At 71.9% G+C, this 83141-nt stretch carries 74 protein-coding genes and 2 pseudogenes; 36 read left to right on the forward strand and 40 right to left on the reverse strand.

Annotated elements, in window-relative coordinates; all coding sequences use genetic code 11:
* Nucleotides 1-175 precede the first annotated feature (175 nt).
* From AB0O28_RS36035 to AB0O28_RS36050, 4 genes and pseudogenes are all read left to right on the forward strand, one after another.
* Nucleotides 176-760 (forward strand): hypothetical protein, encoded by a 585-nt coding sequence (locus AB0O28_RS36035; protein ID WP_363647071.1) that lies wholly within the window; start codon nt 176-178, stop codon nt 758-760.
* Between the two features lie 225 nt (nt 761-985).
* Nucleotides 986-1102 (forward strand): annotated as a pseudogene (locus AB0O28_RS36040) (S-(hydroxymethyl)mycothiol dehydrogenase); the annotation flags it as partial.
* Between the two features lie 91 nt (nt 1103-1193).
* Nucleotides 1194-2285 (forward strand): aromatic ring-hydroxylating dioxygenase subunit alpha, encoded by a 1092-nt coding sequence (locus tag AB0O28_RS36045; protein ID WP_363647139.1) that lies wholly within the window; start codon nt 1194-1196, stop codon nt 2283-2285.
* An 18-nt stretch (nt 2286-2303) separates the two neighbouring features.
* Nucleotides 2304-4652 carry an FdhF/YdeP family oxidoreductase gene (locus AB0O28_RS36050; protein ID WP_363647072.1) on the forward strand — a complete coding sequence of 783 codons (2349 nt, stop codon included), beginning with the start codon at nt 2304-2306 and terminating at the stop codon, nt 4650-4652.
* Here the strand turns inward: AB0O28_RS36050 and AB0O28_RS36055 are convergent.
* Nucleotides 4630-5418: an IclR family transcriptional regulator gene (locus AB0O28_RS36055; RefSeq protein WP_363647073.1), complete on the reverse strand. Its 789-nt coding sequence runs from the start codon at nt 5416-5418 to the stop codon at nt 4630-4632. The genes AB0O28_RS36050 and AB0O28_RS36055 overlap by 23 nt on opposite strands.
* Nucleotides 5419-5635: 217 nt before the next feature.
* Between AB0O28_RS36055 and AB0O28_RS36060 the strand changes: the two genes are divergently transcribed.
* The 14 genes and pseudogenes from AB0O28_RS36060 (at nt 5636) to AB0O28_RS36125 (ending at nt 20866) form a co-directional block, all read left to right on the forward strand.
* The gene (locus AB0O28_RS36060) at nt 5636-5995 is read left to right on the forward strand and encodes a hypothetical protein (protein ID WP_363647074.1); all 360 of its coding nucleotides are present in this window, start codon (nt 5636-5638) and stop codon (nt 5993-5995) included.
* Nucleotides 5992-6636 (forward strand): annotated as a pseudogene (locus AB0O28_RS36065) (ABC transporter ATP-binding protein); the annotation flags it as partial. The gene AB0O28_RS36060 and the pseudogene AB0O28_RS36065, both read left to right, overlap by 4 nt.
* Nucleotides 6637-6704: 68 nt before the next feature.
* On the forward strand, nt 6705-7436 hold the full coding sequence (locus tag AB0O28_RS36070) for an ABC transporter permease (RefSeq protein ID WP_363647075.1): 732 nt from the start codon (nt 6705-6707) through the stop codon (nt 7434-7436).
* 23 nt (nt 7437-7459) lie between these two features.
* Nucleotides 7460-8710 carry a sensor histidine kinase gene (locus tag AB0O28_RS36075; protein WP_363647076.1) on the forward strand — a complete coding sequence of 417 codons (1251 nt, stop codon included), beginning with the start codon at nt 7460-7462 and terminating at the stop codon, nt 8708-8710.
* Nucleotides 8707-9357, forward strand: coding sequence for a response regulator transcription factor (locus AB0O28_RS36080; protein WP_363647077.1), 651 nt, complete (start codon nt 8707-8709; stop codon nt 9355-9357). The genes AB0O28_RS36075 and AB0O28_RS36080 overlap by 4 nt, the downstream gene beginning before the upstream one ends.
* Nucleotides 9358-9591: 234 nt before the next feature.
* Nucleotides 9592-12030: an FAD-dependent oxidoreductase gene (locus tag AB0O28_RS36085; RefSeq protein ID WP_363647078.1), complete on the forward strand. Its 2439-nt coding sequence runs from the start codon at nt 9592-9594 to the stop codon at nt 12028-12030.
* A 134-nt stretch (nt 12031-12164) separates the two neighbouring features.
* Nucleotides 12165-13412: a sarcosine oxidase subunit beta family protein gene (locus AB0O28_RS36090; RefSeq protein ID WP_363647140.1), complete on the forward strand. Its 1248-nt coding sequence runs from the start codon at nt 12165-12167 to the stop codon at nt 13410-13412.
* A gap of 13 nt (nt 13413-13425) precedes the next feature.
* Entirely contained in the window at nt 13426-13704 is a 279-nt protein-coding gene (locus tag AB0O28_RS36095) for a sarcosine oxidase subunit delta (protein ID WP_208761896.1), read from the forward strand.
* A 128-nt stretch (nt 13705-13832) separates the two neighbouring features.
* On the forward strand, nt 13833-16829 hold the full coding sequence (locus AB0O28_RS36100) for a 2Fe-2S iron-sulfur cluster-binding protein (RefSeq protein ID WP_363647079.1): 2997 nt from the start codon (nt 13833-13835) through the stop codon (nt 16827-16829).
* Nucleotides 16822-17451: a sarcosine oxidase subunit gamma family protein gene (locus AB0O28_RS36105; RefSeq protein ID WP_363647080.1), complete on the forward strand. Its 630-nt coding sequence runs from the start codon at nt 16822-16824 to the stop codon at nt 17449-17451. The genes AB0O28_RS36100 and AB0O28_RS36105 overlap by 8 nt, the downstream gene beginning before the upstream one ends.
* Nucleotides 17452-17499: 48 nt before the next feature.
* Nucleotides 17500-17832, forward strand: a complete 333-nt coding sequence (locus tag AB0O28_RS36110; RefSeq protein ID WP_363647081.1) for a helix-turn-helix transcriptional regulator — start codon at nt 17500-17502, stop codon at nt 17830-17832.
* On the forward strand, nt 17829-18770 hold the full coding sequence (locus tag AB0O28_RS36115; RefSeq protein WP_363647082.1) for a hypothetical protein: 942 nt from the start codon (nt 17829-17831) through the stop codon (nt 18768-18770). Before AB0O28_RS36110 ends, AB0O28_RS36115 begins: the two co-directional genes overlap by 4 nt.
* A 97-nt stretch (nt 18771-18867) precedes the next feature.
* Nucleotides 18868-19284: an aspartate 1-decarboxylase gene (gene panD / locus AB0O28_RS36120; protein ID WP_363647083.1), complete on the forward strand. Its 417-nt coding sequence runs from the start codon at nt 18868-18870 to the stop codon at nt 19282-19284.
* A 253-nt stretch (nt 19285-19537) separates the two neighbouring features.
* A complete protein-coding gene (locus AB0O28_RS36125; protein ID WP_363647084.1) occupies nt 19538-20866 on the forward strand; it encodes a hypothetical protein in 1329 nt (442 codons plus the stop codon).
* A 46-nt stretch (nt 20867-20912) separates the two neighbouring features.
* On the opposite strand, the gene AB0O28_RS36130 is transcribed toward AB0O28_RS36125, so the two are convergent.
* The 11 genes from AB0O28_RS36130 to AB0O28_RS36180 form a co-directional block, all read right to left on the reverse strand.
* Nucleotides 20913-21671: a ribonuclease HII gene (locus AB0O28_RS36130; protein WP_363647085.1), complete on the reverse strand. Its 759-nt coding sequence runs from the start codon at nt 21669-21671 to the stop codon at nt 20913-20915.
* Nucleotides 21672-21765: 94 nt separating this feature from the next.
* Nucleotides 21766-22344, reverse strand: a complete 579-nt coding sequence (locus AB0O28_RS36135) for a hypothetical protein (protein WP_363647086.1) — start codon at nt 22342-22344, stop codon at nt 21766-21768.
* 150 nt (nt 22345-22494) lie between these two features.
* The gene (locus AB0O28_RS36140; protein ID WP_363647087.1) at nt 22495-24036 is read right to left on the reverse strand and encodes a cellulose binding domain-containing protein; all 1542 of its coding nucleotides are present in this window, start codon (nt 24034-24036) and stop codon (nt 22495-22497) included.
* A gap of 64 nt (nt 24037-24100) precedes the next feature.
* Nucleotides 24101-24229, reverse strand: coding sequence for a hypothetical protein (locus AB0O28_RS36145; protein ID WP_363647088.1), 129 nt, complete (start codon nt 24227-24229; stop codon nt 24101-24103).
* Between the two features lie 66 nt (nt 24230-24295).
* Entirely contained in the window at nt 24296-27025 is a 2730-nt protein-coding gene (locus AB0O28_RS36150) for a glycoside hydrolase family 9 protein (protein WP_363647089.1), read from the reverse strand.
* Between the two features lie 13 nt (nt 27026-27038).
* Nucleotides 27039-29477 (reverse strand): glycoside hydrolase family 9 protein, encoded by a 2439-nt coding sequence (locus AB0O28_RS36155; RefSeq protein ID WP_363647090.1) that lies wholly within the window; start codon nt 29475-29477, stop codon nt 27039-27041.
* The gene (locus tag AB0O28_RS36160; RefSeq protein WP_363647091.1) at nt 29477-30130 is read right to left on the reverse strand and encodes a hypothetical protein; all 654 of its coding nucleotides are present in this window, start codon (nt 30128-30130) and stop codon (nt 29477-29479) included. The genes AB0O28_RS36155 and AB0O28_RS36160 overlap by 1 nt, the downstream gene beginning before the upstream one ends.
* Before the next feature lie 169 nt (nt 30131-30299).
* Entirely contained in the window at nt 30300-30737 is a 438-nt protein-coding gene (locus AB0O28_RS36165; RefSeq protein ID WP_363647092.1) for a DoxX family protein, read from the reverse strand.
* Nucleotides 30738-31288: 551 nt separating this feature from the next.
* Nucleotides 31289-32194 carry a LysR family transcriptional regulator gene (locus AB0O28_RS36170; RefSeq protein WP_363647093.1) on the reverse strand — a complete coding sequence of 302 codons (906 nt, stop codon included), beginning with the start codon at nt 32192-32194 and terminating at the stop codon, nt 31289-31291.
* Nucleotides 32195-32236: 42 nt separating this feature from the next.
* Nucleotides 32237-33058 (reverse strand): SAM-dependent methyltransferase, encoded by an 822-nt coding sequence (locus AB0O28_RS36175; RefSeq protein WP_363647094.1) that lies wholly within the window; start codon nt 33056-33058, stop codon nt 32237-32239.
* A 128-nt stretch (nt 33059-33186) separates the two neighbouring features.
* Nucleotides 33187-34383, reverse strand: a complete 1197-nt coding sequence (locus AB0O28_RS36180) for a transposase (RefSeq protein WP_363647095.1) — start codon at nt 34381-34383, stop codon at nt 33187-33189.
* Nucleotides 34384-34744: 361 nt separating this feature from the next.
* On the opposite strand from AB0O28_RS36180, the gene AB0O28_RS36185 reads away from it, so the two are divergent.
* The gene (locus tag AB0O28_RS36185; RefSeq protein WP_363647096.1) at nt 34745-35671 is read left to right on the forward strand and encodes a MerR family transcriptional regulator; all 927 of its coding nucleotides are present in this window, start codon (nt 34745-34747) and stop codon (nt 35669-35671) included.
* 119 nt (nt 35672-35790) lie between these two features.
* Here AB0O28_RS36185 and AB0O28_RS36190 read toward each other — a convergent pair whose 3' ends face one another.
* Nucleotides 35791-36783, reverse strand: a complete 993-nt coding sequence (locus AB0O28_RS36190) for a methionyl-tRNA formyltransferase (RefSeq protein ID WP_363647097.1) — start codon at nt 36781-36783, stop codon at nt 35791-35793.
* Nucleotides 36780-37658 (reverse strand): ThiF family adenylyltransferase, encoded by an 879-nt coding sequence (locus tag AB0O28_RS36195; protein ID WP_363647098.1) that lies wholly within the window; start codon nt 37656-37658, stop codon nt 36780-36782. The genes AB0O28_RS36190 and AB0O28_RS36195 overlap by 4 nt, the downstream gene beginning before the upstream one ends.
* A gap of 134 nt (nt 37659-37792) precedes the next feature.
* On the opposite strand from AB0O28_RS36195, the gene AB0O28_RS36200 reads away from it, so the two are divergent.
* From AB0O28_RS36200 to AB0O28_RS36210, 3 genes are all read left to right on the forward strand, one after another.
* Nucleotides 37793-38521, forward strand: coding sequence for a winged helix-turn-helix domain-containing protein (locus AB0O28_RS36200; protein ID WP_363647099.1), 729 nt, complete (start codon nt 37793-37795; stop codon nt 38519-38521).
* Between the two features lie 91 nt (nt 38522-38612).
* Nucleotides 38613-40034 (forward strand): MFS transporter, encoded by a 1422-nt coding sequence (locus AB0O28_RS36205; RefSeq protein ID WP_363647100.1) that lies wholly within the window; start codon nt 38613-38615, stop codon nt 40032-40034.
* A complete protein-coding gene (locus AB0O28_RS36210) occupies nt 40021-41175 on the forward strand; it encodes an alpha-hydroxy acid oxidase (RefSeq protein ID WP_363647101.1) in 1155 nt (384 codons plus the stop codon). The genes AB0O28_RS36205 and AB0O28_RS36210 overlap by 14 nt, the downstream gene beginning before the upstream one ends.
* Before the next feature lie 60 nt (nt 41176-41235).
* Here the strand turns inward: AB0O28_RS36210 and AB0O28_RS36215 are convergent, their stop codons facing one another.
* Together AB0O28_RS36215 and AB0O28_RS36220 are read right to left on the reverse strand one after the other, a co-directional pair.
* Nucleotides 41236-42060: an SDR family oxidoreductase gene (locus AB0O28_RS36215; protein ID WP_363647102.1), complete on the reverse strand. Its 825-nt coding sequence runs from the start codon at nt 42058-42060 to the stop codon at nt 41236-41238.
* 214 nt (nt 42061-42274) lie between these two features.
* Complete coding sequence (locus AB0O28_RS36220; RefSeq protein WP_363647103.1) at nt 42275-42784, reverse strand: hypothetical protein; 510 nt, start codon at nt 42782-42784, stop codon at nt 42275-42277.
* A gap of 283 nt (nt 42785-43067) precedes the next feature.
* On the opposite strand from AB0O28_RS36220, the gene metE reads away from it, so the two are divergent.
* Nucleotides 43068-45404, forward strand: coding sequence for a 5-methyltetrahydropteroyltriglutamate--homocysteine S-methyltransferase (metE, locus tag AB0O28_RS36225; RefSeq protein WP_363647104.1), 2337 nt, complete (start codon nt 43068-43070; stop codon nt 45402-45404).
* A 79-nt stretch (nt 45405-45483) separates the two neighbouring features.
* Here the strand turns inward: metE and AB0O28_RS36230 are convergent, their stop codons facing one another.
* The 3 genes from AB0O28_RS36230 to AB0O28_RS36240 are packed head-to-tail and all read right to left on the reverse strand — an operon-like array spanning nt 45484 to nt 49230.
* Nucleotides 45484-47070 (reverse strand): hypothetical protein, encoded by a 1587-nt coding sequence (locus AB0O28_RS36230; RefSeq protein ID WP_363647105.1) that lies wholly within the window; start codon nt 47068-47070, stop codon nt 45484-45486.
* A gap of 31 nt (nt 47071-47101) precedes the next feature.
* Nucleotides 47102-47776 (reverse strand): response regulator transcription factor, encoded by a 675-nt coding sequence (locus tag AB0O28_RS36235; RefSeq protein WP_363647106.1) that lies wholly within the window; start codon nt 47774-47776, stop codon nt 47102-47104.
* Nucleotides 47773-49230: a sensor histidine kinase gene (locus AB0O28_RS36240; protein ID WP_363647107.1), complete on the reverse strand. Its 1458-nt coding sequence runs from the start codon at nt 49228-49230 to the stop codon at nt 47773-47775. Before AB0O28_RS36240 ends, AB0O28_RS36235 begins: the two co-directional genes overlap by 4 nt.
* Before the next feature lie 295 nt (nt 49231-49525).
* On the opposite strand from AB0O28_RS36240, the gene AB0O28_RS36245 reads away from it, so the two are divergent.
* Complete coding sequence (locus AB0O28_RS36245) at nt 49526-50533, forward strand: carboxymuconolactone decarboxylase family protein (RefSeq protein ID WP_363647108.1); 1008 nt, start codon at nt 49526-49528, stop codon at nt 50531-50533.
* 11 nt (nt 50534-50544) lie between these two features.
* Here the strand turns inward: AB0O28_RS36245 and AB0O28_RS36250 are convergent, their stop codons facing one another.
* Entirely contained in the window at nt 50545-51477 is a 933-nt protein-coding gene (locus AB0O28_RS36250; protein WP_363647109.1) for an AraC family transcriptional regulator, read from the reverse strand.
* A 146-nt stretch (nt 51478-51623) separates the two neighbouring features.
* On the opposite strand from AB0O28_RS36250, the gene AB0O28_RS36255 reads away from it, so the two are divergent.
* Nucleotides 51624-52181 (forward strand): NAD(P)H-dependent oxidoreductase, encoded by a 558-nt coding sequence (locus tag AB0O28_RS36255; protein WP_363647110.1) that lies wholly within the window; start codon nt 51624-51626, stop codon nt 52179-52181.
* 12 nt (nt 52182-52193) lie between these two features.
* On the opposite strand, the gene AB0O28_RS36260 is transcribed toward AB0O28_RS36255, so the two are convergent.
* The 3 genes from AB0O28_RS36260 to AB0O28_RS36270 all read right to left on the reverse strand — a co-directional run bounded on the left by AB0O28_RS36260 (nt 52194) and on the right by AB0O28_RS36270 (nt 54938).
* Nucleotides 52194-52976 (reverse strand): PhzF family phenazine biosynthesis protein, encoded by a 783-nt coding sequence (locus AB0O28_RS36260; protein ID WP_363647111.1) that lies wholly within the window; start codon nt 52974-52976, stop codon nt 52194-52196.
* Nucleotides 52977-52987: 11 nt separating this feature from the next.
* A complete protein-coding gene (locus tag AB0O28_RS36265; RefSeq protein ID WP_363647112.1) occupies nt 52988-54106 on the reverse strand; it encodes an acetate/propionate family kinase in 1119 nt (372 codons plus the stop codon).
* Between the two features lie 67 nt (nt 54107-54173).
* Entirely contained in the window at nt 54174-54938 is a 765-nt protein-coding gene (locus AB0O28_RS36270; protein ID WP_363647113.1) for a methyltransferase domain-containing protein, read from the reverse strand.
* 71 nt (nt 54939-55009) lie between these two features.
* Here AB0O28_RS36270 and AB0O28_RS36275 point away from each other — a divergent pair, with 71 nt between their 5' ends.
* The 3 genes from AB0O28_RS36275 to AB0O28_RS36285 all read left to right on the forward strand — a co-directional run bounded on the left by AB0O28_RS36275 (nt 55010) and on the right by AB0O28_RS36285 (nt 56965).
* On the forward strand, nt 55010-55579 hold the full coding sequence (locus AB0O28_RS36275; protein ID WP_363647114.1) for a CGNR zinc finger domain-containing protein: 570 nt from the start codon (nt 55010-55012) through the stop codon (nt 55577-55579).
* Between the two features lie 73 nt (nt 55580-55652).
* Nucleotides 55653-56402: an SDR family oxidoreductase gene (locus AB0O28_RS36280; RefSeq protein WP_363647115.1), complete on the forward strand. Its 750-nt coding sequence runs from the start codon at nt 55653-55655 to the stop codon at nt 56400-56402.
* 233 nt (nt 56403-56635) lie between these two features.
* On the forward strand, nt 56636-56965 hold the full coding sequence (locus AB0O28_RS36285) for a dihydrofolate reductase family protein (RefSeq protein ID WP_363647116.1): 330 nt from the start codon (nt 56636-56638) through the stop codon (nt 56963-56965).
* A 210-nt stretch (nt 56966-57175) separates the two neighbouring features.
* On the opposite strand, the gene AB0O28_RS36290 is transcribed toward AB0O28_RS36285, so the two are convergent.
* Nucleotides 57176-57907, reverse strand: a complete 732-nt coding sequence (locus AB0O28_RS36290) for a protein phosphatase 2C domain-containing protein (RefSeq protein WP_363647117.1) — start codon at nt 57905-57907, stop codon at nt 57176-57178.
* Between the two features lie 58 nt (nt 57908-57965).
* Here AB0O28_RS36290 and AB0O28_RS36295 point away from each other — a divergent pair, with 58 nt between their 5' ends.
* The gene (locus AB0O28_RS36295; RefSeq protein ID WP_363647118.1) at nt 57966-60116 is read left to right on the forward strand and encodes an N-6 DNA methylase; all 2151 of its coding nucleotides are present in this window, start codon (nt 57966-57968) and stop codon (nt 60114-60116) included.
* A gap of 110 nt (nt 60117-60226) precedes the next feature.
* Entirely contained in the window at nt 60227-61129 is a 903-nt protein-coding gene (locus AB0O28_RS36300) for a serine/threonine-protein kinase (RefSeq protein ID WP_363647119.1), read from the forward strand.
* 7 nt (nt 61130-61136) lie between these two features.
* Here the strand turns inward: AB0O28_RS36300 and AB0O28_RS36305 are convergent, their stop codons facing one another.
* The 14 genes from AB0O28_RS36305 to AB0O28_RS36370 all read right to left on the reverse strand — a co-directional run bounded on the left by AB0O28_RS36305 (nt 61137) and on the right by AB0O28_RS36370 (nt 75785).
* Nucleotides 61137-62180, reverse strand: coding sequence for a DUF2293 domain-containing protein (locus AB0O28_RS36305; protein ID WP_363647120.1), 1044 nt, complete (start codon nt 62178-62180; stop codon nt 61137-61139).
* Nucleotides 62181-62195: 15 nt separating this feature from the next.
* Complete coding sequence (gene rodA / locus AB0O28_RS36310; RefSeq protein WP_363647121.1) at nt 62196-63362, reverse strand: rod shape-determining protein RodA; 1167 nt, start codon at nt 63360-63362, stop codon at nt 62196-62198.
* Between the two features lie 52 nt (nt 63363-63414).
* Nucleotides 63415-65493, reverse strand: coding sequence for a penicillin-binding protein 2 (gene mrdA / locus AB0O28_RS36315; protein ID WP_363647122.1), 2079 nt, complete (start codon nt 65491-65493; stop codon nt 63415-63417).
* Nucleotides 65486-66067 (reverse strand): rod shape-determining protein MreD, encoded by a 582-nt coding sequence (locus tag AB0O28_RS36320; RefSeq protein ID WP_363647123.1) that lies wholly within the window; start codon nt 66065-66067, stop codon nt 65486-65488. Before AB0O28_RS36320 ends, mrdA begins: the two co-directional genes overlap by 8 nt.
* A complete protein-coding gene (gene mreC, locus AB0O28_RS36325) occupies nt 66067-66993 on the reverse strand; it encodes a rod shape-determining protein MreC (protein ID WP_363647124.1) in 927 nt (308 codons plus the stop codon). Before mreC ends, AB0O28_RS36320 begins: the two co-directional genes overlap by 1 nt.
* Nucleotides 66990-68024: a rod shape-determining protein gene (locus AB0O28_RS36330; protein WP_363647125.1), complete on the reverse strand. Its 1035-nt coding sequence runs from the start codon at nt 68022-68024 to the stop codon at nt 66990-66992. Before AB0O28_RS36330 ends, mreC begins: the two co-directional genes overlap by 4 nt.
* A 97-nt stretch (nt 68025-68121) precedes the next feature.
* Nucleotides 68122-69177: a hypothetical protein gene (locus AB0O28_RS36335; RefSeq protein WP_363647126.1), complete on the reverse strand. Its 1056-nt coding sequence runs from the start codon at nt 69175-69177 to the stop codon at nt 68122-68124.
* Between the two features lie 51 nt (nt 69178-69228).
* Nucleotides 69229-70242: an agmatinase gene (gene speB, locus AB0O28_RS36340; RefSeq protein ID WP_363647127.1), complete on the reverse strand. Its 1014-nt coding sequence runs from the start codon at nt 70240-70242 to the stop codon at nt 69229-69231.
* A 45-nt stretch (nt 70243-70287) separates the two neighbouring features.
* On the reverse strand, nt 70288-71880 hold the full coding sequence (locus AB0O28_RS36345) for a PH domain-containing protein (protein WP_363647128.1): 1593 nt from the start codon (nt 71878-71880) through the stop codon (nt 70288-70290).
* Complete coding sequence (locus AB0O28_RS36350) at nt 71877-72380, reverse strand: PH domain-containing protein (protein ID WP_363647129.1); 504 nt, start codon at nt 72378-72380, stop codon at nt 71877-71879. Before AB0O28_RS36350 ends, AB0O28_RS36345 begins: the two co-directional genes overlap by 4 nt.
* Nucleotides 72381-72477: 97 nt before the next feature.
* Complete coding sequence (locus AB0O28_RS36355) at nt 72478-73335, reverse strand: LLM class flavin-dependent oxidoreductase (RefSeq protein WP_363647130.1); 858 nt, start codon at nt 73333-73335, stop codon at nt 72478-72480.
* A 202-nt stretch (nt 73336-73537) separates the two neighbouring features.
* A complete protein-coding gene (locus AB0O28_RS36360) occupies nt 73538-73669 on the reverse strand; it encodes a hypothetical protein (protein WP_363647131.1) in 132 nt (43 codons plus the stop codon).
* A gap of 129 nt (nt 73670-73798) precedes the next feature.
* Nucleotides 73799-75238, reverse strand: coding sequence for an MFS transporter (locus AB0O28_RS36365; protein WP_363647132.1), 1440 nt, complete (start codon nt 75236-75238; stop codon nt 73799-73801).
* Between the two features lie 103 nt (nt 75239-75341).
* Complete coding sequence (locus tag AB0O28_RS36370) at nt 75342-75785, reverse strand: ATP-binding protein (protein WP_363647133.1); 444 nt, start codon at nt 75783-75785, stop codon at nt 75342-75344.
* 150 nt (nt 75786-75935) lie between these two features.
* Here AB0O28_RS36370 and AB0O28_RS36375 point away from each other — a divergent pair, with 150 nt between their 5' ends.
* The 5 genes from AB0O28_RS36375 (at nt 75936) to AB0O28_RS36395 (ending at nt 77769) form a co-directional block, all read left to right on the forward strand.
* Entirely contained in the window at nt 75936-76787 is an 852-nt protein-coding gene (locus AB0O28_RS36375; RefSeq protein WP_363647134.1) for a helix-turn-helix transcriptional regulator, read from the forward strand.
* Nucleotides 76784-77005, forward strand: a complete 222-nt coding sequence (locus AB0O28_RS36380) for a DUF397 domain-containing protein (protein WP_142563210.1) — start codon at nt 76784-76786, stop codon at nt 77003-77005. The genes AB0O28_RS36375 and AB0O28_RS36380 overlap by 4 nt, the downstream gene beginning before the upstream one ends.
* A gap of 138 nt (nt 77006-77143) precedes the next feature.
* Nucleotides 77144-77290, forward strand: coding sequence for a hypothetical protein (locus tag AB0O28_RS36385; RefSeq protein WP_357325544.1), 147 nt, complete (start codon nt 77144-77146; stop codon nt 77288-77290).
* Between the two features lie 13 nt (nt 77291-77303).
* Entirely contained in the window at nt 77304-77531 is a 228-nt protein-coding gene (locus tag AB0O28_RS36390) for a DUF6158 family protein (RefSeq protein WP_142624767.1), read from the forward strand.
* Nucleotides 77524-77769 carry a helix-turn-helix domain-containing protein gene (locus AB0O28_RS36395; RefSeq protein ID WP_363647135.1) on the forward strand — a complete coding sequence of 82 codons (246 nt, stop codon included), beginning with the start codon at nt 77524-77526 and terminating at the stop codon, nt 77767-77769. Before AB0O28_RS36390 ends, AB0O28_RS36395 begins: the two co-directional genes overlap by 8 nt.
* A 540-nt stretch (nt 77770-78309) precedes the next feature.
* On the opposite strand, the gene AB0O28_RS36400 is transcribed toward AB0O28_RS36395, so the two are convergent.
* Nucleotides 78310-78681 (reverse strand): hypothetical protein, encoded by a 372-nt coding sequence (locus tag AB0O28_RS36400; RefSeq protein WP_363647136.1) that lies wholly within the window; start codon nt 78679-78681, stop codon nt 78310-78312.
* Between the two features lie 130 nt (nt 78682-78811).
* Here AB0O28_RS36400 and AB0O28_RS36405 point away from each other — a divergent pair, with 130 nt between their 5' ends.
* On the forward strand, nt 78812-79804 hold the full coding sequence (locus tag AB0O28_RS36405) for a LacI family DNA-binding transcriptional regulator (protein ID WP_363647137.1): 993 nt from the start codon (nt 78812-78814) through the stop codon (nt 79802-79804).
* Nucleotides 79805-79926: 122 nt separating this feature from the next.
* On the opposite strand, the gene AB0O28_RS36410 is transcribed toward AB0O28_RS36405, so the two are convergent.
* Nucleotides 79927-82737, reverse strand: coding sequence for a discoidin domain-containing protein (locus AB0O28_RS36410; protein WP_363647138.1), 2811 nt, complete (start codon nt 82735-82737; stop codon nt 79927-79929).
* Nucleotides 82738-83141 lie beyond the last annotated feature (404 nt).

Below are 83141 nucleotides of genomic sequence, written 5' to 3' on the forward strand. Positions count from 1 at the left end.
GCTGGAGGACACGCTGTCGGAGAAGATCCTGTACGGCGAGTTGCGGCCCGGCCAGGTCGTCAAGATCGATATCGAGGGCGAAGGCGACGCCGCGACGTTCACCTTCACCGGCGAAACCGCGCCCGCCGCCGTCGGCGCGCCGACCACTGCCGCGTCGAACGGCTGATCGCGGCCAATGGCCGGCCAGCAGGCGTTCTGGATCGACGGGCGATCCGACCGGGAGCGCGTCCGCTACGGCGGTGTCAGCCACTACTCCGAGCGCGTGTGGGAGAACATCGGCGAGTTCGAGGGGGTGTGGGGGGACATCGCCCCGGTCGCGTTCGCGTGCGCGGCCTGGCGGATCGCCACCCCACCCCTGACCTCGCCGGGGTTCGTGCGCTGGCACCGCCGGATCCTGTCGGCCTCCTGCGAGCGCAACACCTGGGACGGGTCGCTGACGGCACGCGTCACGATCGTCTCCCCGCCGCCGGCCGCGCTGACGGTGTCGCGTGACTGGTGGCGCGACCGCGGCTGGCGGGGCTGGCCGGAGATCTTCGGCCAGTTCGTCGAGCCCGCCGAGCAGGACCTCGCGAAGGTCCCCCATCTGCGACCCACCCTGCTCGTGGACGCCCCCGTTCCGCTCGAAGACCTGCCCGCGACGCCGGACGGGCCCGCGCACGATCTCGCCGAGACGGCGCATCGCGCCCTGACGGTCCTCGTACGGGAGCTGAACGACCTGCTCGCCCCCGTGATCGCTCACCTGGAACAGCCCCCTCGCTAACCCGTCCCACCCCCGCCCCCGCCGTGATCTCGCAGGCTGTGCGGTGGTCTGACCGGCTGGTGAGAACGCCGGTCGACCTCTTGACACTGGCCCTGCACGGCCTCAATCTGTTGCGCATAGTGCTATGTGTTTCGTCTTTCACAACTGATGCACGCGAGCCGATTCGAGGGAAAGAGGACCATGGCGCACGAAGTCCGCGGGGTCGTCGCGAGGGGCAAGGGACAGCAGGGCAGGCTCGACCTGGACGCGTTCGTCACCGAGACGATCGGGCTCGAGGACGTCGAGGCGGCCTTCGAGAAGATGTACCGCGGCGAGGTGCTGCGTTCCGTCGTGGTCCTGTGACCGGACTCTCCCTGATCATCTCGATTCCCGACGTGTGACGTACGACCTTCAGGAGCCAACAGTGAGCACCGCGAGCCTGCCTCCCAGCTTGATGGCCACACTGCCGGGCGAGCACTACACCGACCCCCGGGTCTTCGCGCTGGAGCAGAAGCACATCTTCGAGTCGATGTGGTTCTGCGCGGCCCGGGCCGCCGACCTCCCCAAGCCCGGGGCGTTCAGGACCGTGCAGGTCGGCACGGAGAGCATCCTGATCTCGCGGGCGCGGGACAACTCGATCCGCGCGTTCCACAACGTGTGCCGTCACCGTGGCGCCCGGATCCGCACGCAGGAGTCCGGTGAGGTCAAGCGGGCCTTCCAGTGCCCGTACCACGCCTGGACGTACGACCTGGAGGGCAAGCTCATCGCGGCCCCCAACCTGACGAAGATGCCCGACCTCGACCGGGTCGAGTACGGCCTGGTCAACGTGGCGGTGCGTGAGTGGCTGGGCTACGTGTGGGTCTGCCTGGCCGACGAGCCGCCCTCGTTCGAGGACACCGTGCTCGGCGAGGTGCGCACGCGTCTCGGCGACGTGGCGTCCCTCGACAACTACGGCGTGGAGAACCTGGCGCTCGGCCGCCGGATCGTGTACGACGTGAAGGCCAACTGGAAGCTCATCGTCGAGAACTTCATGGAGTGCTACCACTGCGCGACCATCCACCCCGAGCTGACCGAGGTGCTGCCGGAGTTCGCCGACGGGTACGCGGCGCAGTACTACGTGGGCCACGGCGCGTTGTTCGGCGAGGACATCCGGGGATTCACGATCGACGGCTCCGAGGGGCTCGACCGGATCCCGACAATCAGCGAGGATCAGGACCGGCGCTACTACGCCATCACGATCAAGCCGCAGGTGTTCGTCAACATGGTGCCCGACCACGTCATCATCCACCGGATGTTCCCGCTCGCGGTGAACCGCACGGTGGTGGAGTGCGACTGGCTCTACCTGCCCGAGGTCGTGGAGGCGGGCAAGGACGTCAGCCGATCGGTGGAGCTGTTCCACCGGGTGAACCAGCAGGACTTCGACGCCTGCGAGCGCACCCAGCCCTCGATGAGCTCCCGCACGTACGCCAAGGGCGGCGTGCTGGTGCCGAGCGAGCACCACATCGGCTTGTTCCATGATTGGGTACGCGGCAAGCTTGGCGAGTGAGTTCGGAGGGGATGCGGGGTGACGCGTAAGGCGCCTCGGGAGGACGTCGGGGACGAACACCTGGAGATCGGCCCGCCCAAAACCTGGGCGGGCGGGGTCCCGGCGGTCGGCCATGCGCTCGGCACGGCCTACAACCAGATGGGCGCGGGCCGGACGATGCTGACCCTGCTGCGGGTCAACCAGAAGTCCGGCTTCGACTGCCCGGGCTGTGCCTGGCCCGAGGGCGACGGCCACCGCAGCCCCGCCGAGTTCTGCGAGAACGGCGCGAAGGCGGTGGCCGAGGAGGCGACCGTCCGCAGGGTCACCCGCGAGTTCTTCGCCGAGCATCCGGTGGACGAGCTGGCCCGGCGCAGCGACTACTGGCTGGGCCAGCAGGGCCGGCTCACCGAGCCGATGTACAAGCCGGCCGGCTCGGATCACTACGAGCCGATCTCGTGGGAGGACGCCTTCGGCGTCGTCGCCCGCGAGCTCCGCGCGCTCGGCGACCCGGATCAGGCCGTCTTCTACACCTCCGGCCGCACCTCCAACGAGGCCGCCTTCGCCTACCAGCTCCTCGTCCGCCGCTTCGGCACCAACAACCTGCCCGACTGCTCCAACATGTGCCACGAGTCGAGCGGTTCCGCGCTGACCGAGACGCTCGGCATCGGCAAGGGCACCGTGCTGCTGGAGGACCTGCACCGCGCCGACCTCATCTTCGTGGTCGGGCAGAACCCCGGCACCAACCACCCGCGCATGCTCACCGCCCTGGAGCGCGCGAAGCGGGAAGGCGCGCGGATCGTGGCGGTCAACCCGCTGCCGGAGGCGGGGCTGCTGCGCTTCCGCAACCCGCAGCGGCCCTCCGGCCTCGCGGGGACCGGGACGGCGCTGTCCGACAGGTTCCTGCAGATCCGCCTCGGCGGCGACCTCGCGCTGTTCCAGGCGCTGTCGCTGCTCCTGCTCGAGGCCGAGGACGCCGCGCCCGGCACGGTGGTGGACCGCGAGTTCGTCGAGGCGCACACACACGGGTTCGACGCCTGGGAGACGCACGTACGCGGGCTCGACTGGAACGAGGTGCTGGAGGCGACCGGGCTGACCAGGACCGAGATCGAGGAGACGGCCCGCGACGTGCTGGCCGCCCGCTCGATCGTGGTCTGCTGGGCGATGGGCCTCACTCAGCACCGCAAGTCGGTCCCGACGATCAGGGAGGTCGTCAACTTCCTGCTGCTGCGCGGCAACGTGGGACGGCCCGGCGCCGGCGTCTGTCCCGTACGCGGGCACTCGAACGTGCAGGGCGACCGGACGATGGGCATCTACGAGAAGCCCAAACCGGAGTTCCTCGACGCCTTGGAGAAGGAGTTCGGCTTCCCGCCGCCGCGCGAGCACGGCCACGACACCGTGGAGGCCATCCGCGCCATGCGCGACGGCGACGCCACGGTGTTCTTCGCGATGGGCGGCAACTTCGTCTCGGCCACGCCGGACACCGCCGCGACGGAGGCGGCCCTGCGCAACTGCCGTCTCACCGTACAGGTGTCGACGAAGCTGAACCGGTCGCACGCCGTGTGCGGCGAGCAGGCGCTCATCCTGCCCACGCTCGGCCGCACCGAGCGGGACGTCCAGGCCGGCGGCGAGCAGTTCGTCACGGTCGAGGACTCGATGGGCATGGTGCACGCCTCGCGTGGGCGGCTGCGCCCGGCCTCGGACGCGCTGCTGTCGGAGGTGGCGATCGTGTGCCGGCTGGCGCGCGAGCTGCTCGGCGACGACGACCCGCACGTGCCGTGGGCCGAGTTCGAAGCGGGGTACGACGCGATCAGGGACCGCATCGAGCGGGTGGTGCCCGGGTTCGGCGACTTCAACGCGAGGGTGCGCAGGCCGGGCGGCTTCGCGCTGCCGAACGCGCCGCGCGACGAGCGCCGCTTCCCCACGGTCACGGGAAAGGCGAACTTCACGGTCAATCCGCTGGAGGTGCTGCGGGTGCCGCGGGGCCGCCTCCTGCTGCAGACCGTGCGCAGCCACGACCAGTACAACACGACCATCTACGGGCTCAACGACCGCTACCGCGGGATCAAGAACGGGCGGCGGGTGGTCTTCGTCCACCCCGACGACCTGGCCGAGCGCGGCCTGGCGGACGGCGACATGCTCGACCTCATCAGCGAGTGGCCGGACGGCGAGCGCGTGGCCGAGGGGTTCCGGGCCGTCGCCTATCCGACGGCGCGGGGCTGCTGCGCCGCGTACTTCCCTGAGACCAACGTGCTGGTGCCCCTGGACTCGGTGGCCGAGACGTCGAACACACCCACGTCCAAGAGCGTCGTCGTACGGCTGCGTCGTGCCGCGGCACGCCTGGAGGTGGGTGCGGCGGAGGAGACGGTCAGCCGCCCAGGCGGTGACTGATCTCCTCGGCTCCCTTGACGAGGACGGGGGCCAGCTCGCGCATGCGGCCCTCACTGAACCGGTAGGCGGGCCCTGAGGCGCTGACCGCCGCCACGACCTCTCCGCCGAAGGAGCGGACGGGGGCGGCGAGCGCGTTCAGGCCCACCTCCAGCTCCTCCAGCGTGCGTGCGTAGCCGTGCTCGCGCACCTCCGCCAGCTCCCGCTCCAGGCGCTCCACCGAGGTCACCGTGCTCGGTGTGTAGCGCTGGAGGCCGGCGGCGCGCAGCAGGTCGTCGCGGCGCTGCCGGTCCACGTACGCCAGCAGGACCTTGCCGCTCGACGTCGCGTGCAGGGGCGTGAGCTGGCCCACCCAGTTGTGGGCGGTGACGGCGGACGGGCCGCGCACCTGGTCGAGGTTGACCGCGTAGTGCGAGCGCAGCACGGCGATGTTCACCGTCTCGCCGATCTCCTCGGCCAGACGCTGACACACGGGCCTGCTCTGCTGGGTGACGTCCAGCCGCATGGAGACGCTGCCGGCGAGGCGGACGAGCCCGAAGCCGAGGCGATACTTGCCGCGGTCCTCGGTCTGCTCGACGAGCCCGCGCGCCTCCAGGGCACCGAGCAGGCGGAACGCGGTCGACTTGTGGACCTCGATCTCGGCGGCGATCTCGGTGACCCCGGCCTGCCCGCGGGCGGCGAGGATCTCCATGATGCTGATCGCCCGGTCCACGGACTGCACGCCGCCGCCGTTGGCCTCGGCCCTGGCGGCGGAAGCGTCGTTGCTCATAGCGCGACTGTAGCGCTCGACGCAACCCGAGCCGGGGCGTCGCGGGATTCCCCGCCCTGCTTGCACGCCCCTGAATCCACCGATCGGTGGATTCGCTCCACCGCGTGGGCGAGCGGCCGATTCCACCGCCCGCTCGGGAGATCGGGCGATCCGCGTGAGGCGCCTCCGTTGCGACGCTGATTTCCGTCGGCGAACGAGAAGACGGAGGCACACGAACATGCGCACTGTGGTCTGGCTGATCATCGGGTACGCCGCGGTCAGCCTGCTGACACTGATGACGATGATCGCGTTTCGGCGCGCCCCGGCGGTGGCCGCCGACGCGGTCTGGGTCCGCGGTACGCTCGTCGCCGCCGCCTCGCTGCTCACGCTGTTCTTCGCGGTCCGGGCGGCCCGCGGCGACCGCCGGATGCTGCTGCGGCTGCGCGTCGTCACCGCGGTCATGCTGGTCGCGATCGTGGTGATCATCGCGCTGCCCGGCCTGTTCCCGCTCTGGTTCAAGCTCGAGCAGGGCGTCTGCGGCCTGCTCCTGCTCCCCGTGGTCGTGCAGATCAACCGGCGCCCGGTGGTCCGGCCGTGAGCGCGGTGATCGAGGTGGAGAACCTCCGCAAGAGCTACGGGGGCACGGTGGCGGTGGACGACGTCTCGTTCACCGTGGCACAAGGGGAGATCTTCGGCATCCTCGGGCGCAACGGCGCGGGGAAGACCACGACCGTGGAATGCCTCGTGGGCCTGCGGGCGCCGGACCGCGGCCGGATCCGCGTGCTGGGCAGGGACCCGATGCGCGACCACGCCGAGCTGACCCGGTGGGTGGGTGTGCAACTGCAGGACAGCCGGCTGCCCGAGCGGCTGCGGGTGGGCGAGGCGATGCGGCTCTACCAGTCGTTCTATTCGGACCCGGCCGATCCGGAGGAGCTGCTGGCGCAGCTCGGGCTGGCCGGACGGGAGAGGACACCGTACGGGAGACTCTCCGGCGGCCAGAGGCAGCGGCTCGCCATCGCGCTCGCGTTGGTCGGGCGGCCCCGGATCGCCGTACTCGACGAGCTCACCACCGGGCTGGACCCGCACGCCCGGCGCGACACGTGGGAACTGATCGCCGGCGTCCGCGCCGCCGGCGTCACGATCGTGCTGGTCACTCACTTCATGCCGGAGGCCGAACGCCTCTGCGACCGGATCGCGGTGATCGACGCCGGCCGGGTGCTGGTCACCGGTACGCCGGCCGAGCTCATCGAGCACGCCGGGCGACCCACGCTGGAGGACGCGTTCGTCGCGCTGACCGGGAGGACCTCATGACAACGCTGACGCTGACCGAGCTGAAGCTGTTCCTGCGGGAGAAGTCGGGGCCGGCCTTCGGCGTCGGGCTGCCGCTGCTCCTGCTGATCATCTTCGGCAACCTGCCGTTCTACAACGAGCGCAGGACCGACCTCGGCGGGTTGACGCTGCTGGACACCTACGTACCCATCCTGGTCGCCTTCGCTCTGGGCATGCTCGCCCTGAACGTGCTGCCGCCGGTGCTCGCCGGCTACCGCGAGAAGGGGGTGCTGCGGCGGCTGCGGACCACACCGGTCGGGCCGGTCCGGGTGCTGGCCGCGCAGCTGATCGTCATGCTGCTGACCGCCGCGGTCGCGGTGGCCACGCTGTTGCTGGTCGCGCGGTTCGCGTTCGGGGTGGTGCTGCCCCGGCAGATGGCCGGCTTCCTGCTGACCACGCTGCTGGCGGCGCTCGCGCTGACGGCCGTCGGCCTCCTCGTCACCGCGGCCGCACCCGGTGGACGGGCGGCCAACGCGCTCGGCGCCGTCGTCTTCTACCCGCTGGTCTTCCTCGGCGGCCTGTTCCTGCCGATCCCGGTCATGCCGGCGATGCTGCGGCACATCAGCCAGGCCACCCCGATGGGCGCCGCGGTCACCGCGATGCAGGACGCCACGAACGGGCGCTGGCCGCACTGGCTCGCTCTGGTCACGTTGCTCGCGTGGGCGGCCGGGGCAGCCGTGGCGGCGGCTAGATTGTTCCGCTGGGAGTAGGGTGCGCGATGCAGAGTTGGCAGATGGCCGGACCGGCGGGCTGGGAACGGCGGTTCCGGCCCATGGTCACGGTGGTCCCCTACGTGCTGCTGGCCGTCATGGCCGCCCTGACCATCGCCTTCAAGCACGACCAGCCGGGCTCCCTCGCCATCGACCTCGCGCTCTGCGCGGCGGCCGCGGTGTGGAGCCTGGTGCTCTTCACGCTGCATCCGCCGTGGCGCGACCGGATCGGCGTGATGGGCGTCTTCCTGGCGGGCCTGATCGTGTTCGGCCTGGTCATGGCCCTGCGCAACCCGTGGTTCGGCCTCTACAGTCCGGTGCTGTACTTCTACGCGTACCGGATCATCGGCTGGCCGCGCGAGCTGTACTTCATCGCCGGCGCCGCGGTGGTGGCCGGCACGGCACAGTCGGCCGGCCTGGACATCGGCTCCTGGGTCGGCCGCCTCGAATACCTGGGGGTCCTGGCCGTCAACATCGCGCCGATGTGCCTGGTGGCCTGGATGGGCGAGATCGGCGCGCGTTACTACGACTCCCGGGAGGCGGCGCTGCGCGAGGCCCGGGAGGCCAACGCGCGGCTGGCCGCGGCGCTGGCCGAAAACGCGGCGCTGCAGGAACGGCTGGTCGAGCAGGCCCGAGCGGCCGGCGTCCTGGACGAGCGGGCCCGGATGGCTCGGGAGATCCACGACACGCTGGCCCAGAGCCTGACCGGTATCGTCACCCAGTTGCAGGCGGCCGAGCACGCGGCGGACGACCCGGCCGCGTGGCGCCGGCACCACGCGGCGGCGACCGCGCTGGCCCGGGAGGGACTGACCGAGGCGCGGCGCTCGGTGAACGAGTTGCGCCCTGAGCCGCTGGAGACCGGCCGCCTGGCCGACGCCGTCACCGAAGTGGCGGCCGAGTGGTCGGCCCGACACGGCATCCCGGCCCGGGTCACCGTCACGGGCGAAACCCGCACGATGCGCCCGGAGGCGGAGGTCGCCCTGTTGCGGGTCGCGCAAGAGGCCTTGGCCAACGTCGCCAAGCACGCCGGCACCGCCACCCGCGTCGGTCTCACCCTTTCCTACATGGACCGGCAGGTGGCCCTCGACGTCCGCGACGACGGCCGCGGCTTCGACCCGACGGTCCGGGTCGAGCGCGACGGGGGCTTCGGGCTGGTGGCGATGCGGCAGCGGATCGAGGCGTTGTCGGGCACGTTGCAGATCGAATCGGAGGTGGGGGGTGGGACCGGGATCTCGGCCTGCCTGCCCGCCGAGGCGCCGGAGGTGCGTTCGTGAGTGACCCGATCAAGCTGCTCGTCGCCGACGACCACCCGGTGGTACGCGACGGGCTGAGCAGCATGTTCGCCCGCGACCCCGAGTTCGTCGTGGTCGGCGAGGCGGCGGACGGGGCCGAGGCGGTCCGGCTGGCCGAGGCGCTCGGGCCGGACGTGATCCTGATGGACCTGCGGATGGCCGGCATGGACGGCGTCACCGCGACCGGCGAGCTGACCCGGCGCGGCGTACCGGCCCGGGTGCTGGTGCTGACCACCTACGACACCGACAGCCACGTGCTGCCCGCGATCGAGGCCGGCGCCACCGGCTACCTGCTCAAGGACGCGCCGCGGGACGAGCTGCTGCGCGCCGTACGCGCGGCCGCCCGCGGCGAGGTCGCGCTCTCTCCGTCGGTCGCCGCCCGCCTGATGAGCCGGCTGCGCACCCCGGCGCCGTCGACCGGCCCGTTGAGCCGGCGCGAGCTGGAGGTGTTGCGCCTGGTCGCGGCCGGGCACACCAACCGGGAGGCGGCCGCCCGGCTGTTCATCACCGAGGCCACGGTCAAGACCCACCTGCTCAACATCTATGCGAAGCTCGACGTCAACGACCGTGCGGCCGCGGTCGCGGAGGGGTACAACCGCGGCCTGCTCGGTGCTCCCGAGCGTCCGTGAACGTACCGGACGGCACAGGTCCAGCGGCGTGGGGAGTACGGCGTCGGCGCCGGGACGAGGCGGGCGCCGCAGTTCGGCCCCGAGGAGATCGACGGCCGCGCGCATACGTGGAGCGGCTGAACAACCCGGTGCCGGCGGAGGTCGTCGACGCCTTCTTGACACTCGCAATATGACGCGTCACGCTTGTTGCGTTGATCGCCTTTTGTTGCGCATAGCGCAACAGTGGAGGTGGGTATGACGGGCCCGCGCGTCGTCATCATCGGAGCAGGCGTCGTCGGTGCGGCACTCGCCGACGAACTGTCGGCCCGGGGCTGGACAGACGTCACCGTGGTCGACCAGGGCCCGGTGCCCGCGACCGGGGGCTCCTCCTCACACGCCCCCGGACTGGTCTTCCAGATCAACGGGTCGAAGACCATGACCGAGATGGCGCGCTACACCGTCGAGAAGTTCTGCTCGCTCGACCTCGACGGCGAGCCCTGTTTCCTCCAGGTCGGCGGGCTGGAGGTCGCGACCAGCCCGGAACGGCTCGCAGAACTGCACCGCAGACACGGCTGGGCCACGTCCTGGGGCGTCGGGTCGCGCCTGCTCACCCCCGCCGAATGCGCCGGGCTCTTCCCCCTGCTCGACCCCGGCGTCGTGCTCGGCGGCCTGCACATCCCCACCGACGGCGTCGCCAAGGCCGTACGCGCGGTCGACGCCCAACTCAGGCGTGCCCGGTCCCGTGGCGTACGGGTGCTGGAGCGCCACGAGGTGCTGGACATCCGCACCGAGGACGGCCGGGTGACCGGTGTGGTGACCGACCAGGGCGAGATCCCCGCCGACGTCGTGGTCTGCTGCGCCGGCATCTGGGGCCCGAAGGTCGCCGGCATGGTCGGCATGTCGCTGCCGCTGACCCCGCTCGCACATCAGCTCGCCTGGACCGGCCAGGCGTCCGACCTCGCCGGGCGCGAGGAGGAGGCGACGCTGCCGATCCTGCGCCACCAGGACGCCGACCTCTACTACCGCCAGCGGTTCGACGGCATCGGCATCGGCTACTACGGCCACCGGCCGATGCCGGTCAAGCCCGAGGACCTGCTGTCGGTGGACGAGGCCGAGGTCATGCCGTCGGTGCTGACGTTCACGCCGGAGGACTTCGAGGACGCGTGGACCGAGACGCAGCGGCTGCTGTCCGGCACCCGCGCGGCGAAGATCGACGAGGGCATCAACGGACTGTTCTCCTTCACCCAGGACCACATGCCCCTCATGGGCGAGTCCCCCGAGGTGAAGGGCTTCTGGGTCGCCGAGGCGGTCTGGGTGACCCACTCCGCCGGCGTCGGCAAGGCGATGGCCGAGTGGCTGGTCGACGGCCACTGCTCGTCGTTTGATCTGCACGAGTGCGACGTCAACCGGTTCGAGCCGCACCAGCTCGCGCCCGAGTATGTGCTGGCCCGCGACTGTCAGAACTTCGTCGAGGTCTACGACATCATCCACCCGCTCCAGCCGATGGAGGAGCCGCGGCCGCTGCGCCTCAGCCCCTTCCACGCCCGGCAGCGCGAGCTGGACGCCTTCTTCCTCGAGGCCGTCGGCTACGAGCGGCCGCAGTGGTACGGCGCCAACGCCCGCCTGCTGGAGGGCCGCGACATCCCCACGCCCGACGACTGGGCGGCGCGCTACTGGTCGCCGATCGTCGGCGCGGAGGCCCAGGCGTCCCGCGAGTCCGTCGCGCTCTACGACATGACCGCGCTGAAGCGGCTTGAGGTCGCGGGCCCCGGCGCCCTGGCCTTCCTGCAGCGGCTGACGACCGGCCAGATGGACAAGTCGGTCGGCTCGGTGACCTACTGCCTGCTGCTCGACACCGACGGCGGCATCCGCAGCGACGTGACCGTCGCCCGGCTGGGCCGCGACGTGTTCCAGGTCGGCGCCAACGGCAACCTCGACCTCGACTGGTTCCACCGTCACCTGCCCGCGGACGGCTCGGTCATGGTCCGCGACATCACGGCCGGCACCTGCTGCCTCGGCGTCTGGGGCCCCCGCGCCCGTGACCTCGTCCAGCCGCTGACCGACGCCGACTTCTCCAACCAGGGCTTCCGCTACTTCCGGGCGAAGAAGGCGTACATCGGCACCGTGCCGGTGACCGCGCTGCGGCTGTCGTACATCGGCGAGCTGGGCTGGGAGCTCTACACCACCGCCGACCTGGGCGCGAAGCTGTGGGACACGCTCTGGGAGGCCGGGCAGCGACATGGCATCCTCGCCGGTGGGCGCGGCGCCTTCGCGAGCCTGCGTCTGGAGAAGGGCTACCGGTCCTTCGGCACCGACATGACCTTCGAGCACGACCCGTACGAGGCCGGGCTCGGGTTCGCGGTGAAGATGGACAAGGGCGACTTCATCGGCCGCGAGGCGCTGGAGCGGCGCAAGGAGAACGTGCGCCGCCGTCTGACCTGCCTGACCGTCGACGATCCGGCCCAGGTCGTCATGGGCAAGGAGCCGGTGTACGACGGTGAGGCCGCCGTCGGCTACGTCACCAGCGCGGCCTTCGGCTACACGATCGGCAAGGGCATCGCCTACGCCTGGCTGCCCGCCGAGCTCGCGACGCCCGGACGGACGCTGGAGATCGGCTACTTCGACCGGCGGGTCACCGCCGCGGTCGCCGAGGAGCCGCTGTTCGACCCCGCCATGGAACGCCTGCGCAGCTAGTGAGGACTGAAGTGGACGATTCGGTGATGGACGCGCCGCTCGCCGAGGCCGACCCGGAGGTGGCGGCGGCGATCGGCGGCGAGACACGCCGCCAGCGGGCCACTCTGGATGTCTGGGGCGAGCAGACAGGCCCGATGAGTCCCAGCAGTCAGGGGCGCAGGACGCCGGGCGCGGACCTGCCCGACCACCCCGACCGGCTGTGGCGCTCGGCCGAGCCGAAGCGCGCGTACGACGTGGTGATCGTCGGCGGCGGCGGCCACGGCCTCGCCACGGCCTACTACCTGGCCAGGAACCACGGCGTCACGAACGTCGCGGTGCTGGAGCGCGGCTGGCTCGCGGGCGGCAACATGGCCCGCAACACCACGATCATCCGGTCCAACTACCTCTGGGACGAGAGCGCGGGCATCTACGAGCACGCGCTGAAACTGTGGGAGGGGCTGGAGGAAGACCTCGGCTACCCGCTGCTGTTCAGCCAGCGCGGCGTGCTCAACCTGGCGCACAGCCTCCAGGACGTGCGCGACAGCGTGCGCCGGGTCAACGCCAACCGGCTCAACGGCGTGGACGCCGAGTGGCTGACGCCGGAGCAGGTCAAGGAGGTCTGCCCGATCGTCGACATCTCCCCGGACGTGCGCTACCCCGTGCTCGGCGCCACCTACCAGCCGCGAGCAGGCATCGCCAAGCACGACTACGTGGCGTGGGGCTTCGCCAAGGCGGCGGCCGACCTCGGCGTCGACATGATCGAGCACTGCGAGGTGACCGGCCTCGACGTGCGCGACGGCCGGGTGACCGGCGTCCGGACCACCCGGGGCCCGATCGCGGCCGGGAAGGTCGCGCTCGCCGCCGCCGGGCACTCCTCGGTCGTCGCCGGGTACGCCGGGGTGTCGCTGCCGCTGCAGAGCCACCCGCTGCAGGCGCTGGTGTCGGAGCTGCTGGAGCCGGTGCACCCGACCGTGGTCATGTCCAACGCGGTCCACGTGTACGTCAGCCAGGCGCACAAGGGCGAGCTGGTCATGGGCGCGGGCATCGACGCGGCGAACTCCTACCGCCAGCGCGGCGCGTTCCACATCATCGAGCGGCAGATGTCGGCCGCGCTGGAGCTGTTCCCGGTCTTCGCCCGGGCGCACGTGCTGCGGACCTGGGGTGGCGTGGTGGACGTGACCCCCGACGCCTCGCCGATCGTCGGGCTCACCCCGGTCGAGGACCTGTACGTCAACTGCGGCTGGGGCACCGGGGGGTTCAAGGCCACGCCGGGCGTCGGCTGGTGTTACGCGTACACGGTCGCCACCGGCGAGCCGCACCCGCTCAACGCCCCCTTCTCCCTCGAGCGGTTCACCACCGGCAAGCTCGTCGACGAGCACGGCGCCGCCGCCGTCGCGCACTGATACGGAGAGGTACATGCTGCTGATTCCCTGCCCGTGGTGCGGGCCACGGGACGAGGCCGAGTTCCACTACGGGGGGCAGGCCCACGTCGCCTACCCGGAGAACCCGGCGGCCCTTTCCGACGAGGAGTGGGCCCGCTACCTGTTCTTCCGCGACAATCCCAAGGGCCTGTTCGCGGAGCGGTGGAGCCATACCGCCGGGTGCCGCCGCTGGTTCAACGCCGTACGGGACACCGCCACCAACGAGATCCACGCCGTTTACCGGGTGGGCGAGCCACGACCGGTGACCGCATGAGCGAGCGAACCGGCAGGGCCGGCCAGCGTAGCGAGCGAATGAGCAGGGCCGGCCAGCGTAGCGAGCGAATGAGCAGGGCCGGCCAGCGTAGCGAGCGAATGAGCAGGGCCGGCGAGCGTAGCGAGCGAATGAGCGGAGCGCAGCCGTACCGCCGGGAGGGGGCGACGGGGAAGACGCTGCGCTTCCGGTTCGACGGCCGGGACTACGAGGGCCTTGAGGGCGACACGCTGGCCTCGGCGCTGCTGGCCAACGGCGTGCGCGCGGTGGCGAGCAGCATCAAGCTCGGCCGTCCGCGCGGCGTGTACGCCGCGGGCAGCGAGGAGCCGAACGCGCTCGTCCAGATCGAGGAGCCCTTTCCCGAGCCCATGCTCCAGGCGACGACCGTCGAGCTGTACGACGGCCTGGTGGCCACGGGCCTGCCGGGACAGGGCAGGCTGGCCGACAGGCCCGACTCGGCGCGCTACGACGCCGTGCACGCCCACTGCGACGTGCTCGTGGTCGGCGCGGGACCGGCCGGCATCGCCGCCGCGGGCGTGGCCGCGCGGGCCGGCGCGCGGGTGATCCTCGCCGACGAACGGCCCGAGCCGGGCGGGAGCCTGCTCGGCACGACCGAGACGCTCGACGGCAGGCCGGGCCGCGAGTGGGCGGCCGGGGAGGTCGCCGCGCTGGCCGCCCTGCCGGAGGTGCGCGTGCTGCGCCGCACCACGGTGGTCGGCCACTACGACGACAACTACGTCATCGCGGTGGAGCGCCGGACGAACCACCTGGGCGCCCAGGCGCCCGCCGGCATGGCACGTGAGCGCGTCTGGCGCGTCCGCGCGAAGCGCGTGGTGCTGGCGACCGGCGGCCACGAGCGGTTCGTCGCGTTCGCCGGGAACGACCTGCCCGGCGTGATGCTGGCCGGTGCGGCCCGCACGTACGCGAACCGCCACCGCGTCCTGCCCGGACGCCGGGCGGTCGTGTTCACCACCAACGACAGCGCGTACGCCGCGGCGCTCGACCTCGCCGACGCCGGCGTCGAGATCGCCGCGATCGCCGACGTACGGCAGGCGCCCGGCGAGGCGTGGGCCGGCCGCTGCGCCGCGCGCGGCATCGAGGTCCTGACCGGCCACGTGGTCACCGCCGCGAAGGGCGAGGGCGAGGTCTCCTCGGTCGAGGTCGCCCCGCGCTTGGAAACACGGGGCGCGGGTGGCGGTGTGCGGGAGATCCCCGCCGACCTGCTGCTCGTGTCGGGCGGCTGGTCGCCGGTGGTGCACCTGTTCAGCCAGGCCGGGGGCACGCTGCGCTACGACGAGGAGCTGGGCGCGTTCACGCCCGGCGAGACCCGCCAGGCGGTCGAGGCCGCCGGGTTCGCGAGGGGTGTCGGGGGCACGGGCGTCCGTACGCTGCGGGCCTGCCTGGAGGACGGCGCCGAGGCGGGCCGCCGCGCGCTGGCCGCGGCCGGGTTCCCCGTGCCTTCTGACAGCGCCGTGCCTTCTGACAGCGCCCTGCCTTCTGACAGCGCCCTACCGTCCGAGATCGCCGCACCGTCCGAGATCGCCGCACCGTCCGAGGTATCTGTGCCGTCCGAGATCCCTGTGCCGTCCGAGATATGTGTGCCGGTGGCCGAGGAGGAGCCCGCCGCCGCGCCCGCCGAGCACCTGTGGCTCGTCGAGGCCCGCGGAAAGGACGCCGACTACCGCACGCACTTCGTGGACCTGCAGCGGGACGTCACCGTGGGAGAGGTGCTGCGCGCGGTCGGCGCGGGCCTCACTTCGGTGGAGCACGTCAAGCGCTACACCACGGCCGGCACGGCACACGACCAGGGCAAGACGTCCGGGCTGCTGACCAGCGGCATCGTGGCGCACGCGCTCGGCGTCGACGTCGCCGAGCTCGGGACCACGACGTTCCGCGCGCCGTATACGCCGGTCTCGTTCGCCGCGCTGGCGGGCCGCGACCGGGGCCCGCTGCACGACCCGGTCCGCGTGACGTCGATGCACGAGTGGCACGTGGCGCGCGGAGCCCTGTTCGAGAACGTCGGCCAGTGGAAGCGGCCCTGGTTCTATCCGCAGCCGGGTGAGGACATGGAGGCCGCCGTCCTGCGGGAGTGCGCCGCCGTACGCGAGAGCGTGGGAGCGATGGACGCCTCCACACTCGGGAAGATCGACGTGATCGGTCCCGACGCCGCGGTGTTCCTCGACCGGCTCTACACGAACATGATGAGCACGCTCAAGGTCGGCTCGATCCGCTACGGCGTGATGTGCCGCCCCGACGGCATGGTCTTCGACGACGGCACCGTCATCCGGCTGGCGGACGACCACTACCTCGTCACCACGACCACGGGCAACGCGGCGGCGGTGCTCGACTGGATGGAGGAGTGGCTGCAGACCGAGTGGCCGGACCTGCGGGTCCACTGCACCTCGGTCACCGAGCAGTGGGCGACCGTGGCGCTCGCCGGGCCGCGTTCCCGTGCGGTGCTGGCACGGCTCGCGCCGGGCCTCGCGGCCGGCAACGACAGCTTCCCGTTCATGACCTGGCGGGACGCCGAGGTCGCCGGGATCCCGGCGCGGGTCTGCCGGATCAGCTTCTCGGGGGAACTGGCCTACGAGATCAACGTGTCCTCCTGGTTCGGGCTCGCCCTGTGGGAGGCGGTCATGGCGTCCGGCGAGGTCACGCCGTACGGCACCGAGACCATGCACGTGCTGCGCGCCGAGAAGGGGTTCCCGATCGTCGGCCAGGACACCGACGGCACGGTCACCCCGCAGGACCTCGGCATGGAGTGGATCGTCTCGAAGAAGAAGGCCGACTTCATCGGCAAGCGGTCCTTCACCCGGGCGGACACCTCCCGCCCCGACCGCAAGCACCTGGTCGGCCTGCTGCCGGAGGACCCCGCCGTGCTGCTGCCCGAGGGCGCCCATCTCGTGGAGACCTCGGCGCCGCCCGAGCCGCCGGTCCCGACGCTCGGCTTCGTCACCTCCGGCTACCGCAGCGCCGCGCTGGGCCGTACGTTCGCGCTCGCGCTGGTGAGCGGCGGGCGCGAGCGGATCGGCGAACGGCTGTACGCGCCGGTCGGGGCGGACCTGGTGCCCGTCACTGTGACCTCTCACGTCCTGTACGACCCGGAAGGAGCGCGCCGCGATGGCTGAGTCGTTGGCTGTGACGACGGCAGTGCCGACGGCTGAGCGCAGGAGCCCGGCCGCGGCGTTCGCGGCGAGGTTCGAGGCGGCGAGCGCGGGCGGCGGCCTGCGCCTGGCCGAGATCCCCTTCCTGACCCAGATCAACCTCCGGGTGGACCCCAAGAGCCCGGCGGCGGAGCGGATCGGGACGGCGGTCGGGGTGCCGCTGCCCGTGGAGCCCGGCACCGCCGTGGGCGGCGGCGGCCTGGAGGCGCTGTGGCTGGGGCCCGACGAGTGGCTGGTGATCGGCCCCGACGGCGCCGCGCGCGACCTCGTGGACCGGATCGGGGAGGCGGCGGCCGGCGAGCACGTCTCGGTCGTCGACGTGTCGGCCCAGCGCACCGCCTTCGTGGTGGCGGGGGAGCGGGCACGGGACGTGCTGGCCCACGGCTGCGCGCTCGACCTGCACCCCCGGGTGTTCGGCCCGGGCCGGTGCGCCCAGACCATGCTGGCCAGGGCGGGAGTCGTCCTGGTCGCCGGTGAGGACGGCTTCCGCCTGCTGGTGCGCTCGTCCTTCGCCGCGTACGTCGCGGAGTGGCTGCTCGACGCGTCGGTCGAGTACGTCACACCCGGGGAGGCCGCCCCGGCCTGACTCCGCGTGCTCGTTGTCACATATAGATCATCGATATATATTGATCATATGAGGCAAATGCAGGAGCCCAGCTTCCTGATCCTGACCGCGCTCGCCGCCGGCCCGCAGCACGGGTACGGCGTCATCGCCGACGTGGAACGCATCTCCGACGGACAGGTTCGTCTGCGGGCCGGCACCCTGTACGCCGCCATCGACCGCCTCCTGTCGGAAGGCCTCATCGCCGAGGACCGGGAGGAGATCGTGGACGGCAGGCTGCGGCGCTACTACCGGCTGACCGGCGACGGCGCGGCCAGGCTGGCGGCGGAGGCCGAGCGGATGCACAGGCATGCGAGCGCGGCCGTCGCGCGCCTGCGCGTCGCCGGACAGGGAGGCGCGGCATGAGCCCGCTCGAATCCCGGTATCGGCGACTCCTGGCCTGCTACCCGCGCGATCACCTCGCCCGGCACGGGGAGGAGATGATCGGCGTGCTCATGGCCGGGGTCCGTCCCGGGCAGACCCGGCCGCACCCGGCGGACGTCGCCGATCTGCTGTGGGGCGCCCTGCGCGTGCACGGCCGGCGGGCCTTCGGCCCGGTCTCCGCGCCCGCGTGGCGGGACGGTCTGGCGCTCGCCGTGGCACTGTGGCCGTTCCTGATGCTGGCCGACGCGCTGGCGACCGAGCTGTTGACGACGAGCCGGGCGGTGCACACCGTGGGCGTCCCGGTGCTGGCGCAGTCGGTCACGATCCGTTTTCTGGCCGAGGACATCGCGGCCGCGGCTCTGCCCGCGCTGGCCGTCCGGCTCGGCCACCGGTGGATCGCCGCGCTCGGCGCGGTCGCGTTCGTGCTGTACCAGGTCGCCCACCCGCACCTGCTGGCTCCGGGCACGCTGTTGCTGCCGAACCACGCTTTCGTCCTGCTGGCGAAGGTGGCGGCGATCGCCATCGCCTTCGTTCCCGCGGCGCACCGTGCGATCACCCGCATCCCCCGGCACGCCTTCCTCGTGTGGGGACCGCTCGCGCTGGCAGGGCTGACCGCCGCCAAGGCTCTCGTGCGCTGGGTGGACGTGACCGTCTATCAGGACGTCGTGGCCTGGAAACCCGTGCCGTGGCTGGTCGTGGTGGCGCTGGCGGCGGGGTACGCGTGCCGCTCGGCCGTCGGACGGCGGGCCGCGCTGTGCCTGTTCGTGCCCGCGGCGGCCCTCGGCGACCTGGGTGATCTGCCCTTCGTGCCCACCTCCACCGCCCTCGCGCAGATCGGCTGCACGGCCGTGGCCTTCGCCGTCATGGCCGTCGTGGCCGGGCGGCTCCGGCGCCCGGCCGGGGCGGCCACTGGTCGCTGAAGGCCGCCGTCGACGGGCCGAGGTCCTGCCGGTCGGACGTGTGACATACCATCGAGGGCGCTCGTGAGGAGGGCCGTCCGCACCCCGGTGGGAGATCATGTTCCGCACGCTGATGAAGTCGAAGATCCACCGCGCCACCGTCACGCAGGCCGATCTGCACTACGTCGGCTCGGTGACGATCGACGCGGACCTCATGGCCGAGGCCGACCTCGTCGAGGGTGAGAAGGTCGACATCGTCGACATCGACAACGGCAACCGCCTGTCCACGTACGTCATCGAGGGCCCGGCGGGCTCTGGCGTCATCGGCATCAACGGCGCCGCCGCCCGGCTCATATCGGTCGGCGACCTTGTGATCATCATCGCGTACGCGCTGGTCGCCGAGGAGAAGATCAAGGAGTTGAAGCCCCGAGTCGTCTTCGTCGACCGGGACAACAAGCCGCTCCACGTGGGCTCCGACCCCGCGGCCGTCCCGGACGGCATGGGCCTGATCCCGGGCGATATCGCCCGGCAGTAAGTAGGAAATGCGGCGCATATCTGACATATGCGCAACCAGGGTACGCATTACCGGAAAAAAGAAAAATTAGGTCAGGCTTGGATATCTCGTCCCGATGTCGTCCCGTGTCTATTCATTCGTGAATTCAGACCTTAAGGTGTGGGCACGAGACATCATGTGGAGCCTGATACGGATGTCGTCCGGCCTCACGTAGGCGCCCGGGAGATGTCTCCGCACGGTTCAGCGGCAATGACCCTCCAGCCCTGGGGAGACAATGGTCGACATCAAGAACCTCGTAATTCTCGGCGACAGCATGTCCGACATCGGCAACAAATGGCTGTGGCCCACCGGAGAGCTCGGCCGGCTCTCCCGCGCGATGCGCGTGAACGAAACGGGCCGCTTCAGCGACGGGAAGAACTGGACCGACTTCGTCGTCGAGTGGTCCACCGGCGAGACGCTCATGTGGGGAAACCGCGACCTGGCGATCAGCAAGTCCACCAACTACCGCACTCTGTCGGGCTACTCCGTCCTCGGGGTCGAGTCCTGGGACAGGCCGGTCCAGCCCAAGCCCCCACTGGATCTGGACGAATACCTCCAGATGCTGGAAAACGAGCGGAAGGCGAAGGGTAAGGGCAAGGAGAAGGAGGACGAGGAGGAGGAGAAGAAGGAGAAACCGCCGGAGATCAAATACGTCAACTACGCGATGGGCGGCTCCATCGTCACCACCGACTGGGCGCCCAAGTTCGGAGCCCTCACCTACCTCAGAGGTCAGGTGGAGGACCACATCACGCAACGCGAGATGCTGGGAAAGTCGTTCGGCGGCCCGACGATGCACGTCATCTGGATCGGGCTCAACGACTTCGTAACGGCGCTGCGCCCCGACTACGACCCGGCCAAGACGAAGAGCGTGCCGGGCACGCACGAGTACGAATCGTGGCTGTCATGGAGCACGACCTACCCGAACGATCTCGTGAAGGGCGTCGGAGTCTTTCCGGCCGTGGCGGAGATCCAGTCCCTGGTCGAGCTGATCAACACAGAGCCCGGCGACAAGGGCCGCAAGCCCAGCGTCGCCAGAAGGAATGACAACCACTTCATCCTGATCGACCTGCCGAGCGTCTACAACGCCATCCGGTTCATGGAGGGCCTCGGAGACCCCACGTTCATCTCCCAGGCGCAGTCGATCGAGCCCGTCATCCGGCGCTACAACGACATGCTCGAGAGCCTCGTGGACAAGTGGCCGGACGGGCCGGCCGCGCCCAAGCAGGGGCAGGTCCACCTCGTGCGGATGAGCGCGTGGATGGACTACGTCAGCGCGAACCTGGGCGTTTGGAAGCTGTCCAAGAAGGCCCAGGAAAAGGGAGTGCGCCCCTTCTACAACCCGGGCCTCCACCCGGAGCCGGCGCAGGACCCGGTGCCGGCCGACATGCGCAGGCGCATCACGACCAGCGACCTGGCGCACCCGACCGAGGCGGTGTACGCCATCATCGCGCGCTACTTCGTGAGCAGGCTGCTGCAAGAGGGCTACACCCTGGGCAGGCTCGACGAGGACACCTGGCCCGACCACGCTCCCTTCAAGAACCTGCCCTTCGACATGAAGACGTGACGCCCAGCGCCGGGACTGCTCGTTGTGAACGCCGACGGGACGGGCGTCACAGGAGGGTCATCTGGCCGGAGCCGGCGAGCGGGTCGCGGTGCTTGCGCAGATGCCGCCACTGAGGGAGATCGTCCAGGTAGGACCACGACAGCCGGTGATGCGGCGTCGGCCCCAGCTCCGCGAGGGCCGACTGGTGGACGGGCGAGGGGTAGCCCGCGTTGGCGGCGAAGCCGTACGCCGGATGCTCCTCGCCGATCTCCGCCATCAGCCGGTCACGGTGCACCTTGGCCAGCACCGACGCGGCGGCCACCGACACCGAGCGCTGGTCGGCCTTGACCTCGCACCGCACCCGCCACGGCCGCCCGAGGAAGTCGTGCGCGCCGTCGAGGAGCACCACGTCGGGCCGCAGCGGCAGGGCCTCCAGCGCCCGGCACGCGGCGCGCCGTAGCGCCTCGGTCATGCCGGCCTCGTCGATCTCCTCCGGGCTCGACTCGCCGTACGCGTGACAGGCGAGCCAGTCCGGCAGGACCGCGGCGAACGCCTCCCGCTGGGCCGGGCCGAGCAGTTTGGAATCGGTCAGCCGGACCGTGCGCTGCCCGCGGCCCGGCAGCTCGGGCGGCGGGCCGAAGACGGTGACGGCCGCGCAGACGACGACCGGCCCGGCCCAGGCGCCGCGGCCGACCTCGTCCACGCCCGCGACGTGGACCGCACCGGCGGCGCGCAGCTCGTCCTCGATCTCGTAACCCGCGGCCCGCCGTGGCGGGACGGCGGGCGCGGGCTCGAGGGGGTCAAGGCCGGGCAGCGCGTCGGTCATCCCGCCATCATTTCAGGCAACCACGAGATCCGGAGCAACCGCGGCCACGGTGGTCAGGCGGACGAAGGGATGGTTCTCTCCTGCGACATCGAACTCACCGCCGAGGCCACGCTTCCCTGGGAACGCGGTAAAGAACACGCGGCGTCGCGAACCAGTCATGGTCGAGAAAACGGCCTGTGACCCGTCCCGCGCAGATGAGGTACATCTCCACCTCCTCCTGGAAGCCGGTGTAAGTGCGGGCGTCCAGATCGCGTACGTATTCCTGAAACCCTTCCGTCCCCACTGCGCCCATGTACTCCCCGTCCTGGTGATAGGTGATTGCCTCATCGCCTATCTCGCCCAGCTCGGCCATATGCCAGTATTCGATGATGATCCTTCCTCCCGCGCTGGCCTCCTCTCGCAAGGTGAAAGCGCCGCCCAGGGTGAGCGCGACAGACCAGCCCGGCGAGTGCGCCCCGATCCACACCAGGCTGTCCTGTCCGCGATCTTGAGCCAGGTGGCATGCCCTGTCGAGATCACAAGGAATTCCGGAGCTTGGGTCCGCGCGGAAGCGCCGAACGATTTCTTCCATGTCCTCCGTGTCGATCCAGGCCGCATCGAAGTGGGCGTTCAAGCCGTACTCGTCCAGGAGGTCCCACTGACTCTCCATGGGCAGTGCCCGCGTCATGTCCATCGGCCTGCTCCTTTCCTGTCGTCGTCGATGTCCGAAGAGCGACGGTAAGCCAGGTATGACAGATCCGTTGAGGACGGTGCGGGAGAGTGGTGTCGCGGCCACCGGCGGCCCGGCGCGTCCCGGAGGGCGCGGGCGGGCCGCCGGGGGCGGTCAGGAAATCGTGCAGGCGTGGCCGTTGAGGGTGAAGGCGGTCGGGGAGGGGTTGCCGGCCGACTGTTTGCCGTTGAAGCCGATGTAGAACGACTGGCCGGGCTTGATGGTCTTGTCCCAGACGAGGTTCTCGGCGGTGACGTCCCTGCCGGTCTGCGTCCACTTGGCGTTGAAGCCGGAGGCGACCTGCTGGGTGGTGAGCGGGAAGGAGAAGGCCAGCTTCCATCCGTCGATGTCGGTGCTGCCGGTGTTGGTCAGCTTCACGTTGGCGTTGAAGGCGCTGGGCCAGGTCTGGGTGCTGTAGGAGACGTCGCAGTAAGGAGCCGGGGGCAATGCCTGCGCGACGGCCGCATAGGGCGCCGAGGGAGCGCTCAGGTTGCCGGCGGTGTCGCGGGCGACGACCTGGAAGGTGTACGACCGGCCGCCTTCGAGGCCGGTGACGATGTCGCGGGGGGTGGCGTTCTCGCCCTCGTAGGCGTAGCCGTGGTCGGTCCGCCGGAACAGGTCGTAACGGGGCGGGACGCCGCTGTTGTCGCTGACCGTGTTCCATACCAGGGCGATCCCGTTGGGCACGGAGATGCCGCCCATGACGGTCAGTCCGGTCGGTGTGCCGGGCGGAGTGGTGTCGGTCCCGGTCCCGGGGCTCGGGCTGGCGGCGGGCGGCTCGACCATCGCGCGCTGGCGGACCAGGTCGGAGGGCGCGCTGAGGTTGCCCGCGGCGTCCTTCGCCACGACGTAGAACAGGTAGTCGCGTCCGGGGGTGAGGTCGCTCACGACCGCGACGACGTTGTCGCCGGAGGGGGAGAAGCTCGGGTTCACGCGGGTGAAGGCGCCGTCGATCCAGACATACACGTCGTACCCGGAGACTGCGACGTTGTCGGTGGACTTCGTCCAGGTCAGACCGGCTGCGCCGTTGACGTAGGCGGAGTACGGCTCCACCCCCTCGGGACGGGTGGGCGGGGTCCGGTCGGGTGCCGGCGGTGTCGGCGAAGGGCTGGGCGACGCCGTTCCGGTGTAGACCGTCGCGACCGCGGTGTACTCGGCCGACGGCGGGCTCGTGTTCCCCGCCGCGTCCTTGGCGATCACCCGGAACGTGTAGCTCTGCCCCGGGACGAGGGACGAGACCGAGACGCCGGTGAAGGTGGTGTTCTGGATTGTGACGAACGTGCCGTCCTGCTTCATCTGGACGTCGTAGCTCACGACGCCCACGTCGTCGAGCGCGCGGCCCCAGCACAGCGGTACGGCGGCCTTGGGGGTGGGGAAGGTGGGGGTGGTCTTGGGGCTGGGAAGGAGCGAGCTCGGGCTGGCTTTGGGGGTGGGGAAGGTGGGGGTGGTCTTGGGGCTGGGAAGGAGCGAGCTCGGGCTCGACTGGGGCGTGGGCACCGGGGGCGGGCAGATCGAGATCCACGGCGGGGCCGTGGGTGCGGTGGTGTCCACGGGTTCGGCCCGCGCCACGCGGGCGGCCGCGGGTGTCGCCGCCGCGGCGAGCGCGAGCCCGGCACTCAGGAGGGCGGCGGCGGCACGGAGACCGTTGACGTGCATGTGATTCACCTTCCTATTGGGTGGCGCGGCGCATCGGCGCGCGCCGGGCCGTTCGTGAGAGGGATCACGAGCAGGTGGTGCCGTTCAGAGTGAAGGCGGTCGGCGCGGGGTCGCCTTCCGTCTGGAGGGCGTCGAAGCCCGGAGTGCCGGCGGTGCGCAGCGCGACGATCGTACGAAGACTGTGCAGGGGCATGTCGTCCACCTCCCGTACGGGGCGGCCCGGCGCGTCCGCGTAGGACGGCCGTGCCGCGGGTCGACGTCATGAGCAGGTGGCGCCGTTGAGGGTGAAGGCGGCGGGCTTGGGGTTGGCGCCGGTGTAGGTGCCCTGGAAGCCGATCTGGGTGGACTGGCCGGGGTTGATGGTGCGGTTCCAGTCGAGGTTGGTGGCGGTGACGTTGGTTCCGGTCTGGGTCCAGGTGGCCGACCAGCCGGGTGGGCTGATCTTCTGGGTGCCGGGGAAGGCGAACTTCAGGGTCCAGCCGTTGATCGCGGTGGCGCCGGTGTTGGCGATCGTGACGGTCGCGGTGAACCCGCCGCCCCAGTCATTGGCCGCGTACGTCACCGCGCACCCGGCGCCGGGCGAGGAAGACGGCGACACCGCGGGAGACGGGGACGGGCTGGGCGACGGGGACGGGCTGGGCGAGGGGCTGAATGTCGGCAGTCCGGTCTGGGCGGTCGCGGTGAGCGTGGCCGAGGGCTGGCTGGTGTTGCCCGCGGCGTCCCGCGCCACGACGTAGAAGGTGTAGCTCGTGCCGGCGACCAGTCTCTCCGCGACGTAGAGGGGCGTGGTCGATGAGCCGATCTTGACGAAGCCCGTGCCCTGCTTCATATACACGTCGTAGCCCGCGACACCGGTGTCGTCGGTCGAGGCGGTCCAGCACATCGGCACCGCGTTCGCGAAGTCCGCCCCGCAGACCCTCAGTCCGGTGGGCGCGCTCGGCGGCGTGGTGTCCACCGGAGACGGCGAGGATGACGGCGAGGGGCTGGGGGAGGGTGATGGGCTGGGGGACGGCGAGGGGCTTGCCGTGCCCTCCGGCGGGGTGCCCCAGACCAGCGTGTTCCCGTCGTACACCGGCACGTGAGAGGCAGCCGACGCCGACCAGTCGTTGGCCGGGTCCCAGGTCGCGCCGTTCGGCACCGAGATCCGCAGCTGCGTGCCCCGCTTGTAGAGCTGGGCGTCGCCGGGGTAGATCGGCTTGCCCGTGCAGTCCACCTCGGCGTAGTAGGTGCGGTCCCCGGCGGACGTCGGCCCGCTGACCGCGCAGCCGTTGCTGTCGCCGCCGGTGACCTTCACCTGGGAGATCGAGGTGGAGCCGTCGAGCGTGAAGTAGTAACGCGCCTTACCGGCCTGCAGGACGCGCGGCGGCCAGTTCGACGTGTTGGTGATCGTGACGGTCATGGACGTGCCGTCCGCGCCGGTGTAGACGTTGCCGGTCTCGGCGCGGATCTCCTGGTACTTCTCCTCCGGCGCGGGGAAGTCCGCCACCGGCGTCCCGCCGTACTCCTTGGCGAACCGCGCGAGCACGTTGGTGATGCCGGAGTTGTAGTCGATGGCCACCTCGTTGCGGACGTAGTCCGTGCGGCTGTCGGTGTAGGCGTCGGTCTGGTCCGGGCCGCCGGCGAGCGCGCCGTACAGGACGTGCAGATTCGGTCCGGTGGTGTCGCTCATGTAGCCGAGGTACTGGCCGCTGGCCGCGCGGTGGTGGACGTGCGTCGGCGGGTTGGCGCCGAAGCCGACCATGTAGCTGGAATGGCGGGGATTGTCCCCGAGCGCGTAGTCGACCTGCCGCTTGGCGAAGTCGTGGTAGCGGGCGTAGAGCGGGTCGCCTGGACCGAGGTGGTCGGCGTAGACGAGGGCCACCCAGGCGGTGTTCAGCGCCATGCGCAGCGAGGCCCAGTTGAAGATGTACGCCAGGCCGCCGGGGGTGACCGGTCCCTTCTTGCCCTTGTATCCGGCCGTCCAGTAGTCGAGGTACCGCCGGACGTCGTCGGCGTACTTCTGCTCTCCGGTGAGCGTCGCCATCAGGGCGTAGACGCCGTACTCCTTGTCGTTCCACCCCAGCCCGAAGGTGTACGCGGGCACGGTGGTGCCGCCCGCGCCCTGGCCCACGTCGGGCTCGCCGCCCATCTTCGGGTAGAACTCGCGGGCCTTGTCCAGGTAGCTTCCCGTGCCGGTGGCCCGGTAGAGCCACACGGCCGCCCAGGCCAGCTCGTCCCAGTACATCTTGGTCGCGCCCGGGTGGTCGGCGGCGCCCTCCCAGGTGGAGTTGTAGTAGCCGGAGATGCCCGGCACGCAACTCGTGTACGCCGTGTCCTGGCCGTTCGTGCCCTTGGTCGTGTCGGCGAACGTGAACAGCTGCTTGGCGTGGGTCAGCAGCGTGTCCGCGTACGCCGCGTCGGTCTGCCGGAAGGCCATGGCCGAGGCGGCCATCGCGGCGGCCGTCTCCGCGACGACGTCGGTGCCCTTGCAGGTCGGCGTGATCTTGTAGACGGGCCGCGCCATGCCCTTGATGTCGATCACCTCGGGCGGACCCCAGTACGCGTGGTCCACACTGCCGTCGCCCACCTGGACGTACAACGTCTCCGGTTCGGGGTGGGCGGCGATCAGGTAGTCGGTGGCCCATTTCAGGTTGTTCAGCATCGGCGTGAGCTGGGTGCCGTACCCGGTCCTGTTCTCGACCAGTCCCCACGCCAGCATCGTCGTGGTGAACGCCATCGGGAAGCCGAACTTGACGTGGTCGCCCGCGTCGTACCAGCCGCCGGACAGGTCCACACCGGCCGTCTTGCCGTCGTTCAGCGTGCGGTCGCCGCGCCATTCGACGCGGCTCCAGCCGGGCTTCCTGCCCGACTGCTGCGCCTCGTAGAAGTAGATCGACTTCTGCAGGGCCTCGGTGTAGTTGTACGACCCCGCGGCCTGCGCGGGCGTGGAGCCGGGCACGAGCAGGGCGGCCAGCACCGCGGCCACCCCGCCCAGGGACAGCAGTCTCATCGGAGGCCTCATCTCAGGAGCAGGTGGTGCCGTTGAGGGTGAAGGCGGCGGGCTTGGGGTTGGCGCCGGTGTAGGTGCCCTGGAAGCCGATCTGGGTGGACTGGCCGGGGTTGATGGTGCGGTTCCAGTCGAGGTTGGTGGCGGTGACGTTGGTTCCGGTCTGGGTCCAGGTGGCCGACCAGCCGGGTGGGCTGATCTTCTGGGTGCCGGGGAAGGCGAACTTCAGGGTCCAGCCGTTGATCGCGGTGGCGCCGGTGTTGGTGATCGTGACGGTCGCGGTGAACCCGCCGCCCCAGTCGTTGGCCGCGTACGTCACCGCGCACCCGCCGTTCGGCGAGGAAGACGGCGACACCGCGGGCGACGGAGACGGGCTGGGCGACGGGGACGGGCTGGGTGAGGGGGACGGCGAGGCGGACGGGGACGCCGACGGGGACGCCGAGGGGGAGATCGACGGCGAGACGCCGGGCGAGGGCTCGGCGCCGGGCGGCGTGCCCCAGAGGAGACGGCCGTCGTTGCCGTACAGGGTCATGTGGTCGGCGCCCTTGGCCGACCAGTCGTTGGACGGGTCCCACGTCGCGCCGTCGGCCACGCCGATGCGGAGCTGCACCTCGCGGCGGAACTCGGACTGGCCGCCGGGAAAGATGAGCGTCCCGGTGCAGTCGACCTCGGCGTAGTAGGTCCTGCCCTCCAGCAGGTGCGGCCCGGTGGGCTGCTTGCACTGCGTGTAGGACGTGCTCACCGTGACCTGGCTCGCCGTGGTCGAGCCGTCGAGCGTGAAGTAGTAGCGGAACTTCGCCTTGTCGAGCACGGTCGCCGGCCAGGCCGACTTGTTGATGACGAAGGTCTTGGCCGCCGTCTCCCGCGTCGTGTGGGTGATCGCCGGGTCCAGAGAGAACTCCGGGCCGTCGGGCGTCTCGCGGGGCAGCGTGGCCAGGGGCGTGCCGCCGTACGTGCCGTAGAGGACGGCGAGCGAGCTGGTGATGCCGGAGTTGAAGTCGAGCGCGACCTCGTTCTTCACGTAGTCGCCGCGGCTGTCGGTGTAGGCGTCGGTGCCGTCCGGGCCGCCGACCAGCGCGCCGTACAGGATGTGCCTGCTGACCGCGGGCTCGCTGTCGGGACCCGCGTTCGTCCAGGCGCCGTGAGCGCCACGGTGGTGCGGGTTGCGCGGCGGGTTGGTACCGAAGCCGATCATGTAGCTGGAATGGCGGGGGTTGTCGCCGAGCGCGTAGTCGATCTGCCGCTTGCCGAAGTCGTGGTAGCGCGCGTAGAGCGGGTCGCCCGAGCCGAGGAAGTCGGCGTACTTCATCGCGACGAAGGCGGTGTTGGCGGCCATGCGCAGCGACGCCCAGTAGAAGATGTAGGCAAGGCCGCCCGGGGTGATCGTGCCCTTCTTGCCCTTGTATCCGACGGTCCAGTAGTCGAGATAGCGCTGGACGTCGTTCTTGTACTTCTGCTCGCCGGTCAGCTCGGCCATCTGCTCGTAGACGGCGTACTGCTTGTCGTTCCAGCCGAAGCCGAAGTTGAAGACGGGCACCTGCTGCCCGTTGCTCCCCGGGTCCTCCTGGCTGCCCATCTTCGGGTAGAACTCGCGCGCCCGGTCGAGGTAGCTCGCGGCGCCGGTGGCCCGGTAGAGCCAGACGGAGGCCCAGGCCAGCTCGTCCCAATACATCTTCGTGGCGCCCTCGACCTGGCCGCCCTCGCCGGTGGAGTTGTAGAAGCCCTGCGCCGCGCTGACGCAGTTGACGTACGCCGTGTCGCGGCCGTTCGTGCCCTTGGTCGTGTCGGCGAACGTGAACAGCTGCTTGGCGTGGCTGAGCAGCGTGTCGGCGTACGACGGGTCGGTCTGCCGGAAGACGACGGACGAGGCCGCCATCGCGGCGGCGGTCTCGGCCGCCACGTCGGTGCCCGGGCACGACGCGGTGATCTTGTAAACCGGCCGTTTGTGGCCCTTGGCCTCGACGGTTTCCGGTGCTCCCCAATAGGAATGGTCCTCGCCGCCGTCGCCGACCTGGACGTACAGGACGTTCGGCTCTGGATGGGCGTGGATGAAGTAGTCGTTCGACTGCCGCAGCGTGTTCAGCAGATAGGGCAACTGGCCCGAGCGTTCGTAGGACGCCCGGTAGTCGGCGCCGCCCCAGGCCAGGGTGGTGGTCGCGGACGCCATCGGGAAGCCGAACTTGATGTGGTCGCCCGCGTCGTAGAAGCCGCCCGACAGGTCCACCCCGGCGGACTTCCCGTCGTTGACGGTCGAGTCGGCCCGCCAGGTCACCCGGTTGGTGGACGGCAGGTGGCCCGACTCCTGCGCCTCGTAGAACAGGAACGACTTCTGCAGCGCCTCGCCGTAGTTGAAGCTCGCTGCCGAGACGGGGGTGGAAGTCGAGGTGACGGCCAGCAGGGCGCCGGCCAGTGCCGCCGCCGTGCTCGCGCTCAGCAGCCGTCGCGGTAGTCGCATCACGTGCCCCTCGGATAGGACGACGGACCGGCCCCGGCTGTGCGGGGCCGGCCCGGAAACGGGCGGGACGATCTCGGGAGGGCTCCCGCCCGGATGGTGCGTACGCGAGGTGGCGCGGTCCAAGCGCGTTCCGGTGACGGAGCGGTACCGGCCAGGTCAGGACGGCCGAGGGCATGTCGCGGAGCTGAAACTTTCAGTTCGGCGCGGTGTTCGGAGCGCCGGCATGAGCGGACCCGCCGGGGACTCCGGCGACGACCAGGGTCACCACGGGCAGCGCCGTCCTGCCGAGCGGACGGCGCACCGGTGCCGCGCCGGACTGCCAGCGTGGCCAGGACCGCGGTGGTGGCGAGTGAGGAGGCCAGGGCGATCCACGCGGCGACCACCCGGTCGGTGGCGAACAGCGGCACCCGGCACATGAGCAGCCATCCGCCGTAGCCCGCCCAGGCCAGGCAGGCCACGATGAGAAGGGCGAACACCACCTGCGTGCCGCCGGGCAGCGGGCCGGGCTCGCCTCCCCACAGGGCGGTCATGAACGCCGTGCCGGAAAGACCGGACAGCAGCGACGTCACCGCCCGGACGCGCCTGGCGCGGGACAGCGCCGGTTCGAGCCGCTCGATCATCTCCCGCGCCGACAGCCGTGGCTCCTCGGTCATCTCGTCCTTCCGTCACCATGCACAGTCGGACGAGGGGCCGATCAGGTTCACGTCGGCACGCGTGGGACCTGCCTCCGGCGATGAGGCAGGTCCCGGCCGCGAGGCGGCACACGCGCGGGTCGTGCCCAACCCGGCGCTCGAGTTCGCCCTACGGGCGGCGGCGTGGTGGCTATGCCGGCGCGGGCGCGTACGTCTCGACCTCGTGGTGGCGCATGCGGTGGATCAGCGTGTCCAGCGCCCAGGCACCGGGCCCGAAGACCGCGATGAGGAAGAACGACCAGCAGAACATGGCCGCCGCCTCACCGCCGTTCTGGATCGGGAACAGGTTCTGCGGCGCGTGGACCGTGAAGTACGCGTACGCCATCGAGCCCGAGCAGAGCAGTGCGCTGACGCGGGTGAGCAGCCCGAGGAGGACGAGCGTCCCGAAGACCAGCTGGATGGCCGCCGCCCACCAGCCCGGCCACGTGCCGAACGCCATGGCCTGGCCGGTTCCGCGGGTGCCGCCCAGCACACCGAAGATCGTCGCCGCTCCATGGCAGACGAACAGCAGCCCCGTCACGATGCGGAAGAGCGAGAGGACTGGTCCGCGGATCTGGTCCGTTTTCATATGATCACCTTCTTGTCGTGCCTGCCGGGCAGGCCGCGCCGCGTACGCGGGTGCGATCCCGCCGGCCGATGAGAACGCGCCGGAAAATCCGGATCCGGCGGAAGGGAAACGGAAAACTCCGGCCGTCGCCTATTCGAAGTCAGGGCATGGTAAATCGGCCGTCATTTCCATGGTTCCGTGGCTCACATTGTCGGCGAATTGGACGCCCGACGGCAGGAGGCCGCGCGGGCATGCGGGCAAAAGACCCAGAAGTACTGGTCAAAGCCTCAAATGAGCAGCGTCTTCGCTGTTGGCTTCGACGGTTCGCCGGTGAACCATGCGTGCCGGCCTCGCTTATTCGGCGGTGAATACGCGGGGCGGCGTACAACCAAGAATGCTCATGGCGGCGCTCATAGTCAAGTGTTCAAGTAATTCTCTGTCAGCTAATCAGACATCGCGTCGGCAAACGACTGGCGACGCACCGGTCACCTGCCGCTTTTCCCCGGTCGCGGAGTGTCCCGCCCCGGGGACCGCGTGAAACTTTCTCGCGGATCACCGTGGGGTGCCCGCGGCTACCTCGTCCACAGGCACTCCTGTGCCGTCCGCACCAGTGCCATCAAGGCCGTCGATCCGGGCGAGAGCCGTTCGTCCCGCCACGCGAGCGCGTACGTCAGGTGGAGGTCGCCCGAGTCGAGGGGAACGAAGGCGACATCGTCCCTGCGTACGGACGTCACGACCAGGGAGGGAGTGGGCAGCAGGCCGACGCCGGCCGCGACCAGGTCGAGCGCGGCGGCGAAGTCGTCGATCTCGTCGGCCACCACGTGCTGCCGGTGCGGACCGACGCGGGCGGCGAGCCGCGCCCACATCCCGCCGGGCGGGCGCTCGCGCGGCACCAGGACGCGGTGCCGCGCCAGCCGCTCGGGCTGCAGGCGGGGCAGACCGGCGAGCGGGTCACCGGCCGGTACGGCCAGATGGCCGACCGGCACGTGGAAACGGGCGGCGGTGGTCAGCTCCCGCGGAAAGGGCGCGGCGAGGATGGCCGCGGTCACCTCGCCGCCGGCGAGGGCCGCCAGGGCGGCGGCCCGGCCGGCCGGGCGCAGCCGCACCTCGGCCGGGGGGTCTCTGTGCGCCATCCGGCGGGCGATCCGTGCGGCGAGGCCGCCGGCCGGCGGAGGATAGGCCAGGCGGACAGCGGCGCCCTCCGGCGCGGCGAGCCGCCTCGCCTCGGCCGAGAAGGCGGCCGCGGACTCCAGCAACGCCTCGGCGTACGGCAGCAGCGCCGTGCCGGCCGGCGACAGGCGGACCTCCCGGCTGGTCCGCTCGAAAAGGCGGACCCCGAGCGTGCGCTCGAGACGGCCGACGGCCTGGCTCGCGGCGGGCTGGGAGACGCCCAGCTCGGCGGCGGCGCGGGAGAAACTGAGATGCCGGGCGACGACGGCGAAACAGCCGATGTCACGCAGCGGCGGGCCGGAGTCCACGCTCCAGTATGGGGAGATCGGAGGGCCGGGCCGCGACGGAGGTCAGGGCTTGCGGGCGACGCCGCACAGCGCGTCGACCTCCGGCGCCTCCCCGAACGTGCTGGGTTCGAGCCGCCACCGCGACACCGACACCACTCCCGGCTCCAGCAGCGTGAGACCGTCGAAGAAGCGCGCGATCTGCTCGGGCGTCCGCAGCCGGTAGGGGTCGCCTCCCTCGGCGCGGATGCGCTCGGCCTCGTCGGCCGCCTCCGGCAGGACGACCTTCGTGCCGTCCTCGAACACCAGATGACTGCCGGACGGCAGGGCGTCCAGGAGGTGACGCACGATCCCGTACGCCTCCTCGTCGTCGAGCACCTGGCCCATGATCCCCAGCAGCATGAGCGCCACGGGCTCGCCGAAGTCGAGCGTCTTCGACGCGGCTTCCAGGATCTTGTCCGGCTCGCGCACGTCGGCCTCGATGTAGTCGGTCACGCCGGGCGGGCTGCTGGTCAGCAGGGCGTTGGCGTGCACCAGCACCAGGGGGTCGTTGTCGACGTACACGATCCGGGACTCCGGCGCCACCCGCTGGGCCACCTGGTGGGTGTTGTCGGCGGTCGGCAGGCCGGTCCCGATGTCGAGGAACTGCCGGATGCCCTCCGCGCCCGCCAGGTGCCGTACGGCCCGACCGAGGAAGCCGCGCGACTGCCGGGCGATGTCGACGATGCCGGGGTACGCCTCCCGGATCTGGGCGCCGAGCTCGCGGTCGACCGTGAAGTGGTCCTTGCCGCCCAGGAAGTAGTTCCAGATGCGTGCCGAGTGCGGCACGCTCGTGTCGAGCTTGGGACGGTGCTCCTCGCCGGACCCGTCCGCCGACCCTTCGCCCACCCGGTCCTCCTGCCGTCGCGGTGATCGTTACATACGATAGGCCGATTCCGGGGCTTGAGTCTCCAGCCGCTGGACGGTCCAGACTCGGGGCCGTGACTCCTCCGCTCCCTGAAGGGAGCGGCTTCTCGCTAGGCCGCTTCCGCAGCGTCGCGAAGGGCAAGCCCTGCCCTGAGAATGTTCTTGGCCGCGTTCACATCGGCGTGCGCGGCATGCCCACACGCCCTACAGGCGAACTGGGCTTGGGTGAGGCGGTTGTCCTTCGCGCAGTGCCCGCACCGCGAGCAGGTGCGGGAGGTGTTGCGGGGATCAACTGCGATCAGCTCGCGACCAGCGCTTTCAGCCTTATGCGCGAGCACACGCAAGAACACCCCCCAACCCGCGTCCAGAATGCTCCGGTTCAGCCCCGACTTGGCCGCGACGTTCCGCCCCGGAGCCTCGATCGTGCCAGACGCGCTGCGGGTCATGTTCGCGATCCGCAGGTCCTCATGCACGATCACGTCATACGCTCGGACCAGAGTCAGCGCCTGCTTGTGCGCGTAGTCCAGGCGCTGCCTGCGCACCTTCGCGTGCAGTGCCGCCACCCTCGCCACCGCCTTACGGCGCCGCTTGGACCCGCGCTTCTTGCGGGCCAGAGCCCGCTGGGCCGCCGCGAGACGGCCGGCGGAGGAGGCCAGGTGGCGCGGATTGGCCAGAGGCTCCCCGTTGCTGGTGGTGACCAGCGATGCCACGCCCATGTCCAGGCCCACGGCCGCGCCCGTCTGCGGAAGCGGCTCGGCGGGGACGTCGTCGCAGGAAAGGATCACATACCAGCGGGTTCCTTCCCGCGTGACGCTGATCGTCTTCACCCGGCCCTTGACGGGGCGGTGCCGGTGCACCCGGACGTGCCCGACGCCCTGAAGGCGGACGAACGTCGCCGTGGGGTGCTCGGGTTGGGAGTCCCACCGGCAGCCGTCCCCGTCCTTGGGCCAGGTCACCGTGTCGAACCAGCCGCGCCCCTTGAACCGCGGGAACCCCGGTGTGCGGCCCTCGCGGACCCGGGTGAAGAACGCCGCGAACGCCGTATCCAATCGCCGCAGCGTGGCCTGCTGAGAGGAGAACGACCACCGGCCCTGACCGGCGAGGTCATCGGCGCGGATGTGCTTGAGGTCGGCCGACCGGTCACTGTAGCGAACGTTTACGCCCGCCTTGCGGTAGGCGGTGCGCCGGTGCTCCATAGCGGCGTTGTAGAGGACCCGGTGATCCTCCAGGCAGGCGGTTAGCGAGGCGGCTTGCTTGACCGTGGGGCGCAGCAGGAATGTGAACGACCGGCGCACACCCACCTCCACGTTGCGCTTACGTTCAGTGATCAGGTCACCACGCTACTGGAAGGCGCCGACAAAACCTGGACGGAGGGAAACGCGGAATCACCGGTCAGCCGAAGCAGGCCGCGGATCAGCTCCGCACAGCGGGCCTCCACCCGGCCACCCGGAACGGGACGGCGGCACTTCGGACACCAGACCACGTGGTGCCCGAGGTCATACGCCGCACCCGGGGCAGGCGCGCACCCGAGGAGTCACACGATGACCATGAAAGCACCGCCCATCTCATCCACCGGTGAAAGGAACTCGCGATGAGCCCGGAGACAAAACCAGTCAGGGACGGCAGTCCCCCGTCGCCTGAAGGCGACGGTCCCCTGCCGAGGTTCTGATGGACGACGAGGGGCTGTTCACCATCGGGTGGCTCTCCCGCCGCACCGCGATGCCGGTGCGCACGATCCGGTACTGGTCGGACGTCGGCGCGTTGCCGCCGGCCGGGCGGAGCGAGGGAGGCTACCGCCTCTACGACGCGGGCGCCGTGGCCAGGCTCGAGCTCATCAAGACGCTGCGGGAACTCGGCCTCGGCCTCGACGACGTACGCCGGGTGCTTGAGCGGAGGGCCGCCCTGGCCGAGGTCGCCGCCGTCCACGTGGACGCACTGGACGCGCAGATCCGCACCCTGCGGCTGCGGCGCGCGGTGCTCAGCACCGTCGCGAGGCGGCGGTCCGGCACGGAGGAGATGAAACGGTTGCACGATCTGGCACGGTTGTCCGCCGAGGAGCGGCGGCGCATCATCGAGGACTTCGTCGACGAGGTGTTCGGCGGCCTGGACGCCGACCCGGAGCTCAGGAACAGGATGCGGCACACCGAGGCCGGCCTGCCCGACGACCCCACGCCCGAGCAGGTGGACGCCTGGGTGGAGCTCGCCGGGCTCGTACGCGACCCGGGCTTCCGGCGGCGCATGCGCGACATGGTGGAGCACAACAGCCGCGGCCGGGCGGGCCAGGAGCGCGGCCGGGCGGGTCAGGAGCCGGGGGCCTTCGCCTGGTTCGTCAAGAAGGTCGTCTGGCAGGTGGGCCGGGCGCGGGAGGACGGCGTGCGCCCGGACTCGCCCGAGGCCGCCGAGGTCGTCACCCGCCTGCTCGGCGACATGGACGCCGCGGGCCGGGCGGCCGTCAGGGAGCGCCTGGAGGCCGGCCTGTTCGCCGAGGCCGAGCGCTACCGCCATCTCATGGCCGTCATCAACGGCCGGGAGCCCAAGCCGTCCCACGCGGACGATTTCGCCTGGCTGCTCGAGGCTCTCCGCGCCCATCCCTGACGCCCATCCCTGACGCCCGCGCCGCCCGGCCGCCGTCGCGGCGGCCGGCCCTCGCGCGGCGCGGGCGCAGGCCTTCTCCGGTGGCCGGGCTCGTCCCGGCCACCGGACGGGGGATCGCCTCACCTGCCGCCGGAGGCCACCGCCTGGGCCAGCCGGCCGGACCACACCCGCGCGGACGGCGCGGCGTGCCCGTCGGCGACGCGCTCGGAGGGCTGGGGATGCCAGCTCAGGGACAGCAGCTGGATCCACGCGTCCGCGCAGGCCACCATCAGCCCGTGCCGCACGTCGGACCGTACGGTGCCGGGGTCGGCCAGGGGGCCCGGCTGCTCGTCGTGCGGCAGCACCCGTGCCTCGTGCGCCCGGGCCCCTGATTCTCCCGAGATCAGGGCCCCCGGCTGGGGACTGCAGGCGCGGACGACCCGCATGACCTCTTCGGCCGGCCGCGTCCAGTCGATCGCCGTGTCCTCCGGACGGGGCTTGGAGAAGTAACTGCGCGAGCGCAGGTCCTGCGGGGTGGCCGACAGGTCCGCGGCGACCAGGCGGGGGACCACCTCGTGGAGCAGCCGCCGCGACTCCGCGAACAGGATGTCCCGGATCTGCCCGGAGGTCTGCGTGCCCGTCAGGCGTACGGGCCGCTGCGCGAGCACCGGGCCGTCGTCGATGCCGGGCGTGGTGATCAACGCGGTCACCCCGGAGTCGCGTTCGCCGTTGCGGGCCATCCAGAAGAACGGCGACAGACCGGCGTACCTGGGCAGCGGGCTGGGGTGGAAGTTGACCACCGCGTGCCGTGGCACGGCCAGCACCGGCTCACGCAGGATCTGCTGGAAGTTCGCGATCAGCAGGTAGTCGGGGGACAGGTCCCGCAGCGCGGCGACCGTCTCCGCGTCGTTGACGCTCCGCGGGCGCAGCACCGGCACCCCCGCCCGCGCCGCCTGCTCGGCGAGGTCCACCGGGTCGGGTTCGCCGAGGTAGTAGCTGCACAGCGTGCCCGGCGGCCGGGTCAGCAGGCCGGCCACCTCGACGTCCGGACGGGTCAGCAGGTCCGTGAGGAAGGGAGCGCCGAACTTGGAGTTGGCCTCCGAGAGCAGGACGATTCTCGTCGGCCGCGTCATCGGGCCCACCACGCGCGCTCGACGATCTCGGCCTTCCACGTGAGCGAGTCGAAGACCGCGTACCCGGGCTGGGGCGGCAGAGGCGTGCGGCCGGGGATGTCCATGATCTCCTGGGCCAGCCGCTCCACCAGGATGCCCTCCGCCAGCGGCGGGCAGGCGCCGAAGATCGGCATGCGCTGCATCTCGACGAACCACGAGTCGAGCATCGCCTTGTCCGGGAACGGCGGCATCTCCGGGATGATCCGCTCCATCAGCCGCCGGGAGACCTCGTCGGTGATCGGAGTGTCCTCCGGCAGGTCGTAGACCTGCTCGATCGGCATGGAATCCTTTGTGTACGTGAACACGTACACCTTGTGGGAGACCGTCGGAATCTTGAACATGAACCGGCAGCGGTCACTCGCCCGGAACGCGCGATGGAGTGCGTACCGGTTTCTCACCTGGTAGAACTCCATCTGGTCCATGACGTAGTCGCAGCCGTCCATGAAGGATTCGGCGGTTTCCGGGGTGATTCCCTGCGGATAGACGTCGATGTTCACGTCCTTGGTGAGGTCGAACGCCATTTCGGCGACGACCTCCGCCTTGTTGCGTCCCACGTTCTCCAGGGACGCGCCGAGCTGCCGCTGGATGTTGCTGATGTCGAACTCGTCGGGATCGGCCAGCTTGAGATTGCGTGCGCCCATGCGCACCAGCCGCGTGGCGACCGCGCCGCCGATGCCGCCGGTTCCGACGATGCCGATGACCGCGTCTCTGAGCCTCTCCTGCCTGGCCCGCTGCTCCTCGGGCGTGTTACCGAGCCAGCCGAGATTGCGGTCGACCCTTTCCCAGTAAAGTTTGTCGTCGTATTCTCCGCGATACCGAGTCACGTTTACCGACATGATGATTGCTCACCTCGCTGTCGAGTAGGAGTTGTGTCTTCCTGTCGGGTCGATCTCGTTCTGACCCGCAATCCCGAAGGAATGCGCGTCTTTTGTCGCGTTTAATGGCAAACCTAGCGAGCAGTGTGTTCGGCATGGACCGAACCGTCGTCGACGGCCCCGACATCGCTCGTGTCGCGGCACTTCTCGGGGAGTCCTCCCGGGCCACGATGATCACCGCGCTCATGGACGACCTGCGCCTTCCCGCCAGCGAGCTGGCCAGGATCGCGGGCGTGAACAAATCCACGGCGAGCGAGCATCTGGCCCGCCTGGTCGACAACGGCCTCCTGGCCACCGAGCGCTGCGGCAGGCACACCTACTACCGCATCGCCAATCCTCTGGTCGGCCCCGCCCTGGAGACCCTCGCCGTCCTCGCCCCGAAGCGCACGCCCAACTCCCTGCGCTCCGTACGCCGCCAGGAGGAGCTCGCCCGAGCCCGCCTCTGCTACGACCACCTCGCCGGACGCCTCGGCGTCGCCGTCACCGACGCCCTGCGCAAACGGGGTCTGCTGCACGACGACGACGGATCGCTGCACGTGGACGTGGAGGCATGGGACGCCGACCCGCCCCTCGGCGTCCGCTGCGCACCTCTGGCACAGGACCGCCGCCCACTCGTCCGCGGCTGCGTCGACTGGACCGCCCGCCGCCATCACCTCGCCGGCGCGCTCGGGGCGGAGTTGACCGCCCGGATGTTCGACCGTGGCTGGATCCGCCGCAGGAGACCCCGCGAACGGGTCCTCGTGCTGACCGACGCCGGCGTGCACGGCCTCGCCGCCACCCTGCCCGTGGACGACGACACCCTCGACGCCGTACGCGGGAGCTGATCCGCCGAAAGCCGGCGTCACAGGGGCGCCGGAAACCCCGTTCCGGCCACACTTCGGCGCCGGCCGAACTCACCGCGGGTAACGATGAGGTATGTCATCGACGAGAACTCCTATCACCCCCAGCCAGGGCACGGCGCCCCAGGGGCGCGGGACGATCCTCGCCGTGATGTGCGCCGGCATGTTCCTCGTGCAACTCGACGTGACCGTCGTCAACGTCGCTCTGCCGCACATCGGCGCGGGCCTGCACACCGGCCTGCCGGGTATGCAGTGGGTCGTCGACTCCTACACCGTCGTCCTCGCCGCCTGCCTGCTCGCCGCCGGAGTCGTGGGGGACCGGCTCGGGCACCGCACCGTGGCCGTCGCCGGGCTCGCGCTCTTCGGCGCGGCATCTCTGCTGTGCGGCCTCGCCCCCGGCATCGGCACGCTGGTCGCGGCCCGCGCGCTGCAGGGCTTCGCCGCCGCGCTGCTGCTGCCCAGCACCCTCGCCGTGGTCAACCAGACCTTCCCCGAACGCGCGGAGCAGGCCCGGGCCCTCGGCATCTGGGCCGGGGTCTCCGCCCTTGCGCTGCCCGCGGGCCCGGTGCTCGGCGGCGTGCTCGTCACCGCCGCGGGATGGCGCTCGGTCTTCCTCGTCAACCTGCCCGTCGTCGCGGCCGCCATCGTGCTCACCCTCCGCCGCGTCCGCAGGGACGAGCCCGCCCCCGGCCGGCGGCTGGACGTCCCCGGGGTGCTCGCCGCCGCCGTCGCCCTGCTCGCCCTCACCTACTGCGCCATCGCGTACGGCCACTCGGGCGTCTCCGCCCAGACGGTGGCAGCCGCCGTGGTCGCCGTGCTGGGCGTGGTCGCCCTGGTCTGGTGGGAGCGCCGGGCCCCCGAGCCCCTTTTCCCGCCGTCCCTGCTCGGCGGCTCCGGTTTCGTCGGCGCCAACGTCGTCGCGGCCCTGATGAACTTCGTCGGGATCGGCCTCGTCTTCGTCGTCACCCTGTATCTCCAGGGTGTCCGCCATCACGACGCCCTGTCCGCGGGCGCCATGCTGCTGCCGCTGTTCGCCCCGCTCGCGCTGTGCGCGCCCTTCACCGGGCGGATCGCCGCCCGCTACGGGCCCAGGCTCCCCATGCTGGGCGGGTTGCTGCTCGGCACCGCAGGCGCGGCCTGCCTGCTGCTGGTCACCACCGACGCCCCCTACGCGGTGCTCATTCCCCCGCTCCTCGGCGTCGGTCTGGGCATGGGCCTGCTGACCCCGTCCGTGGTCGCGGCGGCGCTGCGCTCGGGTCCACCGTCTCGCCCCGGCCTGTCCTCCGGCGTCAACAACACCGCCAGGCAGGCGGCCGGCGCCCTCGGCGTCGCCGTCCTCGGCGCGATGGTCGGGGACCCCGCCGGGGGCGAGACGTTCACCGCCGGCCTGCGATGGACCGGCGCGCTGTCGGCCCTTCTGTGGATCGCCGCGATCGTCATCACCGTCCGTACGGTGCCGGGCCTGGAGGACCGGAAGGAGCGCGATGCCACAGGCTGACCCGCCGCGCAGGGTGGCGGGATGCCGCGCCCGCGCCCTGCCGCAGGCTCACCCGCCCCGCACGGTCGCCGAGTTCCGTGCGCGGGCCGCCCGTGCCCTGCCGCGGGAGGTGTTCGACTACTACGACGGAGCCGCCGGACGGGAGCGCACCGCCCGCGACAACGAGGCCGCCTTCGACGCGTGGCGGTTCGTCCGGTCGGTGCTGGTCGACGTCTCCTGCCCGCGCACCGAGACCACCCTGCTCGGCCGGGCCGCGAGCGCCCCGCTCCTGCTCGCCCCGACCGCGCTGCAACGGCTCGCCCACCCGGACGGCGAACTCGCCACGGCGCGGGCCGCCCGCGGGGCCGGCCTGCCTTTCGTGGTCTCCACCCTGTCGTCGGTCCCCCTCGCCGACCTGGCCCGCGCCGGCGGCGACGTTTGGTTCCAGCTCTATCCGCACCGCGATCGCGGCGTCACCTCGGAGCTGGTGCGGGCGGCGGAGGAGGCGGGCGCCCGCGTCCTGGTGCTGACGGTCGACACCCCCTGTCCCGGCCGCCGGCTCCGGGACGAGCGCAACGCCTTCCGGCCCCCGCCGGACGTGCGGCCCGTCGAGCTCGAGGCCGCCTGCCGCCGAGCCGTGCGGCAGGCCGGACCCCCTTCCGGGCGAACGCTCACCGCGTTCTTCGAGCGGAACTTCAATCCCACCACCACCTGGGACGACGTACGCCGCCTGGCCGAGGCCACGACACTTCCCGTCGTGCTCAAGGGCATCGGCCGGGCCGAGGACGCCCGCCGTGCCGCCGATCTCGGCATCCCGGCCGTCGTCGTCTCCAACCACGGCGGCCGCCAGCTCGACCGCGAGCGCCCCAGCCTCCACGCCCTTCCGGAGATCCGCGACGAGGTGGGCGACGACATCGAGGTCTACGTCGACGGCGGCGTCCGCGGCGGCGGCGACATCCTCACGGCCCTCGCGCTCGGCGCCGGAGCCGTCCTCATCGGGCGCCCCTATCTGTGGGGCCTCGCGACCGGCGGTGAACAGGGCGTCGGCGACGTCCTGCGGCTGCTCCTCGACGAACTGCGGCTCGACATGAGCCTGACCGGCGTCGCCGACACCGCGGCGGTGCCGCGCGACGTCGTCACCCCGGCCGCCGGGCCTCGATGACCGCTGCGGCGGCGCGCGCCGGCAGGCCCGCGTCATGAGCGGGTGCGTGCTCGGCACTGTCTACGACATGGCGATGATCTGCCCGGTGATGTGACGCGCCTGGTGCGAGGCCAGGAAGACGATCACCTCGGCGATCTCCTCCGGCGTGCCGACGTGCCCCAGCGGGCTCGCCGCGCGGACGGCCTCCTCGACCACCGGAGTGATCCACCCGGTGTCGGTGGCGGGCGGGCGGACCATGTTCGCCGTGATCCCGTAGCGGCCGAGCTCGGCCGCGGCGGACATGGTGTAATTCTCCTGGGCCGCCTTGGCCGCGCCGTAGGAGACCTCCTCGGGGAATCCCGCAGGTCCGCCGGAGGTGAGCCCGATGATCCGCCCCCACGTGGCGCCGCGCCGTACGTGACGGCGGGCGAACTCCGCGATCAGCAGGGCCGGTGCCCGCGCGTCCACGGCGAACTGCCGGTCGTACGAGCCGGCGTCGACCGGTCGCAGCTCCCGCCCGAAGCGGTCGCGGGCATCGGGAAGGAAGGAGTCGGCCAGCCAGCCGCTGGCGTTGTTGACCAGGATCTCGACCGGGCCGAGGGCCGCCTCCGCCCGGTCGAACAGGTCGCCGACGACGGTCGGGTCGGCGAGGTCGGCCTCGGCCTGTTCGGCCCGGCCGCCCTCCCATCGGATCCGGGTCACGACCTCCCCGGCGTCCTGCGCCCGCAGTTTGCCGTAGGCATCGGGGAAAGCCGGGTCTCCGGTGTGCTCGGCCGGGTCGAGCCGCTTGTAGGTGAGGAAGACCGCCGCCCCGCACGCGGCCAGCGCCAGCGCGGTGGCCGCGCCGATGCCCTGGTTTGCCCCGGTTACCAGCGCCACCCGGCCAGTCAGTCGAGGATCGATCACCGCAATCAGTCTGGCACCCACCGCGCGACCCCGGCCACGGATTTTCCGCCCGGAGGGTCTCCGTGCGGAGACCCGTCCTCGGTGAGGCCGGACGACGGCTCCCCCGTCCGACGGACGGCAGGCCCGATCTCGCGGGCCCGCGGGAGCGAAAACCGTGACCGTCGGCCGGTTCTGCTCGACCAGCACCCCGGCAAGCCGCCGGGAACGGCCGGGCCTAGTTGGTGCAGTCCTGGTTCTTCAGGGCCAGAGCCAACTCGTAGACCTTGCCTCGGTTCGACAGGAAGTAGTACAGGGCTTTCGGGTTACCGGGAACGACGGCGACGGGGTAGTTGCCCGTCGTGTCGAGCCGGGGATAGGCCTTCTTGACCTGCTTCATGGTGGAGCCGACCTGGATGCCCTCGGGCGTCTTGACGCCCTTGGGCGCCTGGATGAGGGCGACGCCCACTTTCTTGGAGATGTGGAGGCCCACGCTGTCGCGACCGGTCGGGTGCGCCTTGAGATCCCACCCCGAGCATTGACCCTCGTCGAGCTTTTTCACGATCTTGCGGGTCGCCTCGGCCTGCTTGAGGGTCATCCCGAGCCGTACCCCACCGTAGCCGTACGGACCGAGCGTGCCGCTCGCACCGGTGGCGGTGTCGGCGGACGTCGCGGCCGCGCTCGCCGCCGTGGCGCCGGTCAATGCGATCCCCGCGGCGAGCGCCGCCGCGACGGCCGGGCGTGCCACCCGAGCCACCCTGTGCTCGCGGATTCCTCTGTGACCATTGTTCATGCCGTGTTGGAGTGCCGCCCGGCCGGGAAAGTTCGCCGCAGGCCACAACTGGTTGTCGCAGCCAAACCGCCGAACCCGGATTTCTCCCGGCCCCTCGGCGGTGTTCGCGGCTTATCGATGCCTGCGGCCAATCAGGACGACATCGAGGTGATTCATAAGCACGGCCGATAGATCGGGCGGGGGTGAGGTCGGCGCCGGGAGGATGCGGGGCGTCCTGTCTGACGAACGAGGAGTCGTGATGACGTCGTCTTTTCCCGCATCGACCGTGCCTGGGTATCCGAGGATCGGGCCGGATCGGGAGTTGAAGCGGGCGCTGGAGTCGTACTGGGAGGGCCGCACGGGCCGCGAGGAGCTGGAGGCCACCGCGCGGCGGCTGCGGGAGGACACCTGGCGGCGGCTGACCGCGCTCGGTCTGGAGGGGCTGCCGTCGAACACCTTTTCCTACTACGACCAGGTGCTCGACACGGCGGTGCTGCTGGGCGCGGTGCCGGAGCGCTACCGGCGCGACGACGACCTGGCGACCTACTTCGCGATGGCCCGCGGCGCCGAGGGAGTCGCGCCCCTGCGCATGACCAAGTGGTTCGACACCAACTACCACTACATCGTCCCGGAGATCGGCCCGGACACGGTCTTCTCCCTCGACGCCGCCAAGCCGCTGGCCGAGGTGCGTGAGGCCCGCGCGCTGGGGCTGGAGACCCGGCCGGTGCTGGTCGGGCCGGTGACGTTCCTGCTGCTGGCGCAGGCCGCCCCGAACAGTCCGGGCACTCCGGGTAGTTCAGACAGCGCGGGCAGTTCGGGTAGTCCTGAGGGTTTCGTGCCGCTCGACCGGCTGGACGACGTGGTCGAGGTGTACGCCCGCCTGCTGGCCGAACTCGCCGCCGAGGGCGTCGGCTGGGTGCAGCTCGACGAGCCCGCCCTGGTCGCCGACCGCACCCCCGCCGAGCTGGCCGCGGTCGAGACGGCATACGGCCGGCTGGGGCGGCTGGAAAACCGGCCCGCGCTGCTGGTCGCCTCCTTCTTCGGGGATCTCGGTGAGGCGCTGCCCGTGCTGGCCGGAACGCCGGTCGAGGCCGTCGCCCTGGACCTCGTCCGGGGCACGGCTCACGGGGTGGACGCCCTGGCGGGCAAGACCGTCGTCGCCGGCGTGGTGTCGGGCCGCGACGTGTGGCGCACCGACCGGGAGCGCGCGCTGGCCACGCTGCTCGCCGTACGGGAGCGCGCGGGGCGGGTCGCGGTGAGCACGTCGTGCTCGCTCCTCCACGTGCCGTACGACGTGGAGCGGGAGACCGGCCTCGATCCCGTGCTGCGACGGCGGCTGGCGTTCGCCGAGCAGAAGGTCGCCGAGGTGGTCGAGCTGGCGCACCTGCTCGCCGCCACACCCGATGGGCAGCCGCCGCGAAACGACGCACCCGATCGTCTCCAGCCACGGCACGACGCGTCCGGCGGTCACCCGGCGCAGAGCTGCGCCGCATCCGGCCCCGGGCACTCCGCCGCGTACGACCGTTCGCACACGTCCCGGGCGGTGGAGGGCCGCGCTCCCTACGCCGTACGCGCGGCGGCGCAGGCCGAGCACCTGAAGCTGCCGCTTCTCCCGGTCACCACGATCGGCTCGTTCCCGCAGACGGGGGAGCTGCGCCGGGCCCGGGCCGCGCTGGCGACCGGGGAGATCGGCGAGGCGGCGTACGAGAGCATGGTCCGAGCGGAGATCGAGCGGGTGATCGCGCTGCAGGAGCGGCTCGGGCTGGACGTCCTCGTGCACGGCGAGCCCGAGCGCAACGACATGGTGCAGTATTTCGCCGAGCACCTCGACGGCTTCGCCGTCACCCGGCACGGCTGGGTCCAGTCGTACGGCTCGCGCTGCACCCGCCCGCCCATCCTGCACGGCGACGTACGGCGGCCCGAGCCGATCACCGTCCGCTGGGCGCGGTACGCGCAGTCGCTGACGAGCAAGCCGATTAAGGGCATGCTCACCGGCCCTGTGACCATCGTGGCGTGGTCGTTCGTCCGCGACGACCTGCCGCTCCGCGAGGTGGTCCTTCAGGTCGCCGACGCCGTACGGGAGGAGGTGGGCGATCTGGAGGAGGCGGGCATCCGCGTCATCCAGGTCGACGAGCCCGCACTGCGCGAGCTGATGCCGCTGCGGCGTGCCGAGCAGGCCGCGTATCTGGAGTGGGCCGTCGCGGCGTACCGCTGGGCCACCTCGGGCGCGAGCGAGCGCACGCAGATCCACACGCACCTGTGCTACTCGGACGCCGACCAGATCCTCGCCGCGATCGACGCACTCGACGCCGACGTCACCAGCATCGAGTCGGCGCGCTCGCGGGGACGGCTGCTCGGCGCGGTCGGCGCCTTCCCCCGGGGGCTCGGGCCGGGCGTGTACGACATCCACTCGCCGCGCGTGCCCGGCGTCGACGAGGTCGAACACCTGCTCACGGGGGCGCTGCGGACGGTGCCGGCCGAGCGGCTGTGGGTCAACCCCGACTGCGGGCTGAAGACCCGCTCCTACGAGCAGGTCGAGGCCGCGCTCGCCAACGTGGTCGAGGCCGCGTTGCGTCTGCGTGGCCGGTACGCCTGATGGATACGCGCCTCGCGCCGGCCCCGCCTACGCCGGCCGCCCGGCGACAGCATGCAGGGGCGGGCCGGTCGCGTTTCCGCTAAAGGCCGACACTGGCCAGGACGACACCCCGATAGAGGACGAGCGGGGCGCCTCCGTCGAGGCGGGCCAGGACGATTTCGTCGTCCGGGCCGGGACCGGCCGCGAGGTTGTCCCGGGGGCGCAGGGAGACGATGAGGTGCCGTCCGTCGGCGGTGGGCAGCACTCCGGCGACGACCTGGTCCTTCCGGGCTCCGGTGGCGATCCGGACCGCCCCGCCCGGCTCGCCGACGGCCGTGAGAGCGGGCCCTTCACCAGAGAACAGGATCCGGCGGCCGGGCAGGGCCGCGACGGGGGACGTCCCCGCCGGACCCGCGACGGCGACCCCGTCGCCGGAGACGGCGACCACGCCGCGGTCCGGCGCGAAGCGGAGCCCCGCCAGAAGGCGCGCGCCGGGGACCGGTGCCTCCTGCCCCGCAGGGGTGCCCCCGGGCAACGGAGTGGCCTGCTGGGCCCGCGGAACGGTGACGGCCCGGCGTGCCCGGGCCTGCCGCAGGTCGACCTCCCACACGTCGGCGGGCCGCGGGTCACCGATGTCCGCGTCCCGGGCGAGCACCGCGACGAGCGCGTGCTCGCCCGCGACGACGATCTTCGCGCCGCCGTCGCTCGCGGGGAAACCCTTCACCGGGGTGAGCGCGCCCGTCCGCAGGTCGGCCACGACCAGGCGCGGGCGGCCGCGGCCCGCCATCGCGAGGGCGCGCCGGCCGTCCGGCACGAAGGCGACCGTGCCGACGTCGTCCACAAGGCCGCGGACCTCGCCGTGGAAACCGGCGACGACGAGCGCCGGCGCCCGGTCGTCCGCCCGGAGGATCGTCACGTATCCCTCGGGGGTGAAGACGTCGGGGCCGCCGCGGCTCGCCCCGCCGGCCGTGACGGCCGTGCCGTCCCGGACGTCGATGACGGCGAGGGTCTCGCCTCGCACGTACGCCAGGTGGCGCCCGTCAGGGGAGACGGCCGCAGGGAACTCCGGCACGACGAGCGCCGGGCTCGCCGTGCCGGTCCGCAGGTCGATGCCGCCGATCCTCTTCCGTTGCCCGGCGTACCAGTACGCACCGCCGTTGGGGGCGCGCTCGCACTGCGCCTCGGGCTCGGGCCGCTCCATACGGCCGTCGGTCCGGACGAGGACGCAGCGGCCGGTGGTCGCGGAAAGCTCTCGTCCGAGGGAGAACGTCCCGGTGAGGAAGACGTGCTGGGGCAATTGGGCGTCGATGACGTTTCCGGCCGCCAGGACGGCGTCCCGGGGATCCCCGGCCAGGCCGCGCACCGCGATGGGAAGGGCCGGATCGCCCAGCGCGACCTCCGCGTGGCGACGGACCCAGGCGCCCTTCGCGAGCGCGTCTCCGAAGCGGCCCACCCGGATCAGTCCGAGCATGTCGTCCCGCATCCGGTCGGGGACGCGGGCGAGGAAGACCGCGGCACCGGGACCGCTGACACCGGCGGGCAGCGGATTGACGCGAGCGGCCAGGCTTTCCGGCGGTCCGCCGGGGGGGCAGGCCGCGAGCGACGGCATGGCGAGCGACAGGAGAGCGAGCAACACGGCCGCGGGCGTACGCAGACCCATGAACGCGATCTTAGGTATGCCCGTCATCGCGCGTCCTCCCCGGGGCCGAGGAGAACGCTCAGCCGGATCTGGCGGAGTTCCGAGGAACCACCAGACCGGACTCGTAGGCGAAGACGACGAGCTGGGCGCGGTCACGCGCGCCCAGTTTCGTCATCGCCCTGCTCACGTGGGTCTTGGCGGTGAACGGGCTGATCACCATGTGCGCGGCGATCTCCTCGTTGGTGAGGCCGCGCGCGACCAGGGCGACGACCTCCCGTTCCCGGTTCGTGAGCGCCTCGAGCGCGGCCGTCGGCACGGCATCCGGCGGCCGGGAGACGTATTCGCTGATGAGCGTCCGGGTGACCGCCGGGGACAGCAGGGCGTCGCCGCGCGCCGCGACCCTGATCGCCTGGATGAGCTCCACGGGGTCGGTGTCCTTGAGCAGGAAGCCGCTCGCGCCCGCCCGCAGCGCGTCGAACACGTATCGGTCGAGCCCGTAATTGGTCAGCATCACCACGCGGGTGGCGGCCAGGCGGGGATTGGCGGCGATCCGGCGGGTCGTCTCGATGCCGTCCATCACCGGCATCTGGATGTCCACGAGGGCGACGTCCGGAACGTGGCGCTCGGCCAGCGCCAGGCCCTGCTTGCCGTCGCCCGCCTCGCCGACCACCTCGACGCCCTCCTCGGAGTCGAGCAGGGCCCGGAACCCGGCCCGGATGAGGGCCTGGTCGTCCACGAGCAGCACCCTGATCAAGTCGTTCCCTCCTCCGCCGTAAGGGCGGTGACGCCCGTCCGCGGGACGGCCGCAGGTTGTTCGGTCCCGATACGGGCTCCGGTGCCGTTGCCACGCTCGCCGGTGGAGCCACCGTCGGCGGAGATTCCGTCGGCGGGGACCGTGTCTGTGGAGACCCCGTCGGTGGAGGCTCCGTTCGCGGAGGCTCCGTCGGCGGCGGGCGGCGCGGCCGCGAGGGGCAGCTCGGCGTGGACGACGAAACCGCCGTCCGGCCCCGGTCCGGTCCGCAGCCGGCCGCCGAGCGCGGACACCCGCTCCCGCATTCCGGTCAGCCCCACCCCGACGCGAATCGCGTCCGGGCGGACCCCGGCGCTCGCCTCGGCGGTCGCGCCCGCTCCGTTCGGCGATGCGGCGCCGGACAGGCCCCGGCCGTCGTCCTCGACGTGGACGACCAGGGTGTCGGGCAGGTAGCCGACGTGCACGGACGCCGAGGCGGGGCCCGCGTGCCGTGCCACGTTGGTGAGTGCCTCCTGCACGATCCGGTAGGCGGCCAGGTCGACCTCGGGCGGCAGGGCGCGGGGTGTGCCGGTGACCGCCAGCGTGGCCGGCACGCCCGCCGACCGCGCCCGCTCGACCAGCTCGCCGATCCGGTCGGCCCTGGCCGTGCCGGGCGCGTCGTCAGGGCCGGGCTCGCGCAGCACCTCCAGCGTCGCGCGCAGCTCCCGCATGGCGTCCGCGCTCGCGTTCTGGATCGCCAGCAGCGCGGCCGGCACGTCATCGCCCCGCTTGCGTGCCAGATGGACGGCCACGCCGGCCTGCACCTTGATGATCGAGATGCTGTGGGTGAGCGAGTCGTGCAGCTCTCTGGCGATGCGCAGCCGCTCCTCGCCGGCCCGGCGCAGCGCGGCCTCCTCACGGGTGCGCTCGGCCTGGATGGCGCGCTGCTCGGCCTGGCGCAGGTACGCCCGGCGCTGCCGGGAGACGACCCCCGCGACGTTGGCGGCGACGAACCACCCGAGCAGCAGGTTGACCCCGTCCACCACCTCGCGCGGGGTCCGGGTGCCGAGATCCGACAGCTCCACCAGGAAGACGCCGCCGAGGTAGGCCGCGCTGACCAGTGCCGCCCACACACGCCGGCCGGAAACGGCCGCCGAGTAGACCGTGATCAGGACGGGGAAGGCGGTCGTCGTCTCGAAGTGCACCCGCAGGGCGTAGGCCAGCATGCAGGCCGCGGAGACGACGAGCGCCGTCACCGTCGCCGTGCGCCGTGCGGCCAGGGCGGCGGACCCGGCCAGCAGCAGCACGTAGTCGACCGCCCCCACGTCGGCGAGGCCGCCCGGCGAGCCGGGCAGCAGGGTGCCGCCCACGAGCAGCGCCGCCACGACGATCGCGATCGCGACGTCCGCGACATACGTGCCGGCGATGCGGCGGCGCCACACGCTCGCCCCGGTGTCCGCGAGGGCCGGTGGGGTCACGGAAGCACGCTCCTGCGGGCACGCCGGTGAATCCGCGATCACCGATGCGCCCGGGGACGCCGCTGGGCTGTGGGACGCCTGACGTCCGTGATCGCCGTCCATGTCTGAAGGGTAGCCCGCGCCTGCTTCGCGCCGCCTCCTCCCGGCGGATCGATCCGGCGCTACTCCCACCGGAGTACGGCGGCCGTCTCCCGCATGCCGGGGAGCGGCTCGGAACGCCTTCCGCCGTACGACGACGGGAGCGGCGGCGCTCGGCACGATCAGAACGAAAAGCACGACCGATGGGGAGACCGAGATGCCGACGCCGTACCGCTACGTGACCCCGGTGCCCGTGGAGGCGGCGACCGGGCTGATCGCCGGGGTCTACGGTCAGATCGCCCGTGATTTCGGCGTGGCCCGCATGCCCCTGTTCGCGGCGTTGTCCCCGGCTCCCGAGGTGCTCGCTCCCACATGGGCGGTGCTGCGTGAGTCGCTGCTCGCCGGACAGGCTCCGAGGGTGACCAAGGAGGTCGTCGCCGTGGGGGTCTCCCTCGCCAACAGGTGCCCGTTCTGCGTCGACGCGCACACCGTGCTCCTGCACGCGACCGGCGAGCACCGGCTGGCCGAGACCGTCGCACGCGGGGAGGCGCCGGCCGATCCGGAGCACGCCCGGCTGCTCGTCTGGGCCACCGGCACGGCCACGGCCGGGCAGGCGCCGCCGTGCCCGCCCGTCCACGCGCCCGAGTACATCGGCACGGCCCTCGCCTTCCACTTCATCAACCGGATGGTGTCGTCGCTGCTGACCGACGACCTCCTGCCCGCCGGCCTGCAGCGGTCCCGGCTCATCCGAGGCCTGGGCGGCAGGGCCCTCGCCAGGACGGTGCGCCGCAGCCTGCCGCAGGGGGAGGCGCTGCCCCTGCTGCGGGGGCTGCCGTCGGGCCCGGCCCCCGCCTGGGCGGCGGGGGCCCCGGCCGGGACCGCGTTCGCCGCGCTGCACGCCGGAGCGGAGGAAGGGGCCGCTCTGCTGGACGGCACGGCGAGGGAGGCGGTCATCGAGGCGGTGGCGGCGTGGGACGGCGGACACCCTCCGCTGTCCGGCCGGACGTCCGATCCGCTGGCGGACGTCGCGCCCACGCGCCGCCCGGCGGCCCGGCTCGCTCTGCTGGCCGCCCTCGCGCCGTACCGGGTGACCGACGCCGACGTCGCCGCCTGGCGGGAGGCCGGGGGCAGCCGGTCCGACGCCGACCTCGTGCGGCTGCTGGCGTTCGGGGCGATCACCGCCGTCCGGCGGATCGAGTCCGCCCTCGCCGTACGGGCCGCCTGAGACCGGACGGGTCAGGAGGCGGGGGCGCAGACCGACCGGCGGTATCTGCCGGGGGAGATCCCGTGCTCGCGTTTGAACGCGTTCCCGAACGCGAACTCCGAGCCGTACCCGACGCGCCTGGCCACCTCCGCCACCGAAGCGTCCGTCTCCTGCAGCAGGCGGGCCGCGGTGGACAGCCGCCACCAGGTGAGATAGGCCAGGGGCGATTTGCCGATCAGGTCGGTGAAGCGGCGGGAGAAGGCGGCCCGGGACAGGCCGGCCCGCTCCCCGAGCGACTGGACGGTCCAGGGGTGGGCGGGGTCGCGGTGCATGGCGTCGAGGGCGGCGCTGACGGCCGGGTCGGCGAGGGCGGCGGCCCAGCCCGAGTCGGCGCATTGCTCTCCCTCGGCCTCGAACCAGGACCGCAGGATGTAGAGCTGGAGGGTGTCGAGCAGGGACGAGATCACGGTGTCCGCGCCCAGGCGTGGCGTTTCGATCTCCTGGGCGAGCAGGTCCACCGTGGCGCGCAGCTCGGGATGACGGCCGAGCCGGGCGGGCAGATGGATCACGGCAGGCAGTGACCGCAGGCTGGGGTGGGACCTGGCCTGGTCGAGCCGATACCCGCAGCACAGCGTGACCGTCTCGGCTCCGGTGCCACCGAGGGCGGTGCTGATCACACCGGCGTCCCGGTACGGGTCGCAGACCGGTTCGGTCAGGGGAGTCGCGGGGCTGTCGGCCAGGCCGTACCCGCCGCCCTGCGGGAGGAACACCACGTCCCCCATGCTCAGCGCGACGGGCTCACCCTCGGACGGGAGGAACCAGCAGGACCCGCGCAGAACCACCTGGAAGGTCGAGGAGCCGGGCTCCCCCGGGAAGCGCTGCCCCCAGGGCGCGCGCCAGGAAATCAGCGCGGAGCGGGGCCGGCCCGTACGCATGATGGCGATGACGTCGCTCAGGACATCCATGCGGAGAGTCTAAGCGGCGAGACTCCCGCGTATAAATGCCAGATCCACACGCATTGGTCTTCTCGCGGCTGCTTCCTAGAGTTGTCCACGTCAGATGCCGCGGGCCCCGGCGCCGAACCCCCTTTCAGGGAAAGAGACCGCTCACAATGATCAAAATAGGCGTCATCATCGGCAGCACCCGTCCCGGTCGCAACGGGGCGGCGGTCGCGCGCTGGGTCCACGACCTGGCCGTCAAGCGCGGCGACGCCGACTACGAACTGATCGACCTGGAGGACTACGCACTGCCGCACCTGGACGAGCCGGTGCCCGCCGCGGCCGGACAGTACGAGCGCGCCCACACCAGGAGGTGGTCGCAGGCGGTCGCCGCCCTCGACGCGTTCGTCTTCGTGACCCCCGAGTACAACCGCTCGACCTCGGGCGCCCTCAAGACCGCGATCGACTTCCTGTACGCGGAGTGGACGAACAAGGCCGCCGGGTTCGTCGGCTACGGCGTGGACGGCGGCTCCCGCGCCATCGAACACCTGCGCCAGATTCTCGGCACGGTCAGCGTGGCGGGCGTGGCGCCGCAGGTCACGCTCTCCATCCGCGACGACTTCGAGAACTTCTCCGACTTCCGGCCCGCCGCCCGGCACGAGGATTCCGTGCGGCTGATGCTCGACCACGTCGTCTCATGGGCGGAGGCCCTGCGTACGGTCAGAGCGTGACCGGAAGGGAGGTCAGACCTCCAGCTCGCCGGACCAGATGGTCACGGCGTGCCCGGCGAGCTCGACCCGGTCGCCGCGCAGGGTCGTGCGCACGGTCCCGCCGCGCCGCGACACCTGCTCCCCGACGAGCGCGTCCCGGCCGAGCCTGCCCGACCAGTACGGCGCGAGCACGCAGTGGGCCGATCCGGTGACCGGGTCCTCCGGCACGCCCACACGGGGGCCGAAGAACCGGGAGACGTAGTCGGCGGAGGTGCCCTCGCCGGACGCCGTCACGATGACGCCCCGGGCCTCGACCTCGGCCAGCCGCACCATGTCGGGGTCGGCGGCCCGCACCTCGTCGGCCGACCCGACCTCGACCAGGACGTCGAACCGGCTTCGCCCGACCCACAGCGGTGTGACGCCGAGGGCCTCGGCGAGGCCGTCCGGCGGTGGGCACGACGCGGGCGGGTTCGCCGGGAAGTCCATCGTGATCAGGCCGTCGTCCGACTGCTCGGTGGCGAGCACGCCGCTCTTCGTGGCGAACTCCAGCCGCCCGGACTCGCCCACGGAGTAGAGGACGTGCGCGGTGGCCAGGGTGGCGTGCCCGCACAGCGCGACCTCGACCGTGGGAGTGAACCAGCGCAGCGAGCGCGGTCCCTCGTCCAGCCGCAGCACGAAGGCCGTCTCCGAGTGGCGCATCTCGGCGGCCACGGCCTGCATCCACTCGTCCGGCACGGTGTCGTCGAGAAGGCAGACCGCGGCGGGGTTGCCCCGGAACGGCCGGTCGGTGAAGGAGTCCACGGTGAAGACGCGCATGTCTGCGGATTCTACGGCCGCTCGCTTTCGCCGGCGGGACGGCCGAGCGCGGCGAGGGTCTCCCGGGCGACCTGGAGCTCCTCGCGGGGCCGTACGACGAGGACCGGCAGACGGGCGTCCGGCGGGCTGACGACGCGATCCCGGTCCACATCGGACACGGCGGGCGGTTCGACGCCGAGCAGCGGCAGTCTGTCGCACACGGCCTCGCGCACCTCGGGCTGGTCCCAGCCGATCTCGCCGGTGAACACGAGCGCGTCGAGCCGGTCGAGGGCGGCCGTCACAGCGGAGATCTCCCGGCTCACCCGGTAGGTGAACACGTCGAGCGCCAGCGCGGCGGCCTCCTCGGGCGATGCGACCAGGTCGCGGGTGTCGCCGGACAGGCCGCCGGAGAGCCCGAGCAGGCCGGAGTCGTGCTCCAGCCCGTCACGCAACTCCTCCGGCGTGAGGCGTGAGCCGGACAGCAACCACAGGAGCATGCCGGGATCGACGCTGCCCGCACGCTTGCTCATGGGGACGCCCTCCAACGGCGTGAACCCCATCGAGGTGTCCACGCTCCGGCCGTCGCGTACGGCGCAGACCGAGCAGCCGCCGCCGAGATGCGCGAGGACCAGGTTGAGCTCGCCGGCGGGACGCCCGAGCAGTTCGGCCGCCCGCCGGGTCGCCCACGCGTACGACAGCCCGTGAAAGCCGTAGCGGCGCAGACCCCACCGGCGCCGCCACTCGGCGGGCAGGGCGTAGGTGGCGGCGGCGGCGGGCAGTCCGGCGTGGAAGGCGGTGTCGGGACACAGCACGTGCGGCACGGAGGGCAGCACCCGCCGGGCCGCCTCGACCAGCGCGAGCGCGGGCGGCACGTGCAGCGGTGCGAGGTCGGCGTACTCGCGCACGGCCTTCACCACGCCGTCGTCGGCGACCGTGGGCGCGCGGACGGCCTCTCCGCCGTGGACGAGCCGGTGCCCGACGGCGGCCACCCCGACGTCCGCCCCGGACAGGAAGTCCGACAGCGTACGCTCCGCGGCGGCGGGGTCCGGGCTGTGCTCGCTGTGCTCGGTCCGCAGCACGCGGGAGTCCCGCACCAGATGCAGTTGCAGGCTGCTGGAGCCGGCGTTGACGGTGAGCACGACCGGTGTCATGGCCTCCGTCTCCCCGGCGACTCGATGGGCAAACCCCGGCAGGCCGCCCGACAGAGCGGTCGGGAAATTACGGACGTACGGCGCAGAGCAGCCGGTTGTCGCCGCGCTGCCACAGCGTGCCGATCTCGGCGAAGCCTGCCGCGCGGAGGGCCTCGACGTGGGTGGACAGGTGGAGCGACTCCGAGCCGTGGTGCGCCGCGGTGGCGGGCCGGGGCGCCGCGACGCCGGCGAGCTCGGGGTCGGCGGCGATGGCGTCCCACCATTGGCGCCAGTCCTCGGGACGGCCGGCGGCGAAACGTCGCCGCTCCTCGCTCTCATGGATCGCCCGCTCCAGCCGGCCCAGCACCGGTGTGGTGTCCTCGGAGCTGAAGTGGTCGCCGTTGAGGAACAGCCCGCCCGGCCGCAGCACGGCCGCCAGCTCGGCGTACACGGCTCGCAGATCGGGCTCGGCCAGCCAGTGCAGGGCGGTCGTGCTCACCGCCGCGTCCGCCGGGCGGTCGAGGCCGAGCGCCCCGCTCCATCCCGGCTCGCGCAGGTCCAGGTCGGCGAAGCGCAGGCCGTCGCGGCCGCCGTACGCCGCCCGGCCGAGCGACAGCAGCAGGGGGTCGGCGTCGACCGCGACGACCGTGGCCCGGGGAAGACGGCTCAGCAGGCGGGCCGAGAGCGACCCGGGGCCGCAGCCGAGGTCGATCACGAGGGGGTCCGGGCGGCCCGCGCCCGCCTCGACCGCGTCGATCAACGCGGTGAAGCGCTCCTCCCGGTCGGGGAGGTAGCCCTCCTGCTGGCGGTCCCAGCGGTCGATCCACCGAGTGGCGACGTCGAACGTGAGCATGCCGTCTCCTTGTGACTGGCTTGTATGCTTTCGGCAGTTACAACGTAGAACGCAAGGACGTAACTGGTCAAGTGAACTTCAACAGTCACACCGATGCCGTCGTGTCGGTCGCCGTCGGCCTGGTCAACACGCTCACCGAGGGTGAGGCGCGGGGCAGGCCGTACGAGCCGCCCACGGGGGAGGCGCGGGCCGCCGCGGTCGCCGACGTCCTCGCGACCGGCGACAAGCGGGCCCCGCGGGTCGCCGAGACCGAGGCGGGCGCGCTCGCGGAGGTCGCGGGACGACTGCGCGCCGTGTTCGAGGCGGTGACGCGCGGCGACGTGGACGAAGCGGCGCTCACCGTGAACGGGCTGCTGGCGGAGACGGACGCGCGCCCGCACCTCGACCGGCACGACGGGGAGCCCTGGCATCTGCACTTCCACGGCGCGGGCGGCACCCTGGCCGGCAACTACGCGGCCAGTTGCGCGACCGGCCTCGCCGTGGTGCTCGGCAGCGAGTTGCACGACCGGCTCGGCGTGTGCACCGCGCCGCACTGCGACCGTGTGTACGTGGACACCTCACGCAACGGCACCCGCCGATTCTGCTCCACGGCCTGCCAGAACCGGGTGAAGACCGCCGCCTTCCGGGCGCGCGGCGCCTGACCCCTCAGCCCGGCGAACGCCAGGTCCGATCGCCGCCGGACCCGCCGGTGCCGTTCTTGCCATGCTCGGCCCCATGAACGAGACCAACGACATGAACGGCAAGGCGGCCCTGGTCACCGGGGGTGGCAGGGGCATCGGCGCGGCCGTCGTCCTGAAGCTGGCCGAGCGCGGCGCGGACGTGGCGCTGACCTACGAGCGCGACGAGGACAGTGCGGCCGCCGTGGCGGAGAAGGTGAAGGGGATGGGCCGGCGGGCGCTGGTCATCCGGGCCGACAACGGCGACGCGGCGGCGGTCACCGGAGCCGTGGACCAGGCCGCCGCCGAGTTCGGCCGCCTCGACGTGCTGGTGAACAACGCGGCCGTCTTCCACGTGGCGCCGATCGAGGACCTGCGGCCTGAGGACGTCGACCGTACGCTCGCGGCCAACGTGCGCGGGCCGTTCCTCGCCGCGCGGGCGGCGGCGGCGCACATGACCGAAGGCGGCCGGATCATCACCATCGGGAGCAACATGGCCGAACGGGCCGTCTTCCCGGGCTTCGCCCTGTATGCCATGAGCAAGACGGCCATGACCGGGATGACCAAGGGGCTCGCCCGCGACCTCGGGTCGCGCGGCATCACGGTCAACCTCGTCAACCCCGGTCCGACCGACACCGCCTCGAACCCGGCGGACAGCCCCATGGCGGACGCGATCCGGGGGCTCACGGTCCTCGGCCGCTACGCCGAGCCGGACGACATCGCCGAGACCATCGCCCACCTGGCGGGCCACGGCGGGCGCTACGTCACCGGCGCGACGATCAACGTCGACGGCGGCTGGGCCGTCTGATGTCCGCCCGGGCGCATCGCTCGGGCCGAGCACGGACACCTCGCGGCCTTTCCACCCGCAGAAAATGGCCGCGAGATCTCACGCACGACTCCGGCCACCGGGAGAGGACGGGAGCCGGGTGATCGGTGTGAGACACCCAGGTGTGCATGACGGCAGAATCTCCGCACGCACCCCCTTGCCCCGCAACTGGATCAGACGCCAGTGCCGGCTCTTCCCAATGCACAGTGTCTTCGGTGACGCTGGTGCGCCGACACGTTTTCGACCTGACGGACGGCTGGGACCCCGAGGCGCCGTTTCACTTCGTCGACGGCGTCGAGGCAGCCGTGGCCAAGGCACAGGAGCTCGCGGGTGACCGCATGGTCGAGGTCGCCGCCGGCGACGTCGGTGGCCAGGTGCTTGCCGCGGGCCTGATCGACGAGGTGCGCATGGACGTCGTACCCGTCGTGTTCGGGTCCGGCAAGCGTTACTTCGGGTCGGTCCACGCGCAGTACATGTTGGAGGATCCTGAGGTGGTGATGCAGGGCAACCGGGTGCTTCACCTGCGCTATCGGGTGCGCCGTTGACCGGTCTGAGCGGGTACCCGAAGAAGCCCACCGCGAACGGTGACGCGAGATCGGGCCTCCGGCTGCCTTCGCGCATCGCTGTCCCTGGCCGGGCAGCCGACGACCGATCCGCCCCGGCACCTCACCTGCGGCAAGTTCACCTCAAGATCACTGGTTGCCGGTTTCCGTCGTCTCTCGCGGCTGGGGCGGGGTCCCGGTAGGCGGCGATCATCAGTCGGCGGGCTCGACGTCGGCGACCACACAGGAGATGTTGTCGGGGCCGCCGCCCTCGTTGGCCAGCTCGATGAGCCGCAGGACCGCCTCCTGCGGATCGGTCACGGTGGTGAGCACGTGGTGCAGCGCCTCGGGTTCGAGCACGGAGGTCAGCCCGTCGGAGCACAGCAGGTAGCGGTCGCCCGGGTAGGCCTCGCGCAGGGACAGATCGGGCTCGGCCAGGCCGCTCGTCTCCAGCGCCCGCAGCAGCAGGGAGCGGCGGGGGTGGCGGGCGGCCTGGTCGGGGCTCATGCGCCCGTCGTCCACCAGTGACTGCACCAGCGTGTGGTCGCGCGTTATCTGGTACAGCGCGCCGTCACGCAGCATGTACGCCCGCGAGTCGCCCACGTGGGCCAGTGCGAACTGCCCGTGCCCGTCCCACAGCATGGCGGTGACCGTGGTGCCCATCCGTTCGAGCGCCGGGTCCTGCGCGGCGAGGTCGCCCAGGCGCTGCCCCGCCTCCCGTACGGCGTCCGCGAGGGCCGCGACGGGATCGGCGGGGGCCGGGCCGTCCTCCAGTTTGGCCATGGTGGAGATGACGGCCGCGCTGGCGACCTCGCCGTGTCCGTGCCCGCCCATTCCGTCGGCGATGGCGAGCAGGCGCTCGCCGGCGTGCACCGAATCCTCGTTGTTGGCACGCGAACGCCCGACGTCCGACCCGGCGGCGTATCGAATACGGTTGTGCGTCATGGTTTTGAGTAAACCATTGGTTGAGTCACTTCACAAGCATAGTGCTAGGCTCGTGTTCATGAGCCACGACGCCCAGGCGGACAGCACAGCGGACACGACGGCGCGTCCAGCCGCCGCGAGCCCGCTCGAGGCCGCCGTCGAAGCGGCGGTCGAAGCGACCGTGAACGCGGGCGACATCGCCCGGCTCGCCGACGTCGGCAGGGCCGCGGTCAGCAACTGGCGCCGCCGGTACGAGGACTTCCCCCAACCGGTCGGTGGTACCGCATCCAGCCCGCTTTTCTCGCTCCCGGAAGTAGAGGCGTGGCTGCGCAGGAACGGCAAGTCGTTCGAGGTGTCCCAGGGGGACCGCGTCTGGCAGCGGCTGCGCGCGTCGGCCGACGATCTGCGCCTGGGCGAGGTGCTGGGGGAGGTCGGCGCGTTCCTGCTCTACACACTCCGCGACCCCGATGGCTGGAAGCGCCTGTCCGCCGCTTCCGACCTCGCCGTACGGCTCCCGCGCGCGGTGGCCGAGGCGACCGCCGACCTGCCCCCGCGCGGCGGGGACGCGACGCCGCTGGAGCCCGGCCTGCTCCGGCTGGTCGCCGGGATGGCCGAGCGGCAGGGGGCGGCGGTCACGTTCGAGTTCCTCTGCGAGCGGTACGCGGAGGCGCACAGCCGCAGGCTGGCGCTGACCCGGCCCGACGTGGCCGCCCTGATGACCCGGCTGGCCTGTCCGGGGGCGCGTACGGTGCTCGACCCGGCGTGCGGCATGGGGACGCTCCTGCTGGACGCCGCGGCCGGGGCGGGGAACGAGGTGCGGCTGCTCGGCCAGGACGCCAACGAGACGGTCGCACTGCTCGCCGCGTTGCGGCTGCTGTTGCGCGGACGGGACGCCCGCGTCGTGCCCGGCGACGCGCTGCGGCACGACGCGTTCCCGCCGGACCGGCCGACGGACGCGCTCGGGGACCCGACCGGGGACGCGCTCGTGGACGCCGTCGTGTGCGACCCGCCGTTCAACGAACGGGCCTGGGGCCACGAGGACCTCATCGGCGACTCCCGCTGGCAGTACGGCATGCCCCCGAGGGGCGAGTCGGAGCTGGCCTGGGTGCAGCACTGTCTCGCCCACGTGCGGCCCGGCGGGCTGGTGGCCATCCTGATGCCGGGCGCCGCCGCGAGCCGTCGCCCGGGACGCCGCATCCGGGCGAACCTGCTGCGCGCGGGCGCGCTGCGCGCGGTCTTCACGCTGGCGCCCGGCGGGCCCGACCTGTGGCTGCTGCGCCGCCCGGAGCCGGGGGAGCGGCAGCCGGTCGCCCTCCTCGTGGGCGACGCGGGCGACGACCCCGCCTCCGTCGAGCCGGCCTGGCGGGCTCACCTCGCCGAGACCGAACCGCCGTCCGGCGGCCGTACGGTCCGGATCATCGACGTCCTCGACGACGAGGTGGACGTGAGCCCGGCGCGGCACCTGTCGCCCCGGGTCGACACGCGGGGCTTTCCGGCGGCAGAGGATCGCTTCCGGGAGGCGCTCGCGGCGCTGGCCGGCGGCGTGCCCGACCTGGAGGTGCTCACCGGCGGAGCGGCGGGCTGGGACGCGTCGTGGGCGACCGTGGCCGAAATGGCCAGGTCGGGGCTGCTGACCATCCGGCACTCGACGCTGCGGGCGCTACCGGACGGCGACGTCCCCGGTGACATCGCCGGCGAGGTCTCCGGTGGCGGCGTTTTCGCGGGCGCGGTCTCCGACGGACAGGCGATCGGCGGGGCGGCCGGCGACGCGTCCGGGGACGGCGTCCGGGTGCTGACGGCCGACGACGTCGCGGCCGGTACGGCGCCGTCGCGGCGGATCCCGTCGGCCCCCGGTCTGGTCGTCGCGCGCCCGGGTGACGTGGTGGCCTCGGCCGTCACCGCCCGGGTGGTCACGGTGGAGGGGGCGGTCCTCGGCCCCCATCTGAGCCTCTTCCGCGTCGACCCGGGGAAGGTGGATCCCGAGTTCCTGGCGGGATTCCTGCGGTACGCGGCAGGCGGCGGCCGGCCGCATCTCGGCAGCAGCCGGGTGGAGGCCCGCCGGGCCCGCGTCCCCCAGCTTCCGCTGGCCGTCCAGCGGACGTACGGCTCGGCCTTCAGGCGGCTGCTCGCGATCGAGGACGGCCTGCGCGAGGCGGCCGCCGCGGGGGAGGCGCTGGCCCGTCTCGGCGTCGAGGGGCTGATCGACGGACGCCTCCGCCCCCGTGGGTGACGCGAACGGGAGCTTCCAAGCTGAAGATGTCCTGTTCACCCGGCCGCCGAGCCCGAGCATGCCGGACGGATCCGGTAGCTTTTTCCCCGATAGGCCGACGGGAGGGGCGCATGGTCATCGGCGACCGGTATGAGCTGGACGACCTTCCCCTCGGTCAGGGCGGCATGGGCGCCGTGTACGGCGGGCACGACCGGCGGCTCGACCGCAAGGTGGCGGTGAAGTTCCTGCGGCTGCCCGACGGCCCGGACGAGGAGCTGCAACGCCGGTTCATCCGGGAGGCGCGGATCCTCGCCAAGCTCGACCATCCCGGCGCGCCCGTGCTCTACGACTTCGGCACCTACGAGCAGCGGCTCTTCCAGGTCATGCAGTTCATCGAGGGCGTGACCGTCGCCGACCTGCTCAGCGAGCACGGCCCGTTGCCGGTGCCCTGGGCCGCGGCCGTCGCCGCCCAGGCGTGCGCCGTGCTGACCGCCGCGCACGAGCTGTCGATCTGCCACCGGGACCTCAAACCGACCAACCTCATGCTCTGCCCGGACGGCAGCGTGAAGCTGCTGGACTTCGGGCTCGCCATGCTGCGCGAGGCGGATCGCGCGGGGGTGACGGCGCAGTTCACCCGGATCGGGCAGATCCTCGGGACCCCGGCGTACATGTCGCCCGAGCAGATCCAGCGTGGCGTCGCCGGGCCGAAGAGCGACCTGTACTCCCTCGGCTGCGTGCTGCACGAGATGCTGACCGGCAACCAGCTGTTCACCGGGCCCACCGAGTACGCCGTGTTCGACAAGCAGGTGAAGGAACGGCCACCCCGGGTGCCGGGGGTCCCGGCCGAGCTGGACCGCCTGATCGCCGAACTGCTGGAGAAAGAGCCGGACAACCGGCCGCCCGACGCGCACACGCTGTTCGAGCGGTTGCAGCCGTTCGCGGTCGACCTGCCTCCGCTGCCCGGCTTCCTCAACCCGTCGTCGGTCCCCAGCCCCGGCCGCATGTACGCCCAGATGGTCGGCCGCGTCCGCTGAGAGCCGCTCATGCGCGCCAGGCCGTCAGGACCTCCTCGACCCGGGGACGGATCCGCTCGCGGGCCGTCATCCGCGGCACCCCGGACATCAGCAGTTCGTCGTAGTCGGTGTCCAGGTGGCGCACGCTCGCGATCACGGCGAGCGTGATGGCGTTCTCGTCCAGCACGCGGGCTGCGGCGGTGCGGCCCACCCGTCCGCTGCCGCGTACGGCGGCGTGCGCGGCGATGGCCTCGGCCCGCTCGGCCGGGCAGCGGGGGAACAGGCGCCGGATCTCCGCCGCCATCCTCGTCCGGAACTCGGCATCCTCGCCGGCGCGGCGCTCGCGGTCGCGTTCGCGGCGGCGCAGCCGCACCTCCTCGTCGGCCAGGCACTGCTCCTCGGCCCGCGCCAGCGCCTCCTCCTCGACCAGGACGCCGAGACGCTCGTATCTCTTGCGCCGCCGGTTGAAGCGGACCACGACGGCCGACAGTCCGCTCTCCTTCTTGGCGCGGCGGCTCAGCGCCGCGTTCCCGGCGGGCAGCAAGCACAGGTGGTCCATGTCGGCGCAGCTGAGACAGTGCGGCCGGTCGTCCTCCATGACCAGGTAAGGTCCGGTGTCCCCACAGTCGGCGCAGGTCCACGCGTCCAGCGGGGCGACGACCACGAGGTCGGGGGCCTTGTTGTGCCGTTCGGTGATCTGCCGCCGCCGCGCCTCGCTCAGCTCCGGCGACAGCCAGTGAACGCGGAAGGCGCGCTCCAGCTCCTCGTCGCCCGCCGCGGTGAAACGCAGCTGCCGCCGGTCGCGGGTGCCCGCGGTGTACGCCGCCTCGCTCTCCACGAGGTCGCGGGACACGGCCCAGGCGCGCAGATGCGACACGGCCTCGGCCATCCGGCCGGCGTCCACGGCGGCCAGCCGTTCCAGGCTGTCGGCGCGGCCCTGCCGCCAGGTCTCCACGTGGCGGTCGTGCAGCCACCGCAGACCGGTGAGGACGTCGATCGGGGTCACGTGCTTGCGGGTGGCCAGGGCGATCTCCGCCGCCTGGGCCACCCGTCCGCCGAGCTTGCTGCGCATTCCTCCAAGCCTGCCCTATCCCGGTGTGCGCGTACGCCGGTTCACGGCGGCCAGCAGCCCCACGGCCGCCAGGCTGGAGATCGTGGCCGACCCGCCGTACGACACGAACGGCAGCGGCAGCCCCGCGACCGGCAGCAGGCCCATGGTCATCCCCACGTTGACGAACGTCTGGAACGCCAGCCAGCACACGACCCCGCCGGCCACGACCGTGCCGAACGGCGACGGGCTCTTGGCCGCGATCCACAGGCCACGCCACAGCAGGACGAGCATGAGCAGGATCACGCAGGCGGCGCCGGCGAAGCCGAGCTCCTCGCCCGCGACGGTGAAGATGAAATCGGTGTGCTGCTCGGGCACGAAATGGCCCGCCGTCTGCTCGCCGTGGAACAGGCCCTTGCCCAGCAGGCCCCCGGAGCCGATCGCGATCCTGGCCTGGGTGGCGTTGTAGCCCACGCCCATCGGGTCGGCGTCCGGGTCGGCCAGCACCATCAGACGCTGAAGCTGGTAGGGCCGGACGAGGTCGAGCCGCCACACCAGGAACAGCCCGGCGGCCCCGGCCGCGGCGAACGCCGCGAACCATCTCTTGGGCGCGCCCGACACCGCGATCATCCCGGTGGTCAGCACCAGGAAGACGAGCGCGGTGCCATAGTCGGGCTGCAGCGCGATCAGCCCGACCGGCAGCGCGGCGAGCCCGAGGGCGAGCAGCACGGCCCCGGCGCCCGGCCTGCGCTCGCCGTCGCGCGGCTCGCCGAGCGCGGTCGCCAGCGCGAGCAGCGTGGCCGCCTTCGCGAACTCCGACGGCTGGAACTGCAGCCCGTCGCCGAGCACGATCCACGCGTGCGAGCCGTTGATCGTGCGGCCCAGCGGGGTCAGCACGGCGATCAGCCCGGCCAGCCCGAGCAGGTACAGCACCGGGACGTACGCCCGCAGCATCCGCAGGTCGATCCGCGAGACGGCCCACATGAGCACGAAGCCGATGCCCACGCTGAGCGCCTGCCGCTGCGGCAGCGTCGAGCCCGGCTCGTTGCGGGTGGCCGACCACACGAGCAGCAGCCCGATCGCGGACAACGCGGCTGCGGGCAGCAGCAGCCCCCAGGCGGGGAGGAAGGCGAGGCGCGCCCTCGTCCTGCGCCTGGTCGCACGGCCCGGGGGCAGCCGTACGGACAGGGGACCGAGCGTCGTCATCGTGCGCCTCCAGCTGGACGAGCCCGGACCGTCACCGCCGGCGGGCGGGCGGTCATCGCGCACCACCCGCTCCGGCGAGCGCGGCCGGAGGCAGGGAGGCGGACCGCGTCCCGCTGCCGTGCTTCTTGTGTTTCCCGGCCTTCTTGCCGTGCTTCTTCTTGTCGTGCTTTTTCGCGTCATGGGTGAGGGCGGCGATGCCCTCCCAGATCTCCCGGGCGGCGGGGGCCGCCGTGGTCCCGCCCGTGCCGCCCTGGGAGACGACGACCACCACGACATACTTGGGCTTCTTCACCGGGCCGAAAGAGGCGAACCACGAGGTGTCCTGCCTGCCGTACGCCTCGGCGGTGCCGGTCTTCCCGGCGACGGGCAGGCGCTTGAACGGGTACCCCTCGAACGCGCCCGCGGCCGTGCCCGTGCGCGGCACGCCGGCCAGCGCGTCGCGGATGAACCGGAGCGTCGTGCGGGAGGCGCCGATCTTCCCCACGACGGGAGGGGTGATCGTGCGGCTCACGGTGCCGTCGGCACGCACGACCTGCTTGCCGATCCTGGGGCTGAAGACCGTGCCGCCGTTGGCGAGCGCGGCGTACCCGCGGGCGAGTTGGAGCGGCGTCACCAGCACGTCGCCCTGGCCGATGGAGAAGTTGGCCGCGTCACCGGCCCACCAGACCCCGCCGGAGCGGCAGTTGCCGGCGGCGAGCGCCTTGAGGTAGGCCGCCCGCTTGCGGTCGGACATCTCCGGATAGCCGGTCTTGGCGCGGCGGCAGGAGTCGGCCCTGGTCCGCTCCCAGGTGGACTTCTTCCAGGCGCGGTCGGGCACCCGTCCCGACGCCTCGTGCGGCAGGTCGACACCTGTGGGCGTGCCGAACCCGAACTCCCTGGCCATCGCCTGCATCGGGTCCTTGGGGCGTTTGACCGGCGTGAGCCCGCCGTCGCGCTGCCACAACTTCTCCGCGAACCGGTAGAAGATCGTGTCGCAGGACACGACCAGGGCCCGGCGCATGTCCATCCGGCCCAGTTCGGCGCTCTCGAAGTTGTGGAACACCCGGCCGCCGATCGTGTAGCCGCCGGGGCAGTCGTAGGAGGCCCGCAGCGAGTAGCCCGCCTTCGCCGCCGCGGCGGTCGAGGTCACCTTCCACGTCGAGCCCGGCGGCCACTGCCCCTGCACGGCGGCGCTGACCAGCGGCAGGTCCTCGTAGTCGCGCTGGGAGATGCCCCCGGTCCACACGCCCGGGTGGTAGGTGGGGTAGTCGGCGATCGCCGTCACCCGCCCGGTCGCCGCCTCCAGCACCACCGCCGCGCCGCTGTCGGCGGGCTCGCCCCGCTTGCGCGCGGCGGTCACCGCCCGGGCCAGCGCCCGCTCGGCCAGCTCCTGGACGCGTGCGTCGATGCTGGTCACGAGCGTGTCCCCGGCCACGGCCGCCTCCTCGCGGATCAGGCCGGTGACCTTGCCCGTGCTGTCCACCGCCACCTGCCTGATTCCGGTCCGCCCGGCCAGCTCGCGGTCGTACTCCGCTTCCAGGCCGTCGCGGCCGATCAGCTCCGGGCCGCCCTCGGGGTCGTCGGGAGAGGGCGGCTGCAGATAGCCGAGCACGTGTGCCGCCGCCGAGCCGAGCGGGTAGGTCCTGACCGGCCGCAACGCCGTGCTGACGCCGGGGAACTCGTCCTGCCGCTCCGCGATCCACAGCGCCGTGCGCACGCTCACGTCGTCCGCGACGACGATCGGCTGGTACGGCGAGCCGGGCCAGCACGGCCGGGGCACGCCCCCGGTGCACAGCCGCGCCCGGTCGGCGATCTCCTGGTAGGGCCGGCCGAGGGCCCGGGCGAGCCGGGTCAGCACGTCCTTCCCGCCGTCGGGCTGGTGGATGAGGGCCATGTAGTCCACCGACACCTGCGGCTTGGTCTCGTTGGCCACCAGCGGCCGGCCGCGTACGTCGAGGATCTGCCCCCGCACCGGCGGCAGGACGACCGAGCGCACCCGCGACTCCGTGGCCGCCCTGACGTACGACGGACCGGTGACGACCTGCAGATACCACAGGCGGCCGAGCAGGGTCAGCATGAGCGCGGTCACCACGACGAACACGACCGTGAGACGGCCCCGGTTGGAAAAGGGGCGGTGGGCGCTCCTACGCAAGCCGCCTCCCCCGGGCGTACGGATCGCGTGAACCGTCCCGTGATCTGGGCACCCGCCCGAAGGACCGGCGGCGGGGGAGCGCGGCGAGCGCCGCCGACACGAGCGCGGCCAGGCCGGCGTTCCAGGCGAAGGCGCCGGGCGCGAGGGCGGTGCCCCACGGCGTCCCGTCGAGCAGGGCCGCGAGCAGGCCCCCGGCGAGCGTCGCGCCCAGGGCCACGGCGGCGGCGACCGCGGCGCGCCGCCCGGCCGTGCCGTCGGCCGCCACCCGCGCGCACACCCATCCGGCCAGGCACAGGACCAGGGCGAGCCGCCCGATCACGTGATCGGCGGGCGGTGCGATGTCGGCGGCCAGGCCCGCGGCGAATCCCAGGAACGCGCCCGCTCCTCCTCCCGCGGCGCCCCGCTCCGGCAGACCCCTGGCCTCCGGTCTCGGCCGCAGATGCGGCGCGAGCGCGATGACGGCGACCAGCACGACGTCGGGCCCGCCGCCGGGCAGCGACAGCCCGTTCACCACGGTGACCTGGAGCACCGGGGCGAGGAGGACGACGAGCACGGACAGGACGACCGCCCTCATCACGCCTCCTTCGCCTTCTTCGAACCGCTCTTCGGGGTGTCCCCGGCCGCGCCCTCGCCCCGGTCTCCGCCCTTGCTCTCGGCCCCGCCTTCGCTCTCGGCCTTCGCCGCGTCCTTGCCGCCGCCCTTGTCGCCGTCCTCGCCGCCGTCTGTCTCGTCGGACGGGTCCACCGCCGGGTCCGCGGCGTCCGGCAGTGGCCCGAGGACCACGGTGACGAGGTCGAGCGCGGTGAACCGCGCGAAGGGACGCACGAGCGCCGTCCTGGTCAGCGCGTCCGGCGCCGGCTCGACCGTGGCCACCGTGCCGATCGGCACGTCCGGCACGTACGGCCGCATGTCGCGCGAGCCCAGCGTCACCACCCGATCGCCGGGCTTCACCTCGGCGGCGGGATTGAGCAGGCTCAGCCGCAGCAGCCCGCGCTCGGGGACGCCGGTCACCAGGCCGACCTCCCGCGAGCCCTCGAGCCGCGCGCCGATCGAGGCTCCCGAGGCCGTGGCGAGCTGGACCGTCGCCGTGCCCGGGCCGGCCCGCAGGATCCGGCCGACCAGCCCGTCCGCGTCGAACACGGTCATGTCGCGGGTCACGCCGCCCTGCGTGCCGGTGTCGACGGTGACCGTGCCGTCCCGGCCGAAGCCGATGACGTGGGCGGACACGACCTGATAGCCGTCCGCCCGAGCGGGGGGCGGGGTGGCGCGGCGGGCGGCGAGCACCTCGGCGCGCAGCCGCGCGTTCTCGCGTTCGAGTTCCTCCACGCGGGGTCCGTCCGACGCCCACCGGGCGCCGGAGGACGCGGCGTGCTCCAGTCCGCCGTACACGGCCGACCCGAACGCCCGCAGCGGTTCGAGCGGGGTGACGGCGTCGGTCACGATCAGTGCGACGGAGACGAGCGCCAGCAGCGCGGGCGCCCGGCGACCGGCCGCCCTCATCGACGTGTTTCGGGAAGGAACACGTCCTGCATGTCGTCGAAACGCTCGACGCACCGGCCGGCGCCCAGCACCACCGACTGGAGCGGCTGGTCGACGAGGTGGATCGGCATGCCGACGGCCTCTTCGAGCCGTTCGGCCAGCCCGTCGAGCAGCGCGCCGCCGCCGGTCAGCACGATGCCGTTGTCGATCAGGTCGCCCGCCAGCTCGGCCGGGCACTGGTCGAGCGTGCTCTGCACGGCGTCGACGATCGTCTGGACCTGGTCCTCGATCGCCTCCCTCACCTGCGCCCGGGTGATCGTCGCGGTCTTCGGCAGACCGGTCACCAGGTCGCGTCCCCGGATCGGCAGCGGCGTGGTCTCGTCGCCGCCCGGCCGCGCGCCACCCATCTTGATCTTGATGTGCTCGGCCGTGCGCTCGCCGAGCATCAGGGAGTGCTCCTTCTTGACGTAGTTGACGATCGCCTCGTCCAGTTCGTCGCCGCCGACCCGCACGGACTTCGACACGACCACGCCGCCGAGCGAGACGATGGCGACCTCCGTCGTGCCGCCGCCGATGTCCACGACCATGTTGCCGGTCGTGTCGCCCACGTTCAGCCCCGCGCCGATCGCCGCCGCCATCGGCTCCTCGATGATGTGGACGCGGCGGGCGCCCGCCTCGTACGCCGCCTCCCTGACCGCGCGCTGCTCGACGCTCGTGGTGCCGCTCGGCACGGCGACGACGACCCGGGGCTTGGCCAGGTAGCGGTTCTTGTGCGCCACCTGGATGAAGTGCCGCAGCATGCGCTCGGCCGCGTCGAGGTCGGCGATCACGCCGTCCTTGAGCGGGCGCAGCGTGGCGATGTGGGGCGGGGTGCGCCCGATCATCTCCTTCGCCGCGGTGCCGACCGCCACGATCCTGTCCGTGTGCAGGTTGATCGCCACCACCGAGGGCTCGTCGAGGACGACGCCCTTCTTGCGCACGTACACGAGCGTGTTGGCCGTACCCAGATCGACCGCCATGTCCCGGCCGAGCAATCCCCACGGGAAACCCATCGCCGACCAGCTTTCAGAGAGGAGGGAGAGCACGCGTGATCGCTGCCCGGCGGCCCCGCCTCTAAACGGAACGGTCCCTTCCATACGAACCGGACCGTCAGGCGACGCTGAGATAGAGGTCTCTCGCCAGCTTCGTCACCCGCTCGGCCGACCGCGTGAAGGACGCCCCCGAGGGCTGCAGGGTGAGCACCACCATGATCAGCCGGTCGCCGATCACGCCGGTAGTGTGAAGCACCGGACGGCCGAAATCAACCGGGTTGCCGCCCATTGTGACCGACCCGATACGGTACGACGCCGCCTTCGCCCGGGTGCATTTGACGGGAGGAACGGCGCCGTATCCGGACCACCCCTGCTTGATCGCCCAGGGGCGCGGAACGGCACGGGGGATGCCGAAGAACTGGTCGAAACCGTCGCGGGCACACTGGGACGCCTTGCGTAGATGGCCGAGGACGAAGTCGCGGACGCGGGGCTCGGCCCGCCGCAGCAGATACCGGTAGACGAGCGCGATGTCGGCCGCGCTGATGGCCGTGTAGCCCCAGAAGCCGGGTTTGGCGGCCGGTGGCGGGGAGGTTTCGGTCAGGCCGATCCGGCGTGCCATGCGCCTGACGATCTCGCCCTGGCCGCCGCGCCGCCACAGGGCCGTCGCCGCGTCGTCGTCGCTGCCGCGGAGCATGGGCGTCAGCAGCGCCATGTCCCTGGCCGGAATCGTCCCCCTGTGCCGCTCCAGGTAGTCCGTGGCGATGAGGATCTTCACCACCGACGCCGACCGGAACCGGTGGTGCGCCAGGTGCTGGGCGACCGTCTTGCCCGTGGTCGCGTCGACCACGGCGTACCCGGCGGTGACGCCGGCCGGCACCCGCACCGGCGTGGCGGGGGACCGGACCGGGCGGGCGGCCCCGTCGGACGCGTCCCTGGCCGCCGGCCCGCTCGCCCGCGCCGCCGCCCTTGAAGATCCGGCGCCCGGAGACCCGGTGCCTGAAGATCCGGTGCCCGGAGACCCGGTGCCTGAAGATCCGGTGCCCGGCGTCGCCTGCGCCGCCGCCGTCGTCGTCCGGTCCGCGCCCGTGACGCGGCCGTCCGCCGCGCAGCCGGTCAGGAGCGCCGGGAGCACGGCGGCGACGGCCAGGACGGCGGCGGTTCTCGATCGCGTCATCCGACCATGCCTACCAGATCGGAACCAGCCCGCGTACTGACAAGTCCGGATTCAGCGGCCGTCGAGGAGGGGCTGCTCCGGGTCCCAGCGGGTGCCGTCGGCGGCGTCCCTGCGGCGGCGGGCGATCGCCGACAGCGCCTCCAGGACGACCCGGTTGCCGAGATAGGCGGTGATGTCCGCGTGGTCGTACGGCGGGGCCACCTCGACGATCTCCAGGCCGACGACGGGCAGCTCGTAACAGGTCCTGCGTACGGCGTCGAGGAGCTGGCGGGCCGACAGGCCGCCCGGCTCGGGCGTGCCGGTGCCCGGCGCGTGGCCCGGGTCGCAGACGTCCACGTCGACCGACAGGTAGACCCCGTCGCAGTCGTCGAGCGCGATCGCGTACGCCTCGGTGAGGCACTCGTCGAGGCCCCTGGCCACGATCTCGGTCATCTCGTACGACCGCATGCGCTGCCCGGCCATCCAGTCGAGGATCTCGGGCCCGGGCCAGTAGCCGCGCAGGCCCACCTGCAAAAAGCGGTCGCCCCGGATCGCGCCCGACTCGATGAGCCGCCGCATCGGCTGCCCGTGGCCGTGCAGGTGGCCGAACTCGATGTCGCCGGTGTCGGCGTGCGCGTCGAAGTGGAGCATCGAGATCCGGCCGAAGCCGTGATGGCGGGCCACGCCGGTCGCGTCGGGCAGGGCGATCGTGTGGTCGCCGCCGAGGACGACGGGGATCGCCCCGGAGGCCGCGATCCTGGCGACCGCGTCCTCGATGGCGCGCAGGCTGCCCTCGATGTCCCCGGCGTAGGTCTCCACGTCCCCGGCGTCCAGCACCCGCAGGTCCTTGAGCGCGTCCACGCGCAGCGCCAGGCTGGGGCGGGAGCCGTCGTGGGGGAGGTAGCAGGTCTGGCGGATGGCGTTCGGGCCGAAGCGCGCACCGGGGCGGTGGGAGGTGCCGCCGTCGAACGGGGCGCCCAGGATGACGACGTCGGCGTCCGCGTAGCCTGCCGGGTCGCCGAGGTCGCACCGCTCGACGCCGAGGAAGGTGATGTCGGGACCGAACATCTGGCCGTAGCGGGACAATCCAACTCCTTAGCTGCTGCCGGTCTTATCGGGCATCACATGCTATTAGGGGACGAAGGTGGACATGTCGGGTGTGCGGGCCTCGACGAGGAACGGGTCGAGCAGGCCGGGCGTGGCCGCGGCGGCCAGGCGCAGCGCCTCGCCGAGGTTCACGTCGCTCACCTCATAGCCCTGCTTGCCCGCCGCCGTGGTCGCGGTCAGCGTCGCCAGGCGGGCCCTGCGCTGGAAGAACGACCGCTCGATGTTCCAGCCGATGACGCCGTCGCACTCCAGCGCCACCCGGCGGCGTACGAACGAGCCCCAGCGGGTGACCAGATAGCCGGACGTGAGCGCGTGGCCGAGCGAGCGGTAGCGGTCGGCGGCGAGCAGGGCCGTCAGCGGAAGCAGGGCGGCGGTGGTGATCCACGTCCACGAGGGCAGCCCCGCCCACCTCCACAGCACGAGCAGCGCGGCGAGCGCGAGCGCGTGCACGCCGTACGCCCGGGTGAACCTGCGGCGCAGCGCGGCCGGGCCGTGCGCGGCCAGGCCCGCGGTGACCGGCGAGGCGTCCGAGGAGGCGCCGGGAACACGGGACAGCACGAGCCGGGCCACCGACACGGCCTGCGCGCGCGGTGCGGGCGGCAGCAGCATCGACCCGCCGCGCTGGGCGCCCTGCGCCGAGCGCAAACCGGTCGTCACCGCCGACAGCCGCGCCCCGCGTACGGCGCGCAGCAGCAGCGGCTCGCTGACCTCGACCCCGCGCAGCCGCCGTTCCTCGATCGAGGTGGCCCGGGCGGTCAGCAGTCCCCGGGCCACGTGGAGGGTGCCTTCGGCGTGCCGCGTCAGCCGGAAGTTGGCGAAGGCCAGGACGTACCCGAGCGTGGAGGCGACGCTCACGAACACGGCCAGCACGAGCACCACCGTCGCGATCTCCAGCGGGAGCGACATCGTGGTGAACCACCGCCAGGCATCCTGCACGGGCCCGACCCGGCCGAGGTCGACGTTGCCCTCCGAGACCAGGCGGGACACGAAGCCGGCGACGACGCCCACGGTGACGAGCCCGGACATCGTGAACGGCCCGAACCTCACCCACTCGGGACGCATCCGCGCGAGTTCGGTCTCCGCGGCCGGCGCGCTCCCTGCGGGGGGCGGCACGGGGGTCGTCGCGGAGGGCGCGGCGGGAGAGGAGGCGGAGGCGAGGGAGGAACGGTGCAGCAGTTCCACCCGCAGGCGGGCGGCCTCGGCGGCGGTCAGCGCGTCCAGCTTGAGCCGGCCCTCGTGCCTGCGCTCCGACGTGCCCGTCCCCACCTCCACCCGGGCCAGGCCGAGCACGCGGTGCAGCACGTGGGAGGTGACGTCGACCGTGCGGACCCGGTCGCGGGGCACGGTCACGACCTTCCGGGTCAGCAGGCCGCGGCGGACCTGCACGTGCTCGGGAGTGATGCGGTAGGTCGTGGTGAACCAGCGCAGCATGCCGAGCACGACCATGAGGCCGACGCCCGCGACGCTCCACAGGTGGCCCTTCCCGCCGCTGCTCGATCCCGCGACCAGCAGGCCGAGCAGCGCCGGGGCGGCTCGTACGACCTCCTGGAACGGGTGGATCACGAGCATGCGCGGGCTCAGCCGCCGCCAGGTCGCCTCGACGACGGGGTCGATCACGTCGCGTCACCCGCCGTCGCCTGCGCGGTGGCCGTGAGATCGGCGACCAGGCGCTGGGCCGTGTCCCGGTCGAGGCCGCTGACCTTGATCGGGCCGGCGGCGGAGGCGGTCGTGACGGTGACGTTGGCCAGGCGGAAGATCTGCTCCAGCGGACCGCGCTCGCTGTCCACGGTCTGGATGCGCGAGACGGGCGCGATGCGCCACTCCTGCTTGAACCAGCCCGACTGGGTGAAGACGGCCGCGGATGTGGCCTCCCAGCGGTGCACCCGGTAACGCCACTGCGGCATGACCGTGACGTGCGCCACCGCGACGACGGCGGTGACGACGAGACCGGTCACGTGAGCGGTGACGGACAGGGCGTTCTCGTCGCGGTCCATCACGAGCCAGAACACCTGGGCCGCGAGGATGACCAGCCAGCCGAGAGCGGCCCGCGCGGCCCAATACCAGATGGCGGTACGGCTCACGCGGTGCTGAGGGGATCGGAGGGTCGGGGTGTCCACGCCCCAACTCTGCCCCATCGTGCGCGTCCCGGCGTAGTGAGGCCGATCCCGGTTCTCCCCAGGACAAATGTCCCGTCTTCCCGTGGCGTACGGCCGATCAGAGCGCGGACAGGAGCTTGTGGACGTGGGAGAGCGGATCGGCGCCCGCAGCACCCGCGAAACCAACCGGGCGGACGGCGACCGTGGTGACGCCCGCCTCCCACAATGCCCTGACCTGGGCGGACGCCTCCTCCGGGGAACCCGTCGCCATGACGACCTCCTCCGGCGGCACCTGCAGGAACCCCGCCTGCTCCTCCGCCGCCGGCCGCATGGCCTCGCGCGCGTCGTCGCCGATGTAGAGGTGGACGAAGGCCACCACCTCGTGGTCGCCGCTCGCGCCGATCCGCTCGATCATCGACCGCAACCGCTCGGGGCCGAGCCCTTCGGGGAGGATCGTGCCCTGGGCGACCCGTCCCGACAGGGCCAGCGAGCGCGGGCTCACCACTCCGGCGAGGACGGGCGGCGGCTCGGCGGGCGGGTGGACCAGGCGGACGCCGTCCAGGCTCACCTCGCGTCCGTGCAGGGTGACGGTCTCACCGCCCAGCAGCGCTCGTACGGACGTGATCGTCTCCTCGAGCAGCGACAGCGGCGAGGAGGCGGCGGCGCCCACCTGGCGCATCCACGCCTGCACGCCGTGCCCGATGCCGGCGGCGAGCCGCCCGGGGTGGAGGCGGGCCAGGTTGGCCAGTTCCATCGCCAGCAGCATCGGGTTGCGCAGGGGCGCGGGGGTGATGCCGATGCCCACACGCAGGCGCGAGGTCGCGGTCAGCGCCGTGGCGGCCGAGGAGATCGCGCCCGTCCAGCCGAGATCCTCCACCACCCACAGATCGGAGACCGGCGTGCCGTCGAGTTCCCCGGCGAACGCCGGAAGCGACTCCGGCGGCAGGTCGCGGTCGAAGACGACTCCAAGCCTCACGGGCGGTCCTCCAGAACGAGCGAGATCGGCTCCACGGCCTTCCGAGTATCCAGGACGGAGGGGGACAGCGCATACGGGGACCCGGGTGCGGGCCGGCACCGGTCGCGAGGGAAGCGGGCGGTGAAGGAGCGAGGCGTGCGCAGGAGGAGGGCCGGGCCGCGTGGGCCCGGCCCGGATCATGGTGGCACCGGCCGTGAGGCCGTCACTGGCTCTCGCCCTCGGCGGGGCGGTTGGCCTTCTTCGCCTGCTTCGCGGAGCGGGCTTCCTTGATGGCCGTCCTCTTCGCCTTGCCGGTGGACTTCGAAGGCTTCTTCTTCTGAGCGTCGTCAGCCATGATTCCCCCGAATGTGCGTGGATGCGCCTTATGTGCACATCTGATGGGGTTGATACCCAAGAGAGCTATGAGACATCCGGCCCGGTACGGCTCGCGCCCCGAAGGCGTGAGCCGTACCGGAACGCCCGGTCAGACCATCTGGTGCTGCTCGGAGCTGAGCGGGGCGGCGATGTCCTCCAGCGAGCGCCGGGCCGCCTCCACGCCCATGAACCACTGCACGAGCCCGGCCGCCATCATCAGGACGGCGCCGATGACGTAGCCGACGACGACGTTGCCGACGACCCCGCTCTCCACCAGACGGCCGAACAGCACGGGCCCGATGATGCCGCCGAGCCCGGTGCCGACCGCGTAGAACAGCGCGATCGCCAGGGCCCTGGTCTCCATCGGGAAGATCTCCGAGACCGTCAGGTAGGCGCTGCTGGCCCCCGCCGAGGCGAAGAAGAACACCACCATCCAGCAGGCCGTGAGGGTCACCGGGCTCAGCACGTGCGCGTTGAACAGCGCGGCGGTGCCCAGCAGGAGCAGGCCGGACAACACGTAGCTGCCCGCGATCATCGTGCGGCGGCCGATCGTGTCGAAGAACCGGCCGAGCAGGACCGGGCCGAGGAAGTTCCCGATCGCGATCGGAACGAGGTACCACGGCGTGCCGGAGTCCGGCACCTTGAAGAACTTCGACAGCACCAGCGCGTACGTGAAGAAGATCGAGTTGTAGAGGAACGCCTGGCCGATGAACAGCGACAGGCCGACAACCGTGCGCTTGGGATAACGGCGCAGCAGCGTGGCCGCCACCTCGGTCAGCGGGGTGTGCGCCCGCTGGTTGATGCGGATCTCCCCGTGAGCCGGTTCGAGCGTCTTGCCGCTCTCCTCGCGGACCTTCGTCTCGATGTCCCGCACGATCTCCTCGGCCTCGCGTTCGCGGCCGTGGATGAACAGCCAGCGTGGGCTCTCGGGCACGGTCCTGCGGACCAGCAGGATCCCGACGCCGAGGACGGCGCCCAGGCCGAACAGCAGGCGCCAGCCGAGACCGACCGGCAGCAGGCTCGTGTCCAGCGCCGGGATCGCGATGAGCGCGCCGAGCGCGGTGCCCAGCCAGAAGGAGCCGTTCACCACCAGATCGACCGTGCCGCGCACGCGGGCCGGGATGAGCTCGTCGATCGCCGAGTTGATCGCGGCGTACTCGCCTCCGATGCCGGCGCCGGTGAAGAACCGGCACAGGTAGAAATACCAGGCGTCGTGCGAGAAGGCCGTGGCCACGGTGGCGGCCAGGTAGAGGGCGAGCGTCACCAGGAAGAGCTTCTTGCGCCCGAACCGGTCCGTCAGGTGGCCGAAGAAGAGAGCGCCGAGGCAGGCTCCCGCGACGTACACGCCGGCGGCGATCCCGACCTCGCTGTCGGTGAGTCCCAGCCCGCTGCCCGGATCCGTGATCCGAGGACCGATCACTCCGACAATGGTCACTTCGAGCCCGTCGAGGATCCAGACGGTGCCGAGACCGATGAGCACGAGCCAGTGCCAGCGGGCCCAGGGGAGCCGATCCAGCCGCGCGGGAATGTCAGTGCTTATTTGCGCCATATCGTCCCCTTCTTCGGAAGATATGGCGCCCGTCTACCCCGTATCCGGCCGGAAATTCGTTCTGCCGGCCGCGGTCTCGGTGGTGGCCGGTGCGGACCGGCGTTCAGGCCGTCCTCGTGCCCTCGCTCTCCGCGTCCCTTGGCTGCGGTACGGCGGCGTCGTGCCCGAGCTCGAACCACACACAGACCCCGGTGCGGCTGGCCGACACGCCCCACCGCCGGGTGAACAGGTCCACAAGGTGCACGCCACGGCCCGGCGTCAGCTCCGGAGACGTCCAGCACCCACAGCCCTGGGTCGACAACGTGACACGCGCCGCGGCGGGGGTGGCCAGGACCGCCACGCCGTACCCGGGAGGACGCCCGCAGGAGACGGCGTGCCGCAGGGACTCGGCGACCAGCTCGCCGATCAGTTGCACGGCGTCGTCACGGCAGGGATGACCGTCGCCGAGGCGGCCCGCCACGAACCGTCGGGCGGCCCGCACCTGGGACGGCTCTCCCGAGAAGGGGCGTGAGATCGCGATTCTCCCCGAGAGGTTGAGAATTGTCATCCCGTGATAACTCCCTGTGCACCCGTCTGCCGATGGCGATTCGAGGTCGTGCAAGACTTCGTTCATCCTGCACTTTGCAAAACGACTACGCAATACGGCGAATGAACGATTGCATGGTTTCCTTTTGCGGCGAAAGGGAGAGTTCGGTTCATGAGGGGAGTAGGCGGTCCTACGGTACGGCTCCGCCGGCTTTCCAGTGAGCTGACACGTCTGCGGCGTGAATCCGGGTTCATCCGCGAGGAGGTCGCGCGGCGGCTCGGCGTGGCGGCCTCCACCGTGTACCGGATCGAGACGGGCCACACCCGCCCGCAGCCCCGCACCATCCGCGACCTGCTCGATCTCTACGGCGTCGAGGGCTCGGAGCGGGAGGCGCTGATCGCGCTGGCCAGGGACGCGGCCCGGCGGGGATGGTGGCGCGCCTACGACGACGTCCTGCCCGGACCGTACGTCGGGCTGGAGGCGGAGGCGTCCTCGGTGCGCAACTACGAGCCGCTGCTGGTGCCCGGGCTGCTGCAGACCGAGGACTACGCCCGCGCGGTCATCGGCGCCGCCCTGGTCAAGGACCCGGCGGAGATCGAGCGGCGGGCGGCCGCCCGCATGGCGCGTCAGCGGCGCCTGACCGGGCCCGCCCCACTGGAGCTGTGGGCCGTCGTCGACGAGGCGGCGCTGCGGCGGCCGGTGGGCGGTCCGCCCGTGATGGCCGAGCAACTGCGCAGGCTGCGCGAGACGGCCCTGCAGCCGAACGTCACCGTGCAGGTGCTGCCCTTCGACGCCGGCGCCTACCTCGGCATGGGCAACGCGTTGGCGATCCTGGCCTTCACCGATCCCGGCGACGCCGACGTCGTGCTGCTGGAGAACCTGAGCGGTGAGCTCTACCTGGAGGATCCGGCGGAGATCCGCCGATATGCCCAGGTCTTCGATCATCTTCGTGCCGCCGCGCTCGGCCCGGAGAAGTCCATGGAAACCATCATTTCGGTCGAGAAGGAGTTGGCAGGGCGATGAGGGGACTCGTACCGGCGGACGATCTGGCCTGCGCGGTCTGGCGCAAGGCGGCGCGCTCGAACACCGTCGGCAACCAGTGCGTGGAGGTGGCGCGCCTGCGTGACGGCGTCGCCGTGCGCGACTCGAAGGACCCCCAGGGGCCGCGGCTGATGTTCACCCCCGGCGAGTGGGAGGCGTTCATCGACGGGGTCAAGGGCGGGGAGTTCGACCTGTCCTGACAGCTCCCGTCCCCGTACGGCTCGCCCCGTCACGCGCTTCGCCGGCGCGGGGCGGGCCGTACGGCATTCAGGGGTGATGAGGGCGGTGCGGTGCGGCCGGTCCGGCATGGCGGGCCCTCCACCGGGCAGGAGACCTGCATGCGAAAGGAAGACGACCGCTACATCGATACCGAGGACGAGCCGGACATCGCCGGCGAGTGGACCCCGTCCGCCACGGATCCGCCCAACGCGGAGCCCGACGACAAGAACCCTGACGAACGCTGGGACAAGCCGACAGAGGTGTGAGGGAGGACCGAACATGACCATGGGAGTCGACCCGCGGGACCTGGGCGACGAGGATCTGATCCGCGAGTTGCGCCACCTGCACGAAACCCGGTCGGACACGCTCTTCCACGGGTCGGACGACGCGCTGGAGCGCCACACCTCGCGGACGCAGGAGCTGGAACGCGAGTACCTCGAACGCTACCCGGACCGGCAGGTCGATCCGGAGCGGCTGCGTGAGGGGGCGAGACAGCGCAGTGCCTGACAGAAAGAGCCTGGAAGACGCCCAGGAGATGACGGCGGCGGAGATGACGGTCTACGAGGCCGTCGCCGCCCTGAACGTGGAGGAACGGCACGCGACCGTCGCCGAGGTCGCCCGGATGACCGGGCTCGGCGACGACGACGTACGGCGGTGCCTCGACAGGCTGACCGCAGGCGGCAGGCTGGTGCCCAAGGGCGACGCCTACCTCCTCGGCGACCACGACTGGGGGCTCGACTACTGAAACCCGACCGGGAGCTGTGCACGCCGAGAGTGCTTTCACGAACGTGCTTCGGCCCATGCCGGGTTGTGGTCCATTTGGCCGACGTGTGCTCGTGAGTGCTTCGGCCAAGCGTCGGCCGTGCTCACACCGGCTTGCGTTCCACCTGGCCGACGTGCCCTCGTGAGTGCTTCGGTCGGCCCTGGTTCGCGTGAGCCGGCCAACCTTGGAGACGCGCTCAAGGGCGGGCGGGTGCTCCGGCCGGCCGTGATAGTGGCGGTCAGGTGAGCCGCGCGGGCGCGGCCATCGCGGGCGCGGTGGTACATGGCACGGTCTTACGCCGGCCTCCGCACCCGCCCGCCCCCGGCGCTCCGCGCCGACGGCGAGGCGGGCCGGAGGCGCTGACGAGGCCCGGCCGTGGTGCCAGATCACGTGGACCCGGCCGGACCACGGCGGTGCGGGCGGGGAACGGTGGTGCGCCACACCGTCCGCCTCGCCCGGATCGCCGGGCCGGCCGGGAGTCTGCGATCGCCCGCGCTGAAGGCGGGCAGCCCGATGCTCGGGTCAGGAGCAGGCGGAGGCGAGCTGCTGGGTCGCCTGGATGGCCTTCTGGCCGGACTCGGCGAGCTTGGTCGCGGCGGCCGGGTCCGACAGGTCGATCTTGAAGGACCCCCACGAGTCGGCCAGGCCGGTGAGCGTCACCTGCAGGTCACCGTCGGCCTTGCCGGACAGGTCCTTGAGCCGCGCGGCCAGGTCGCTGGTCGCGGCGTTGATGCCCTTGAAGTCACCGGCCGCGGCGCCGGCCTTGCTGCTGTAGTCGGTGAACGCCTTGGTCGCCTCCTCGCAGACGGCCGTCTGGCTCCCGCTGCAGGCGGCGGTGAGAGTGAGAAGGGCGGACGCCGCGACGACGGCGAGGCTGTTCCTGAGGATGTTCATGGTGCCTTCCTGAGTGATCTTCAACGCGTCAGACACTAGGAATCGCCTCTTTCACGGCGCTTTCAGCCCGCTTACAGCCCTGTGGCGGAAGATCCTTGGCCCGATCGCTCCGCGTCGTATGCTTGCCGCCATGACGCGACGGCTTGCGGAGGTTGCGAAGAAGGTCGGGGTCAGCGAGGCCACGGTGAGTCGCGTCCTCAACGGCAAGGCCGGGGTCTCCGAGGCCACCCGGGAGGCCGTGCTGACGGCCCTCGACGTGCTCGGATACGAGCGGCCCACGCAGCTTCGCGGTGAGCGCGCCCGTCTGGTCGGGCTCGTCCTGCCCGAGCTGCAGAACCCCATCTTCCCGGCGTTCGCCGAGGTGGTCGGCGGAGCGCTGGCCCAGCAGGGGTTCACCCCCGTGCTGTGCACGCGCACGGTCGGCGGGATCTCCGAGGCCGACTACGTGGACCTGCTGTTGCAGCAGCAGGTGTCCGGCGTGGTGTTCGCCGGGGGGCTCTACACGCAGACCGGCGTCGTCCACGAGCACTACCTGCGGCTGGTCGAGCGGCGGCTGCCCACCGTGCTGGTCAACGCCGCCGCCGACCACTGGGACTTCCCCCGCGTCTCCTGCGACGACACGATCGCGGTGGAGCAGGCGCTGGGCCACCTCAGGGCGCTCGGCCACCAGCGGATCGGCCTCGTCGCCGGCCCCGCCGACCACATGCCGTCCGTACGGAAGCTGGAGGCCTTCCGCGCCGCGGGCGGCGAGCTGGTCGAGCACACCATGCACTCGCTGGAGGGCGGCCACGCGGCGGCGCTGAAGCTCGTACGGCAGGACGTCACCGGGATCATCTGCGGCAGCGACCCGCTGGCCCTCGGGGCCATCCGCGCGGCGCGGCGGGCCGGCAAGCGGGTGCCCCAGGACGTGTCCGTTGTGGGATACGACGACTCCGCGCTCATGACCTGCGTGGACCCGCCCCTGACGACGGTGCGTCAGCCGATCGAGGCGATGGGCCGGGCCGCGGTGGAGCTGCTGGTGAGCCAGATCGAGGGCGCCGCCGTCGCGACGGGCGAGCTGTTGTTCGAGCCGGAGCTGGTGGTCCGCTCCTCCACGGGTCGCGTCGGCGTCGCCATCGCCTGAGCGGGGTCTCCTGGTCCGGTCCGCCGCCCCGTGATCGTGCCGTACGGCCTGGTGGGGTCATGCTGTGTGGGGGAGCCCGGAGGAGGAGGCGTCCACTCCTCCTCCGGGCGTCCCGTTCCGGGTTACGAGGCGTACGCCTCGAACTCGGAGATCTGCGCGGCCGGCCAGCCGGTGTTGCCGGTGACGTTCAGCCGCAGGTAACGCCGGGCCCCGGCGGGCACGGCGACGGTGACGGCGTTGCCGGTCGCCGGGTCGAACCTGTAGCCCGCGGGCCCGGCGATCGTGGTGTAGTTCGTGCCGTCCGTGCTGCCGAGGACCGACAGCGTCTGGGTGCGGGCGCCCCAGGCGGCGCTCGGCGGCAGCCTGAGCACCACCCTGCCGACCGTGACGGACGCCCCGAGGTCCACGGTGATCGACTGGGGGAAGGCGTTGTTCGCCGACTCCCAGTAGGTGCCCGTGTTCCCGTCGGTCGCGTTACCCGCGACGTACACGTCGGCGTGGCTGCTCGCGCTGACCTGTTTGCCCCGGGCGAGGTTCCCCGTGGGCGGCGGACTCGGCGACGGGCTGGGGGAGGCACTGGGTGAGGGGCTGGGGGTGGTGCCGGTGCCGTACACCTCGATGGCCGACAGTTGCCCGGCGGGCCAGCCGGTGTTGCCGGTGACCGTCACCCGCACGTGCCGGACGTTCGCGCTGGTGAAGGAGATGCTCGCCGTGTTGCCGGTGGCGGGGTCGAAGGTGCGGCCCGCAGAGGGGGACAACGTGGTGTAGTTCGTGCCGTCCGTGCTGCCGAGGACCGAGAGGGTCTGGGTGCGGGTGGCCCAGGCCGCGCTGGGCGGCAGCGTGAGCACCACCCGCTGGACCGGGGTCACGGCGCACAGGTCCACGGTGATCGATTGCGGGAAGGCGTTGTTCGCCGACTCCCAGTAGGTGTCGGCGTCGCCGTCGACCGCGTTGGCCGCGACGTACGACTGGGTGCTGCTCGTCGCCGTGACCGGCTTGCCCCGGGCGAGGTCCCCGCTGCCGGGGGCGCACGCCGTCGGGCTGGGCGACGGCGAGGGGCTCGGGCTCGGGTCGCCGCCGTCGTAGATGTAGTTGGGGGCGGGCCACTGGCCGGTGCAGACCGTGGAGTCCGGGCTCCAGCCGGAGTTGCCCGTGCCGTACGCGGGGGCGAAACCGGTGCCGACGCAGTTGTGGATCGCGACGCCCGCGCCGATGTGGGCCGCCCGCACGTTGGTGAAGGTCGCCTTCGCCGCCGCCTGCGCCTGGATCATGTACGTCCCGGTGCCGTCGACGTTCACGTTCGAGAAGTTGACGGTCTGGGTGCTGCCCTCGATGAACTGGACGGCCTCGTAGGAGCTGTCGACGATGTCGGTGTCGGTCACGTTGATCGTCGCGTTGACCGGCTCGTTGAGGCCGTCGAACCAGATCGCGCCGACGCCGAAGTTCCAGTTGTAGTCGCTGTTGCCGGCCCGGATGAGCGTGTTGCGGGCGACGGCGATCGTGCCGGCGACGGCCGTGCCCTGGCCGGAGTTCACGCCGGGATAGCGGTTGGCGACGTGGATGCCGCCGCCGTTGGTCACCGTGTCGCTCACCACGTTGTCGGTGATCTTCATGTCCCGGCCGCCGTACGTCACGATGTTGTTGGCCAGGACCGGCGCGACCACGGTGTTGAAGGTGAAGGCGTTGTTCGCGTTGGCCACCCGGTCGGGCCACATCGCCAGGCCGTCGTCGCCGGTGTTGCGGACGAAGGTGTTGGTCACCGTGGAGTTCGTGACGCCGGTGTGGAAGTTCACCCCGTCGGCCGTCTGGTCGAGGATGCGGCTGTTCTTCATCGTGAAGTCGTCCATCGGGCCGTCCATCCAGGCTCCGACCTTGGTGTGCTGCAACCACACGTTGTCGACGACCGAGTTGGTCATCGCGCCCCCGAGGGCGTTGACCTGGTCGTCGTCCACCCGCTCGGTGATCTCACCGATGATCGCGAAGTCCTTCAGAGTGACGTTGCGACTCGGCCCGCCCGCCTCGTGCGGCCGGATCCCGCCGGTGTAGCCGCCGCCGCTGACGTACTTGCCGTAGACGCCGACGGCGCGGTTGCGCTGGGTGGGATGGCGGCCGGTGAGCACGCTGTACCAGGGCCCGGCGCCGCGCAGCGTGACCCCGTCCACCACCACGTGATCCCACAGGGTGTACGTGCCGGCCGGGATGTAGACCTCCTTGCCCTGGGCCTTTCCGGCGTCGACGGCGGCCTGGAAGGCGGCGGTGGAGTCGCTCGTGCCGTTGCGGTCGGCGCCGAAGTCGACGACCGACAGCGATCCGGCGGGCCGGGGGATCTGGTCCGGCACGAGCTCGAAGTCGGCGAGGTCCACGACGACCCACGGCGCGACCGCGGTGGAGGCCATCTGGATCCGCACCTTGGTCCCCGCCGCCAGGGTAGATCCGAACATCGTGCGGGTCTCGTCGTAGAAGTGGTGCGGCTTGTCGCCCGGCGTGTTGCCGAACGGGTAGCCGCCGTAGAACCAGCCGTACCGGGAGGTGAACTGCAGGTCCTTGAGCTTGGTCCCGTCGATCCGCAGATCGACCGGTGCCGTGATGCCCGTGCCGGCCGCGTTGTCCGGCACGCTGTAGCGCACGGTCATCGCGTTGGCGGCGTTGGGCAGGGTGAACTCGACGTACTCTCCCGGCGCGTCGAGCCGCACGGCCCGGCGGCCCGACGCCTCGGACGGCAGATGCGTGTAGACCCGGTCCGGGCCGATCCGCTCGCCGTTGGTCACGGCGCTCTCGGCTTCGATCTCCGTGAACGGCACGGTCGCGCCCCTTCCGGCTATCGAGAAGGGTGACGGCGACGTCGCGGCCGACGACATACCGGGGAACGCCACCACGCTCCCCACGGCGATCAGCGCCCCCGCCACCGCGACGGCGGCTCCGGATCTTCTCATGGGAATCCTTTCTGCATGCGAGATCCGGGAGATGCGGCGTGGACGCTGAAACCGCCACACCTCCGAAGAAGGTGAGTGGCCACACGATAAGTTGACAAACATCCTTCTGCAATATTGCGACGAGAAGTCGCAAGATACGGGGGATGGGGGACGCGAGGTGCTTGGACGCTCGGCGCGGGGCATCTGTGGCGGGGACGTGCGCGACGTGCTTGGGGGCTGGGCGCGGGCATCTGGCGCGCTCACCGGCGGGCGGGCACGCGCGAGGTGCTCATGAGCAGGGACGCGATGTGCTTTTGGGCGAGGGATGCATGACGCGCTCAAGGGCGGGCGGGTGCTCCGGCCGGCCGTGATAGTGGCGGTCAGGTGAGCCGCGCGGGCGCGGCCATCGCGGGCGCGGTGGTACA

It is taken from the genome of Microbispora sp. NPDC088329 (assembly GCF_040685655.1).
Taxonomy (GTDB): Bacteria; Actinomycetota; Actinomycetes; order Streptosporangiales; family Streptosporangiaceae; genus Microbispora.

What these genes read in the sequence shown, in the direction of transcription:
- AB0O28_RS36035 (WP_363647071.1), top strand. Translation starts at nt 176, where the DNA reads ATGGCCGGCCAGCAGGCGTTCTGGATCGACGGGCGATCCGACCGGGAG.
- AB0O28_RS36045 (WP_363647139.1), top strand. Translation starts at nt 1,194, where the DNA reads ATGGCCACACTGCCGGGCGAGCACTACACCGACCCCCGGGTCTTCGCG.
- AB0O28_RS36055 (WP_363647073.1), bottom strand. Translation starts at nt 5,418, where the DNA reads ATGAGCAACGACGCTTCCGCCGCCAGGGCCGAGGCCAACGGCGGCGGC.
- AB0O28_RS36060 (WP_363647074.1), top strand. Translation starts at nt 5,636, where the DNA reads ATGCGCACTGTGGTCTGGCTGATCATCGGGTACGCCGCGGTCAGCCTG.
- AB0O28_RS36070 (WP_363647075.1), top strand. Translation starts at nt 6,705, where the DNA reads ATGACAACGCTGACGCTGACCGAGCTGAAGCTGTTCCTGCGGGAGAAG.
- AB0O28_RS36075 (WP_363647076.1), top strand. Translation starts at nt 7,460, where the DNA reads ATGGCCGGACCGGCGGGCTGGGAACGGCGGTTCCGGCCCATGGTCACG.
- AB0O28_RS36085 (WP_363647078.1), top strand. Translation starts at nt 9,592, where the DNA reads ATGACGGGCCCGCGCGTCGTCATCATCGGAGCAGGCGTCGTCGGTGCG.
- AB0O28_RS36090 (WP_363647140.1), top strand. Translation starts at nt 12,165, where the DNA reads ATGAGTCCCAGCAGTCAGGGGCGCAGGACGCCGGGCGCGGACCTGCCC.
- AB0O28_RS36095 (WP_208761896.1), top strand. Translation starts at nt 13,426, where the DNA reads ATGCTGCTGATTCCCTGCCCGTGGTGCGGGCCACGGGACGAGGCCGAG.
- AB0O28_RS36100 (WP_363647079.1), top strand. Translation starts at nt 13,833, where the DNA reads ATGAGCGGAGCGCAGCCGTACCGCCGGGAGGGGGCGACGGGGAAGACG.
- AB0O28_RS36105 (WP_363647080.1), top strand. Translation starts at nt 16,822, where the DNA reads ATGGCTGAGTCGTTGGCTGTGACGACGGCAGTGCCGACGGCTGAGCGC.
- AB0O28_RS36110 (WP_363647081.1), top strand. Translation starts at nt 17,500, where the DNA reads ATGAGGCAAATGCAGGAGCCCAGCTTCCTGATCCTGACCGCGCTCGCC.
- AB0O28_RS36115 (WP_363647082.1), top strand. Translation starts at nt 17,829, where the DNA reads ATGAGCCCGCTCGAATCCCGGTATCGGCGACTCCTGGCCTGCTACCCG.
- panD (WP_363647083.1), top strand. Translation starts at nt 18,868, where the DNA reads ATGTTCCGCACGCTGATGAAGTCGAAGATCCACCGCGCCACCGTCACG.
- AB0O28_RS36125 (WP_363647084.1), top strand. Translation starts at nt 19,538, where the DNA reads ATGGTCGACATCAAGAACCTCGTAATTCTCGGCGACAGCATGTCCGAC.
- AB0O28_RS36130 (WP_363647085.1), bottom strand. Translation starts at nt 21,671, where the DNA reads ATGACCGACGCGCTGCCCGGCCTTGACCCCCTCGAGCCCGCGCCCGCC.
- AB0O28_RS36135 (WP_363647086.1), bottom strand. Translation starts at nt 22,344, where the DNA reads ATGGACATGACGCGGGCACTGCCCATGGAGAGTCAGTGGGACCTCCTG.
- AB0O28_RS36140 (WP_363647087.1), bottom strand. Translation starts at nt 24,036, where the DNA reads ATGCACGTCAACGGTCTCCGTGCCGCCGCCGCCCTCCTGAGTGCCGGG.
- AB0O28_RS36145 (WP_363647088.1), bottom strand. Translation starts at nt 24,229, where the DNA reads ATGCCCCTGCACAGTCTTCGTACGATCGTCGCGCTGCGCACCGCCGGC.
- AB0O28_RS36150 (WP_363647089.1), bottom strand. Translation starts at nt 27,025, where the DNA reads ATGAGACTGCTGTCCCTGGGCGGGGTGGCCGCGGTGCTGGCCGCCCTG.
- AB0O28_RS36155 (WP_363647090.1), bottom strand. Translation starts at nt 29,477, where the DNA reads ATGCGACTACCGCGACGGCTGCTGAGCGCGAGCACGGCGGCGGCACTG.
- AB0O28_RS36160 (WP_363647091.1), bottom strand. Translation starts at nt 30,130, where the DNA reads ATGACCGAGGAGCCACGGCTGTCGGCGCGGGAGATGATCGAGCGGCTC.
- AB0O28_RS36165 (WP_363647092.1), bottom strand. Translation starts at nt 30,737, where the DNA reads ATGAAAACGGACCAGATCCGCGGACCAGTCCTCTCGCTCTTCCGCATC.
- AB0O28_RS36185 (WP_363647096.1), top strand. Translation starts at nt 34,745, where the DNA reads ATGGACGACGAGGGGCTGTTCACCATCGGGTGGCTCTCCCGCCGCACC.
- AB0O28_RS36190 (WP_363647097.1), bottom strand. Translation starts at nt 36,783, where the DNA reads ATGACGCGGCCGACGAGAATCGTCCTGCTCTCGGAGGCCAACTCCAAG.
- AB0O28_RS36195 (WP_363647098.1), bottom strand. Translation starts at nt 37,658, where the DNA reads ATGTCGGTAAACGTGACTCGGTATCGCGGAGAATACGACGACAAACTT.
- AB0O28_RS36200 (WP_363647099.1), top strand. Translation starts at nt 37,793, where the DNA reads ATGGACCGAACCGTCGTCGACGGCCCCGACATCGCTCGTGTCGCGGCA.
- AB0O28_RS36205 (WP_363647100.1), top strand. Translation starts at nt 38,613, where the DNA reads ATGTCATCGACGAGAACTCCTATCACCCCCAGCCAGGGCACGGCGCCC.
- AB0O28_RS36210 (WP_363647101.1), top strand. Translation starts at nt 40,021, where the DNA reads ATGCCACAGGCTGACCCGCCGCGCAGGGTGGCGGGATGCCGCGCCCGC.
- metE (WP_363647104.1), top strand. Translation starts at nt 43,068, where the DNA reads ATGACGTCGTCTTTTCCCGCATCGACCGTGCCTGGGTATCCGAGGATC.
- AB0O28_RS36230 (WP_363647105.1), bottom strand. Translation starts at nt 47,070, where the DNA reads ATGACGGGCATACCTAAGATCGCGTTCATGGGTCTGCGTACGCCCGCG.
- AB0O28_RS36245 (WP_363647108.1), top strand. Translation starts at nt 49,526, where the DNA reads ATGCCGACGCCGTACCGCTACGTGACCCCGGTGCCCGTGGAGGCGGCG.
- AB0O28_RS36250 (WP_363647109.1), bottom strand. Translation starts at nt 51,477, where the DNA reads ATGGATGTCCTGAGCGACGTCATCGCCATCATGCGTACGGGCCGGCCC.
- AB0O28_RS36255 (WP_363647110.1), top strand. Translation starts at nt 51,624, where the DNA reads ATGATCAAAATAGGCGTCATCATCGGCAGCACCCGTCCCGGTCGCAAC.
- AB0O28_RS36260 (WP_363647111.1), bottom strand. Translation starts at nt 52,976, where the DNA reads ATGCGCGTCTTCACCGTGGACTCCTTCACCGACCGGCCGTTCCGGGGC.
- AB0O28_RS36265 (WP_363647112.1), bottom strand. Translation starts at nt 54,106, where the DNA reads ATGACACCGGTCGTGCTCACCGTCAACGCCGGCTCCAGCAGCCTGCAA.
- AB0O28_RS36270 (WP_363647113.1), bottom strand. Translation starts at nt 54,938, where the DNA reads ATGCTCACGTTCGACGTCGCCACTCGGTGGATCGACCGCTGGGACCGC.
- AB0O28_RS36280 (WP_363647115.1), top strand. Translation starts at nt 55,653, where the DNA reads ATGAACGAGACCAACGACATGAACGGCAAGGCGGCCCTGGTCACCGGG.
- AB0O28_RS36290 (WP_363647117.1), bottom strand. Translation starts at nt 57,907, where the DNA reads ATGACGCACAACCGTATTCGATACGCCGCCGGGTCGGACGTCGGGCGT.
- AB0O28_RS36295 (WP_363647118.1), top strand. Translation starts at nt 57,966, where the DNA reads ATGAGCCACGACGCCCAGGCGGACAGCACAGCGGACACGACGGCGCGT.
- AB0O28_RS36300 (WP_363647119.1), top strand. Translation starts at nt 60,227, where the DNA reads ATGGTCATCGGCGACCGGTATGAGCTGGACGACCTTCCCCTCGGTCAG.
- AB0O28_RS36305 (WP_363647120.1), bottom strand. Translation starts at nt 62,180, where the DNA reads ATGCGCAGCAAGCTCGGCGGACGGGTGGCCCAGGCGGCGGAGATCGCC.
- rodA (WP_363647121.1), bottom strand. Translation starts at nt 63,362, where the DNA reads ATGACGACGCTCGGTCCCCTGTCCGTACGGCTGCCCCCGGGCCGTGCG.
- AB0O28_RS36320 (WP_363647123.1), bottom strand. Translation starts at nt 66,067, where the DNA reads ATGAGGGCGGTCGTCCTGTCCGTGCTCGTCGTCCTCCTCGCCCCGGTG.
- mreC (WP_363647124.1), bottom strand. Translation starts at nt 66,993, where the DNA reads ATGAGGGCGGCCGGTCGCCGGGCGCCCGCGCTGCTGGCGCTCGTCTCC.
- AB0O28_RS36330 (WP_363647125.1), bottom strand. Translation starts at nt 68,024, where the DNA reads ATGGGTTTCCCGTGGGGATTGCTCGGCCGGGACATGGCGGTCGATCTG.
- AB0O28_RS36335 (WP_363647126.1), bottom strand. Translation starts at nt 69,177, where the DNA reads ATGACGCGATCGAGAACCGCCGCCGTCCTGGCCGTCGCCGCCGTGCTC.
- AB0O28_RS36360 (WP_363647131.1), bottom strand. Translation starts at nt 73,669, where the DNA reads ATGGCTGACGACGCTCAGAAGAAGAAGCCTTCGAAGTCCACCGGCAAG.
- AB0O28_RS36365 (WP_363647132.1), bottom strand. Translation starts at nt 75,238, where the DNA reads ATGGCGCAAATAAGCACTGACATTCCCGCGCGGCTGGATCGGCTCCCC.
- AB0O28_RS36370 (WP_363647133.1), bottom strand. Translation starts at nt 75,785, where the DNA reads ATGACAATTCTCAACCTCTCGGGGAGAATCGCGATCTCACGCCCCTTC.
- AB0O28_RS36375 (WP_363647134.1), top strand. Translation starts at nt 75,936, where the DNA reads ATGAGGGGAGTAGGCGGTCCTACGGTACGGCTCCGCCGGCTTTCCAGT.
- AB0O28_RS36380 (WP_142563210.1), top strand. Translation starts at nt 76,784, where the DNA reads ATGAGGGGACTCGTACCGGCGGACGATCTGGCCTGCGCGGTCTGGCGC.
- AB0O28_RS36385 (WP_357325544.1), top strand. Translation starts at nt 77,144, where the DNA reads ATGCGAAAGGAAGACGACCGCTACATCGATACCGAGGACGAGCCGGAC.
- AB0O28_RS36390 (WP_142624767.1), top strand. Translation starts at nt 77,304, where the DNA reads ATGACCATGGGAGTCGACCCGCGGGACCTGGGCGACGAGGATCTGATC.
- AB0O28_RS36400 (WP_363647136.1), bottom strand. Translation starts at nt 78,681, where the DNA reads ATGAACATCCTCAGGAACAGCCTCGCCGTCGTCGCGGCGTCCGCCCTT.
- AB0O28_RS36405 (WP_363647137.1), top strand. Translation starts at nt 78,812, where the DNA reads ATGACGCGACGGCTTGCGGAGGTTGCGAAGAAGGTCGGGGTCAGCGAG.
- AB0O28_RS36410 (WP_363647138.1), bottom strand. Translation starts at nt 82,737, where the DNA reads ATGAGAAGATCCGGAGCCGCCGTCGCGGTGGCGGGGGCGCTGATCGCC.